111 protein-coding genes, 2 tRNA genes and 1 rRNA gene (1 of these 114 cut by a window edge) are annotated in these 112,627 nt (G+C 60.0%); 58 read left to right on the top strand and 56 right to left on the bottom strand.

Features of this window, described 5'->3' with window-relative positions:
• From clpB to rluD, 3 genes are all read right to left on the bottom strand, one after another.
• A protein-coding gene (gene clpB / locus HBO10_RS27690; RefSeq protein WP_003188426.1) for an ATP-dependent chaperone ClpB crosses the window boundary here: on the bottom strand, positions 1–2,011 show its 5' portion. It extends 554 nt beyond the left edge of the window; the window shows 2,011 of its 2,565 coding nt (coding positions 1–2,011); the start codon lies at positions 2,009–2,011; the stop codon falls past the left edge of the window.
• A gap of 135 nt (positions 2,012–2,146) precedes the next feature.
• Entirely contained in the window at positions 2,147–2,872 is a 726-nt protein-coding gene (gene pgeF, locus HBO10_RS27685) for a peptidoglycan editing factor PgeF (protein ID WP_169922176.1), read from the bottom strand.
• Positions 2,869–3,831: a 23S rRNA pseudouridine(1911/1915/1917) synthase RluD gene (gene rluD, locus HBO10_RS27680; RefSeq protein WP_003188422.1), complete on the bottom strand. Its 963-nt coding sequence runs from the start codon at positions 3,829–3,831 to the stop codon at positions 2,869–2,871. The genes pgeF and rluD overlap by 4 nt, the downstream gene beginning before the upstream one ends.
• Positions 3,832–3,980: 149 nt before the next feature.
• Here rluD and HBO10_RS27675 point away from each other — a divergent pair, with 149 nt between their 5' ends.
• Both HBO10_RS27675 and HBO10_RS27670 read left to right on the top strand, forming a co-directional pair.
• Positions 3,981–5,006 carry an outer membrane protein assembly factor BamD gene (locus tag HBO10_RS27675; RefSeq protein WP_034128050.1) on the top strand — a complete coding sequence of 342 codons (1,026 nt, stop codon included), beginning with the start codon at positions 3,981–3,983 and terminating at the stop codon, positions 5,004–5,006.
• Between the two features lie 127 nt (positions 5,007–5,133).
• On the top strand, positions 5,134–5,367 hold the full coding sequence (locus HBO10_RS27670) for a PP0621 family protein (RefSeq protein ID WP_169922175.1): 234 nt from the start codon (positions 5,134–5,136) through the stop codon (positions 5,365–5,367).
• Here HBO10_RS27670 and thiO read toward each other — a convergent pair.
• From thiO to pilV, 5 genes are read right to left on the bottom strand one after another with little or no spacing between them, the layout of a single operon-like run.
• A complete protein-coding gene (gene thiO / locus HBO10_RS27665; protein WP_034128052.1) occupies positions 5,354–6,463 on the bottom strand; it encodes a glycine oxidase ThiO in 1,110 nt (369 codons plus the stop codon). The genes HBO10_RS27670 and thiO overlap by 14 nt on opposite strands.
• 59 nt (positions 6,464–6,522) lie before the next feature.
• Complete coding sequence (locus tag HBO10_RS27660; protein WP_034128053.1) at positions 6,523–6,927, bottom strand: type IV pilin protein; 405 nt, start codon at positions 6,925–6,927, stop codon at positions 6,523–6,525.
• 11 nt (positions 6,928–6,938) lie between these two features.
• Entirely contained in the window at positions 6,939–7,469 is a 531-nt protein-coding gene (locus HBO10_RS27655; RefSeq protein WP_034128054.1) for a PilX N-terminal domain-containing pilus assembly protein, read from the bottom strand.
• 5 nt (positions 7,470–7,474) lie between these two features.
• Positions 7,475–8,182, bottom strand: coding sequence for a prepilin-type N-terminal cleavage/methylation domain-containing protein (locus tag HBO10_RS27650; protein WP_034128055.1), 708 nt, complete (start codon positions 8,180–8,182; stop codon positions 7,475–7,477).
• Complete coding sequence (gene pilV, locus HBO10_RS27645; protein ID WP_034128056.1) at positions 8,179–8,661, bottom strand: type IV pilus modification protein PilV; 483 nt, start codon at positions 8,659–8,661, stop codon at positions 8,179–8,181. Before pilV ends, HBO10_RS27650 begins: the two co-directional genes overlap by 4 nt.
• Before the next feature lie 197 nt (positions 8,662–8,858).
• On the opposite strand from pilV, the gene HBO10_RS27640 reads away from it, so the two are divergent.
• Complete coding sequence (locus HBO10_RS27640) at positions 8,859–9,440, top strand: GspH/FimT family pseudopilin (RefSeq protein WP_034128057.1); 582 nt, start codon at positions 8,859–8,861, stop codon at positions 9,438–9,440.
• Here the strand turns inward: HBO10_RS27640 and ispH are convergent.
• The 6 genes from ispH to murJ all read right to left on the bottom strand — a co-directional run bounded on the left by ispH (position 9,394) and on the right by murJ (position 16,915).
• On the bottom strand, positions 9,394–10,341 hold the full coding sequence (gene ispH / locus HBO10_RS27635) for a 4-hydroxy-3-methylbut-2-enyl diphosphate reductase (RefSeq protein ID WP_032893637.1): 948 nt from the start codon (positions 10,339–10,341) through the stop codon (positions 9,394–9,396). The genes HBO10_RS27640 and ispH overlap by 47 nt on opposite strands.
• A 181-nt stretch (positions 10,342–10,522) precedes the next feature.
• Positions 10,523–10,960: a peptidylprolyl isomerase gene (locus HBO10_RS27630; protein ID WP_169855857.1), complete on the bottom strand. Its 438-nt coding sequence runs from the start codon at positions 10,958–10,960 to the stop codon at positions 10,523–10,525.
• Between the two features lie 7 nt (positions 10,961–10,967).
• The gene (gene lspA, locus HBO10_RS27625; RefSeq protein WP_034128058.1) at positions 10,968–11,480 is read right to left on the bottom strand and encodes a signal peptidase II; all 513 of its coding nucleotides are present in this window, start codon (positions 11,478–11,480) and stop codon (positions 10,968–10,970) included.
• Positions 11,473–14,304: an isoleucine--tRNA ligase gene (gene ileS / locus HBO10_RS27620; protein ID WP_034128059.1), complete on the bottom strand. Its 2,832-nt coding sequence runs from the start codon at positions 14,302–14,304 to the stop codon at positions 11,473–11,475. Before ileS ends, lspA begins: the two co-directional genes overlap by 8 nt.
• A gap of 14 nt (positions 14,305–14,318) precedes the next feature.
• Positions 14,319–15,257, bottom strand: coding sequence for a bifunctional riboflavin kinase/FAD synthetase (gene ribF, locus HBO10_RS27615; protein ID WP_003188404.1), 939 nt, complete (start codon positions 15,255–15,257; stop codon positions 14,319–14,321).
• A 119-nt stretch (positions 15,258–15,376) separates the two neighbouring features.
• Complete coding sequence (gene murJ, locus HBO10_RS27610) at positions 15,377–16,915, bottom strand: murein biosynthesis integral membrane protein MurJ (RefSeq protein WP_034128060.1); 1,539 nt, start codon at positions 16,913–16,915, stop codon at positions 15,377–15,379.
• A gap of 253 nt (positions 16,916–17,168) precedes the next feature.
• Here murJ and rpsT point away from each other — a divergent pair, with 253 nt between their 5' ends.
• Positions 17,169–17,447, top strand: coding sequence for a 30S ribosomal protein S20 (gene rpsT / locus HBO10_RS27605; RefSeq protein ID WP_003188401.1), 279 nt, complete (start codon positions 17,169–17,171; stop codon positions 17,445–17,447).
• A gap of 278 nt (positions 17,448–17,725) precedes the next feature.
• Here the strand turns inward: rpsT and HBO10_RS27600 are convergent, their stop codons facing one another.
• A complete protein-coding gene (locus HBO10_RS27600) occupies positions 17,726–18,211 on the bottom strand; it encodes a peptidylprolyl isomerase (protein ID WP_003188398.1) in 486 nt (161 codons plus the stop codon).
• On the opposite strand from HBO10_RS27600, the gene HBO10_RS27595 reads away from it, so the two are divergent.
• The 3 genes from HBO10_RS27595 (at position 18,180) to HBO10_RS27585 (ending at position 21,576) form a co-directional block, all read left to right on the top strand.
• Complete coding sequence (locus HBO10_RS27595) at positions 18,180–18,497, top strand: DUF3565 domain-containing protein (RefSeq protein ID WP_081095674.1); 318 nt, start codon at positions 18,180–18,182, stop codon at positions 18,495–18,497. The two genes, HBO10_RS27600 and HBO10_RS27595, sit on opposite strands and share 32 nt — an antisense overlap.
• Positions 18,498–18,576: 79 nt before the next feature.
• Positions 18,577–20,676: a phosphate acetyltransferase gene (gene pta / locus HBO10_RS27590; RefSeq protein ID WP_003188396.1), complete on the top strand. Its 2,100-nt coding sequence runs from the start codon at positions 18,577–18,579 to the stop codon at positions 20,674–20,676.
• Positions 20,677–21,576 (top strand): acyltransferase, encoded by a 900-nt coding sequence (locus HBO10_RS27585; protein ID WP_034128062.1) that lies wholly within the window; start codon positions 20,677–20,679, stop codon positions 21,574–21,576. It begins immediately after the preceding gene.
• A 190-nt stretch (positions 21,577–21,766) separates the two neighbouring features.
• Here the strand turns inward: HBO10_RS27585 and cysN are convergent, their stop codons facing one another.
• The 4 genes from cysN to HBO10_RS27565 all read right to left on the bottom strand — a co-directional run bounded on the left by cysN (position 21,767) and on the right by HBO10_RS27565 (position 26,093).
• On the bottom strand, positions 21,767–23,665 hold the full coding sequence (cysN, locus tag HBO10_RS27580) for a sulfate adenylyltransferase subunit CysN (protein ID WP_003188392.1): 1,899 nt from the start codon (positions 23,663–23,665) through the stop codon (positions 21,767–21,769).
• 53 nt (positions 23,666–23,718) lie between these two features.
• Positions 23,719–24,060, bottom strand: a complete 342-nt coding sequence (locus HBO10_RS27575) for a four helix bundle protein (RefSeq protein ID WP_034128063.1) — start codon at positions 24,058–24,060, stop codon at positions 23,719–23,721.
• Positions 24,061–24,163: 103 nt separating this feature from the next.
• Entirely contained in the window at positions 24,164–25,081 is a 918-nt protein-coding gene (cysD, locus tag HBO10_RS27570; RefSeq protein WP_003171640.1) for a sulfate adenylyltransferase subunit CysD, read from the bottom strand.
• Positions 25,082–25,334: 253 nt separating this feature from the next.
• Positions 25,335–26,093 (bottom strand): Nif3-like dinuclear metal center hexameric protein, encoded by a 759-nt coding sequence (locus tag HBO10_RS27565; protein WP_020302961.1) that lies wholly within the window; start codon positions 26,091–26,093, stop codon positions 25,335–25,337.
• A 101-nt stretch (positions 26,094–26,194) separates the two neighbouring features.
• Here HBO10_RS27565 and algW point away from each other — a divergent pair, with 101 nt between their 5' ends.
• Positions 26,195–27,355 carry a Do family serine endopeptidase AlgW gene (gene algW, locus HBO10_RS27560; protein WP_034128064.1) on the top strand — a complete coding sequence of 387 codons (1,161 nt, stop codon included), beginning with the start codon at positions 26,195–26,197 and terminating at the stop codon, positions 27,353–27,355.
• A gap of 112 nt (positions 27,356–27,467) precedes the next feature.
• Positions 27,468–29,561, top strand: coding sequence for a TonB-dependent siderophore receptor (locus tag HBO10_RS27555; protein ID WP_034128065.1), 2,094 nt, complete (start codon positions 27,468–27,470; stop codon positions 29,559–29,561).
• 504 nt (positions 29,562–30,065) lie between these two features.
• Here the strand turns inward: HBO10_RS27555 and hemH are convergent.
• Both hemH and HBO10_RS27545 read right to left on the bottom strand, forming a co-directional pair.
• On the bottom strand, positions 30,066–31,091 hold the full coding sequence (gene hemH, locus HBO10_RS27550; protein ID WP_034128066.1) for a ferrochelatase: 1,026 nt from the start codon (positions 31,089–31,091) through the stop codon (positions 30,066–30,068).
• Positions 31,092–31,105: 14 nt separating this feature from the next.
• Positions 31,106–32,005 carry a TIGR01777 family oxidoreductase gene (locus HBO10_RS27545; protein WP_034128067.1) on the bottom strand — a complete coding sequence of 300 codons (900 nt, stop codon included), beginning with the start codon at positions 32,003–32,005 and terminating at the stop codon, positions 31,106–31,108.
• Positions 32,006–32,217: 212 nt separating this feature from the next.
• Here HBO10_RS27545 and HBO10_RS27540 point away from each other — a divergent pair, with 212 nt between their 5' ends.
• The 12 genes from HBO10_RS27540 (at position 32,218) to HBO10_RS27485 (ending at position 42,207) form a co-directional block, all read left to right on the top strand.
• Positions 32,218–33,204 (top strand): FAD-dependent oxidoreductase, encoded by a 987-nt coding sequence (locus HBO10_RS27540; protein ID WP_034128068.1) that lies wholly within the window; start codon positions 32,218–32,220, stop codon positions 33,202–33,204.
• Positions 33,201–33,416 (top strand): TIGR02450 family Trp-rich protein, encoded by a 216-nt coding sequence (locus HBO10_RS27535; RefSeq protein WP_014716848.1) that lies wholly within the window; start codon positions 33,201–33,203, stop codon positions 33,414–33,416. The genes HBO10_RS27540 and HBO10_RS27535 overlap by 4 nt, the downstream gene beginning before the upstream one ends.
• A gap of 112 nt (positions 33,417–33,528) precedes the next feature.
• A complete protein-coding gene (locus HBO10_RS27530; RefSeq protein WP_034128069.1) occupies positions 33,529–34,488 on the top strand; it encodes a DUF523 and DUF1722 domain-containing protein in 960 nt (319 codons plus the stop codon).
• 3 nt (positions 34,489–34,491) lie between these two features.
• Positions 34,492–35,421 carry a MerR family transcriptional regulator gene (locus HBO10_RS27525; protein ID WP_034128070.1) on the top strand — a complete coding sequence of 310 codons (930 nt, stop codon included), beginning with the start codon at positions 34,492–34,494 and terminating at the stop codon, positions 35,419–35,421.
• On the top strand, positions 35,422–36,864 hold the full coding sequence (gene phrB / locus HBO10_RS27520) for a deoxyribodipyrimidine photo-lyase (protein ID WP_034128071.1): 1,443 nt from the start codon (positions 35,422–35,424) through the stop codon (positions 36,862–36,864).
• Positions 36,857–37,279, top strand: coding sequence for a nuclear transport factor 2 family protein (locus HBO10_RS27515; RefSeq protein WP_034128072.1), 423 nt, complete (start codon positions 36,857–36,859; stop codon positions 37,277–37,279). Before phrB ends, HBO10_RS27515 begins: the two co-directional genes overlap by 8 nt.
• Positions 37,276–38,058, top strand: a complete 783-nt coding sequence (locus tag HBO10_RS27510) for an SDR family NAD(P)-dependent oxidoreductase (RefSeq protein ID WP_034128073.1) — start codon at positions 37,276–37,278, stop codon at positions 38,056–38,058. The genes HBO10_RS27515 and HBO10_RS27510 overlap by 4 nt, the downstream gene beginning before the upstream one ends.
• Positions 38,055–39,302: an FAD-dependent oxidoreductase gene (locus tag HBO10_RS27505; RefSeq protein ID WP_034128074.1), complete on the top strand. Its 1,248-nt coding sequence runs from the start codon at positions 38,055–38,057 to the stop codon at positions 39,300–39,302. Before HBO10_RS27510 ends, HBO10_RS27505 begins: the two co-directional genes overlap by 4 nt.
• Positions 39,299–40,108, top strand: coding sequence for a DUF1365 domain-containing protein (locus HBO10_RS27500; protein ID WP_034128075.1), 810 nt, complete (start codon positions 39,299–39,301; stop codon positions 40,106–40,108). The genes HBO10_RS27505 and HBO10_RS27500 overlap by 4 nt, the downstream gene beginning before the upstream one ends.
• A complete protein-coding gene (locus HBO10_RS27495; RefSeq protein WP_054896866.1) occupies positions 40,095–41,366 on the top strand; it encodes a cyclopropane-fatty-acyl-phospholipid synthase family protein in 1,272 nt (423 codons plus the stop codon). Before HBO10_RS27500 ends, HBO10_RS27495 begins: the two co-directional genes overlap by 14 nt.
• Positions 41,359–41,850, top strand: coding sequence for a DUF2878 domain-containing protein (locus HBO10_RS27490; RefSeq protein ID WP_034128077.1), 492 nt, complete (start codon positions 41,359–41,361; stop codon positions 41,848–41,850). The genes HBO10_RS27495 and HBO10_RS27490 overlap by 8 nt, the downstream gene beginning before the upstream one ends.
• A gap of 54 nt (positions 41,851–41,904) precedes the next feature.
• A complete protein-coding gene (locus HBO10_RS27485; protein ID WP_003188364.1) occupies positions 41,905–42,207 on the top strand; it encodes a YkgJ family cysteine cluster protein in 303 nt (100 codons plus the stop codon).
• A 108-nt stretch (positions 42,208–42,315) separates the two neighbouring features.
• Here the strand turns inward: HBO10_RS27485 and HBO10_RS27480 are convergent, their stop codons facing one another.
• From HBO10_RS27480 to hemA, 6 genes are all read right to left on the bottom strand, one after another.
• Complete coding sequence (locus tag HBO10_RS27480; RefSeq protein WP_014716838.1) at positions 42,316–42,834, bottom strand: acyloxyacyl hydrolase; 519 nt, start codon at positions 42,832–42,834, stop codon at positions 42,316–42,318.
• Between the two features lie 111 nt (positions 42,835–42,945).
• Positions 42,946–43,740 (bottom strand): glutamate racemase, encoded by a 795-nt coding sequence (murI, locus tag HBO10_RS27475; RefSeq protein WP_034128078.1) that lies wholly within the window; start codon positions 43,738–43,740, stop codon positions 42,946–42,948.
• The gene (locus HBO10_RS27470) at positions 43,733–44,488 is read right to left on the bottom strand and encodes a molybdopterin-synthase adenylyltransferase MoeB (RefSeq protein WP_034128079.1); all 756 of its coding nucleotides are present in this window, start codon (positions 44,486–44,488) and stop codon (positions 43,733–43,735) included. The genes murI and HBO10_RS27470 overlap by 8 nt, the downstream gene beginning before the upstream one ends.
• Complete coding sequence (gene prmC, locus HBO10_RS27465; RefSeq protein ID WP_034128080.1) at positions 44,482–45,312, bottom strand: peptide chain release factor N(5)-glutamine methyltransferase; 831 nt, start codon at positions 45,310–45,312, stop codon at positions 44,482–44,484. Before prmC ends, HBO10_RS27470 begins: the two co-directional genes overlap by 7 nt.
• Positions 45,313–46,395: a peptide chain release factor 1 gene (prfA, locus tag HBO10_RS27460; RefSeq protein ID WP_003188358.1), complete on the bottom strand. Its 1,083-nt coding sequence runs from the start codon at positions 46,393–46,395 to the stop codon at positions 45,313–45,315.
• Positions 46,395–47,681 (bottom strand): glutamyl-tRNA reductase, encoded by a 1,287-nt coding sequence (hemA, locus tag HBO10_RS27455; RefSeq protein WP_034128081.1) that lies wholly within the window; start codon positions 47,679–47,681, stop codon positions 46,395–46,397. The genes prfA and hemA overlap by 1 nt, the downstream gene beginning before the upstream one ends.
• A 316-nt stretch (positions 47,682–47,997) precedes the next feature.
• Between hemA and HBO10_RS27450 the strand changes: the two genes are divergently transcribed.
• The 19 genes from HBO10_RS27450 to HBO10_RS27360 all read left to right on the top strand — a co-directional run bounded on the left by HBO10_RS27450 (position 47,998) and on the right by HBO10_RS27360 (position 62,318).
• A complete protein-coding gene (locus HBO10_RS27450; protein ID WP_034128082.1) occupies positions 47,998–49,722 on the top strand; it encodes a tetratricopeptide repeat protein in 1,725 nt (574 codons plus the stop codon).
• Positions 49,723–49,726: 4 nt separating this feature from the next.
• Entirely contained in the window at positions 49,727–50,344 is a 618-nt protein-coding gene (gene lolB, locus HBO10_RS27445) for a lipoprotein insertase outer membrane protein LolB (protein ID WP_032893661.1), read from the top strand.
• 1 nt (position 50,345) lies between these two features.
• A complete protein-coding gene (gene ispE, locus HBO10_RS27440) occupies positions 50,346–51,197 on the top strand; it encodes a 4-(cytidine 5'-diphospho)-2-C-methyl-D-erythritol kinase (RefSeq protein WP_034128083.1) in 852 nt (283 codons plus the stop codon).
• Positions 51,198–51,234: 37 nt separating this feature from the next.
• Positions 51,235–51,309 (top strand) — tRNA-Gln (locus tag HBO10_RS27435).
• Positions 51,310–51,355: 46 nt separating this feature from the next.
• Entirely contained in the window at positions 51,356–52,297 is a 942-nt protein-coding gene (locus HBO10_RS27430) for a ribose-phosphate pyrophosphokinase (protein WP_003171603.1), read from the top strand.
• A 137-nt stretch (positions 52,298–52,434) separates the two neighbouring features.
• Positions 52,435–53,034, top strand: coding sequence for a 50S ribosomal protein L25/general stress protein Ctc (locus HBO10_RS27425; RefSeq protein WP_003188351.1), 600 nt, complete (start codon positions 52,435–52,437; stop codon positions 53,032–53,034).
• A gap of 167 nt (positions 53,035–53,201) precedes the next feature.
• Positions 53,202–53,786, top strand: a complete 585-nt coding sequence (gene pth / locus HBO10_RS27420) for an aminoacyl-tRNA hydrolase (RefSeq protein ID WP_003188350.1) — start codon at positions 53,202–53,204, stop codon at positions 53,784–53,786.
• A 22-nt stretch (positions 53,787–53,808) separates the two neighbouring features.
• Complete coding sequence (gene ychF / locus HBO10_RS27415) at positions 53,809–54,909, top strand: redox-regulated ATPase YchF (RefSeq protein WP_014716830.1); 1,101 nt, start codon at positions 53,809–53,811, stop codon at positions 54,907–54,909.
• A gap of 370 nt (positions 54,910–55,279) precedes the next feature.
• Complete coding sequence (locus HBO10_RS27410) at positions 55,280–56,197, top strand: sigma-54-dependent Fis family transcriptional regulator (RefSeq protein ID WP_034128084.1); 918 nt, start codon at positions 55,280–55,282, stop codon at positions 56,195–56,197.
• A 181-nt stretch (positions 56,198–56,378) separates the two neighbouring features.
• The gene (locus HBO10_RS27405) at positions 56,379–56,546 is read left to right on the top strand and encodes a hypothetical protein (protein WP_034128085.1); all 168 of its coding nucleotides are present in this window, start codon (positions 56,379–56,381) and stop codon (positions 56,544–56,546) included.
• Between the two features lie 53 nt (positions 56,547–56,599).
• Positions 56,600–56,962, top strand: coding sequence for a hypothetical protein (locus tag HBO10_RS31055; RefSeq protein ID WP_034128086.1), 363 nt, complete (start codon positions 56,600–56,602; stop codon positions 56,960–56,962).
• A gap of 6 nt (positions 56,963–56,968) precedes the next feature.
• Positions 56,969–57,757 (top strand): type III secretion inner membrane ring lipoprotein SctJ, encoded by a 789-nt coding sequence (gene sctJ, locus HBO10_RS27395; RefSeq protein ID WP_034128087.1) that lies wholly within the window; start codon positions 56,969–56,971, stop codon positions 57,755–57,757.
• A complete protein-coding gene (locus tag HBO10_RS27390; protein WP_034128088.1) occupies positions 57,750–58,292 on the top strand; it encodes a hypothetical protein in 543 nt (180 codons plus the stop codon). Before sctJ ends, HBO10_RS27390 begins: the two co-directional genes overlap by 8 nt.
• Before the next feature lie 24 nt (positions 58,293–58,316).
• The gene (sctL, locus tag HBO10_RS27385) at positions 58,317–58,889 is read left to right on the top strand and encodes a type III secretion system stator protein SctL (protein ID WP_034128089.1); all 573 of its coding nucleotides are present in this window, start codon (positions 58,317–58,319) and stop codon (positions 58,887–58,889) included.
• Between the two features lie 104 nt (positions 58,890–58,993).
• Positions 58,994–59,212, top strand: coding sequence for a hypothetical protein (locus HBO10_RS27380; RefSeq protein WP_034128090.1), 219 nt, complete (start codon positions 58,994–58,996; stop codon positions 59,210–59,212).
• Between the two features lies 1 nt (position 59,213).
• Positions 59,214–59,603, top strand: coding sequence for a type III secretion system chaperone (locus tag HBO10_RS27375; protein WP_034128091.1), 390 nt, complete (start codon positions 59,214–59,216; stop codon positions 59,601–59,603).
• Positions 59,604–59,617: 14 nt separating this feature from the next.
• Positions 59,618–61,756, top strand: a complete 2,139-nt coding sequence (sctC, locus tag HBO10_RS27370) for a type III secretion system outer membrane ring subunit SctC (RefSeq protein ID WP_034128092.1) — start codon at positions 59,618–59,620, stop codon at positions 61,754–61,756.
• Positions 61,753–61,956, top strand: coding sequence for an HrpT family type III secretion system protein (gene hrpT, locus HBO10_RS27365; protein ID WP_034128093.1), 204 nt, complete (start codon positions 61,753–61,755; stop codon positions 61,954–61,956). The genes sctC and hrpT overlap by 4 nt, the downstream gene beginning before the upstream one ends.
• A complete protein-coding gene (locus HBO10_RS27360) occupies positions 61,953–62,318 on the top strand; it encodes a hypothetical protein (RefSeq protein ID WP_034128094.1) in 366 nt (121 codons plus the stop codon). Before hrpT ends, HBO10_RS27360 begins: the two co-directional genes overlap by 4 nt.
• Here HBO10_RS27360 and sctU read toward each other — a convergent pair whose 3' ends face one another.
• From sctU to HBO10_RS27305, 11 genes are read right to left on the bottom strand one after another with little or no spacing between them, the layout of a single operon-like run.
• Complete coding sequence (sctU, locus tag HBO10_RS27355; protein ID WP_034128095.1) at positions 62,319–63,416, bottom strand: type III secretion system export apparatus subunit SctU; 1,098 nt, start codon at positions 63,414–63,416, stop codon at positions 62,319–62,321.
• Positions 63,413–64,201 carry a type III secretion system export apparatus subunit SctT gene (gene sctT / locus HBO10_RS27350; RefSeq protein WP_034128096.1) on the bottom strand — a complete coding sequence of 263 codons (789 nt, stop codon included), beginning with the start codon at positions 64,199–64,201 and terminating at the stop codon, positions 63,413–63,415. Before sctT ends, sctU begins: the two co-directional genes overlap by 4 nt.
• Positions 64,202–64,210: 9 nt before the next feature.
• On the bottom strand, positions 64,211–64,474 hold the full coding sequence (gene sctS / locus HBO10_RS27345; RefSeq protein ID WP_034128097.1) for a type III secretion system export apparatus subunit SctS: 264 nt from the start codon (positions 64,472–64,474) through the stop codon (positions 64,211–64,213).
• Positions 64,475–64,481: 7 nt separating this feature from the next.
• Positions 64,482–65,138, bottom strand: a complete 657-nt coding sequence (gene sctR / locus HBO10_RS27340; RefSeq protein ID WP_034128098.1) for a type III secretion system export apparatus subunit SctR — start codon at positions 65,136–65,138, stop codon at positions 64,482–64,484.
• Positions 65,135–66,148, bottom strand: a complete 1,014-nt coding sequence (locus HBO10_RS27335) for a FliM/FliN family flagellar motor switch protein (protein ID WP_034128099.1) — start codon at positions 66,146–66,148, stop codon at positions 65,135–65,137. Before HBO10_RS27335 ends, sctR begins: the two co-directional genes overlap by 4 nt.
• A 2-nt stretch (positions 66,149–66,150) precedes the next feature.
• Positions 66,151–66,606 (bottom strand): type III secretion system HrpP C-terminal domain-containing protein, encoded by a 456-nt coding sequence (locus HBO10_RS27330; protein ID WP_034128100.1) that lies wholly within the window; start codon positions 66,604–66,606, stop codon positions 66,151–66,153.
• On the bottom strand, positions 66,603–67,031 hold the full coding sequence (locus HBO10_RS27325) for a YscO family type III secretion system apparatus protein (protein WP_034128101.1): 429 nt from the start codon (positions 67,029–67,031) through the stop codon (positions 66,603–66,605). Before HBO10_RS27325 ends, HBO10_RS27330 begins: the two co-directional genes overlap by 4 nt.
• A complete protein-coding gene (locus HBO10_RS27320) occupies positions 67,018–68,376 on the bottom strand; it encodes a FliI/YscN family ATPase (RefSeq protein WP_034128102.1) in 1,359 nt (452 codons plus the stop codon). The genes HBO10_RS27325 and HBO10_RS27320 overlap by 14 nt, the downstream gene beginning before the upstream one ends.
• Positions 68,373–69,278 carry an FHA domain-containing protein gene (locus tag HBO10_RS27315; protein WP_034128103.1) on the bottom strand — a complete coding sequence of 302 codons (906 nt, stop codon included), beginning with the start codon at positions 69,276–69,278 and terminating at the stop codon, positions 68,373–68,375. The genes HBO10_RS27320 and HBO10_RS27315 overlap by 4 nt, the downstream gene beginning before the upstream one ends.
• A 37-nt stretch (positions 69,279–69,315) precedes the next feature.
• Positions 69,316–71,409, bottom strand: a complete 2,094-nt coding sequence (sctV, locus tag HBO10_RS27310) for a type III secretion system export apparatus subunit SctV (RefSeq protein ID WP_034128104.1) — start codon at positions 71,407–71,409, stop codon at positions 69,316–69,318.
• Positions 71,406–72,461, bottom strand: a complete 1,056-nt coding sequence (locus HBO10_RS27305) for a TyeA family type III secretion system gatekeeper subunit (protein WP_034128105.1) — start codon at positions 72,459–72,461, stop codon at positions 71,406–71,408. Before HBO10_RS27305 ends, sctV begins: the two co-directional genes overlap by 4 nt.
• A 263-nt stretch (positions 72,462–72,724) precedes the next feature.
• Here HBO10_RS27305 and HBO10_RS27300 point away from each other — a divergent pair, with 263 nt between their 5' ends.
• The 5 genes from HBO10_RS27300 to HBO10_RS27280 all read left to right on the top strand — a co-directional run bounded on the left by HBO10_RS27300 (position 72,725) and on the right by HBO10_RS27280 (position 77,108).
• Positions 72,725–73,276, top strand: a complete 552-nt coding sequence (locus HBO10_RS27300) for an RNA polymerase sigma factor (protein WP_034128106.1) — start codon at positions 72,725–72,727, stop codon at positions 73,274–73,276.
• Between the two features lie 235 nt (positions 73,277–73,511).
• Positions 73,512–73,588: transfer RNA gene (locus tag HBO10_RS27295), tRNA-Met, on the top strand.
• A gap of 128 nt (positions 73,589–73,716) precedes the next feature.
• Entirely contained in the window at positions 73,717–74,496 is a 780-nt protein-coding gene (locus HBO10_RS27290; RefSeq protein WP_034128107.1) for a PhzF family phenazine biosynthesis protein, read from the top strand.
• Between the two features lie 38 nt (positions 74,497–74,534).
• Positions 74,535–76,364, top strand: coding sequence for a gamma-glutamyltransferase (gene ggt, locus HBO10_RS27285; RefSeq protein ID WP_052199988.1), 1,830 nt, complete (start codon positions 74,535–74,537; stop codon positions 76,362–76,364).
• Positions 76,365–76,391: 27 nt separating this feature from the next.
• Positions 76,392–77,108, top strand: a complete 717-nt coding sequence (locus HBO10_RS27280; protein WP_034128109.1) for a polyphenol oxidase family protein — start codon at positions 76,392–76,394, stop codon at positions 77,106–77,108.
• 85 nt (positions 77,109–77,193) lie between these two features.
• Here the strand turns inward: HBO10_RS27280 and ddlA are convergent, their stop codons facing one another.
• On the bottom strand, positions 77,194–78,288 hold the full coding sequence (gene ddlA, locus HBO10_RS27275) for a D-alanine--D-alanine ligase (protein ID WP_034128110.1): 1,095 nt from the start codon (positions 78,286–78,288) through the stop codon (positions 77,194–77,196).
• 162 nt (positions 78,289–78,450) lie between these two features.
• Here ddlA and HBO10_RS27270 point away from each other — a divergent pair, with 162 nt between their 5' ends.
• Positions 78,451–79,260 carry an AraC family transcriptional regulator gene (locus tag HBO10_RS27270; protein WP_034128111.1) on the top strand — a complete coding sequence of 270 codons (810 nt, stop codon included), beginning with the start codon at positions 78,451–78,453 and terminating at the stop codon, positions 79,258–79,260.
• 128 nt (positions 79,261–79,388) lie between these two features.
• On the opposite strand, the gene HBO10_RS27265 is transcribed toward HBO10_RS27270, so the two are convergent.
• From HBO10_RS27265 to HBO10_RS27255, 3 genes are all read right to left on the bottom strand, one after another.
• Positions 79,389–79,964, bottom strand: a complete 576-nt coding sequence (locus tag HBO10_RS27265) for a flavin reductase family protein (protein ID WP_034128112.1) — start codon at positions 79,962–79,964, stop codon at positions 79,389–79,391.
• 60 nt (positions 79,965–80,024) lie between these two features.
• Entirely contained in the window at positions 80,025–81,341 is a 1,317-nt protein-coding gene (locus HBO10_RS27260; protein ID WP_169922174.1) for a PAS domain-containing methyl-accepting chemotaxis protein, read from the bottom strand.
• 96 nt (positions 81,342–81,437) lie between these two features.
• The gene (locus tag HBO10_RS27255) at positions 81,438–81,770 is read right to left on the bottom strand and encodes a DUF2790 domain-containing protein (RefSeq protein WP_014716799.1); all 333 of its coding nucleotides are present in this window, start codon (positions 81,768–81,770) and stop codon (positions 81,438–81,440) included.
• 226 nt (positions 81,771–81,996) lie between these two features.
• Between HBO10_RS27255 and HBO10_RS27250 the strand changes: the two genes are divergently transcribed.
• The 3 genes from HBO10_RS27250 (at position 81,997) to HBO10_RS27240 (ending at position 85,715) form a co-directional block, all read left to right on the top strand.
• Positions 81,997–83,316 (top strand): OprD family porin, encoded by a 1,320-nt coding sequence (locus HBO10_RS27250; RefSeq protein WP_034128114.1) that lies wholly within the window; start codon positions 81,997–81,999, stop codon positions 83,314–83,316.
• A 336-nt stretch (positions 83,317–83,652) separates the two neighbouring features.
• Complete coding sequence (locus tag HBO10_RS27245; protein ID WP_032893695.1) at positions 83,653–84,327, top strand: heavy metal response regulator transcription factor; 675 nt, start codon at positions 83,653–83,655, stop codon at positions 84,325–84,327.
• Entirely contained in the window at positions 84,324–85,715 is a 1,392-nt protein-coding gene (locus HBO10_RS27240; RefSeq protein WP_034128115.1) for a heavy metal sensor histidine kinase, read from the top strand. The genes HBO10_RS27245 and HBO10_RS27240 overlap by 4 nt, the downstream gene beginning before the upstream one ends.
• A 142-nt stretch (positions 85,716–85,857) precedes the next feature.
• On the opposite strand, the gene HBO10_RS27235 is transcribed toward HBO10_RS27240, so the two are convergent.
• The 4 genes from HBO10_RS27235 to HBO10_RS27220 form a co-directional block, all read right to left on the bottom strand.
• The gene (locus tag HBO10_RS27235) at positions 85,858–89,001 is read right to left on the bottom strand and encodes a CusA/CzcA family heavy metal efflux RND transporter (RefSeq protein ID WP_034128116.1); all 3,144 of its coding nucleotides are present in this window, start codon (positions 88,999–89,001) and stop codon (positions 85,858–85,860) included.
• A gap of 18 nt (positions 89,002–89,019) precedes the next feature.
• Positions 89,020–90,126: an efflux RND transporter periplasmic adaptor subunit gene (locus HBO10_RS27230; protein WP_034128117.1), complete on the bottom strand. Its 1,107-nt coding sequence runs from the start codon at positions 90,124–90,126 to the stop codon at positions 89,020–89,022.
• 19 nt (positions 90,127–90,145) lie between these two features.
• Positions 90,146–91,372: a TolC family protein gene (locus HBO10_RS27225; RefSeq protein WP_034128118.1), complete on the bottom strand. Its 1,227-nt coding sequence runs from the start codon at positions 91,370–91,372 to the stop codon at positions 90,146–90,148.
• Between the two features lie 109 nt (positions 91,373–91,481).
• Positions 91,482–92,387 carry a cation diffusion facilitator family transporter gene (locus HBO10_RS27220; protein ID WP_014716792.1) on the bottom strand — a complete coding sequence of 302 codons (906 nt, stop codon included), beginning with the start codon at positions 92,385–92,387 and terminating at the stop codon, positions 91,482–91,484.
• Between the two features lie 318 nt (positions 92,388–92,705).
• Between HBO10_RS27220 and HBO10_RS27215 the strand changes: the two genes are divergently transcribed.
• A complete protein-coding gene (locus tag HBO10_RS27215; RefSeq protein ID WP_034128119.1) occupies positions 92,706–93,698 on the top strand; it encodes a DUF4917 family protein in 993 nt (330 codons plus the stop codon).
• A gap of 87 nt (positions 93,699–93,785) precedes the next feature.
• Here HBO10_RS27215 and HBO10_RS27210 read toward each other — a convergent pair whose 3' ends face one another.
• Positions 93,786–95,075, bottom strand: a complete 1,290-nt coding sequence (locus HBO10_RS27210) for an MFS transporter (protein ID WP_034128120.1) — start codon at positions 95,073–95,075, stop codon at positions 93,786–93,788.
• Between the two features lie 186 nt (positions 95,076–95,261).
• Here HBO10_RS27210 and HBO10_RS27205 point away from each other — a divergent pair, with 186 nt between their 5' ends.
• Positions 95,262–96,680 carry a TIGR00366 family protein gene (locus HBO10_RS27205; protein ID WP_034128121.1) on the top strand — a complete coding sequence of 473 codons (1,419 nt, stop codon included), beginning with the start codon at positions 95,262–95,264 and terminating at the stop codon, positions 96,678–96,680.
• A 68-nt stretch (positions 96,681–96,748) separates the two neighbouring features.
• Here HBO10_RS27205 and HBO10_RS31500 read toward each other — a convergent pair whose 3' ends face one another.
• The gene (locus HBO10_RS31500; protein WP_230633863.1) at positions 96,749–96,886 is read right to left on the bottom strand and encodes a hypothetical protein; all 138 of its coding nucleotides are present in this window, start codon (positions 96,884–96,886) and stop codon (positions 96,749–96,751) included.
• An 81-nt stretch (positions 96,887–96,967) separates the two neighbouring features.
• The gene (locus HBO10_RS27195) at positions 96,968–97,258 is read right to left on the bottom strand and encodes a nucleotidyltransferase family protein (RefSeq protein ID WP_032893707.1); all 291 of its coding nucleotides are present in this window, start codon (positions 97,256–97,258) and stop codon (positions 96,968–96,970) included.
• Positions 97,259–97,413: 155 nt separating this feature from the next.
• Between HBO10_RS27195 and acpA the strand changes: the two genes are divergently transcribed.
• The 3 genes from acpA (at position 97,414) to HBO10_RS27180 (ending at position 101,063) form a co-directional block, all read left to right on the top strand.
• On the top strand, positions 97,414–99,114 hold the full coding sequence (gene acpA / locus HBO10_RS27190) for an acid phosphatase (protein ID WP_169922173.1): 1,701 nt from the start codon (positions 97,414–97,416) through the stop codon (positions 99,112–99,114).
• Positions 99,115–99,233: 119 nt separating this feature from the next.
• Positions 99,234–100,403 carry a hypothetical protein gene (locus HBO10_RS27185; RefSeq protein WP_034128123.1) on the top strand — a complete coding sequence of 390 codons (1,170 nt, stop codon included), beginning with the start codon at positions 99,234–99,236 and terminating at the stop codon, positions 100,401–100,403.
• A 135-nt stretch (positions 100,404–100,538) separates the two neighbouring features.
• Complete coding sequence (locus HBO10_RS27180) at positions 100,539–101,063, top strand: hypothetical protein (protein WP_034128124.1); 525 nt, start codon at positions 100,539–100,541, stop codon at positions 101,061–101,063.
• On the opposite strand, the gene can is transcribed toward HBO10_RS27180, so the two are convergent.
• A complete protein-coding gene (gene can / locus HBO10_RS27175) occupies positions 101,060–101,704 on the bottom strand; it encodes a carbonate dehydratase (protein WP_003188288.1) in 645 nt (214 codons plus the stop codon). The genes HBO10_RS27180 and can overlap by 4 nt on opposite strands.
• 138 nt (positions 101,705–101,842) lie before the next feature.
• Between can and HBO10_RS27170 the strand changes: the two genes are divergently transcribed.
• Positions 101,843–102,247 (top strand): hypothetical protein, encoded by a 405-nt coding sequence (locus HBO10_RS27170; RefSeq protein ID WP_034128125.1) that lies wholly within the window; start codon positions 101,843–101,845, stop codon positions 102,245–102,247.
• A gap of 133 nt (positions 102,248–102,380) precedes the next feature.
• Here HBO10_RS27170 and rimI read toward each other — a convergent pair whose 3' ends face one another.
• Both rimI and HBO10_RS27160 read right to left on the bottom strand, forming a co-directional pair.
• Positions 102,381–102,833 carry a ribosomal protein S18-alanine N-acetyltransferase gene (gene rimI / locus HBO10_RS27165; RefSeq protein ID WP_003188286.1) on the bottom strand — a complete coding sequence of 151 codons (453 nt, stop codon included), beginning with the start codon at positions 102,831–102,833 and terminating at the stop codon, positions 102,381–102,383.
• Positions 102,826–103,572 (bottom strand): hypothetical protein, encoded by a 747-nt coding sequence (locus HBO10_RS27160; protein WP_052199989.1) that lies wholly within the window; start codon positions 103,570–103,572, stop codon positions 102,826–102,828. The genes rimI and HBO10_RS27160 overlap by 8 nt, the downstream gene beginning before the upstream one ends.
• Before the next feature lie 187 nt (positions 103,573–103,759).
• Between HBO10_RS27160 and mksB the strand changes: the two genes are divergently transcribed.
• The 3 genes from mksB to mksF are packed head-to-tail and all read left to right on the top strand — an operon-like array spanning position 103,760 to position 108,571.
• Positions 103,760–105,037, top strand: a complete 1,278-nt coding sequence (mksB, locus tag HBO10_RS27155; RefSeq protein ID WP_003188283.1) for an Mks condensin complex protein MksB — start codon at positions 103,760–103,762, stop codon at positions 105,035–105,037.
• Positions 105,027–105,734 carry an Mks condensin complex protein MksE gene (mksE, locus tag HBO10_RS27150; RefSeq protein ID WP_003188281.1) on the top strand — a complete coding sequence of 236 codons (708 nt, stop codon included), beginning with the start codon at positions 105,027–105,029 and terminating at the stop codon, positions 105,732–105,734. The genes mksB and mksE overlap by 11 nt, the downstream gene beginning before the upstream one ends.
• Entirely contained in the window at positions 105,731–108,571 is a 2,841-nt protein-coding gene (gene mksF / locus HBO10_RS27145; protein WP_034128127.1) for an Mks condensin complex protein MksF, read from the top strand. The genes mksE and mksF overlap by 4 nt, the downstream gene beginning before the upstream one ends.
• A gap of 189 nt (positions 108,572–108,760) precedes the next feature.
• Here the strand turns inward: mksF and HBO10_RS27140 are convergent, their stop codons facing one another.
• From HBO10_RS27140 to rrf, 4 genes are all read right to left on the bottom strand, one after another.
• Positions 108,761–111,064: an MlaD family protein gene (locus tag HBO10_RS27140; RefSeq protein WP_034128128.1), complete on the bottom strand. Its 2,304-nt coding sequence runs from the start codon at positions 111,062–111,064 to the stop codon at positions 108,761–108,763.
• On the bottom strand, positions 111,057–111,680 hold the full coding sequence (locus HBO10_RS27135; protein WP_034128129.1) for a paraquat-inducible protein A: 624 nt from the start codon (positions 111,678–111,680) through the stop codon (positions 111,057–111,059). The genes HBO10_RS27140 and HBO10_RS27135 overlap by 8 nt, the downstream gene beginning before the upstream one ends.
• Positions 111,667–112,326, bottom strand: a complete 660-nt coding sequence (locus HBO10_RS27130; protein ID WP_034128130.1) for a paraquat-inducible protein A — start codon at positions 112,324–112,326, stop codon at positions 111,667–111,669. The genes HBO10_RS27135 and HBO10_RS27130 overlap by 14 nt, the downstream gene beginning before the upstream one ends.
• Positions 112,327–112,517: 191 nt before the next feature.
• Positions 112,518–112,627, bottom strand: a 5S ribosomal RNA gene (gene rrf, locus HBO10_RS27125); the annotation flags it as partial.

The following is a 112,627-nucleotide window of genomic DNA, read 5'->3' as shown; positions in this document are numbered from 1 at the left end:
AAGGCTTGCGCCGCACGGCTTCGGTCAGATAACCGCCCTCTTCATAGCCTACATAGCCTGGCGGTGCGCCGATAAGGCGAGCCACCGAGTGTTTCTCCATGAATTCGGACATATCGATCCGCACCATGGCCTCTTCAGTATCAAAGAGGAACTCGGCCAGGGCCTTGCACAACTCGGTCTTACCCACACCGGTCGGGCCGAGGAACATGAACGAGCCGCTTGGACGGTTCGGGTCGGACAAACCTGCCCGGGAACGCCGTACCGCGTTGGACACCGCCACCACGGCCTCTTCCTGGCCGATGACGCGCTGATGCAACAGGCTTTCCATCTTCAGCAACTTGTCGCGCTCGCCTTCGAGCATCTTAGACACAGGAATACCGGTCCACTTGGAGACTACTTCGGCAATTTCTTCCTCCGTCACCTTGCTGCGCAGCAACTGGTTTTCAGGCTTGCCGTGCTGGTCGACCATCTGCAGGCTGCGTTCCAGGTCCGGGATCACCCCATACTGCAACTCGGCCATGCGGTTCAGGTCGCCTTTGCGGCGCGCCGCTTCAAGTTCCTGACGGGACTGCTCGATCTTTTGCTGGATCTGCGCCGAACCCTGTACTTCGGCTTTTTCCGAGGTCCAGATTTCTTCGAGGTCCGAATACTCACGTTCCAGGCGGACAATTTCTTCCTGGAGTTTTTCCAGGCGCTTCTTGGCCGCTTCGTCTTCTTCTTTCTTCAACGCCTGGGATTCGACTTTCAGTTGAATCAGGCGCCGATCCAGGCGATCCAGCACTTCCGGCTTGGAATCGATCTCCATACGGATGCGGCTGGCCGCTTCGTCGATCAGGTCGATAGCCTTGTCCGGCAACTGGCGATCGGTGATATAGCGATGGCTCAATTTGGCCGCCGCAATGATCGCACCGTCGGTGATCGCCACCTTATGGTGGACCTCATAGCGCTCTTTCAGGCCACGCAGGATCGCGATGGTGTCTTCTTCGCTCGGTTCTTCCACCAGCACTTTCTGGAAGCGACGCTCAAGGGCTGCGTCCTTTTCGATGTACTGACGGTATTCGTTGAGCGTAGTAGCGCCGACGCAGTGCAACTCACCCCGCGCCAAGGCGGGCTTGAGCATGTTGCCGGCGTCCATGGAGCCTTCGCCCTTACCGGCGCCGACCATGGTGTGCAATTCGTCGATAAACAGAATGATCTGCCCTTCCTGCTTCGACAATTCGTTAAGCAAGGATTTGAGGCGCTCTTCGAACTCACCCCGGAACTTGGCACCGGCAATCAGCGAGCCCATATCCAGAGACAGCAGGCGCTTGCCTTTGAGGCCGTCTGGCACTTCACCATTAATGATGCGCTGGGCCAAGCCCTCGGCAATCGCGGTTTTACCCACGCCAGGTTCACCGATCAACACCGGGTTGTTCTTGGTGCGACGTTGCAACACCTGGATGGTGCGACGAATCTCGTCGTCACGGCCGATCACCGGGTCCAGCTTGCCTTCTTCGGCACGCTTGGTCAGGTCTACGGTGTATTTGTCCAAGGCCTGGCGCGACTCCTCATGGTTAGGGTCGTTCACCGCCTCGCCGCCACGCAGGTTGTTGATGGCGTTTTCCAGGGCTTTCTTGCTCACGCCCTGGCCCAGCAACAATTTGCCGAGCTTGCTGTTGTCGTCCATGGCGGCGAGCAGCACCAGTTCGCTGGAGATGAACTGGTCACCTTTCTGCTGGGCCAGGCGGTCGGCCTGGTTGAGCAGGCGCGCCAGATCCTGGGACATATTCACGTCACCGGTGGGATTCTGGATTTTCGGCAGTTGGTCGAGCTCTTTGCTCAACTCCTTGCGCAGGCTGTTAACGTCAAAGCCCACCTGCATCAGCAAGGGTTTGATAGAACCACCTTGCTGTTCCAGGAGTGCCTGCATCAAGTGCGCAGGTTCAATGGCCGGGTGGTCGAGGCCCACCGCCAAGGATTGAGAGTCGGACAAGGCCAACTGTAATTTGCTGGTTAAACGATCAATACGCATTAGTCACCTTCCTTTTGAGCAGGCCGGAGCTATGAACAAACACATCCTGAATGAAGAAACCTGCCAGATACCCTTATAGATGGGGTGGATTCTGGGCGTTTCAAGCGGCGGACGGTTGATACAGGTCAGGACAGTCTAGCGTTCAAGCCAGATAAGGGAGGCGAATCGGCCCGTACGCGGGCTGCGGCGATAAGAAAAGAAACGCGGGTCGGTCACAGTGCACAAACCGCCACCATACACAGCGGAAACACCGCGCACTCCCAGACGCAGACGCGCCAGCTGGTAGATGTCGGCCATGAACTTGCCAGCGTTGTGGCTGGGAACAAAGGCTTCAGCGGTGGCCGGCAGTTGCTGCATGAACACTTCACGCACCTCCGGGCCAACTTCGAAGGCTTGCGGGCCAATGGCAGGGCCGAGCCAGACCAGAACGTCTGCGGGAGCGCTATCCAGGCTTTCGAACGCGGCCTCCAGCACCCCAGCGGCCAAGCCACGCCAACCGGCATGGGCTGCAGCAACGCGGGTGCCCGCTCGATTACAGAACAGCGCAGGCAGGCAATCGGCGGTCATGGATGTGCAGGCGATGCCAGCGGTGCTGGTCCAACTGCCGTCTGCCTCGACAGTACGGCCCGGATCGGTCTCAACCACCTGAGTGCCATGGACTTGACGCAACCAGGCAGGCTGGATATCGAAGGCGTCACTCAGGCGACGACGATTTTCAAGGACGGCCTCAAGGCTGTCCTCGACATGATCGCCCAGGTTGAGGCTGTCGAACGGCGCCAGGCTGACGCCGCCCGCACGGGTGGTGACGCAGGCTTTTACCCGGGCCGGCGCGGGCCAGTCAGGTATCAGCCAGTCATTCATCCGACAAACGCCTCGCGATCCTGCTTGAGAAGCGAAAGCAGCCAGACCAGATCGTCTGGAAGTGGCGATTCCCAGCTCATGCGCTTACCGCTCGTCGGATGATCCAGTTCCAGGAAGCGTGCATGCAGTGCCTGGCGCGGGAACGTCTTGAGCGACTCAACCATGGTCTGGCTGGCCGCCGGCGGAATACGGAAGCGGCCACCGTAGGCTGGGTCGCCGACCAACGGAAAGTTGATGTGCGCCATGTGCACGCGAATCTGGTGGGTACGCCCGGTTTCCAGCTTGACCCGCACATGGGTGTGGGAGCGGAAACGCTCCAGCACACGGTAGTGGCTGACGGCCTGCTTGCCGCCCTCCATCACCGCCATACGCTGGCGCTGCTGGCCGTGACGACCAATGGGCGCGTTGATTTTGCCACCGGCCACAACGACGCCGATCACAATGCACTCATAGATGCGGCTGACGCTACGGCTCTGCAATTGCGTAACCAGTTGCGTCTGCGCCTGAATGGTCTTGGCTACCACCATAAGGCCGGTGGTGTCCTTGTCCAGACGGTGCACGATGCCGCAGCGCGGCACATTGATGATGTCCGGCACGTGGTGCAACAGGGCATTGAGCAAGGTGCCATCAGCGTGCCCGGCGGCCGGGTGAACCACCAGGCCCGCGGGTTTGTTGATGACCAGGATGTCGTCGTCTTCATAGACGATATCCAGCTCGATGTCCTGGGCAACCCATTCTCCCTGGGCTTCCTGCTCGGCAGTCAGCTCAAGAATCGCACCGCCATGGACTATGTCTCGCGGGCGGATAACCGCTCCATCCACAGTCAGGCGGCCGTCTTTGATCCAGGCGGAAAGGCGCGAGCGCGAGTGCTCAGCGAATAATTGTGCGGCGACTTGATCGAGGCGTTGGCCGCCCAATTCGGACGGCACCTCTGCGCGAAGTTCAATTTTATCGGACATGCTCAGACTAGGCGTGGCGTAGCCTTTGGTTTCGGCTGCGCGCTTGTGGTTAAATACGGCGTCTTTTGCCCCGAGGCTTCCAACGGGGCGCTCATCATAACAGGACGGCCCCGCCCAAGACAGCGGCCGTCATAGGGACGCAAGCCGCCATGCAAGTGAAACACCTGCTGCTGATCGCCATCCTCGCCATGACTGCTGCTTGCTCGTCAACAAAGGACGTCGTCGACGAAAACCTGAGCGAAGTCGAGCTGTACCAGCAAGCTCAGACAGACTTGGACAATAATAGCTTCACCAGCGCCACAGCGAAGCTGAAGGCATTGGAGTCGCGTTACCCGTTCGGCCGCTATGCCGACCAGGCCCAGCTTGAGCTGATCTACGCCAACTACAAGAACGCCGAGCCGGAAGCTGCCAAGTCCGCTGCCGAGCGTTTCATCCGCCTGCACCCGCAGCACCCGAACGTGGACTACGCCTACTACATGAAGGGCCTGACCTCGTTCGACCAGGATGTTGGCCTGCTGGCGCGCTTCCTGCCGCTGGACATGACCAAGCGCGACCCGGGTGCTGCCCGCGACTCCTATAACGAGTTCGCCCAGCTGACCAGCCGCTACCCCAACAGCCGCTATGCGCCGGACGCCAAGCAGCGCATGATCTACCTGCGCAACCTGCTGGCTTCGTACGAGATCCACGTGGCCCACTACTACCTGACCCGTCAGGCTTATGTGGCCGCAGCCAACCGTGGCCGCTACGTGGTGGAAAACTTCCAGGAAACCCCGTCCGTGGGTGACGGCCTGGCCGTGATGACCGAGGCTTACCAGCGTCTGCACCTGGACACCCTCGCGACTACCAGCCTGGAAACCCTGAAGCTCAACTACCCTGACCACCCTAGCCTGAAAGACGGCCAGTTCGTGCCTCAGGTTGACGAAGCGGACAACCGTTCGTGGCTGAGCAAGTACACCCTGGGCCTGATCGAGTCCCGTCCACCGCTGCCGCCGGGTGAAACCCGCGCCAACCAGGACGTGATCAAGCAGTACCAGGACGCCAAGGACGCCATTCCTTCGGAGCTCAAGCCGCACGACGAGAACGGCGATGTGATCGAAGAAGAAGAGCCGCAAGCCCTGGGCGACAACCAGGACCGTTCGTGGTTCAGCTACATGACCTTCGGTGTGTTCGACTGATTGTTCGACGCAACGCAAAAGGGAGCTCTGAAGGAGCTCCCTTTTTTATGAGCGAGTATTTATTGCCCTGTGCGCCCGTGACCACCTTGGCTAAACTGGCGCATTCCTTGTCGAGAAACTGCCCATCATGCTTCGTCTACTGTTCTGGATTGCCGTCATTGCTGCCGCGGTATGGTTCTGGCGCAAATTCAAAAACCCTGCCTCCCGTCAGCAACGGCCTGTCGAGCCGGATGCAGCCCTGATGGTGCGTTGCGCTCACTGTGGCGTGCACCTGCCGCAGGACCGCGCACTGAGCTCACGTCAGGAATGGTACTGCACCCAGGCGCACCTGGAACAAGGGCCAAAGTCTATCCAGCGTTGAGGCGACCTGCGGGGGCGTAAGGCGCTGGATCGATGATCGGAGCCCGCGCCAGCAGCAAATCGGTGAACAACTGGCAAGATGCCGGTGCGAGTACCAGACCATTGCGGTAATGCCCACAATTGAGCCACAGCCCCCTGAAGCCAGGGACCTCACCGATAAACGGTATACCTTCGGGTGAGCCAGGCCGCAAACCGGCCCAATGCCCGACCACTTCGGCGTCCGTCAAGGCGGGAATCAGTTCCTGCGCAGATGCCTTGAGGCTTTCAAGCGCGGTGTCGGTCGGCGTCTTGTCGAATCCCTCATACTCCAACGTGCTGCCGATCAGGATGTGCCCATCCCGCCGCGGGATCGCATAACGCCCCTTGGCCAGGACCATGCTGGATAAAAAATCGGACGCGCATTTGTACAGGATCATCTGGCCTTTAACCGGCTCCACGGGTAGCCCCAAGCCCAGCGTATCCAGCAGTTGCCCGCTCCAGGCGCCGGCCGCGAGCAACACGTGATCCCCCAAAACGTGGCCCGTAGCGGTATTCACACCCACCACCCTGCCGCCGCCGAGTACAAAGCCCGACACATCGCATTGCTCGCGAATCGTCACGTTCGGCAACGCCAGCAGCGCCGCCTTCAATGATTTGACCAGGCGCGGGTTGCGAATATTGGCCACGTTGGCCATGTAGATCGCCTGGGAGTAGCCCCCCCCCAGCACCGGCACCGCGTCATGGGCCGCCGATACATCCACCTTGCTCAACGGTCGCCCTTCACGGGCAGCCCAGGCCAGTGCTTGCGCTTCGTCATCCAGGTCGAGCCAATACAAACCCGTGGTATGTACCTCCGGATCGACGCCGGTAGCAGCAAATAGCCGTTGCGCCAGTTGAGGGTAAAAATCCTGGGACCAATGGGCCAAGGCAGTGACCGCCTGGCTATAGCGCCACGGGTACAACGGCGAGACAATCCCACCGCCCGCCCAGGAAGCCTCTTGCCCAAGCCCACCGCGCTCCAGCAGCGTGACCGCCTGGCCCTCACTGGCGAGGTTGTACGCCGTCAACAGACCGATTACTCCGCCGCCGACAATCACTACTTGCTGTTGCTTAGCCATCATTTGATCCAGCCGATAAACAGGGAAAGGCGCGCCCGGCGCCCACGCTTCAAGTACGCTCATCCTTGCCCCCAGCAGACCTTGGGCGACATTTCAGGCCCTGCTCCCGGGTTGCCGCGCATACCGGTGCTGGTCAAGCTGAATGCTGCGCACTCGTCGTTCGCCATGACCGAGTCCGCAGCGGGTGTGGCGAGCAGGTCAAAATCCTGAGGGTTGAGGACGGCACTGATTCTATAATGATCATTGCCCGCGCTGACGTCGCCTGCATCAATAAAAGTGCCATTCCTCGTATAAGAACGCTCCAGTTGCTGGGCCTGTTCGCTCAACAACGCGACGATCTGCGCCCGATACGCCTTCTTCACCTGGCTGAGGTACCCGGGATACGCAATCCCGGCCAGCAACGCGATGATCGCCACGACGATCAGTAACTCAATCAGGGTAAAACCCTGGCTCTCCTTGCCCATCCGATTGCTCCTTATTGAAGTTGCCGCCATAAGACCCGTCGAAACCTGACGCGGCCGCCCTCCTCTACACGGGCATAGACCGTCTCCAGCACCGTGCGCGATTGCCCCGCGAGACCGACCGAAGTGACTCGAAAAAGCGTGGCCAGGGAATGGGACGGCAAATGAGCCAGCCCTTCACCCTCGCCGAGGGATTGAATGCCATAAAACCCATTCTTCAAGGCAAGCCAGGTGATCGCCGAGACAGGGTTCGTCCCGGCCGCCGTCAAGGAAAACGCTTCAGCAGGCGGCGCACAACGGGTGATCGAGTGGCAGACAGGCATCGCCTGGCCAACCTTTTGCACGGCCGATTCCCCCAACCTCAGGCCGCTTTCGGCAGATTGAAACGATTGATTGCGATGCCAGAGGCTGCTCGCGACTTTTTGCTGGGAGACCGCAGCCTGTATCGAGGACAGCCCCACCTGCGACAGCACCAACAGGAACACCAGACTGATCAGCAGCACCGTCCCGGCCTGCCGCATTTGGATACCGCCCTGCATGGTCATTGCCCCTACCCCAGCCGATTTCGCAGTGCCGCCACGACACTGTAGGTCTGGTCCTTCACCCGCCCAGAGGGATCTTGAAGGGTCATGAGAATGCGCACGCTGCGTATCAGCGACTCATCGGCCGGATGGCTGTCATAGCGCACCACAACTGTCGATACCGAGGTGGCCGCCATGCCGAAGCTGACGTCGAATGCCCGCACGTTATCCATCAATACTGCCTTGGCCGGTGCTGCCGGGGTACTGATCTTCAACTGACCCGATTCGTAGGTGTAGGTAAGTTGGCGTATGCCAAAGCGAAGTTGGCCGGGTTCGGCTCCGGGTGGTGTGCCTGCATAAGCCCTGGCCGTCTCCTTGCAGTCGGACAACACTGTCCAGTCAGTCTTGCCGACGCCATCGCCGACATTCGCGGTCACCAGCGTCAGTGACTTCGCACTCCCCGCCGCCTCCCAGCTTATCGGCCGATCAAAGGCTGCCGGAGCATTGTCGATAGCGGCCACGGCCAAACACCCCAGCATGCCTGCCTGGCGAATATCCTGGGTGATCTTGCTCAGCACAAACCGCGCATCATCCTGCAGCAGCATGGCGGCCTGCTGGCTGGCATGGGTCAACCGCGAACTGATCAGTATCTGGCTCGCCCCCAGTATCAAGACCAACCCGATGGCAAGCGCCAGCAACACTTCCACCAGACTGAAACCTCGCCCAAGACGCTTCATTGCGACACTCCCTGTTCATTACTGATGCGACTGGTCAGGGTGAAGGTTTCCCGCGCCCCTGGGCGGTTTGCTGCTCGGGCATCCGCCCAACTGATGCTGATGGTGACCTCTTGCCCGTTCACCACCACTGAACCTTTGGCATCCTCGCCGGCAAAACCCGTGATATTGGCCTCGAAATCGTGCAGGTCGAGGTCACGCACGCTGGCGGTGGCAGTGTTGGGCGGCGCCAGCTCCGCCCTGCCCCATGTGTAATCGGCGCCAGCATTGGTGCGAATGCGGTCGAGCATGTCATAGGCAATAAAACTGGCTTGGCTGGTCATCCTGGCGCTGTTGGTGTACTTGAGCGCGTTGAGTTGCAGCACCGCAGCGCCCATCAGGCCGATCGCCAAAATCAACAGCGCTACCAGCACCTCGACCAGCGTCATGCCGGATTGGCGCGAGTGCGCAACGCGCAGGAATCGGTTCTGGCAGGCTGGCATTTCCGTCGTCATCCATGTCGAAGGCCGGTGAAAAAAAGCAGGCAAGACCTGCTGTGCGACCCAAGACTAGCGTCGGTTTTCGAGCGGCGCTGCTCCCGGAACAAAGGGAAATACTTTGGACATAAAGGCCATCATCCAGCGCCAACGACCAAGCGCTATACCTAGAAAACCTACTCGTGCCCAAGGAGGGAACGCACATGAAACAAGAAGGTTTCACCCTGATTGAGATGTTGCTGGGGCTGATCGTCACCAGTTTCCTCGCGCAACTGGCCGTACCCGGTTTCAAGGGTTTACATGAATCGCAGCAACGACAAAACGTGGCCCAAGCACTTGCCTCCGGGCTGCGCTACGCACGCACCGAGGCCATCGCGCGTAACCGGGCGGTGGTCATTCATGCAAAGGACGAGGACTGGAGCCTGGGATGGCGCGTGATACTGGATGTGAGTGGGCGCGGCCACCTGGATGACGACAATCCGGTATTGCTGGAGCGCGAGAGCAATGGGCGCGTGCCGGTCGCCGGTAATGGCCCGGTTACGAGCCAGGTGCGCTTCAGCGGCCTGGGGGAGCCAGTGTTCGCCGGCGGGGGATTTCGTGCCGGCACCGTGCATGTGTGTGGCAAGGACCAGGCACAGAGCCTGTATCAGATCGTGCTGGCCCCCAGCGGGCGCGTCAGCCTGCGCAGTGACAAGACCGAACAGGCCTTATGCCGAGGCTATTCCAGCACCCTGGCCGTCAGAGCAGCGAGCGGACCCGCAGTTCCTTGGGCATCGAGAACGTGATGTTTTCTTCACGACCCGCCAGCTCATCGGCGCCGGTAGCACCCCAGGCTTGCAACTGTTGGATCACACCGCGCACCAGCACTTCCGGAGCGGAGGCACCCGCCGTGATGCCGATACGCTCAACGCCATCGAACCAGCTGCGCTGCATGTCTTCGGCACCGTCGATCAAGTACGCCGGCGTGGCCATGCGTTCGGCCAGCTCACGCAAGCGGTTGGAGTTGGAACTGTTAGGGCTGCCGACCACCAGCACAACATCACACTCATTCGCCAGTTGCTTGACCGCATCCTGGCGGTTTTGCGTGGCGTAGCAGATGTCATCCTTGCGTGGGCCGCCAATGGCCGGGAAACGCGTGCGCAGGGCATCGATGACGCGGCTGGTATCGTCCATGGACAAGGTGGTCTGGGTAACGAAAGCCAGGCGGTCGGGATTGTGCACCTGCAAGTTGGCGACGTCTTTTTCGTCTTCAACCAGGTAGATGGCGCCGCCGTTGCTGGCGTCGTACTGGCCCATGGTGCCTTCGACTTCCGGGTGACCGGCATGGCCGATCAGGATGCATTCGCGACCGTCGCGGCTATAACGCGCCACTTCGATGTGCACCTTGGTTACCAGCGGGCAGGTGGCATCGAACACTTTTAGGCCACGGCCGGCCGCTTCGGTACGTACGGCCTGGGACACGCCATGGGCACTGAAGATGACGATAACGTCGTCGGGTACCTGGTCGAGTTCTTCGACAAAGATCGCACCGCGTGCGCGCAGGTCTTCGACCACGAACTTGTTATGCACGACTTCGTGGCGCACATAAATCGGCGGCCCGAAGACTTCCAAGGCGCGGTTGACGATTTCGATCGCCCGGTCCACGCCAGCGCAGAAGCCACGGGGGTTGGCGAGTTTGATTTGCATGCTGTGCCTCGTGCCTTGCAGGCCAAGAAATTGGATCAACTCAGCTCTATAGAATAAGCGTCTGTGTGAGCGGGCTTGCCCGCGATGCAAACGTCTCGATGTATCAGGTACACCGAGGTGATGCTATCGCAGGCAAGCCAGCTCCCACACAAGCCAGCCCCACAGGAACCGGTTTCGTCAGTTAGAGCGCTTTAACGTCGATGATTTCAACATCAAACGTCAAGGTTTTACCGGCCAACGGATGGTTGAAGTCGATGGTCACTTGCGCATCATCGAAGGCTTTAACCACACCGGGCAATTCGGTATTTGCCGCATCATTGAAGATCACCAGCAAGCCTTCCGACAGGTCCATACCCTCGAACTGCGAACGCGGGATGATCTGCACGTTTTGCGGGTTGGGTTGGCCGAAGGCGTTTTCCGGCAGGATCTGCAGGTTGCGCTTGTCGCCCGCCTTGAACCCGAACAATGCCGCTTCAAAACCAGGCAGCAGGTTACCGTCACCAACCTTGAAGGTCGCCGGGGCTTTGTCGAAGGTGCTGTCTACCGTGTCGCCATTCTCCAGGCGCAATGCGAAATGCAAAGTGACTTCCGTGTTCTGGCCGATGCGTTGCTCAGCCAATACCTGATCAGTCATTGACGGTTTCTCCGGTTTTCTTGCTCTTGAACATATCCAGCGCCAGCATGATTGCACCAACGGTGATGGCGCTGTCGGCAAAGTTGAACGCAGGGAAGTAGTGGCGGTTCTGCCAGTGCACCAGGATGAAGTCGATCACATGGCCCAGGGCGATGCGGTCATACAGGTTACCCAGCGCGCCGCCCAACACCAGGGCCAGCGCGATAGCCAGCCAGGTGTCGTCGCGACCCAGGCGCTTTAGCCACACCACCAGCACGGCACTGACCACAAGGGCGATCACCGCGAACAGCCAGCGCTGCCAGCCGCCGCCGTCAGCGAGGAAGCTGAAGGCGGCGCCAGTGTTGTAGGCCAGGGTCCAGCTGAAGTAATCCGGAATCACCACGATTTGCTGGAACATTTCCAGGGAGCCCTCGAAGTGAGCCTTGCTGACCTGGTCAATAACCAGCACCAGCAGGCTCAGTACGAGCCAGCCCAGACGTCCGAAACGACTGGCTGCATTAGGCATAGTGGCGAACCTCGCCTTCACCGCTGATGTTATCGACACAACGACCGCAGATTTCCGGGTGCTCAGGGTTCACACCGACATCTTCACGGCAGTGCCAGCAACGGGCGCATTTAGGGAAGGCCGATTTCACCACCTTGAGCTTCAGGCCCGGTACCTCGGTGACCACGGCATCTGCCGGGGCCTGGGCGAAAGGTGCCAGGCTCGCGGTGGAGGTGATCAGTACGAAGCGCAGTTCGTTGCTCAGCTTGGCCAGGTCAGCAGTCAGGCCATCCTCGGCAAACAGGGTGACTTCGGCTTGCAGGTTGCCACCCACGGCCTTGGCCGCACGCTGGACTTCCAGTTCCTTGTTCACCGCAACCTTGACGGCCATGACGCCCGCCCAGTACTCGCGGCCCAGTTCGAAGTCGGCCGGCAGTTCGGTCAAGCCTTCGTACCAGGTGTTGAGCATGACGGACTCGTTACGCTCGCCCGGCAGGTATTCCCACAGTTCGTCGGCGGTGAACGCCAGGATCGGTGCGATCCAGCGCACCAGCGCTTCGCTGATGTGGTACAGCGCGGTCTGCGCCGAACGGCGAGCTTTGCTGTTGGCGCCGGTGGTGTACTGGCGGTCCTTGATGATGTCGAGGTAGAAACCGCCCAGCTCCTGCACGCAGAAGTTGTGGATCTTGGAGTAGACATTCCAGAAGCGGTATTCGCCGTAGTGCTCTTGCAACTCACGCTGCAGCAACAGGGTACGGTCCACGGCCCAACGGTCCAGCGCGAGCATGTCTTCGGCCGGCAGCAGGTCGGTGGCCGGGTTGAAACCGGTCAGGTTCGACAGCATGAAGCGCGCGGTATTGCGGATACGACGATAGGCGTCGGCGCTGCGTTGCAGGATCTGCTCCGAAACAGCCATCTCACCCGAATAGTCAGTCGAGGCCACCCACAGACGCATGATGTCGGCGCCCAGGGTGTCATTGACCTTTTGCGGCGCAATCACGTTGCCCAGGGATTTGGACATCTTGCGGCCGTTCTCGTCGACGGTGAAACCGTGGGTCAGCAGTTCGCGGTACGGTGCGTGGTCGTCGATGGCGCAACCGGTCAGCAGCGACGAGTGGAACCAGCCACGGTGTTGGTCCGAACCTTCCAGGTACAGGTCGGCGCGCGGGCCGGCCTCGTGACCCATCGGATGCGAGCCACGCAGCACGTGCCAGTGAGTGGTGCCCGAATCGAACCACACGTCGAGGGTGTCGCTGATCTTGTCGTACAGCGGCGCTTCATCGCCCAACAGCTCGGCGGCGTCCAGCTTGAACCAGGCTTCGATACCTTCCTGCTCAACGCGCTGGGCCACAAGCTCCATCAGTTCGACGGTGCGAGGATGCAGCTCGCCGCTTTCCTTGTTCAGGAAAAACGGAATCGGCACGCCCCAGTTACGTTGGCGGGAGATGCACCAGTCCGGACGATTGGCGATCATCGAATGCAGGCGCGCCTGGCCCCAGGCCGGAACGAACGTGGTGTCTTCGATGGCCTTGATCGCGCGGTTACGCAGGGTATCGCCGCTGGTCGGCTCTTTGTCCATACCGATAAACCACTGCGCAGTGGCGCGGTAGATCAGCGGGGTCTTGTGGCGCCAGCAGTGCATGTAGCTGTGCTTGATGGTTTCGGTGTGCAACAGCGCGCCGACTTCCGAGAGCTTGTCGATGATCGGCTGGTTGGCCTTGAAGATGAACTGGCCGCCGAAGAACTCCAGGGACGGCGCGTACACGCCATTGCTTTGCACTGGATTCAGAATGTCGTCGTTGACCATGCCATAGGCTTTGCAGGTCACGAAGTCGTCTACGCCATAGGCGGGCGCAGAGTGAACGATGCCAGTGCCGGCGCCCAGCTCCACGTAGTCCGCCAGGTACACCGGCGACAGACGGTCATAGAACGGGTGACGGAAGTTGATCAGCTCCAGCGCGGAACCCGTGGTGGTAGCGATCACCGAACCTTGCAGCTCGTAACGCGCCAGGCACGACTCGACCATTTCCTCGGCCAGCACCAGCAGGCGATCACCAACGTCCACCAGGGCGTAGGTGAATTCCGGGTGCACGTTCAGCGCCTGGTTGGCCGGGATGGTCCATGGGGTGGTGGTCCAGATCACGATGGCCGCTGGCTTGCTCAGGCTTGCCAGGCCAAAGGCCTCGGCCAGCTTGGCGTCGTCGGCGATCGGGAAGGCCACGTCGATGGTCGAGGACTTCTTGTCTTCGTACTCCACTTCCGCTTCGGCCAGGGCCGAACCGCAGTCGAAGCACCAGTTCACGGGCTTGAGGCCCTTGAACACGAAACCGCCTTTGACGATTTCGGCCAAGGCGCGGATTTCACCGGCCTCGTTCTTGAAGTTCATGGTCTTGTAGGGGTTGTCCCACTCGCCGAGCACACCCAGGCGGATGAATTCAGACTTCTGCCCTTCGATCTGCTCGGCGGCGTAGGCACGGCACAGTTCGCGGGTCTTGTCCGCGCCCAGGTTCTTGCCGTAAGTCACTTCGACTTTGTGCTCGATCGGCAGGCCGTGGCAGTCCCAACCCGGGACATACGGCGCGTCGAAGCCCGACAGGGTCTTGGAGCGCAGGATCATGTCCTTGAGAATCTTGTTCAGCGCGTGACCGATGTGAATCGTGCCGTTGGCATAAGGAGGGCCGTCGTGCAGGACGAACTTCGGACGATCCTTGCCAATTTCGCGCAACTTTCCGTACAGGCCAATACTGTCCCAGCGCTGCAGGATCTGCGGTTCGCGCTGTGGCAGGCCGGCCTTCATTGGGAAGGCGGTGTCCGGAAGGTTTAGCGTGGCTTTATAGTCGGTCATTTAAGGCTCTTCGGTTAGCGATGGGCGCTAGGTGCGGCTAGTGCACGGGCGGCGGCGACATCCGCATTGATCGCCGTTTTCAACGCCTCCAGGGAGGCGAAACGCTGCTCTTCACGCAGCTTCTGGTGGAAAACCACCGTCAAACGCCGGTCGTATAAATCACCGGCAAAATCCAAAAGGTGAACTTCCAGGTGGGCCTTGCCATCACCTGCAACCGTGGGTCTGACGCCTATATTGGCGACTCCCGGCCACGATTGGCCATCGATGTCGACGCTTACCAAGTAAACCCCGGTCAGCGGCACACGACGGCGCTTGAGTTGCACGTTGGCGGTTGGCGTGCCCAATTGGCGCGCCAGCTTCTGGCCGTGCAATACCCGTCCGGCAATGCGGAACGGGCGGCCGAGCAAACGCTCGGCCAGGTCGAAGTCGGCGGCGGCCAGGGCGTTACGCACCTGGGTGCTGCTCACGCGCAGGCCGTCCAGTTCGACGGTTTGCGCGGCTTCGACAGTGAAACCCTGATTCACACCGGCATGTTGCAGGAAATCGAAATCCCCGACCCGGTCACAACCGAAATGGAAGTCGTCGCCGACCTCCAGGTGCTGCACACCCAAGCCGTCCACCAGGATGCGGTCGACGAACTCGGCGGCGCTGAGGCTGCGCAAACGCTGGTTGAATGCCAGGCAGAGGACACGGTCCACGCCCTCCTCCGCCAACAGCTGCAACTTGTCCCGCAAGCGCGCCAAGCGTGCCGGCGCCGTTTCCGGAGTAAAGAACTCCCGCGGTTGTGGCTCAAAAATCACCACGCAGCTGGGCACGCCCAACTCGACCGCACGCTCGCGCAGCCGAGCCAGGATAGCCTGGTGGCCACGGTGAACACCGTCAAAGTTGCCAATAGTGGCGACGCAGCCCCGATGCTCGGGGCGCAGGTTGTGGAGACCTCGAACCAGCTGCATAACGCGCTTCTTGCTCATAAAGTGGTCGATTATAACCACACCCAGCCCCGGACGACAGGCAACAGCGCAGGCCAAATGGATCGAATCGATAAAACAACCGTTTTATCGCGGCAAACTCTCTATCCCAACGACTTGCGATTGAAATCACGCAGGCGGAAACCCTGCAACAGCAACATCCCGAAGTACACCACCACGCCCGCCACTACCAATGCGCCCAGGCGCATGAAGCGCTCCAGCATATCGCCATCACCCCAGGCCGGCATCACCTGCATCAGCCCCACCAGCACCGCGGACATTGCGGCCACCGCCACAAGCAACTTGAGCGTGAACATTCCCCAACCCGGCTGCGGCTGGTACATCTGCTGCTTGCGCAGCTGATAAAACAACAGGCCGGCATTGATACAGGCACCGGCACTGATCGCCAGCGCCAGCCCGGCATGGGCCAACGGACCGATAAACAGCAGGTTGAGCAACTGTGTGACGATCAGCGTGAAAATCGCGATCTTCACCGGCGTGCGGATGTTTTGCTGTGCGTAGAAGCCCGGCGCCAGCACCTTGATCACGATAATACCGAGCAGGCCGACAGAGTAGGCAACCAGCGCGTGCTGAGTCATCAAGGCGTCATGTGCATCGAATTGCCCGTATTGAAACAGCGAGACCGTCAGCGGTTCGGCGAGGATTCCCAAGGCCAGCGCGCATGGCAACACCAATAGAAAGCACAGACGCAGGCCCCAATCGAGAATGCGCGAATACTCCTGACGATCCTTGCTGGCATAGGTGCGCGCCAGGGTCGGCAGCAGGATCGTGCCCAATGCCACGCCAAGCACACCGGATGGCAACTCCATCAGACGGTCGGCGTAATACATCCACGATACCGACCCGGACACCAGCAACGAGGCAAACGCGGTGTTGATGATCAGCGAAATCTGACTGACCGACACCCCGAGGATCGCCGGCAGCATATTGCGCATCACGCGCCAGACGCCGGTGTCCTTGAGGTTCAGGCGCGGCAGTACGAGCATGCCGATTTTTTTCAGGTGCGGCAGTTGGTACAACAACTGCGCCAGGCCGCCGGCCAGCACCGCCCAACCCAGGGCCATGACCGGAGGGTCGAAATACGGCGTGAGGAACAGCGCAAAAATAATCATGCTGACGTTCAGCAAGGTCGGCACAAAGGCCGGTACCGAGAAACGATTCCAGGTATTGAGGATCGCCCCGGCGAGCGAAGACAGGGAAATCAGCAATATATAAGGAAAGGTCACCCGCAGCAGATCAGTGGTCAGCGCGAACTTTTCCGGCGTGTTGGCAAAACCCGGCGCCGTGGCCCAGATCACCCAGGGCGCGGCGAGCATCCCGACGATGGTTACCAGCATCAGCACCAGCGTCAGCAAACCCGAGACGTAGGCGATGAACGTACGAGTCGCCTCCTCGCCATGCTGGGTCTTGTATTCGGCCAGAATCGGCACGAACGCCTGGGAAAACGCGCCTTCGGCAAAGATCCGCCGCAACAGGTTGGGCAGTTTAAAGGCAATAAAGAACGCATCCGTGGCCATGCTGGCGCCAAAGATGCGGGCCAGCAGGGTGTCGCGCACGAACCCCAATACCCGGGAAATCATCGTGATAGAGCTGACGGCAGCCAACGATTTGAGCAGATTCATTGAAAGAGTTTGCGCCTATAGATAAAGAGCAGGCGAACTACGCGCCCACTTATGCGATACTGCGCGCCTGCAACAGCACAGAGCCAAAGCTCGCGAGTTTACAGGTCAAGCGCCGGAAATAAATCACCCGCCTCTTCAGATCGACCACTCAGCAGTTCGCATCAGCCGCCCTTGACAACCCGTCAAGTCATCGGCATGATTCGCGGCCTATTTTGTTTGCTATTTCCTAAAAAGTCTTTCGAGGAGCTCGACGGTGGCCAACACACCTTCCGCCAAAAAACGTGCAAAACAGGCTGAGAAGCGTCGCAGCCACAACGCCAGCCTGCGTTCCATGGTTCGCACCTACATCAAGAATGTAGTCAAAGCCATCGACACCAAAGACGCTGAAAAAGCTCAAGCAGCTTACGTTCTGGCTGTGCCTGTTATCGACCGTATGGCCGATAAAGGCATCATCCACAAGAACAAGGCCGCTCGCCATAAGAGCCGCCTGAATGGCCACATCAAGGCTCTGAGCGTTCCTGCTGCAGCCTAAGTGGTAACAACTGCAACGCCGCCCAGGCTGTGTAACAGTTAAGAAATGCCCCGTACCGAAAGGTCCGGGGCATTTTTGTTTGCCCCTGAAAACTGTAGGAGCGAGCTTGCTCGCGAGATCGTTAACGATGACGCGGGAAGCCTGGCGCCCGGCGGGGCTCTCAGGTTTTTCGCGAGCAAGCTCGCTCCTACAGAAAGTTGACCGGGAATATTCTCAAGGCAAAAAAAACGCCCCGAACCAGTCGGGGCGTTTTTGCTACCACCTGATCAAAACATCAATCAATGGTGATGACCGCCTTCACCGTGGACGTGGCCGTGAGCCACTTCTTCCTGGGAAGCGTCGCGGATGGCCACGATCTTCACTTGGAAGTTCAGGCGCTGGCCAGCCAGAGGGTGGTTGCCGTCAACGGTAACGTCGTCGCCGTCCAGGTCGCGGATGGTGACGATCTGCATTTGGCCGTCCGGCGCGGAAGCGTGGAACTGCATGCCCACTTCCAGCTCATCGACACCTTCGAACATGCTGCGGCTCAAGGTGCTGACCAGTTCGGCGGAGTATTCGCCGTAGGCATCTTCAGGTTCTACGGCGACAGTCAGTTCGTCACCGACGTTCTTGCCTTCCAGAGCCTTTTCCAGGCCTGGGATGATGTTACCTGCGCCTTGCAGGTAAACCAGCGGCGCGCCGCCGGCGGAGCTGTCGATGACCTCACCAGCGTCGTTGGTCAGGGTATAGTCGATGGAGACAGCCTTGTTAGCGGCGATCGTCATGGGGCGAGACCTTTTGCATAAGAATGAAGAACGGACAAGTCTAAACAAGGATTTGCCCGAAAGCGAACGGAACCCGGACGGACGGGGCCGATCAACGGTCACGATCACAGGTTTTCATCAGGACGACGATGGGCACTGGGTGGCCGAGCTGTCCTGCGGCCACACCCAGCATCTGCGCCACCAGCCGCCATGGCAGTCGCGCGCCTGGGTCCTCGAACCCGCTCAACGCCTTGAAAAAATAGGCCAGGCCTTTACGTGCGGCTGGTGTGCGCAAGGGCACGAATAACGATAACCTTGGCGCCTGATTCGCGGTAGGCACTCACCCATAGAGCGCCACCCAAGCCATGCACCTCCAGAGAATTCGCATGCAGACTTTTTTTATCGCGCCCACCGATTTTGGTGTGGGTCTGACCTCCATCAGCCTTGGGCTGGTGCGCACCCTGGAACGGGCTGGCCTGAAAGTCGGCTTTTTCAAACCCATTGCCCAGCCACACCCTGGCGATACCGGGCCGGAACGCTCTACCGAGCTGGTGGCGCGCACCCACGGCCTGAAACCGCCGCAGCCCCTGGGCCTGGCTCACGTAGAGCGCATGCTCGGCGACGGCCAGCTCGATGAGTTGCTCGAAGAGATCATCACCCTTTACCAACAGGCAGCCGTAGGCAAAGACGTGCTGATCGTCGAAGGGATGGTGCCGACCCGCAGCGCCAGCTACGCGGCACGGGTCAACCTGCACCTGGCCAAGAGCCTGGACGCGGAAGTGATCCTGGTCTCGGCGCCGGAAAATGAAGTGCTCACCGAGCTTTCCGGCCGTGTGGAATTGCAGGCCCAACTGTTTGGCGGCCCCAAAGACCCGAAAGTGCTGGGCGTAATTCTCAACAAGGTACGCACCGACGAAAGCATGGAAGCCTTCTCGGCGCGCCTCAAAGAGCATTCGCCGCTGTTGCGCAGCGGTGATTTCCGGCTGCTCGGCTGCATCCCCTACCAACCCGAGCTGAATGCCCCGCGCACCCGCGACGTGGCCGACCTGATGGGCGCGCAGATCCTCAACGCCGGCGACTACGAAAGCCGGCGCATGACCAAGATCATCATTTGCGCGCGCACCATGCGTAACACCGTCGAGCTGCTCAAGCCCGGTGTGTTGGTAGTGACCCCCGGAGATCGCGACGACATCATCCTCGCCGTCAGCCTGGCCGCCATCAATGGCGTGCCGCTGGCCGGGCTGCTGCTGACCAGCGACACCCTGCCCGACCCACGCATCATGGATCTGTGCCGAGGCGCCTTCCAGGCCGGGTTGCCGGTGTTGTCGGTGAGCACCGGCTCCTATGACACCGCCAACCAGCTCAATAGCCTCAACAAGGAAATCCCTATCGATGACCGCGAGCGTGCGGAAATCATCACCGACTTCGTCGCCAGCCACCTCGATGCGCGCTGGCTGCACCAGCGCTGCGGCACGCCAAGGGAGATGCGCCTGTCGCCGGCAGTGTTCCGTTACCAGTTGATCCAACGCGCCCAGGCCGCCAACAAACGCATCGTGTTGCCCGAAGGTAGCGAGCCGCTGACCGTACAGGCCGCCGCGATCTGCCAGGCCCGCGGCATTGCCCGTTGCGTGCTGTTGGCCAAGCCTGCGGATGTGGAGGCAGTCGCCCGCGCCCAAGGTATCGACCTGCCCGAAGGCCTGGAGATTCTCGACCCCGACCTGATTCGCCAACGCTACGTGGAGCCAATGGTCGCCTTGCGCAAGAGCAAAAGCCTCAACGCGCCCATGGCCGAGCAGCAACTGGAAGACACCGTGGTGATCGCCACCATGATGCTCGCCCTCGACGAAGTGGATGGCCTGGTCTCCGGCGTGATTCACTCCACCGCCAACACCATTCGCCCGGCGCTGCAGCTGATCAAGACCGCGCCGGGCTGCACCCTGGTGTCGTCGGTGTTCTTCATGCTGTTCCCCGAGCAGGTGCTGGTGTACGGCGACTGCGTGATGAACCCGCACCCAAGCGCTGCGGAACTGGCGGAAATCGCCCTGCAAAGCGCCGACTCGGCAGCCGCGTTCGGCATCACGCCACGGGTGGCGATGATCAGCTACTCCAGCGGTGACTCGGCCAGCGGCGAGGAGGTGGAAAAAGTCCGCGAAGCCACCCTGCTCGCCCACGAACAACAAAGTTCGTTGCTGATCGACGGCCCGTTGCAATACGACGCCGCCGCCAACGAAAACGTCGCCCGACAACTGGCGCCCAACAGCCAGGTGGCGGGCAAGGCCACCGTCTTTGTATTCCCGGACCTGAACACCGGCAACACCACCCACAAAGCCGTACAACGCAGCGCCGATTGCGTGAGCCTGGGGCCGATGCTTCAGGGCCTGCGCAAACCGGTCAATGACCTGCCACGTGGCGCCCAGGTGGACGACATCGTGTACACCATCGCCCTGACGGCGATCCAAGCCGCCAACCGACCCATGGATATCTAAATGCTGGATTTTCTACCTGCCGCCGTGCGCGGGGTGATCGCTTCGCTGTTGCTGGCGCTGAACACGATCCTGCTGTGTTCGTTCCTGTTTATCGTGGCGCTGTTCAAGGCGCTGCCGTTCGCCAAGCGCCTGAGCGAATGGCTGATGAACCACACCCACGAAGCCTGGGTTACCAACAACAAGGGCTGGATGAACCTGGTGCGCCGTACGCGCTGGCACCTGACTGGCCTTGAGGGCCTGGACTACCAACACTCGTACCTGGTGACCAGCAACCATCAGAGCTGGGTCGACATCATGGTGTTGCAGTACGTGCTCAATCGGCGCATTCGCCCCCTGAAGTTCTTCCTCAAGCAAGAGCTGATCTGGGTCCCGGTGATTGGCCTGGCGTGGTGGGCACTGGGCTTTCCCTTCATGAAGCGCTACAGCAAGGCATATTTGGAGAAGCACCCGGAGAAGAAAGGCAAAGACCTGGAAACCACGCGCAAGACCTGTGCGAAGTTTCGCGACAACCCCGTGGGGATTTTCAACTTTGCTGAAGGCACACGCTTTACGCCGAGCAAGCATGCGCAGCAGCAGTCACCGTTTCGCTACCTGCTTAAACCCAAGGCGGGCGGCATTGCGTTTGTGCTGGATGCCATGGGCGAGCAGCTCAAATCACTGATCAATGTGACCATCCACTACCCCGGCGGGCGCCCAGGTTATTGGGACTTGCTGTGCGGCAACGTGAAGGACGTGGTGGTGCACTTTGAAGAGGTGCAGATCCCGGCCGAGTTCATCGGCAAGAATTATGAGCAGGATGGGGAATATCGGTTAGCGTTCCAGGGCTGGATCAACCAGTTGTGGCAAGACAAGGATGCATTGCTGGAGCAGCTTCACAAAGACTTTCCGGCCAGCCGCTGATCACATGTGGAAGCAAGTTAATGTGGGAGCTGGCTTGCCTGCGATAGCGGTGGATCAGCTAAGGATAAATAAACTGACAGTCCGCCATCGCAGGCAAGCCAGCTCCCACAGTGATCGAGTTCACATTTGAGAATATGTAAAAAGCCCGCCACCGAGTGATCGATGGCGGGCTTTTTAATGGCCGCGAGGTTTAGATCGCGCCGCGCTGACGCAACAGCTCCAGCACTTGCTTGACGCTGTCTTCCAGCGACAACGCCTGGGTGTCGATCACAAGGTCGGCATTCAACGGCACGTCATACGGGAAGGATTCGCCAGGGATGTTATCCCCACCGGCCGCGTACAAACCTTGCGGGTCACGCTCGGCGCACACCAACGGCGATGCCTGCACGTAGACGGTCAGCAGTCGGTCCGCACCAATCAGCGCCTTGGCCTGTTCACGGCCTTCGGCATCCGGCGCAACGAAAGCCGCCAGGGTCAGCAGGCCGGCTTCGTTGAACTGACGCGCCACATGAGCCGCACGACGCCAGTTCTCGGTACGCCCGGCACGGTCCTGCGGCAACCCTTTGTTCAGGTCGTGACGCAGGTTCTGGCCGTCCAGCACGAACACCGCCCGGCCCATGTCGAACAGCTTGCGCTCGACCGCATAGGCCAGAGTGCTCTTGCCAGCGCCCGACAAGCCGCTGAACAACACCGTGGCCGGCTGCTGGCCGAAACGCAGGGCGCGCTCTTCGGTGGCCACATGCGCCAGGCTGCCGTGCTGCGCAGCGCCGCCATGACCCACCGGTGGCGCGATGATCATGCCCGCGGCCACCGTGCCGTTGGTCAAGCGGTCGATCACTATGAACGCGCCAGTGGTGCGGTTGCTGTCGTAACCGTCCAGGGCGATGGCGGCGTCCAGGCTGACCTTGACCCGGCCAATCTCGTTGAGCTGCAGCGAACTCGCCGGGCCTTCGGCCAGGGTGTTTACGTCCACGCGGTGCACGATGCTGGTGATGGAACCCGGCACGTAGCTGGTGGCGCGCTTGATGTCGTATTTCTTGCCCGGCAGCATCGGTTCTTCGGCCATCCACACCAGCATGGCGTCGAAGGCGTCGGTCACTTGCGGCACGTTGTCGGCATGCACCAACAGGTCGCCACGGGAGATGTCGATCTCGTCTTCCATGGTCAAGGTCACGGCCTGGCCTGGGCCTGCGTGTTCCAGCTCACCTTCAAAGGTGACGATGGATTTGACGCGGCTGCTCTTGCCCGACGGCAATACCACCACTTCGTCGCCCTTGTGCACGATGCCACTCGCCAGGGTGCCGGCAAACCCACGGAAGTTCAGGTTCGGGCGGTTGACGTACTGCACCGGGAAACGCAGGTCGGTGTAGTTGCGATCATTGGCGATCTCGACAGTCTCCAAGATCTCCATCAGCGACTGCCCGGTGTACCAGGGCGAACGCTCGCTCTTGTTCACCACGTTGTCGCCCTTGAGCGCCGACATCGGCACGAAGGCCAGGGTGCTCGGCTTGAATGCGATACCTTCGGCGAACTTCAGGTAATCGGCCTTGATCGACTCGAATACGCTTTGGTCAAAGCCGTTGATGTCCATCTTGTTGATGGCTACCACGATGTGTTTGATACCCAGCAACGAGGCGATATAGCTGTGGCGACGGGTCTGGGTCTGCACGCCATAGCGGGCGTCGATCAGGATGATCGCCAGGTCACAGGTGGACGCACCAGTGGCCATGTTGCGGGTGTACTGCTCATGGCCGGGTGTGTCGGCGATGATGAATTTGCGCTTGGCGGTGGAGAAATAGCGGTAGGCAACATCAATAGTGATGCCCTGCTCACGCTCGGCCTGCAAGCCATCGACCAGCAACGCCAGGTCGATATCGTCACCGGTGGTGCCGGACTTTTTCGAGTCGCGGGTAATGGCTTCCAGGTGATCCTCGTAGATCATCTTGGAGTCGTGCAGCAGGCGCCCGATCAGGGTGCTCTTGCCGTCGTCGACGTTGCCGCAGGTCAGGAAGCGCAACATCTCTTTGCGCTCGTGCTGGCCCAGGTAGGCGAGGATGTCCTCGCTGATCAAATCAGATTGATGGCTCATTGTGTTTAAGCTCCGAGCTGTAAGCTTCAAGCGGCAAGCTTGTCGGCGTACAGCTAGTCAGAAATTTTGTTGATCAGGCCGCAGAGCATTTTTGAGAGCTCGCGAGTTTCTGTAATCCAGTTATCAGCCAGCGGCTGGGCGATGTAGGCAATGTCACTACCGATGAGAATCTGCGTACGCAACTCTCCACAAGAAGCCTTCGCAATCCAAAGAAAACGGATCTTTTCTTTGGCACTGCAACGCTCCATGCCTTCAGCAATGTTGGAGGGCACTGAAAGCGCTGAGCGGGTAATCTGGTCCTTGAAACCCAGATCCCGGCACTGCGCAAACTCTCGATAGATTCCCACCGCTAAACACTTGCTTCTTTGCCAAACAACCAACTTCTCGAAATCCATTACGAGTCACTCAACGCGGCTCGCAACAACCGGCTGCAAGCACCAAGCTACAAAATTACGCATACCGCTCTTAACTTGCAGCTTGCCGCTTGTAACTCGAAGCTTAGAAGTACCCCTGCCGTTTTTTATCTTCCATCGAGCCTGCACCATCGTGGTCGATGACACGGCCCTGGCGTTCGGAAGTTCGCGTCAGGAGCATTTCCTGAATGATGTCCGTCAGCGTCTCGGCTTCGGACTCCACCGCGCCCGTCAACGGGTAGCAGCCAAGGGTGCGGAAACGTACTTTCTTTTTGACGATGCGGGCTTTGTCTTCGTCGGACAGGTGCTCAAGGATGCGGTCGTCGTCGATCATGATCAACGTGCCGTTCTTCTCGATCACGTCGCGCTCGGCGGCGAAGTACAGCGGCACGATCGGGATGCCTTCCAGGTAGATGTACTGCCAGATGTCCAGCTCGGTCCAGTTGGACAGCGGGAACACGCGGATCGACTCGCCCTTGTTGACGTTGCCGTTGTAGACGTTCCACAGCTCCGGGCGTTGGTTCTTCGGGTCCCAACGGTGCTTGCTGTCGCGGAACGAGTACACGCGCTCTTTGGCACGGGATTTCTCTTCATCGCGACGGGCGCCGCCGAATGCTGCGTCGAAACCATGCTTGTCCAGCGCCTGCTTGAGGCCCTCGGTCTTCATGATATCGGTGTGCTTGGCACTGCCGTGGGTGAACGGGTTGATGTTCTGCGCCACGCCATCGGGGTTGATGTGGGTAATCAGGTCCAGGCCCAGCTCCTCGACCATCTTGTCGCGGAACTTGTACATCTCCTGGAATTTCCAGCGAGTGTCGACGTGCATCACCGGAAATGGCAGTTTGCCCGGGAAGAAGGCCTTGCGTGCCAGGTGCAGCATCACGGCGGAGTCTTTACCGATCGAGTAGAGCATCACCGGGTTATCGAACTCGGCGGCGACCTCGCGGATGATGTGGATGCTTTCCGCCTCCAGCTGTTTCAGATGCGTCAGTTTGTCGACCATGGTTACTCACGGAAAAACGATCTTATGGACGGCCAGCGGGCCGTGTTCGAGCGAGGCATGCTAGCACAGCAACTTCTTCTATTTAGGGCGCCAGCTAGACCGAAACGATATATGAATATGCCGCCCAGTTTGGGCTTCAACACTGTAAGTGTGGGAGCTGGCTTGCCTGCGATGGCCTCACCTCGGTGAGCCTGAATGGCTGCGGTGCCTGTATCGCAGGCAAGCCAGCTCCCACAGTGTTCAATGCTGTGCTTTAGATCGGATTGGGGCAGTCGATGAACAGATGCTCCAGGGCAAAGCGCCGCGCCAGGTAGTCGCCCAAGGCCTGCACGCCGTAGCGTTCGGTGGCGTGATGGCCGGCGGCGATGAAGCTGATGTCGTTTTCCCGGGCGCTGTGGAAGGTCTGTTCGGACGCTTCACCGCTCAGGTACAAATCGACACCCGCGGCAATCGCCTGGTCGATGTAGCCCTGGCCGCCACCGGTACACCAGCCGACGCGGCGAATCATTTCGCTGCCTTCGATCAGCAGCGGTTCGCGGCCCATCACGTCCTGCACGCGACGGGCGAAGTCACGAGGTGACAAGGGCTCGGCCAGGGAGCCGACCAGGCCGACGATTTTTGGGTTGCCCGGGTCCAGCGGGCCTTCGACGGTGATGTCCAGGTGGCGAGCCAGTTGCACGTTGTTGCCGACATCGGCGTGCAGGTCCAAGGGCAAGTGGTAGGCCAGCAGGCTGATGTCATGCTTGAGCAGGGTTTTGAGACGGCGCTGCTTCATGCCGGTGATGCACGGGTTTTCGCCCTTCCAGAAGTAACCGTGGTGCACCAGCACCAGGTCGGCCTTGGCTTCGACGGCGGCGTCCAGCAGGGCTTGGCTGGCGGTCACGCCGCTGACGATGCGCATCACTTGGGGCCGGCCCTCGACCTGCAGGCCATTGGGGCAGTAATCGGCAATTTTGGCGCTGCCGAGGTAGCGGTCGGCTTCCTCGACGAGGGTAGTAAGGGGCACGGCCATAAAAGACTCCTAAATATCCCGTTCGCAGGCGTCACAGCCTCGTATAATGCGCGACATTATGGGCGCTCTCCCGCCCCCTGCAACCTGTCAGGACTTACTTGATGCTCAAGGCACTGCGTTTTTTTGGATGGCCATTGTTGGCTGGCGTGCTGATCGCGATGCTGATTATCCAGCGTTATCCCCAGTGGGTGGGCCTGCCCACACTGGATGTGAACCTGCAACAGGCGCCGCAGACCAACACAGTGGTCCAGGGCCCGGTCACCTATGCCGACGCGGTCACCATCGCGGCCCCTGCGGTGGTCAACCTGTACACCACCAAGGTCATCAACAAGCCCGCGCATCCGTTGTTTGAAGACCCGCAATTTCGCCGCTACTTCGGTGACAACGGCCCCAAGCAGCGCCGCATGGAATCCAGCCTCGGCTCCGGCGTGATCATGAGCCCCGAGGGCTACATCCTCACCAACAACCATGTGACCACGGGCGCCGACCAGATCGTGGTGGCCCTGCGTGACGGCCGCGAAACCCTGGCCCGCGTGGTGGGCAGCGACCCGGAAACTGATCTTGCGGTACTCAAAATTGATCTGAAGAACCTGCCGGCCATCACCCTCGGCCGCTCCGACGGTTTGCGCGTGGGCGATGTAGCGCTGGCCATCGGCAACCCGTTCGGGGTGGGGCAAACGGTGACCATGGGCATCATCAGCGCCACCGGGCGTAACCAGTTGGGCCTTAACAGCTACGAAGATTTCATCCAGACCGACGCCGCGATCAACCCCGGCAACTCGGGCGGTGCGCTGGTGGACGCCAATGGCAACCTGACGGGCATCAACACCGCGATTTTTTCCAAGTCCGGCGGCTCACAGGGCATTGGGTTTGCGATCCCGGTGAAGCTGGCGATGGAAGTGATGAAGTCGATCATCGAGCACGGCCAGGTGATTCGCGGCTGGCTGGGCATTGAGGTACAGCCCTTGACCAAGGAACTGGCCGAGTCATTTGGCCTGACCGGGCGTCCAGGCATCGTGGTAGCGGGGATCTTCCGCGACGGCCCGGCGCAGAAAGCCGGCCTGCAACTGGGCGATGTGATCCTCAGCATCGACGGCGCCCCGGCGGGTGATGGCCGCAAGTCGATGAACCAGGTGGCGCGGATCAAGCCGACCGACAAGGTGGCGATCCTGGTGATGCGCAACGGCAAGGAGATCAAACTGTCGGCGGAAATAGGCCTGCGCCCACCACCGGCGACCGCACCATTGAAAGAAGAGCAATAACCGTCGCGATCCTAGCGCCCGTTCGCGGGCGCTGGTAAGGCTACATTTCTTAGCGATTCATTCTCATTAGGCATGTTATATTGTTTCAATATCGCTATTGGAACGCTCTATCATGCCGTCTCGAAAGTTTGTGCCCTTGGCCGGCCTGGCCCTGGGTTTGCTGCTCGACCCTGCCTACGCCGAAGAAAACACCTTGGAACTGGACACCATCAGCGTCACTTCCGACGCCTATGAATCCGCCACCGGCCCGGTCGACGGCTACCGCGCCACCCGCTCTGCCAGTGCGACCAAGACCGACACGGCCTTGCGCGACATCCCGCAATCGATCAGCGTGATTCCTGCCACGGTACTCAAAGACCTGGGCAGTACCAGCGTTGAACGCGCCCTGGAATTCGCCGGCGGTGTGTCCAAGCAAAACAACTTCGGCGGCCTGACCCTCTACGAATACAGCGTGCGCGGCTTCACCACGTCCGAGTTCTACCAGGATGGTTTCAGCGCCAACCGTGGTTACCCCAGCACCCCGGACGCAGCGAATATCGAGCGCATCGAAGTGCTCAAGGGCCCCGCCGCCAGCCTGTATGGGCGTGGCGATCCCGGCGGCACGGTGAATATCGTCACCAAGAAACCCCAGCCCGAGGCCTTCACCACGCTGCAGACCAGCGCCGGCAGTTGGGACCGTTACCGCACCGCGCTGGATGTGAATACGCCGCTGGACAGCGAGGGGCGCATGCTGACGCGAGTGAACCTGGCCGTTGAAGACAACCACAGCTTTCGCGATCACGTGGACGCCAAGCGTGTGTTTGTCGCGCCCTCCTTCAGTTGGCAACTGGACCCGGACACCACCCTGCTGGTGGAAAGTGAGTTCGTGCGCCACAGCTCCACCTTCGACCGAGGCATCGTCGCCAATACCGGCATGTCCCATTCCACCTTCCTCGGCGAGCCCAACGACGGCAATATCCGCAACCACAACAACCGCATTCAGGCGGCGTTGGAACACCACCTCAACGACGCCTGGAAACTGCGCCTGGCCAGCCATTACAAGCAAGGCAGCCTGTGGGGCGATGCTTCGGAAAGCCGAGCGTTGAACGCAGACGGCCACAGCGTCAATCGCCGCTACCGTGAACGCTCCACCGGTTGGCATGACAGCATCACCCAGCTAGAACTGCGCGGGGTGTTCGATATCGGCAGTTGGCAACATGAACTGTTGATCGGTACCGAGTACGAGGATTACCGCAAGAAAGAGCGCGTGACGGCGATCGCAGGCGACTATCCCATCGACATCTACAAGCCGGTGTACGGCCAGCCCAAACCCAACGGCAAACGCTCCGGTACCGACTTCTTCGAACAGACCAAAAGCCACGCACTCAACCTGCAAGACCAGATCATCTTCACCGACCGCCTGCGCGGTATGATCGGTGCGCGCTTCGAACACTTCGAACAAAGCACCGACGACTTCACCCGCAACCACGCCAAGGGCCGCCAAACCCACGACGCCTTCACTCAGCGCGCCGGCCTGCTCTACCAGCTCACGCCAGAAATCGGCGTGTTTGCCAACGCCTCCACGTCGTTCAAGCCCAATAGCGGCCTGGATGCCGCTGGCAAGTCCTTCAAGCCCGAAGAAGGCGTGGGTTATGAGGTGGGGGTCAAGAGCGAGCTGTTTGACGACCGCCTCAGCGCTACCCTGGCGGCCTTTCATATCGAAAAGGAAAACGTGCTGACCCTGGACCCGGCGACCAACCTCAACCGCGCCATGGGCAAGGCCCGCAGCCAGGGGTTCGACCTGCAAGTAACCGGGCAAGTGACCGACGCAGTCCGCGTGATCGGCGCCTTGGCCTACATCGACGCTGAAGTGACCAAGGGCGACAAAACCATTCCTACGGGCAGCCGCATTCTGGGCGTGGCCAAGCGCAGTGGCAGTGTGTTGGGCGTGTATGAGTTCCAGGAAGGCGCGTTGCGTGGCTCAGACCTGGGCGCAGCGTTCACCTATGTAGGTGACCGCTCAGGCGAAGCCGGCACAGGCTTCGAACTGCCCGCCTACCACACCGTAGATTTGCTGGCCCATTACAAGGCCACGCAGAATGTGACGGTGGGGCTGAACCTTAACAACCTATTCAATGAAAAGTACTACGAGCGGTCCTACAGCAACTATTGGGTCAACCCCGGCGAGCCGCGCAACTTCACGGTTAGCCTGACCCTTAATCTGTAAATACAGTCAAATTGTGAGAGCTGGCTTGCCTGCGATAGCCATAGGTAACCACGATGCGAAGCGAGCCGCTCTTGATCTTGATCTGCTTTTGATCTCAGGCGCCCCGTCAAACCACGCTGGCCGAACGCAGGCTTGAATTCGTGGGTAACCCGGCAGGACGCCGGGTTAGCCGCCCCGCGCCATGGATGGCGCGTGGCGGCGGCCCACGGATTCAAGCCTGCGTTCGGGCACACCGAGCCTAGGCGAGGTGCCGAGTGGTGGGGCGAGGACCTTTTGGTTACTTTTGGGTCCTTCCAAAAGTGACCCGCTGTCAGAGCGGAACCCTAGGTGGCCGTTACCGCAGCAATGGATATGTACACAATCCAACTGTGTTGACTGCCAGGCCGCCTTCGCGAGCAAGCCCGCACACAGGTTGATCGCGGGGGGTCAGGTAGAGAAGCGTCGGTTGGCAGGCCGCCATCGCAGGCAAGCCAGCTCCCACAATTGGATCACCGCAGGGCTCGATTACAAGGCAACCGGCGCTCGTTCGCACAGGGTATTAAGCGCTGCCGCCCACTGCGGCTCGTCATTCAAGCAAGGCACCAACACCAACTCCTCGCCCCCCGCTTCACGAAATTGCTCGCGACCGCGATCGCCAATTTCCTCCAACGTCTCAATACAGTCGGCGACGAACGCCGGGCACATCACCAGCAGCTTCTTCACGCCTTGCTGGGCCAATGCCTCAAGGCGCGCCTCGGTGTAGGGTTCGATCCATTTGGCCCGGCCCAGGCGGGACTGGAACGCCACCGACCATTTGCCCTCCGGCAAACCCAGCCGCTCGGCCACATCCCGCGCCACGCTGAAGCACTGCGCGCGGTAACAGGTGGCCAGCACTTCAGGGGATGCGTTCTTGCAGCAGTCGGCATCCTTGAAGCAGTGCTGGCCCGTGGGGTCGAGCTTGGTCAGATGACGCTCAGGCAAGCCATGGAAACTGAGCAGCAAGTGATCGTAATCCTGCTCCACATAAGAGCGCACACTCGCCGCCAGCGCATCGAGGTACTCAGGCTGATCGTAGAACGGTTGCAGGATCGAAAACTGCACATTCAGTTGCTTGTCGCGCACCACTCGCTTGGCTTCCTCTATCACCGTGGTGACGGTGCTGTCGGCAAACTGCGGGTACAACGGCGCCAGTGTGATTTTTTGAATACCCTGGGCGGCCAGGCGTGTCAGGACCGTTTCCAGGGACGGCTCGCCATAACGCATCGCCAGTTCCACCGGGCCCTGGGTCCACTGCGCGGTCATCTGCTGCTGCAGGCGGCGGCTCAGCACCACCAACGGCGAACCCTCATCCCACCAGATCGACGCATAGGCATGGGCCGATTGCTCGGGGCGCTTGATCAGGATCAGCGATACCAGCAAGCGCCGCACCGGCCACGGCAAGTCGATCACATAAGGGTCCATCAGGAACTGATTGAGGTAGCTGCGCACATCGGCCACTGAAGTGGACTTTGGCGAACCCAGGTTGACCAGTAACAACGCGTGATCGGTCATGCAACATCCTATCTTTAGAGGCGGCTGGACAAGTCGTCCAGAGCCGCACGCAACTCAGTGAACTGGAAAGTGAAACCTGCGGCCTGCAGCCGTTCAGGCAAAGCCTTTTGCCCGCCCAGCAACAAGCCGGACAACTCACCCAGACCAACCTTCAACGCAAATGCCGGCATCGGCATGAACGCCGGGCGGTGCAGCACCTGGCCCAGGGCCTTGGCAAATTCGCGGTTGCGCACCGGGTGCGGCGCGCAGGCATTATAAGGACCGTTGGCGTCTTGCTTGTGCAGAAGAAAATCAATCAGGGCGATTTGATCCTTGATATGCACCCAGGGCATCCACTGCCGTCCATTGCCAATCGGCCCGCCCAGCGCCAGTTTGAACGGCAGCAGCAGGCGCGACAAAAAGCCGCCCTCGGCAGACAGCACCAACCCCGTACGCACCAGCACCACGCGAATGCCCAAGGCTTCGGCACGCTGGGCGGTTTCCTCCCAGGCGATACACAACTGGCTGGGGAAGTCATCCAGCACCGGGCCGCTGGCTTCGGTCAGTTCGCGCTCGCCGCCGTCGCCGTACCAACCCACCGCAGAGCCGGAGATCAGCACCGCCGGTTTTTGTTCCAGGCTTTCCATCCAGGCCAGCAAGGTTTCGGTGAGGTGAATGCGACTGTTCCACAGCAATGCCTTGCGCTTATGGGTCCAAGGCCGGTCCGCGATAGGCGCGCCTGCCAGGTTGACCACCGCGTCCACCGTGCCAATCACCTCTTGTAGGCGAGCCACTCCGAGCACCTGCGCACCGCACACCCGGGCGACCGTTTCCGGTTGCCGGCTCCACACCGTCAGGCGGTGGCCTTGCGCGAGCCAGTGCTTGCAGAGTTGACGGCCGATCAAGCCGGTACCGCCGGTCAGCAAAATATGCATGGGACTCTCCTCATGTAACGTTCGCCGCCGCTCACTGGTCTATTTTATAAGCAGGGATCAATTTGATAATTGAGCGTGACGGGGGTTCAAGCCTTAGCTTAACCATAGGTCACGCCACACAATCAGGCACGCCAAAACTTATACCAAAAAACAATATTGTACAGCTATTGGTGTCGGCGTAGTCTGTACCCAACGGTAAAACGAGGCCTCCCATGACTGTTCCCATCGCGATCATTGGTACCGGCATCGCCGGTCTCTCCGCCGCCCGAGCGTTACAAGACGCTGGGCATGCAGTGCATCTCTTCGATAAAAGCCGCGGCAGCGGTGGCCGCATGTCCAGCAAGCGCAGCGACGCCGGCGCGCTGGATATGGGCGCGCAATACTTCACCGCTCGCGACCGGCGCTTCGTCAACGAAGTGCAGCGCTGGCAAAGCAACGGCTGGGCTGAGCAGTGGAAGCCCCAGTTGTATAACTTCAAGTCCGGGCAATTGACGCCCTCCCCCGATGAGCAGATCCGCTGGGTGGGCACGCCGCGCATGAGCGCCATCACTCGCGCCCTGCTCGACGACTTGCCGGTGGAGTTCGGTTGCCGCATCACCGAAGTCTTCCAGGGCACGCAGCACTGGAACCTGCTCGACGCGGACGGCGGCAATCACGGCCCTTTCAGTCACGTGATCATTGCCACGCCGGCGCCCCAAGCCACCGCCCTGCTGGCCGCCGCGCCCAAGCTGGCGAGCGCCGCCGCCGGGGTGAAAATGGACCCGACCTGGGCCATCGCCCTGGCGTTCGACAAGCCCCTGGATACGCCGATGGAGGGCTGCTTCGTGCAAGACAGCCCCCTCGACTGGCTGGCGCGCAACCGCAGCAAGCCCGGGCGCGACACCACCCTCGACACCTGGGTGCTGCACGCCACCAGCGCCTGGAGCAAGGCCCACCTGGACCTGCCCAAGGAAGCGGTGATCGAACACCTGCACGGCGCCTTTGCCGAATTGCTGCACAGCGCCATGCCCGCGCCGTCGTTCAGCCTGGCGCACCGTTGGCTCTACGCGCGCCCATCGAGCAGCCATGAATTCGGCGTGCTGGCCGACGCCGACCTGGGCCTGTTCGTCTGTGGTGACTGGTGCCTCTCCGGCCGGGTGGAAGGTGCCTGGTTGAGTGGCCAGGAAGCGGCGCGACGCTTGATCGAGCACTTGCAATGAACCGCATCAACCCCGCCAAACTGCTGCTGTCAAAATGGACGGCAGCTCATCCCCGCCACAAGGAAAAACACTTCCTGGTCACCGAATTGTTCCGTGACGACGAGGGCACGGTGCTGGACATCGAACTGCAGGCCATCCTTACTCGGCGCGCCGAACGCCTGCCCTGGCAGACCCTGAAAAACGCTGAGGACTGGAAAATCGGCTGGAAATAAAGCGGCGGCACAAACCTGTACAAAATATTTGACTTGTACAACATCGAGCCTATGATGAGATTTAGTTGTACAAGATTTGTAGCTTGTACAGAATTCTTGCAGAGGTTTGCTTATGTCCAGCCGTGTGAAACCGAAGATCGCCATCAGCGCCTGCCTTCTGGGTGAGAACGTGCGCTTCAATGGCGGTCATAAACAGTCCCTGCTATGCAGCCAGACCCTCAGTGACTATTTCGATTTCGTCCCGTTGTGCCCTGAAGTTGCCATCGGCCTGGGCATTCCTCGGCAAGCGATCCGCCTGGTCGGGGACCCCAACCAACCGCAGGCCGTGGGCAGCGTAAACCCTGCGCTCAATGTCACTCAGCCATTGGACGATTACGGCCAGCAAATGGCCCGGGAACATACCGACCTGTGCGGCTACATCTTCATGCAAAAGTCACCGTCCTGCGGCCTGGAGCGGGTCAAGGTGTACCGCGACAACGGCACGCCCGTCGACGGTGGCGGGCGCGGCATTTACGCCCAGGCGTTTTGTGCTCGACACCCCAACCTGCCGGTGGAGGAAGACGGTCGCCTGAACGACCCGGTGCTGCGGGAAAACTTCCTCACCCGCGTATTCGTGTACGCCAGTTGGCAGCAACTGTTGGCCGACGGCCTTACCCGTCACCGCTTGCTGACGTTTCACTCGCGCTACAAGTACCTGCTGATGGCCCACAGCCCGGCGCATTACAAAAGCCTGGGCCACTTGCTCGGCAGCATGGGCAAGGGCATTGACCTGCAAGCTTTGGCCGACGGTTATTTCAGCGAACTGATGGCGGGCCTGAAAAAATGCGCGACTCGCGGTACCCATACCAATGTGCTGCAACACATCAGTGGCTATCTCAAGCAAGCCATCAGTGCCGATGACAAACAGGAAATGCAGACCGTCATCGGCCAATACCGCCACGGCATCGTGCCACTGGTGGTGCCGCTGACCCTGCTCAAGCACCACTTTCGCCAACACCCGGACCGCTACATCGCGCAGCAGGCCTACCTGCAACCGCACCCGGAAAACCTCAGCCTGCGTAATGCGATCTAACCCATGAAACCTGCCCTGCTCGACGAACCCGGCGAAGACCTCGCCCTGGCCCTGGAAAACGGCTGGCTGCCGATCCGCGAGGTGGCGCGCCAGACCGGCGTGAATGCGGTGACGCTGCGCGCGTGGGAGCGCCGCTACGGCCTCATCGTGCCCCAGCGCACGCCCAAAGGGCATCGGTTGTTCAGCGCCGAACATGTGCAACGCATCCAGGCCATCCTCACCTGGCTCAATCGCGGCGTGCCGGTCAGCCAGGTCAAAGGGCTGATCGACTCCGCCCAAGGTAGCCCGGAGCCGATGGAAAACGAGTGGCAGAGCCTGCGCCAGCATTTGGTGAGTGCCATCAGTGAACTGGCCGAGCGCCGGGTCGATGACGCCTTCAACCAGGCCATGGCGCTCTACCCGCCACGCACCTTGTGCGAGCAACTGATGCTGCCGCTGCTCAACGAGCTGGAACAACGCTGGCAGGGCCAGTTCGGCGCGCAGATGGAGCGGGTGTTCTTCCTCTCCTGGCTGCGCAGCAAGTTTGGCGCACGGATCTATCACAACAATCGTCAACTCCACGGCGCGCCCCTGTTGCTGGTCAATCATTCCGACCTGCCCCTGGAACCGCACCTGTGGCTCAGCGCCTGGCTGGCCAGCAGTGCCGATTGCCCGGTGGAAGTATTCGATTGGCCACTGCCTGTCGGCGAACTGGCCCTGGCGGTGGAACACCTGCAACCCCGTGCGGTGCTGCTGTACTCAAGCAAGGCGTTGCAAGTGTCGGCACTCAGCAAACTGCTGGGCGGCATCCATTGCCCAACGGTGATTGCCGGACCAACGGTGTGCATCCACCACGCCGAGTTGGGCGTATTAACCCAGGACATCCCAGAGTTGTTCGTGGCCGAGGACCTGTTGGCGGCCCATCAATTATTGATCCAGCGTGGAATTGTCTAAATGCATCTGATCTGGCTGCGCACCGACTTGCGCCTGCACGACAACACTGCCCTGGCGGCCGCGTGCCAGCGCGGCCCCGTCGCGGCTGTTTACCTGATCACGCCCGAGCAATGGCAGGCGCATGATGACGCGCCGTGCAAAGTCGATTTCTGGCTGCGCAACTTGCAGCACCTGAGCCAGGCACTGGGCAACCTCAACATTCCGCTGTTAATCCGCCACGCCGCGACCTGGGACCAGGCGCCGACGGTACTGAGCCAACTGTGCCGCGAGCTGTCGGTGGAGTCGGTACACGTCAACGAGGAATATGGCGTTCACGAGAGCCGCCGCGACCGCGCCGTGGCCCAGGCCCTGGAAGCTGACGGCGTGACCTTCCACAGCTACCTGGACCAACTGTTTTTCCAGCCGGGTAGTGTGCTGACCAAGACCGGCACCTACTTCCAGGTGTTCAGCCAGTTCCGCAAGGTCTGCTACAGCCGCCTGCACAGCGCCCTGCCCCGCGTGGTGCCGACGCCAAAGGCCCAGGCCGAGCATGGCGTGAAAAGCGACCCTGTGCCAACGGCAGTCGAAGGGTTCCCGACACCCAGCGAAACCTTGCGTGCCCTCTGGCCCGCTGGCGAAGACGAAGCGCGCCGTCGCCTTGATGCCTTCGCCGATCAGCAGATCAGCTATTACAAGGACGAACGCGACTTCCCGGCCAAGCCCGGCACCAGTCAGCTTTCTGCCTACCTGGCCGCCGGAGTGGTTTCGCCGCGCCAGTGCTTGCACGCCGCGCTGCAAACCAATCAGGGCGAGTTCGAAAGCGGCGACATCGGCGCCATCACCTGGATCAACGAGCTGCTGTGGCGCGAGTTCTACAAGCACATCCTGGTCGGCTACCCACGGGTTTCCCGCCACCGCGCGTTTCGCCCGGAAACCGAAGCGCTGGCCTGGCGCAAGGCGCCCGAAGACCTGGCCGCCTGGCAACAGGCGCGCACCGGCTTGCCGATCATCGACGCGGCCATGCGCCAACTGCTGGAAACCGGCTGGATGCACAACCGCCTGCGCATGGTGGTGGCGATGTTCCTGACGAAGAACCTGCTGATCGACTGGCGCGAGGGCGAGCGCTTCTTTATGCGCCACCTGATCGACGGTGATCTGGCGGCCAACAACGGCGGCTGGCAATGGAGTTCGTCCACCGGCACCGACTCGGCGCCGTATTTCCGGATATTCAGCCCGCTGAGCCAATCGGAAAAATTCGACGGTGACGGCGTGTTCATCAAACGCTGGCTCCCGGAACTGGCCGCGCTGAATAAAAAACAAGTGCACAACCCCGAAGCGGCTGGGGGCCTGTTCGGCGTGGCGGATTACCCGCGTGCCATCGTCGATTTGAAACAGTCTCGCGAGCGCGCCTTGGCCGCATTTCGCCGGCTGCCTTCGCGTCAGGAGATGGCCGAACATGAGTGACTTCCTGCACCAGTTTGCCCACACCTTCGCCACGCTGGACAAGCACAACCTGCACCTGCTCGGCCGCCTGTACAGCGAGGACATCGCCTTCACCGATCCCCTGCATGAAGTCCAGGGCCTGCCAGCGTTGCGGCGTTACTTTGCCGACTTGTACAGCAACGTCAGCGAGCTGCATTTTGACTTCCACGGTTTCGATACCGTGGCCGAAGGCGAGGGCTACCTGCGCTGGACTATGCGTTTTCGTCACCCACGCCTGGCCGGTGGGCAGGTGATCGAGGTGCCAGGCTGTTCTCATTTGATGTGGCACGACAAGGTTTACCGCCATCGCGACTATTTCGATGCCGGCGCCCTGCTCTATGAACATGTCCCCCTACTGGGTCGCGTTATTCGTTGGCTGAAAAGGAGAATGGGATGAGCCTTACACCGCCCCGTCGTTATTGGCTGACCGGCGCCAGCAGTGGTATCGGTGCGGCGCTGGCCGTGGAGTTGCTCGAGAGCGGCGCCCACGTGGCCCTGAGTTCCCGCACCCAAGGCCCGCTGGATGCCCTCGCCCTTCGATATCCAGGCCAGGTTCTGGTGGTGGCCGGCGACCTGACCAACAGCCAGACCGTGCGCGAGATCGGTGAGCGTATCAGCGAGGTCTGGGGTTCGCTGGACACGGTGATCCTCAACGCTGGCACCTGTGAATACGTCGACGCCCGGCAATTTGATGCCTCAATCATCGAGCACGTTGTGCGCACCAACCTGCTGGCCAGCAGTTATTGCATCGAGGCCGCGCTACCACTGTTGCGCGCAGGGCGTACCCCGCACATGGTGGGCGTGGCCAGTGCCGTGACCTACCTGCCCATGCCCCGCGCCGAAGCCTACGGCGCGTCCAAGGCCGGCCTGCGTTACTTGTTCGAATCCCTGCGTATCGGCCTGTCGCCGGAAAACATCGATGTCACGGTGATCAGCCCAGGCTTCGTCGACACGCCGCTGACCGAGCGCAATGATTTCCCGATGCCCCTGAGCTGGCCGGCCGACAAAGCCGCGAAACACATTTTCGCCAAGCTGGAAAAACGCCCGCTGGAAATCGCCTTTCCGGCCCTGTTCATTGCCACCTTGTGGCCGCTGTCGAAGCTCCCCAACCGCGCGCAACTGATCATCGGCAAACGCATGCTGCGCAGCCCGCCACCGAAGAAGGACGACCTGTGAAGATCGCCATTATCGGCAGCGGCATCGCCGGGCTGACCAGCGCCTACCTGCTCAGCCGTCGCCACGACATTACGCTGTTCGAGGCCAATGACTGCATTGGCGGGCATACACACACGGCCAACGTGACGGTCGACGGCAAAAGCTATGCGGTGGACACGGGCTTCATCGTGTTCAACGACTGGACCTACCCGAACTTCATCCGTCTGCTGGAGCAGATCGGGGTCAGGTTCAAACCCACCGAGATGAGTTTTTCGGTGTGCGACCAAAGCACAGGCTTTGAGTACAACGGCAACAACCTCAACAGCCTGTTTGCCCAGCGCCGCAATATTTTGTCGCCGGGGTTCTGGGGCATGTTGCGCGATATCCTGCGCTTCAATCGCCAGGCGCCCCTGGACTTGCAAGAGCAGCGCATCAGCGCCGACATGACCCTGGGCGATTACCTCACCGCTGGCGGCTATGGCCCCAGGTTTATCCGGCATTACATCGTGCCGATGGGCGCGGCCATCTGGTCGATGTCCCTGGCCGATATGCTCAAGTTTCCGCTGCAGTTTTTTGTGCGCTTCTTCAAGAATCACGGCTTGCTCTCGGTGAGCAACCGCCCGCAATGGTGTGTGATCGAGGGCGGCTCCAGCTGTTATATCGAGCCGCTGACCCGCAGCTTTCGCGAACAGATACGGCTCAACTGCCCTGTGCATAAGGTGCAACGCAGCGACGAAGGTGTAGTTATCCACAGCCCGGCCGGCAGCGAAACCTTCGACCGCGTGGTATTCGCCTGCCACAGCGATCAGGCCCTGGCCTTGCTCGATGACCCCAGCCAGGCCGAACAGCAGATTCTCGGTGCCTTGCCCTACGCCGACAACGACGTGGTGCTGCACACCGACACACGCCTGCTGCCCGACCGCAAGCTGGCATGGGCCAGCTGGAACTATCGGCTGACGGGCAACGTGCAACAACAGGCCGCCGTCACCTATGACATGAACATCCTGCAAGGCATCGACAGCGCCACTACTTTTTGCGTCAGCCTCAACCAGACGCCGATGATCAACCCACTGAAGATCCTGGCGCGCTACACCTACGCCCATCCGCAATACAGCCTGGCCGCAGTCGCCGCACAGGCACGCTGGGAAGAATTGAACGGCGTGCGCAATACCTTTTACTGCGGAGCCTACTGGGCCAACGGCTTTCACGAAGACGGCGTGGTCAGTGCCCTGCGCGTGGCCCAAGCCTTTGGGGAAACCCTGTGAACAGCGCCTTGTACAGCGGCTGGATCGCCCATCGCCGGTTTACGCCCAAGGCCCACGCCTTTCGCTACCGCATCGGCCTGTTGTACCTGGACCTCAGCGAAGAGGATGAAGTACTGGGGCTCTCGCCGCTGGCCGGCACGGGTCGCCTGGCCCCCTTCGGCTTTCGCCAACAGGATTACCTGCGTGAATTCACACGCCACGGCATGAGCCTGAGCGATGCCGTGCGCCAGGAAGTCGGCAAGGCCCTGGGGCATACGCCCCAGGGCGCTATCTGCCTGCTGACCCAGGCCCGCAGTTGGGGCCTGGCTTTTAACCCGGTGAGCTTCTTCTACTGCTTCGAGGCTGACGGGCAACTGGCCGCGATCCTGTGTGAAGTGACCAACACCCCATGGCGCGAGCGCTATCACTACGTGCTGCCCGCCCAGGCACTGGGCGCCGATGAGCACCAGCATTTCGCCGTGGCCAAGGCCTTCCATGTGTCGCCGTTTTTGCCTCGCGAGCTGGAATACCGCATGAGTTTCAGCCAGCCCGCCGCCAGGCTCGGCGTGCATATGGCCGATTGGCAGGGCACGCAAAAAGTCTTCGACGCCACCTTGAGCCTGGAAAAACAGGCACTGAACCGCGCCAGCCTGCATCGCTATTTGTGGCGCTTTCCCTGGATGACCGCCAAGACCGGCCTTGCAATCTACTGGCAAGCCTTGCGCCTGCTGCTCAAACGAACTCCGATTTTTTCCCACCAGGCCGCCGATGGCGCCTCTCGCACCGCAGTCGGGTATACCAAGGATCGCCACCATGAAATCCCCTAGCTTATCGGTCAAGGCTAACCGCCTGAACGTCAACGGCATGACCGCTGCGCTATTGCGCAAAGGCGTGTTGCGCCAGCTCAGCCAATTGCGCCATGGCCAGTTGGTCATCATCGAGGATGGCGAGCGGCAAGTCTTCGGCGCACGGGAAGCGCACCTGCTGGGCGAGATCCAGATTCTCGACGCGGCGGTATGGGGGCTGGTGGCGGCCAATGGCTCGATCGGCGCCGGCGAAGCGTTTATCCATGGTTACTGGACCAGCCCCGACCTCACCGCCGTCGTGCGGGTGATGGTCAGCAACCTGGAGGTGCTCGACGCCATGGAAGGTGGCCTGGCACGCCTGGCGCGGCCGTTCACTCAGGGCCTGCACTGGCTCAACCGCAACACACGCAAAGGCTCGCAAAAAAACATCGCCGCCCATTACGACTTGGGCAACGACCTGTTCGAAGAATTTCTCGACCCCACCATGATGTACTCGGCCGCGCAATTCCTGACCCCCGATGACACCCTGGAACAGGCACAACTGAACAAATTAGCGCGCATCTGCCAGAAACTGGCGCTCAAGCCCAGCGACCATCTGCTGGAAATCGGTACCGGCTGGGGCAGCATGGCGTTGTATGCGGCGCAGCATTACGGTTGTCGGGTCACCACCACGACCCTGTCCAAGGAACAGTTCGCCTACACCGCGCAGCGTATCCAGGCCGCGGGCCTGCAAGATCGTGTGACCGTGCTGCTGAGCGATTACCGCGACCTCACCGGTGAGTACGACAAGCTGGTGTCGATCGAAATGATTGAAGCGGTGGGCCATCGTTTCCTGCCCACCTATTTCAAACAATGTGCCCAGTTGCTCAAGCCCGACGGCCTGATGCTGCTGCAAGCCATCACTATTCGTGAACAACGCTTTGAGCAGGCCAAACGCAGCGTCGACTTTATCCAGCGCTACATCTTCCCTGGTGGCGCGCTGCCCTGTGTACAAAACATGCTGCAGATCGTCAGCCGTGACACCGACATGAACCTGCTGCACATGGAAGACTTCGGCCTGCACTACGCCCGCACCCTGCGCCTGTGGCATGAAAACTTTCGCCGCGCCCATGGCCGTCTTGCGGAACTCGGTTATGACGAATACTTCCTGCGCCTGTGGGAGTTTTACCTGTGCTACTGCGAAGGTGGCTTTATGGAGCGCACCATCGGCACCGCGCAGTTGCTGCTGGCCAAACCGGCGGCCATCAATCCGCCGCTGCTCGGGCGTTTCAGTGCTTAAATCCCTGGCCAACGCCGTGCTGTTTCAGTGCGGCTGGTTTGCCTGCGTACTCGGCGGCGATAGTCGTTGGTTGCTGATCGGCGTCGCGGTACTGGGCGCACACTTGCTGTGGATAAGTTCTTGGGCAAGAGAGGGGCAAGTGATTCTGGCCGTGACGGTGCTGGGAACACTGGTCGATACGGCACTGCGTGGGCTCGGCGTGTTTGAGTTCAATACGCCGGGGGCACTGATTCCGCTGTGGCTGATACTGTTATGGGCCTTGCTGGCCACCACCTTGCGCCATTGCCTGGCCTGGAGCGCACGGCCCTGGTGGCTCGCCAGCCTGCTAGGCGCGGTGGGCGGGCCGTTGTCTTATTACGCCGGCAGTCAATTGGCAGGCGTGAGTTTTGCGTACGGCACCGCCCCAACACTGATCGGCCTGGCGCTGTTATGGGCCATGCTCTTTCCGCTGTTACACAGGGTTGCGCAGAGGCTGGAACACTGACGCCCGTCCGAGCATTCATACGCATCTGACGCACTTGCCTTACACTGCGCGCCTATGACCAACATCCCTCACATTCAAATCACCGAACCCGTCACGTGCTCGACGTGCGCGGCTTGTTGCTGCCAGCTGGAAGTCATGCTGATCACCGACACCGGCGTGCCACAACGCTTTATCGATACCGACGATTGGGGGGGTGAGGTGATGCTGCGCCTGGACGACGGCTGGTGCGCAGCGCTGGACCGCGACACGATGATGTGCACGATCTATGAGCTTCGGCCGTTGATTTGCCGGGAGTTCGAGATGGGTGCGCCGGAATGCCTTGAAGAGCGTGAAGGCATTACCACGGCCTACCGCTGATTCTGTAGGAGCGAGCTTGCTCGCGAAAAACCTGAGAACGCCGCGTTAAACCTGATTCGCTGCGTTATCGTTGAGGTTCTTCGCGAGCAAGCTCGCTCCTACAGTGCATTACAGCGGCATGGTGTAGTGCAGCGAGTAGCTCTCTACCCCATCGTTATTGCTGCTGATGCCGGCATTGGAATAGTGCGTGGCACGAATGCCCACTTCATGCCCGCCGTTGAACCGCAGGCCGAAACCCAGGCGGTCTTCGAACTGGAAGGACTGGCCGATGTTGTTGTCTTCCAGCCGAGTGCGAGAGAACAACGCCACGCCGATACCGGCTTCGATGTAGGGTTTGACCGACTCGCCGGCAAACTCATACACAAACACCGGCGAGAACGACAGGCTGCTGGCGCCCGCACGATCATCCCCTTCCCAATAGGTATAGGCGCCGCTCCAGTAGCCGGTCAGTCGGCCGACATTGCTCTGCATCCAGCTCTTGTCCCAATCGGAGGTCAGGCCCAGGCGGTAGGTCAGCGTCGAATCGCTGGTGCTCCCCAAGCCGAACTCCAGGCCGGCGGCCTGGGCTGAAACAGAGTGTCCCAACATAGCGGCCGCAATCGCAGCCAAACAGAACAAGCGCTTCATGTGAAACATCCTTTGCAAACGGAATAAGTGGGTGGTGTACAGGCTAACGGGCTATAGAAGCCGACGCATAGCCAGAAGTTCAGCTTTTTTCAGGCTGATTTCACGAAATTTTCACGAGCCAAAGCTTCGCACAACTCCAGGATGTTTCCAAAGTGTCGGTAGGATGTTTCTTAGGTGACACAGATCGCCGCTGGTCCAGAACTGTGCAGGTTCAGGTTCGCCAATGGCCAGCAGGTCGCGCTCACCCAGCAAGCGCTTGAGCTGGCGCGCCACGGCGGCGCCGGTATCAATGAGGATGATGCTGGGGGGCAGCATCTGCGCCAGGAGTGGCTTGAGGAAGGGATAATGAGTGCAACCCAGGATGATGGTGTCGCAACCGGCGCTAAGCAGCGGCTCAATATAGCCTTGCAGCAGGGAGTGCAAGGCGGGGCTGTTGAGGTCGCCGGCTTCAATCAGCTCCACCAGGCCCGGGCACGGCTGGGTAATCACCCGCACATCGGTGGCAAAACGGTCGAGCAAGGCGGCGAACTTGGCGCTTTGCAGTGTGCCCGTAGTGGCGAGCACACCCACCACACCACTGCGCGTGGCCGCAGCAGCAGGTTTGACCGCAGGCTCCATGCCTACCAGCGGCCAGTCGGGGTAGTCCTGGCGCAAATCGGCCACCGCGGCGACCGTCGCCGTGTTGCAGGCAATCACAAAGGCCTTGGCGCCCCGCTCACGGAAAAACTCAGCGACCGAGCGAGAACGTTCAAGAATGAACGCCGGCGTTTTCTCGCCATAGGGAATGTGCCCGCAGTCCGCCACGTACAGCAGTGACTCGTGGGGCAACAACTGCTGGATTTCTTCCAGCACCGTCAAGCCGCCGATACCGGAATCGAACACACCAACAGGCGCGCCCTTAACCATGCTTTGCCCCGCAGACGCTGCAGCCTGGGTCACGCTTGACGCGCAACTCGCGAAAACGCGTGGTCAGCGCATCGATCAACAACAGGCGCCCTACCAACGACTCACCAAAACCGGCCAGCAGCTTCAAGGCTTCCAGCGCTTGCAGGCTGCCAACCACACCGACCAACGGCCCGACAACGCCGGCTTCGCTGCAGGTCAGTTCAGTGTCGCTGCCGTGCCCATACAAACAGTGGTAGCAGGGACTGTCAGCGCGACGAGGGTCGAATACCGACAATTGCCCCTCAAGGCGAATGGCCGCGCCACTGACCAACGGTTTGCCGGCGGCAACGCAGGCTACATTGACCGCCTCGCGGGTAGAGAAGTTATCGCTGCAATCGAGCACCAGATCCACTGCGTTGACCGCAGCAGCCAGCGAGTCGGCATCCAGCGCAGCACGATGGGCGACCAGGGCGACTTCAGGGTTGATCGCTCTCAGGCGCCCCATGGCCGAATCGACCTTGGTCTGCCCCACGCTGTTAGTGTCATGGATGATCTGGCGTTGCAGGTTGGTCAAATCGACCGTATCGAAATCCGCCAGGTGCAATTCGCCCACCCCAGCAGCGGCCAGGTAAAGCGCCACCGGAGCGCCCAGCCCCCCCAGGCCGACGATCAACGCGCGGCTCTGTTTCAGGCGTAATTGGCCATCAATGTCGACATGCTGCAACAGAATCTGCCGGCTATAGCGCAACAGCTCCTGGTCGGTCAGCACGGGCGGCGCCCCAAGGTGATGCGTTCGTGACCGCCGAGGTCGATGCGACTGTGTACGCCGTCAAAGCCTTGGTTGAGTAACAAATCGCGCACGACCTGGGCCTGGTCGTAACCGTGTTCGAGCAACAGCCAGCCGCCGTCGTTCAGGTGAGCAGGAGACTTTGCAATGATGAGGCGCAAATCGTCCAGGCCATCGTGCCCCGCCACCAGCGCACTGGCCGGTTCGAAGCGCACATCGCCGGCCACCAGGTGCGGGTCATTGTCGGCAATGTAGGGCGGGTTGCTGATGATCAGGTCGAAGCGCTGGCCTTGCAGGGCGCTGAACCAGTGGCTGTTGAGCACCGTGGCGTTAGTGAGGTGCAGGCGTTGACGATTGCGCTCGGCCAGGGCCACGGCCTCCAGCACACGGTCGACCGCCGTGACCTGCCAGGCCGGACGTTCGCTGGCCAAGGCCAAGGCGATGGCGCCGCTACCGGTGCCCAGGTCCAGGACCTGGGCGGGCGTGGCGGGCAGCAATTCCAGGGCAGCTTCCACCAGCAACTCAGTTTCCGGGCGGGGGATCAAAGTGTGCGGTGCTACTTCCAGGTCGAGTTTCCAGAAGCCTTGCTGGCCGAGGATATAGGCCACCGGCTCGCCGCTGCGGCGGCGCTGCAGGTAGCCGGAAAAGGTCAGCGCGTCTTCGCTGCTGACGATCTTTTCCGGCCAGGTATGCAGGTAGCTGCGCGATTTGCCCAGGGCAGCGGCCAGCAGCAACTCCACGTCCAGGCGCGCCGTCGGCGAGTCGGGCAGGTCAGCGGCGCGCAGCAGGCTGGCGATGATGGTCATTTAGTCACCTATCGCTGCCAGTTGGTCGGCCTGGTATTCGGCGAGCAAAGGCTCGATCACCGCATCCACGCCCCCGGCGAGAATTTCGTCGAGAGAATACAGGGTGAGGTTGACCCGATGGTCCGTGACGCGGCCCTGGGCAAAGTTGTAGGTACGGATACGCTCGGAGCGGTCGCCGGAGCCCACCAGCAGCTTGCGTTCGCTGGCAATTGCGTTGGCCGCGGCGCTGGTCTGCTGGTCGTTCAACTTGGCCGACAACCAGGACATGGCCCGCGCACGGTTCTTGTGCTGGGAACGTTCTTCCTGGCACTCCACCACAATGCCCGACGGCAAGTGTGTGATACGGATCGCCGAGTCGGTCTTGTTAACGTGCTGGCCACCCGCGCCGGATGAGCGGTAAGTGTCGACACGCAAATCCGCCGGGTTGATCTCGATGGCTTCCTGTTCGTCCGGCTCAGGCAACACGGCGACGGTGCACGCCGAGGTGTGGATGCGGCCCTGGGATTCCGTCGCAGGCACCCGTTGCACGCGGTGCGCACCGGATTCGAACTTCAGCTTGCCGTAGACGTTGTCGCCTTCAACCCGGGCGATGACTTCTTTATAGCCACCGTGCTCGCCCTCGTTCTCGGAGAGGATCTCTACGCGCCAGCCGCGACGCTCGGCATAGCGCGAATACATGCGGAACAGGTCACCGGAAAAAATCGCCGCCTCGTCGCCACCGGTACCAGCGCGGATTTCGAGGAAAACGTTGCGTCCGTCGTTAGGGTCCTTGGGCAGCAGCATGCGTTGCAGGTCACCCTCAAGCTCAGCGAGTTTTTCCTTGGCTTCGCGGACTTCTTCCACGGCCATTTCGCGCATGTCCGGGTCGCTGTCCTTGAGCAGGGCCTGGGCGCCTTCGAGGTCGGCCTGGACTTTCAGCAGGTTTTTATAGGTGGCCACAATGGGCTCAACTTCGGCGTATTCCTTGGAATAAGCACGGAATTTGGTTTGATCGGAAATGACCTCGCCATCGCCGAGCAAGGCGGTCAGTTCTTCGAAACGGTCCTGGAGCACATCCAGTTTATTGAGCAGTGACGCTTTCATTACGGTTTTTTATCCGAAGAGCTGTCTGACGCGCCCTCACCGAGGGCAAAGAGTTCCTGGGCCATGGCCAGCGCATCGAGGCGGCCTTCGGCGGTAAGCTTTTTCAACTGGACGCTAGGAGCGTGGAGCAGTTTGTTGGTCAGGCCACGGGCCAATTGCATCAGCACTTCCTCGGCGCCGCTGCCGTTGGCCAGCATGCGCTGGGCCTTGAGCAACTCTTCATCACGCAGGCGTTCACCCTGCTGACGATACGCCTTGAGCACATCCACTGCCGCCAGTTCACGCAGGCGCACCATGAAATCTTCAGCGCCGGTGCTGACCATTTCCTCGGCGGCCTGGGCGGCACCCTGACGACTCTTGAGGTTTTCAGCGACCACTTCATGCAGATCATCGACGCTATAAAGGTAAACGTCGTCCAACTCGCCGACTTCGGGCTCGATATCCCGTGGAACGGCGATATCTACCATGAAGATCGGCTTGTGCTTGCGCAGCTTCAACGCGCTCTCGACCGCGCCCTTGCCCAGAATCGGCAATTGGCTGGCGGTAGAACTGATGACGATATCACTGCGCACCAGTTCAGCGGGAATGTCCGACAGCAGCACCGCATGGGCACCGAACTGCTCGGCCAGAATGCTGGCGCGCTCCAAGGTGCGGTTGGCGACCACGATGCGCTTCACGCCAAGATCGTGCAGGTGACGGGCCACCAGGGTGATGGTTTCACCAGCGCCGATCAGCAGGGCCTGGCTGCGCTGCAAGTCGCTGAAAATCTGCTTGGCCAGGCTCACAGCGGCAAAGGCCACAGACACCGGGTTTTCGCCGATGGCCGTATCGGTACGCACTTGCTTGGCGGAATTAAAGGTGGCCTGGAACAGGCGGCCCAGCAATGGGCCGACGGTGCCGGCCTCACGCGCCACGGCGTAGGCAGACTTCATCTGGCCGAGAATCTGCGGTTCACCCAACACCAGCGAGTCGAGACCGGCCGCCACGCGCATCATGTGACGAACTGCCGCATCCTCTTCATGCACATAAGCGCTGGCACGCAGGTCATCGAGGCTCAAATGGTGATAATCGGCCAGCCAGCGCAGCACCACATCCGCCGAGAGATGTTCCTGCTCTATATAGAGCTCGCTGCGATTGCAGGTCGAAAGGATCGCAGCTTCGCGGCTGTCGGTAAGTCGGCAGAGCTGCTGCAAGGCCTCAACCAACTGCTCTGGCGTAAACGCCACGCGCTCGCGCACGTCTACGGAGGCAGTCTTGTGGTTAATACCGAGTGCGAGGAAGGCCATTCAATATCGCTGATGATGTCGGGAAGCCGACAATTGTCCTACTTCGAAAGATTCAGAACAACCACCGTCGTCTATTGTCCCTATACCTTATGCCTATCAATGCGCTTTTGCAGGAGCGAGCTTGCTCGCGAAAATCGTCAACGATAACGCGGCAAGCCGGGCGCACAGCGGCGCTCTCAGGTTTTTCGCCAGCAAGCTCGCTCCTACAAAGGAAAGGCAAAAGGCAGCAATAGTCGTATTCCGAGTGCCCCGGTTATGTTTGGCCGAAGGCTTGTGTCATGATGATCCGACCGCAGGTTAGTCGTCCTCTTCCTATATGAATAGATCTTCCGCGTTGCTCCTCGCTTTTGTCTTCCTCAGCGGCTGCCAGGCCATGGCACCCGTGTCGCCGGACGCTACGTCGCCGGTGGAAGACAGCACTCCCGCCCCTGAAAAACCCAAGGTTTATTCCTCGTTCAGTGAAGAAACGATCTACAGCCTGCTGACCGCTGAACTGGCCGGCCAGCGCAATCGCTTTGATATTGCACTGGATAATTACGTGACCCAGGCCATCAACACCCAAGACCCGGGGATTTCCGAGCGAGCGTTTCGCATCGCCGAATACCTGGGCGCCGACCAGGCAGCACTGGACACCTCGCTGATCTGGGCCAAAAATGCCCCGGATGATCTGGAAGCCCAGCGCGCCGCAGCCGTGCAACTGGCGCGTGCCGGGCGCTATGACGACTCCATGGTTTATATGGAGAAGGTCCTGCAGGGCAAAGGCGACACACATTTTGACTTTCTTGCGCTGTCGGCCGCCGACACCGACCAGGACACGCGCAACGGCCTGATGAAGAGTTTCGATCGCCTGCTGCAAAAGCACCCGAAGAACAGCCAGTTGATTTTCGGCAAGGCCCTGCTGCTGCAACAGGACGATGAAGCCGACGCCGCGCTCAAGCTGCTGGAGCAGAACCCGCCGGAAGAAGGTGAAATCGCGCCCATCCTGTTGCGTGCACGCCTGCTGCAAAGCCTTAACCGCGGCAAGGAAGCGATTCCGCTGCTGGAAAAAAGCATCAAGAAATACCCCGGCGACAAGCGCCTGCTCCTGACCTATGCACGTATGCTGGTTGAGCAGGACCGTATGGAAGACGCCAAAGTGCAGTTCGCCAACCTGGTCCAGCAATACCCGGACGACGACGAACTGCGTTATTCCCTGGCATTGGTGTGCCTGGAAGCCAAAGCCTGGGACGAGGCCAAGGGCTACCTGCAAGAGCTGATCGAACGTGACAGCCACGTGGACTCGGCGCACCTGAACCTGGGCCGCATCGCTGAAGAGCGCAACGACCCGCAGGCGGCCCTGCTTGAATACGCCCAGGTCGGCCCCGGCAATGATTATCTGCCAGCGCAATTGCGCCAGGCCGATATCCTGATGAGCAACGGCCGCACCGACGAAGCGGAAAAACGCCTGGCCGCGGCCCGCGATGCCGAGCCGGATTACGCCATCCAGCTGTACCTGATCCAGGCCGAGACCTTATCGGCCAACAAACAGGGCGAACGCGCCTGGAAACTGTTGCAACAGGCGTTGCTGCAATACCCCGACGATTTGAACCTGCTGTACACCCGCGCCATGCAGGCAGAAAAACGCAATGACCTGGCGCAGTTGGAAAAAGACCTGCGGCTGATCATCAAGCGCGACCCGGACAACGCCATGGCACTTAACGCCCTGGGCTACACCTTGTCCGACCGCACCACGCGCTACGCCGAAGCCAAGGCGCTGATTGAACAAGCCCATGCGCTCAACCCGGAAGACCCTGCCGTGCTCGACAGTCTGGGCTGGGTGAATTACCGCCTGGGCAACCTCGACGAGGCCGAGCGCTTGCTGCGCCAGGCCCTGGAGCGTTTCCCGGACCAGGAAGTTGCCGCACACTTGGGCGAAGTGCTCTGGGCCAATGGCAAGCAGCGCGAAGCCCGACAAATCTGGGAAAAATTCCTCAAGGAACAACCCGACAGCCCCATCCTGCGCAGCACCATCAAGCGCCTGACCGGATCCGAGACCCTTTAAGCTTATGTTCTTGCGCCACGTTATCGTTTTCAGCTTCATCGCCCTGCTCGCCGGTTGCGCGGGCATCGGCAGCCGTGAATCCGTTGAAGGCCAGGGCAACCCGGCACAATGGAAACAACACAAGGACCAGCTCAGCAGCATTGATGGCTGGCAGATCGAGGGCAAGGTCGGGGTGCGTGCGCCGAAAGACTCTGGCAGCGGCACGCTGTTCTGGCTGCAGCGCCAGGACTATTACGACATTCGCCTCTCGGGCCCCCTGGGCCGTGGCGCGGCCCGCCTGACTGGCAGGCCAGGGCAAGTGAGCCTGGAAGTGGCCAATCAGGGCCGCTACGAGGCAACCTCCCCGGAAGAACTGCTGGAGCAGCAGATTGGCTGGAAGTTGCCCGTCTCGCATCTGGTCTGGTGGGTGCGCGGCTTGCCGGCACCTGACAGCAAGAGCCGTCTGAGCCTCAATGGCGACAGCCGCCTCGCCACCCTGGAGCAGGATGGCTGGCAGGTCGAATATTTGAGCTACGTGGAGCAAAGCGGGTATTGGCTGCCCGAACGTATCAAGCTGCATGGCACCGACCTTGATGTCACGCTGGTGATCAAGGACTGGCAACCGCGCAAGCTGGGGCAATAACGTGTCCGTACAAAAATTGACCCTGCCCTCCCCGGCCAAGCTCAACCTGATGCTGCACATCCTTGGCCGCCGTGAAGATGGCTACCACGAGTTGCAGACGCTGTTTCAGTTTCTCGACTACGGCGATGAGCTCACCTTTGCCGTGCGTGACGATGGCGTGGTTCAGTTGCACACCGAATTCGACGGTGTGCCCCACGACAGCAATCTGATTGTGCGGGCGGCCAAAAAACTTCAGGAACAATCCGGCTGCCCACTTGGCATTGATATCTGGATCGACAAAATCCTGCCCATGGGCGGTGGTATCGGTGGCGGCAGCTCAAATGCCGCGACCACTTTGTTGGGCCTCAATCACTTATGGCAACTGGGCTGGGACCACGATCGCCTTGCTGCGCTGGGCCTCACGCTGGGCGCCGACGTCCCGGTTTTCGTGCGGGGGCACGCCGCATTTGCTGAAGGCGTCGGGGAAAAACTCACCCCTGTAGAGCCCGAAGAACCTTGGTATGTCGTGCTGGTGCCGCAAGTATCTGTAAGTACAGCAGAAATTTTTTCAGATCCGTTGTTGACACGTAACTCTTCTCCCATTAAAGTGCGCCCCGTTCCCAAGGGAAACAGTCGAAATGACTGCTTACCGGTTGTAGCAAGGCGTTATCCAGAGGTACGTAACGCTTTGAATTTGTTAGGTAAATTTACCGAAGCAAAATTAACCGGAACTGGAAGTTGTGTGTTTGGGGGCTTCCCAAGCAAAGCTGAAGCTGATAAAGTCTCGGCCCTTCTTACAGAGACCCTTACAGGGTTTGTAGCAAAAGGAAGCAACGTTTCGATGTTGCATCGCAAGCTGCAAAGTCTGCTCTAAAAGGAACCGAGTGTTAGGCACTCGTTGCAACAGATACAGGGGCGTCGCCAAGCGGTAAGGCAGCAGGTTTTGATCCTGCCATGCGTTGGTTCGAATCCAGCCGCCCCTGCCATTTTCTAATACTCATCCAGGTTACCCTCAGCCTCTAGGTACTGCGCGTGTCCAAGATGATGGTCTTTACGGGGAATGCCAACCCCGATCTGGCTCGACGTGTCGTACGTCAGCTGCATATCCCTCTCGGTGACATCTCTGTCGGTAAATTCTCCGACGGCGAAATTACAGCCGAGATCAATGAAAATGTCCGCGGTAAAGACGTCTTCATTATTCAGCCGACCTGCGCTCCGACCAACGATAACCTGATGGAACTCGTCGTGATGGCTGATGCCTTCCGCCGCTCCTCAGCGACTCGAATCACAGCTGTAATCCCTTACTTTGGTTATGCCCGTCAGGATCGCCGTCCGCGCTCCGCACGTGTAGCTATCAGCGCGAAAGTCGTTGCTGACATGCTGACCGTGGTAGGTATCGACCGTGTGCTCACGGTTGACCTGCACGCTGACCAAATCCAGGGGTTCTTCGATATTCCAGTAGATAACATCTACGGCTCCCCCGTCTTGGTGGATGACATCGAAGACCAGCGCTTTGAAAACCTGATGATCGTGTCCCCGGACATTGGTGGCGTCGTGCGTGCACGGGCTGTTGCCAAATCCTTGGGCGTGGACCTCGGGATCATCGACAAACGCCGTGAGAAAGCCAATCACTCTGAAGTGATGCATATCATCGGTGATGTCGAAGGGCGCACCTGTATTCTGGTTGATGACATGGTCGACACCGCCGGCACCCTGTGCCACGCGGCGAAAGCCTTGAAAGAGCACGGTGCAGCAAAAGTCTTCGCCTACTGCACACACCCTGTGCTGTCGGGCCGAGCGATCGAGAACATCGAGAACTCCGTGCTGGACGAACTGGTGGTGACCAACACCATCCCGTTGTCCGCCGCAGCTCAAGCCTGTGCACGTATCCGCCAACTGGATATTGCACCGGTCGTTGCCGAAGCGGTTCGCCGCATCAGCAATGAAGAATCGATCAGCGCGATGTTCCGTTAAGGGTCAAACCAACGGATCACCTCACTGACGAAAAGCGCCCCGCCCCAGCATTCCGCTGGGGCGGGGCTTTTTTGCCCATATCGAGTTCGGCGCTGGTCGCAAACGCCCCTCGATGATGGCTATTTTGGAGATACAACATGAACGAATTTACTCTGAACGCCCAAGCGCGTACTGACCTGGGGAAAGGTGCGAGCCGCCGCCTGCGTCACGCCGCCAACATCCCAGCCGTTGTCTACGGTGGTAACAAGCCTGCTGAATCCGTGACCATCCTGGCCAAGGAAATCGCCAAGCTGTTCGAAAACGAAGCTGCCTACAGCCACGTTATCGAGCTGAACGTCGACGGCGCCAAGCAGAACGTCATCGTTAAAGCAATGCAGCGTCACCCTTCCAAGCAGTTCATCATGCACGCTGACTTCGTTCGCGTTGTAGCTGGCCAGAAACTGACCGCCATCGTGCCTGTGCACTTTGTAGGTGAAGAAGCTCCGGTCAAGAAAGGCGGCGAGATCTCTCACGTCCTGAACGAAATCGAAGTGACCTGCCTGCCGAAAGACCTGCCTGAGTTCATCGAAGTCGACCTGTCGGCTCTGGAAATCGGCGCCATCGTTCACCTGTCCGACCTCAAGGCCCCTAAAGGCGTTGAGTTTGTTGCACTGGCTCACGGTGATGACAAAGCTGTTGCCAACGTTCACGCTCCACGCGTTGCTCCAGAAGAAGCTGAAGAAGGCGCTGCAGAGTAATTCACTCTGTATTGCCGGAGCTTGAGGAAACATCGCGGACCGAAACGTAGCGAGAAAGCGGGCGATAACGCGGCGTTTACTCTTGAGTAAATGATGTAGTGTCGTCCACTTTCGCCGCACCTTGGTACGGCGATGTTATCCACAACTCCAAAGGAAGGGCCCCCGTCGTGACTGCCATTAAACTGATCGTTGGCCTGGGAAATCCAGGCGCCGAATACGAACAGACCCGGCATAACGCGGGGGCCCTTTTTGTTGAGCGTATCGCCCACGCCCAAGGCATCAATCTGGTGGCCGATCGCAAATATTTTGGCCTGACCGGGCGCTTCTCGCATCAGGGTCAGGATGTTCGTCTGTTGATTCCCACCACCTACATGAACCGCAGCGGCCAGGCTGTCGCGGCGCTTGCGGGCTTCTTCCGGATCAAACCCGAAGAAATCCTGGTGGCCCATGACGAACTGGACCTGCCACCCGGCGTAGCCAAGCTCAAGCTCGGCGGCGGGCATGGTGGGCACAATGGCCTGCGTGACATCATCGCGCAGTTGGGCAATCAGAATAATTTTTACCGTCTGCGGCTCGGCATTGGCCACCCAGGCGTTGCCAGTATGGTTTCAAATTTCGTCCTGGGTCGTGCGCCACGCGCCGAACAGGAAAAACTCGATGCCAGCATCGATTTTGCCCTCGGCGTGCTGCCGGATATCTTCGCCGGTGAATGGAACCGTGCGATGAAAAACCTGCACAGCCAGAAGGCTTGACTCTTATCCGAGGGGAAACACCATGGGATTCAATTGCGGCATCGTCGGCCTGCCCAACGTCGGCAAGTCCACCCTGTTCAACGCCCTGACCAAGTCCGGTATTGCGGCGGAGAACTTCCCCTTCTGCACCATCGAACCCAACAGCGGCATCGTACCAATGCCGGACCCGCGTCTTGACGCACTGGCGGCCATAGTCAATCCCAAGCGCATCCTGCCGACCACCATGGAGTTCGTCGACATCGCGGGCCTCGTCGCCGGCGCCTCGAAAGGTGAAGGCCTGGGCAACAAGTTCCTGGCCAACATCCGCGAAACCGATGCTATCGCCCACGTGGTCCGCTGCTTTGAAGACGAGAATGTGATTCACGTCTCCAACAGCGTAGACCCCAAGCGCGACATCGAGATCATCGACCTGGAACTGATCTTCGCCGACCTCGACAGCTGCGAAAAGCAACTGCAGAAAGTCGCGCGTAACGCCAAGGGCGGCGACAAGGATGCAGTGGTCCAGAAGGGCCTGCTGGAGCAGTTGATCGCGCACTTTACCGAAGGCAAACCGGCGCGCAGCCTGATGAAGAATATGGGGGCCGATGAGAAGGCCGTGATCAAGGGCTTCCACCTGCTGACCACCAAGCCTGTGATGTACATCGCCAACGTTGCCGAAGACGGCTTCGAGAACAACCCGCTGCTCGACGTGGTCAAGGCCATTGCCGACGAAGAAGGCGCCATCGTTGTTCCGGTATGCAACAAGATCGAAGCGGAAATCGCCGAGCTCGATGACGGCGAAGAAAAGGACATGTTCCTCGAGGCCCTGGGCCTGGAAGAGCCTGGCCTGAACCGCGTAATCCGGGCCGGCTACGAAATGCTCAACCTGCAGACCTACTTCACCGCCGGTGTCGAAGAAGTCCGCGCCTGGACCGTCAAGGTCGGTGCTACCGCGCCACAGGCGGCTGGCGTGATCCACACCGACTTTGAGAAAGGCTTTATCCGCGCTGAGGTGATCGCTTACAACGACTTCATTCAGTTCAAGGGTGAAGCCGGTGCCAAGGAAGCCGGTAAGTGGCGCCTGGAAGGTAAGGATTACATTGTCAAAGATGGCGATGTGATGCACTTCCGTTTCAACGTGTAAGCGTTAGCTGAACCTCTGCCCGATACAAAAAAACCGACGCATTGCGTCGGTTTTTTATTGCCTCCTGTTTCTACCTGCCACCCAACTAAAAGCCCCACACGTAGAAAACTTAATCACTCATAACCCTTGATCGATTTAAACGATGAATCCTTCAAGCCTTAAGTCTTCTCCTACACTAAACATTCAACAACCATCAAGAATGCACTTGAACAATACAGCGCCCTGACATAGTTAATATTTGACACGCTCTCGCGCAGTATTTTCATACTAATAAGCACGATGACATTTTTGATTATTTGCGCTCTACTGACCGCACGCCAACAGCGCTCTATCAACAGTGAAGTGATAGCGATAGTGGAGCACCCTGACTATGTCAGCCTCTTACAAGACAACAAATGAGACATACTTCCCTTCTGTTGAATCCTTGGATATCGAACGTACGCTCAAGAGTACAGCAGCGCTCGATATCGATATTTTGTTATTGGGGGAGACGGGTACTGGCAAGGATACCCTGGCCCAACGAATCCATCGTTTGTCGGGGCGACGAGGTCATTTTGTCGCAGTGAACTGCGCCGCCATTCCGGAAAGCCTCGCAGAGAGCCAACTGTTCGGCGTCAACAGCGGCGCCTATACAGGAGCAGTGCAATCACGTGCGGGTTTTATCGAAACCGCACACCTGGGCACCTTGTATCTGGATGAAATCGACAGCATGCCGCTTTCCATGCAGGCCAAACTGCTACGTGTGCTGGAGTCACGTGGCGTCGAACGCCTGGGCTCAACCCGGTTTATCCCGGTGGACATGCGAGTCATCGCCTCTGCACAACAATCCCTGCATGAGATGGTCGAGCAGGGAAAGTTCAGGCGCGACCTGTATTTCCGCCTGAACGTCGTAAATATCAATCTGCCTGCGCTGCGCAATCGCCGTGACCGAATCGTCCCGTTGTTCCTGAATATGATTCAAGAGGAAGCCGAGCACTATAAGTGTCTCGCCCCAAACCCTTGCAGCGAGCTCGTCCAACAGTTGCTGTGCCATCCATGGCTGGGAAATGTGCGTGAACTGCGCTCGACTGCCAAACGTTTCGTGCTGGGTCTGGCGCCATTATCAAGCTCGCCCTCGAACGCTACAAACCAACCCACCAACCTGAAAGAACGCCTGCAACAAATCGAGAAAGCTCTGATTGAAGAGTCGCTGCGGCGTCATACCTACTGTGTGGACGAGGTGGCTGTAGAGTTGGGCATGGCAAAGAGAACGCTTTACTACCGAATGAAACAACTAGATATACAGTAGCCCGCTGCTCAGCCCACATCGAAGACACCTTCAGACACACCCTTTAAGTAAAAGCGGGAACCATATTCGAGCCTGAACCACACAAGGATGAGCCTGATATATTTAGTGCCTATCGGCAGCAACACTATTGCAACTACGCATCAAGGCTCAAATGTCATTTCTTAGATAGCGGAGCATCACTATGAGTATTTCTGGCATCAACCCGCAAAGCTACCACCCCCCGGTCACCGGTGGCGAAAACGCAGACCTTAAGGCAGAAAGGAAGCAACTGCTTCGCGAATCCATGAAAGAAAGCAATGAGGCGTTCAGGATCAGTGAGCAGAAAAAGAACAACGACGCGCTGCGTTAAATAGCTTCACCGCCCTTGGTCATCAAAGGGCGGGTTTCCCCTTAGAGGTCCATATGCAAATAGAAGAAGTCGACGTATTACGCGAATATCAAAACGGCCTTACAGCCCACAGGCCCCCTACCCAACCTACGCACCACAGCGAAGATGCGAGCTTTTTCAGCGCGTTATTGGCCCCCTCGATGCAACGGGTTACCGCCACGCCATCCGCGAACGCACTGACCGACGCTTTGCAGTATTTGGACAAGGCTAAAAGTGGTATGAGTCGAGGTCTCAAGGACTTCAACAATGAGTTCAAAGAAAAAAATCGGCTCAACTACACCCCCAATCTTTCAGACTCCATTCTACTGACCCAAACCCTGGTGAAGTGCGTCGGCAAGGGCGCGCAATGCCTAGAAAAAATCAGCAACCTGCAGTAGGAAAAAATGACTCGTTTTCTATCCGTCGGATTAGTTTTCTCGCTGGCGCTGATGCTGGGCGGCTGCGGCGAAAGTGTCGAACTGCATCGCCAACTCTCCGAGCAGGATGCCAATGAGGTCATCGCGGAACTGGCTGACAAACACATACGCGCACAAAAAGTGCCTGCCAAGGACGGCGTCGTGGTGCGTGTCAATGCAGCCGATATCAGCCGCGCCGTTCGCACGCTGGAAGCGGTCGGATTGCCCAAGGTCGCCCGTGCCACGATGGGGGACACCTTCCGCAAGGAGGGCGTCATCTCTACGCCACTGGAAGAGCGTGCCCGGTATATCTATGCCCTGTCCCAGGAGTTGGAGGCGACCCTGTCAAAAATCGATGGGGTCATCGTCGCTCGTGTGCACGTGGTGCTGCCCGAACGCGTGGCTCCCGGTGAGCCCGTCCAACCCGCCTCCGCCTCAGTGTTCATCAAACATGACCCACGACTGGAGCCCGACAGCATCCGCGCGCGCGTACGCAGGATGGTATCCAGTAGTATTCCTGGCATGACCACTGCACTGGATAACGCGCAGAAGCTCACGGTGGTTTTTGTACCGGCAACGGCTTACCAGGAACAACAACGCCTGAGCTACTTCGGTCCGTTCCTGATCCCCGAGGAAGACATCGGTTTTTGGCGTACCGCTATGAGCGCTCTGGTTATCGGCGCGATACTGACACTGGCCTTGGCGCTGTTCTGGCGCATACGAAGCCAACGATCCAGGCAGGAACCTGTCGCCCCAGCGCCTCTAGCGAATGAGTGATCATCTGGCCTGGGCCCAATGGTGGGCCAGTCCGTGGCAGTTTTCGCACCCGGACGCGACCAGCGCTCACGCCTACCACGCAGTACCCGCCTTGTGCCGCAGCCAACCCGCGCTGGCGTGCGCAGCGTTGGGCATCGAGCCATGCCTGCCTCCCCCTCCCTGTGCAACGGTGCTTGGTTTGGCCCTGGCTTCACGGGAGCAGTTCGATCTAGCGATAGCACTGCTGGAGCTTACGTGCCACCCCAACCTCGACAGCCCCTTGTGCGATGAACACCGCAAGTGGTGTGAGCGCCTTGCCAAGGCGCTACACCCTGACGCCCTGTTGCAGCCGGAGGATGATCCAATGCAATTGCTGAGGGCCTGGGTCGAGCCTGCTGTCTGGCAACGCCTTCGTCTGCGCTTGCCGCCTGACCGGGTGCAGGCACTTGAAACCACACACCTGCCATTTGACGATGCGCATGGCCGGCTCAATACGCTGTGGCAGGCGATTGTCTGGCGTATCGACGCAACGGGTAGTGAAACAACTCGTCGTTAACGGCAACACACCAGAGCATTGTCTATGTTGACCCAACGCAAAATCGAATTGCACGACGGCGCTTCCGGGCAGCCAAAAGTACTGATTACCCGGGAGATGCTCGCCGATTGCTTTCAGTCCGCGCAGTTGCTAGATAGCGCACGGGCACAAGCTGAAGAGCTGCTGCGCCAGGCGGTTGAGCATCGTGAAGAAATGCTTGAGCAGGCCCGCCTCGACTTCTGGTCACGCGCCCACGCGCAACTCAGTGCGTGGGAGCGCCAACGCAAGGCGATGTGTGACAACCTCGAACACTACGCAACATCCATCGCCAACCGAGCCTTCCACTGCCTGTTGGAGGAAGTGCCTCCCCCAAAGCGCCTTTCGGCATTGGTCAAACAGTTGGTAACGACGCAAATTCCACCTATGAAGGCCACCTTGGTTTGCAACCCGCTCGAACATGAGCAGATAGCCCAAGCCTTGGTCCAGCTGGGCTCTACACCTTGGAAGCTTCGCCCCGATGACCAGGTCAAACCTCAATCGCTGCTACTGGAAACAGATGAAGGCGATTTTCGGATCGACTGGGCCTCGATGCGAGAAATATTGTTTACAAACGTGTAGGGACATAGCGGTAGAGGCAGGCGATATCTTTAAAAAAATTTCTTCCGATGGAACTGGTGGCAAACAACCCGCCACACAGTTCAGACACATCTGGAGTAAAAATCATGGACTTTCACGGAAACCTGAAAAACCATCTATTGAGGCAAGTTCAGGCTGATATCAAGCGGGTGAATACGGCCTATAAAGATCCGGAAGCGCTCGATGCAGATATCGATTACTTCAGCAACCTCATGAAACAACAGAAGCTCTCTGTCATCGCCTTCAACGAACACACGCGCTCCAGACATACACTGCTCAAAACAGCGCTGGATGGCGTGCAATAAGTTGCAAGCACTCCTTGCCGGTTGGCTGAATGGCCACGAAGAGCAGCTCACCTTGTTTGAGAGCGACGACGAAATCATCTTTCAACGCGTTTCGAACAGACTGCTGGTAAAGGTCCAGTTGACCCAGGCGGGTGACCACAAAGCCCAGTTGCGCACCTGGATGCGCTTGGGAGGCCCTAGCCTGAGCTATTTTCACGGTGCAGTTGCATTGGCGCCGACCACCGGTGCGCTTTGGCTTATTCAATGCGTGGAGAGGGGGCACGGCGAAGCGCTGGCGAAGTGTCTCGAGTCCCTCCTCAACCAACGCGACACCTGGCGCGCCGTCGTCGCGCGCCAGGCGCGGCCTGTACGCACATTCATATCCACGTCGCTGCGCTCGACACCGTACTAACCAGAGACTTTCCCATGCCTGATAAAAACGACAAGCACAAACGCTTGCGCCCTCACGTACCTGCTTTTACTCCCCGCGCCGCCTGGTGTTGGCTCATTATGCTGCCTGGGTGGCTGCTACCACTGGATAGCGCGCTGGCCGCTATACCTCCTGAGTGGAAGAACACGGCCTACGCATATGAAGCCCAGCACAAGCCAGTGCGCGAAGTGCTGGAGGATTTTGCCCAGACATTTGGTACTCAGCTCCAGGTCGAGGGCCTGCTCGAAGGTAACGTCAACGGCAAGATACGCGCAAATACGCCGCAATCATTGCTCGACCGGTTGGGGGTCGAACACCGTTTCCAATGGTATATGTATAACAACACCCTCTATATCAGCACCCTGGACCAGCAAGAATCCGCGCGCCTGGAAGTCTCCTCCGAGACCATCGCGGACCTCAAACAAGCGCTGACCGATATAGGCTTGCTCGACAGTCGTTTCGGCTGGGGCGAGTTGCCGGAAGACGGTGTTGTGCTGGTCTCCGGCCCGAAGGTTTATATCGAACAGATCAAGCGCTTCAGCAGCCAGCGCCGTTCTACGGATGAAAAACAGAGCGTGCTGAGCTATCCACTGAAATTCGCCAGCGCGGCGGATCGCCAAATGGAATACCGCAACGAAAAAATCATCATCCCCGGTGTAGCCACCATGCTAAGAGGGCTTCTGGAACCGCGCTCACCCTCATCGTCTTCGGCGCAGTCTCAACGCTCCATCACCCCGCCCCCGTTCATCACTCCGGTGGTGCCACGCTTGAGCAACCCGTTGCTGGGGCAAATGCTCGGCTCCACGCCGACAACCGGGTTGAACGACTCGACCGATACGGGCATGTCAATCACCCGGCGGTCCCCCCTCAGCCCTGCCCGTATCCGCGTCGAAGCCGACTTGCGCAATAACGCCATCCTGATTTATGACGTGCCGGAACGGCAGGCAATGTATCGCGAACTGATCACCCAGCTCGACGTGGCACGCAAACTGGTGGAAATCGATGCCATCATCCTCGACATCGAGCGCACGCAACTGCGCGAATTCGGGGTGAGATGGGGCTTTCAGAACAGTCGCTTCAGTGGCGCAGCCAACATGATTTCCGGCAACGCTCAACTGACAATTGAAAACCGCGGTCGTTTCGACGCGGAGATACGCGCGCTGGAAGCCAAGGGCCTGGCAACCATGGTGTCCAATCCGTCAGTCCTGACACTGGAAAACCAGCCAGCGGTAATTGATTTCAACCGGACCCAATACCTGACTCGCGGTCGGCAGAACGCTACGATTTTACCGATCACCGTGGGTACCAGCTTCCAGGTCGTGCCCCGCGTCATCACGAGCCGTGGTGGCCATCAGATTCAGCTGTTGGTAGATATCGAGGACGGTAACTTCGAAGAGGCCAACCCTACTCCCGGCAGCTTCGATGTACGCCGAGGCAAAGTCAGCACCCAAGCCATCATGGCCGAAAAACGTTCGCTCGTGGTCGGTGGTTTCCATGTCACCGAAAGCACCGACAAGCACAGCAAAGTACCCCTGCTGGGGGATATTCCGCTGTTGGGCAAGGCGTTGTTTTCCTCCACTGAACGACAGAACAATCGGCGCGAACGTCTATTTATCCTCACGCCACGCGTTATCGGCGACCAGACCGACCCGTCACGCTACCTGCCCCAGGCAGACCAGGTCGAATTGCAAGCCGCTCTCACCCCCCTGGCCAGGCGCTACGACCCTCACCAGCCAGTGATCAAGCGCAGCGACATTATCAGTACCCTGGCGCACCTGGTCACCGGGCAAGTGCCCAAAGCCTTCAAGGTAGCGCCGATGCCCCTGGGGCTGAACACCTTGTGCAGTACCCGCAACTTGCTGGCGCTGAACACCGAGCGCAGCCAGTGGTACGCCGGCCCGCAGTACAACGTAGCCGTGGTGGTGCTGCGCAACCAGTTCAATCGCAATGTGCGCATCGACGAAAAGGAATGCAGTACTTCGCAAACCCTGGCCGTGAGTGTCTGGCCCCGCGCCTGGCTCAAGCCGGGCGAGGAAGCAGAAGTGTTTATCGCCATGCGCCCGGTGGTCAAGGATGAACACATCAGCGTGCCCCGTCCCTCCCTGATCACTCCAACTCAAAAGGCCAAGCCATGAAACATCGCTCGCTGTACATCACCCTGATCGGCGCGGCGCTGCTCGTCGCCGGTTGTACGCCCACCTGCAAGGGCGACTCCTGCTCACGTCCGCAATCGTCCAAGGACAAGCTGGTGATTTGGTGGCCCTCACAAACGCGCGTCGAACCCGGCCCTGCCGGAGAGCGTCCGGACTATCAGACGGTGTCGCTGGAACGATGAGCGCCCAGGGAACCCCGGCCGATGAACGCCAGGTCTTCCTCGACAGCCTGGTGGGCGGCTCTGCCGCCCACCTGACGCTTGGCCCGGGGGTAACAGCCAGCAACATGCAAGCCGGAACCCGTCAGGGTCTGGCCCTGCACGTGGCTCGCGAGGCGCTGCAAGCTTCACAATTGCAGAACGCGCTGGAGCGGCGTTTCGAGCAGGCTGTGGCATTCGATGGCTGCTTTATCTACATTGACGCACAGGACGCGCTGGTGATCTGGCATGCACTGCCCCCACAGCCCAACCTGCTCGACAGGCTCCTCAGCCGAATGTTGTCGTTGGCCAACCTTGAAACCCTGGATGCGCGTACCCGGCGCTGATCAACGCAGATCAAGCTCCGGCAATTCCAGGGTTTCACGCTTGGCCTCATCATCAAGCTCGCGCAGGGTGCGGTAGATCAATGCCACGGCCTGTAGGGTTTCACGAGGAATTGTCGCCCCCAGCTTGTTCGTATACAGCGTACGGGCCAGCCACACGCACTGGATCACCGGTACATCAGCCGCTTTGGCGCGAGCGATCAACGCACGGGCGTCATCATCAGTCCCTTTGCTCACCAGCAGGGGCAGCGGCGTTTTGCCGGGGCGGTAATACAAGGCCACGGCAAAGTGCGTCGGGTTGACCACCAGCATATCGGACTCCTCCAGCTTGGGCAGCTTGACCTTCGGCTCCTCCTGGGCCAATTGCTGCGCCAGGGCGCGGCGCTGCCCCTTCACGTGGGGATCGCCCTCCATGTCCTTGTACTCTTTCATGACCTCGACCTGGGTCATGCGCATGCGCTTGGCAAAGAAGTATTTCTGCATCGCCAGGTCGATAAGCGCCAGCACCAGCAATAACCCGAGACAGGCATGCAGCAGATAGCGGAACAGGGCGATCAATCCCAGGAGGTAGCTTTGCAGATCGCTGGTGGCCATATTGATCAACGCCCCCAGGGAAGGCCAGATCACCACGTACAGGATCAGGCCCAGCAGTGTTGCCTTGACGATGCTCATCAACAGGTTCATTACCGACTGGGCAGAAAACATTTGCTTGAGTTGGCTGAGCGGGTTGAGACGATTGAAGTCGAGCTTCAAGGCGTCCGGCGCGAACAGAATCCCGAACTGCATCCAACTGCTGACCAGCTTCGTGATAATCGCCACCGCGGCCATCAACAGGGCGAAGGAGAAAAACAACATCAAACCTTCGACCATCACTTCTTCCAGCGCCTGCGGGAAAGGCAAGGACAGACGCGTGATCGGCAGCAGCATCAACTGCTGGAAACGTTGCAGGCTGCTCTCGGCGGTGAACAAGGCGATTTCGCTGATGGCTGTCAGCACCAGTAGCTTACCCACATCCTGGCTTTGGGCGACTTGGCCTTTCTTACGCTGATCACGCAGCTTCTTGGCTGATGCGGGGTGCTTCTTTTCCCCCGAATCACTCATGACAGCGAGACCTTGAAAAACACGCCCAGGGAGTGCTTGAGGTCTTTAAGCAAGCCCATGCGCCCGACGATCAGGTCCTGCAGCAACGCAAAATACAACAACAGCACACCGATACCCGCCAGGCTCTTGAGGGGCGGCGCCAGCGTACTCACTTGCAATTGCTGACTGTAGACCCCCAGCAGCGCGATGCCGAACTCCAGCAACAGCAGCACTGCAATAAAGGGGGCAGCGTAGAGCATCATGTGCGTGAAGGTATCGCCAAGCAGGCCGACAAATACATCGAACCCATCGGCAGCGGGCAGTGGAAACCACACCGTCGGTGGCCAGAGCAGATAGCTGTCCCAGATCACCTGCGTCAACGCCCCGAGGCCCATACTGGCCATCAGCAAAAAAATCGCCAATTGTTTGAACAGATGCCCGGCCGGCGTCGCGTCTGGCCCAAGCGAGGGGTTGAGCTGACCACCGGCCAAAGCGCCCCGCTGGTTATCCAACAACGCCCCGACCGACTCGAACAGCCAGAACGGCATCGACAGCAACACACCCAGCAATAACCCCAGGGCCAACTCTTTGAGGACCAGCCCTCCGAGCATCAGCGCCGAGTGTTCCTGGCCCTCCAGCATGACATGAATGGCAGGTGCAGGCAGCAGTGCCATGACCACCACAATGGTATGCCGCAGCATGCCGCGTATATGTTGAAAACAGAATGCCGCCACGAGGAAAGCGCAGGGGTAGATACGCGCCATGGCGACCAGCAGGGTGGGCAAATACTCAAGATATAACAGCACAGGCAGACCTCAGTGCAGGGCCGATCGACCGATCATGTCAAAGGTCAAGTTCATCAACTGGATCAACTCCACACCGATCCAGCGACCGGTCATGATCAGGGTGATCCCCACTGCCACCAGCTTGATACCGAAGGGCAACGTCTGGTCCTGGACCTGCATCAGCGCCTGCACCAGGGAGGTCATGACCCCCACCACCACCGCCACGATCAGCGGCGGCGCCGTCAGCATGACTACCAGCAACATGCCCTGCTTGAACAGTACGATGGGTTCCATAGGTCACTCAGAGATAGGAAAAGAACAGGCTGTCGAGCAACCGCGACCACCCGGAGACCATCACGAACAAGAGCAATTTGAGCGGCAGGGAAATGGTCATGGGCGAGACCATTTGCATACCCAAAGCCAAGAGGAGATTGGAAACGATCAGGTCAATCACGATGAAAGGGATATAGATCAGGAAGCCGATTTCGAACCCCGCCTGCAACTGTGACAGCACAAAGGCCGGCGCCAGCAGGATCAGGTCCTCACGTTGGACCTCCTGCGCCATCTGCGCCGGCCACATGCGCATGGCATTTTCCAACAGGTGGGTAAGAATATCCGGGTCACTGTTGCGCAGCATGAAGGTGCGCAATGGTTTGATCGCCTCCATTCCCGTCTGTTGGAGTGCGCCTACGCTGGTCAGGTCCAGGGGCGACACCTTGACGATCTCGGCCATCTCATAGCCTACAGGCGCCATGATGAACAGGGTTGCCGCCAGGGCAATACCATTGATGGCCATGCCCGGAGGCACCTGCTGCACACCGATGGCATTGCGGGTGATCATCAGCACAATCACGATCTTCAGGAACGCCGTGCAGACGACCAACAGCATGGGCATCAACGACAGTGCCCCAAGAAATATTGCCAGGACGACCGGATCTATTCCCTGGAAACTATTCATCGAGAAAAGATCACGCGAGACATCTGCAGCCCCAGTCGCCCGTCCACTTCAACCAACTGGCCCAGGCCGAGGGGGCGGTCGCCGTAATAGAGACCGGCAGTGCCGGGGGCATAGCCGGCAACCCCCAACACCGCGCCGGGCGCAAGGTTGCGTAATTCGCCGAGGGTCAGGTTCAGCGTACCGCACCGTACATTGAGCGCCATGCTCAGCTCGTCGAATGGTTCATGCCCGAACACATCCATCACCGCTGTTTCATCCTCATGCTCTGAGTAGGGCTGTGTTGCAAAATCCTCATCCACAAACATATCCTCGATAGAAGTAAGGGTCAGGCGCATCGGCCCGGATTCAGCGTCGATCCAGCCCACCAGGCGCTGTTTGCCAACCTGCACGTGGCCGGTTCCCGACGCACTGAAAAAGGCTCGCTCAAGCACCAGCACGTCACCAGTCCGCAAGCCGCGCAGCTGGTGCATGGACAACCGCAGGTGCCCAAGCGTTACGTCAACCGCCAGCCGAAACTGCGCCGGCATCGGCTCAGCCCTGGATCGCCACGGCCCCGCCTTGCATAGCGCCAGAAAGCTCTCGACAGACAGCCACAGATAGCCCGCCACGCGAGAGGCCCCAAGCGTCACGCAGAGTCGACAACCAAAGTTCATGGGGCGAGCGCCTGGCAGCAAACGCAGGTACCCAAACAACGCCTGCACCTGAGGGCTTAGATGATGCTGGAACAACTCCCAGAACCAGGCGTCCGGATCATTCCCGGCCTGCTCGAGCGTCACGGGGCATTCACCCATCAAGCTGAACTGTGGTCCTGGCTCACTGAAGGCCAAGACGCCACAGGCGGTTTCGAAGCAGAGCGGCTGGATGCCCACAGGAGCAGTACCAGGCTCCATTCTCAACTCGCCACTCGACCCAGCGACCTCGAACGGCATACACAACCCTTGCCCCAAGCGCTGCCGGGCAACCGCAATATCGGTTTTGAATCTGGGAAGTATCAAAGGTGGCAGCATCATGCCTACGTCGATTTTGCCAGATACAAACTGACAGGCTGGCGCAGGCTCTGCGCCAACCGTTGCTCACATTGTTGGCGTACACCACTGAGCCAGTGCACCGTATTGTCTTGCTCTGCATGCAGCTCGACATTCCAGCCCCCCTGCTCCCGACGGATACTGGCGTTGATCCGCCCCAGGCGGCCCAGGTGAAAAACAGCCATCAACGGCCATTGCGAACCAACGAGCATTCGCGGCGCCAACTGCTCGGTCAGTGCCCCGATCATGGCGACATCGCCCGAGGCTTTGATTCCGTTCAGAGACGCTCCATACCCCCCGCTTTCCTGGCCACCATCGTCAAACAACCGGGCGAACAATCGCCCTTGCTCCCAAGGCACCAGGGTACCGAATTCAGGTGCACGATCATCGCGAGACTCTCGTGGACGCTGACGTTCGGGCGGACTAACTGAAACCTGTTTCATATCGGCTCCTGCCTCAGTAACTCAGATAACTCTTGTATTTTTTCTACCTGGCGCAAGCACAAGGTGACGTGTTTCTGCGCCTGGCCGACCCGTGCAGCCCGCTCTTGCTGCTGCTCTTGGAGTTGCAACAATTGGCCTTCTTCACGCCGGGTACCCGCCGATAATTGCCGCTCCTTGGCACTCCAGTTTTTCAGCGCCTTGAACGTCACCACCTGCCCCTGGTGCTGACTCAACAGCTGCGCGCATTGCCGGGCCTCTTCCAGGCGGGTTTGCTCGAGGACTTCCTGCGCCTCCCGGATATGCGCGACCAGCGCTTGCTGCGCCCTTTTTGCCTCACGCAGCGCACGCTCGGCGCGGTCTGCACGGTGTCGGCGCAAACGTCGCAGGGTATCGATTTCAGCCGGTAACACTTCAGAATGGGACATGGGCGGTCAGCTCAGCCAATTGGTCCATGGTGGCGGCAAGCGGCGAAGGTTCGCGCAAGTCCTGGCGCAGAAAGCCATCTACCGCCTGCCGACTGTCAACAGCCAGGTCGGTGAGTGCATCGTTGCCGGGCTGATACTCCCCCAACTTGAGCATCAGCTCGATCTGCTGGTAAGCCGACAGCAAGCGTCGTAGCGCCGTGCCGGCACGGATATGCACGGGCTCGGCAACATTGCTTAGAATCCGCGAAAGGCTGGCCAGGACATCGACCGCCGGGTAATGGCCGCGCTCGGCCAGCTTGCGCGACAGGACGATATGACCGTCGAGCAGAGAGCGCACCTCATCCGCTACCGGATCGTTCATGGAGTCCTGTTCGATCAACACTGTATAGATGGCCGTGATCACGCCTTCACGGGTCAAGCCGGCACGCTCCACCAGACGTGGCAGCAAACTGTAGACCGACGGCGGCAGACCACCGCGCCCCAAGGGTTCACCGGCAGCCAGGCCGATTTCACGTTGGGCCCTGGCAAAACGGGTCAGAGAGTCGATCAGCAACAGCACCCGCTGGCCCTTGCGCCGGAAACCTTCGGCCAGCGCAGTTGCCGTGAAAGCGGCACGCGCGCGCTCCATGCTTGAGCGGTCGGAGGTTGCACACACCAACACGGCCTTGGCACGCAACTGCTCATCCAGTTCATGATCGAGAAACTCGCGCAGTTCCCGGCCCCGCTCCCCGATGAGACCGAATACGATCACATCGCACTCCACGTTACGGGCGATTTCGGCCAACAAGGTGGTCTTGCCACAACCGGCTCCGGCAAACAGCCCGACACGCTGGCCCTCCCCCAGGGTCATCAGGCCATCAATCGAGCGCACCCCCGTAGCCAGTGCGCGGTTGATCCGCGGCCGTTCGGTAGGAAGAGGCGCCTCGCATAACACTGTGGTCGCCCCAGGGGTGTCCGCTTCCACGAACGCGCTCACACCATCGCCCGCAATCGGGCGGCCAAAACCATCCAGCACCTGCCCCAACAACTCATCACCGACCCGGACCTGATGCGGAACCCCCAACCGCTCGACGCTGGCGCCTACACGTACGCCTTCAAGGTTGCCCAGGGCACTGAGCACCGCATCGCGCTGATCGAACCCGATGATCTCGGCGAGCATGTAGTCGCCCGGCCCTTTTTCGACTTTGCATAGGTCACCAATACGTGCCTGCGGCAACCGGCACTGCAGCAGCATGCCGTTCACGCGCTGGATACGACCGAGCATTGTCACCGGCGCGAAACTGCTCAACGCCTGTGACTGGTTCAGTTGCCAGGCCTCCAGACGCTCCTGCAGCGACCCCTTCACCAGCCCACCTCATAGCGTTGCTCGCCGTCAAAAACCACTTTGCTGTTATCGATCAAAACCAGGCGCAGGCCATCCACTTCATCACCCACGAATAAGCGGCTTCCTTCCTCCAGCACCACGTGGCCATTCGGGCCACCCACTATCTGCGAGATCTTGAACGGTAACCTGCCTTCGCGTACCCGTACGCGACTGAGCACCGGCACCACAGTGTCGAATTGCTCGGCAAAACGGTCGAGCATGCGCGCAATCAGTTCCACTTCATCCTGGGAAACAACACCATTGAGGGCAATCTGACCATTGACGATCTGCAAGCTGACGCGCTGGAGCAATTCACGTTCGTTGAGCATCTTCATGAGTTGCTGACGCACCTCAGCGGGTGAGTCCAACCCGGGTTTCTGAATGACCGCCGGCATCAGCGATGCCTGGGCCTCACGCTCACCGCTGAAGATAATGCCGACCGCAGCGATGATCACGGCGCATAGCAGAACCAGGCTGACCAAGCGTTTTTGCTGCAACAAGGGAATGGAAGACAGCGTCAGCGGCAATGGCGCCTGGGGCAAGGGCTCCGTTGCCGGCCGGGGCGGTTTGAGCACCGATGCCTGCCGCCAAGGATGATCGGCAGGGCAGACACACAAGCTGACGGGGCCAATCATAAACGGCGTGTTGAGTGCCAGATCGCCGATCTGCGCCAACATTTGCCCATCGCCGTTTTTCAGCAGCCCCGCTTCAGCCTGCACCGACCAGCGCCCTTCGAGCAATAGCAGGCGCGCGTGGTGCTCGGCGATACCGGGATCATCCAGCAAGAGATCAGCGTCCGCGTTGGCGCCAAGGCTCCACTGCTCACCAAACAGAGGCAGCGCGGCCCCTTGATGCAAACCATCCAACACTCGGAGTTCGAACATCAGTACGCCCCCCCGTACTCTGCAAGTAGCGCTGTGTTCATGCCAATGTCCCGTGCATCAACTCATCCTGGCCAAGGTCAAAACGCCCCAGCACCTTGACCTTGGAAGTGCTCCCCAGCTCGGCGAAAGACAACACCGGCACATGGTTGAACTCCTCAAGCAACAAGGTGCGCAAGGGGCTGCGCAAATCCTGCGCCACCAACAACACACTTTTTATTTTTGCCCGTGCGCTGAAGGCCTGGTTGAGCAGGTTGACCAGCGCAGCGCTATTGTCGCCGTCGAGTGCAAAGAACACCCCGGTCTGGGTCTGGCGCAGCGCCTCGCGCAGGATGTTTTCGGTATGCGGTGACAACAGCCAGGCATGCAGCCCATCGGCCTCGCTGTACTGGTGGTAGATCTGCGACTTGAGGGCAATGCGCGCATAGTCAGCCAGTGCTTCCGGCTCGCGTTCGTGCTGGCCATATTCGATCAGCGATTCGACAATCAACCTCACGGCCCGCAGCGGAACCCCTTCGCTGGCCAGGCGTTGCAGCACCGCCGAAAAGCGCGAGATCGGCATGATGCGTTGCAGTTCCTGCACCAGCTCGGGTTGGTTGTTCTCAAGCCAACTGAGGATCGACTTGCTCTCTTGAATCCCCAGGAACTGCGGCCCGCTGAGCATCATCGCCTTCTTCATGCGGTCGACGATCAGGCTCGTCGCCGTGAAGCGCTCCAACTGCGCGTCATTGAGCAGTGGGTCGTCGGGTGGCAGCCAGAGCCAATCCTGTTCATTGCGCTCGGCCAATCCCGGTACGCCATGCTCAGGCTCAACCGTCAGGGCGCTGCGCTCCACGGCAACGCGCTGGACCACCGACGCCTTGACCATGGGTACCTCATGGACGCAGAAGCGCATTTCATCATCGTCCAGCGAGTCATCGATCTCGACCTCAAACGGCGGCAACGTCAGGCCAATGTTGGCAACCAGGGAATTTCGAACCTGACGGATTCCGTGAATAAGATCGGTCACCTCAGGCGTACCGCGCAAAGCCGAGGGAAACTGCAGCAGATAAGGCCGGGACGGATCAAACCCGCGCAGATCCTCTTTGCCATTTTCTTCAGGCCGCACGGCTTCGACGGCTTCGGCTTCTGGCTGCGCTTCACGTCGGCGCCGACGGTCGAGGTAATAACCCAAGGCGCCGGTCATCATCGCCAGCAGAATAAACACCAGGGTCGGCATGCCAGGCACGATCGCAAACACCAGCATGGCCACCGAGGCGATCATCCAGCTCTTGGGCTCACTGGTCATCTGGCGTGCGATCTCGGCGCCCATGTTCGTGATGCCCTTGCGCCCTTCCGGCGCCACGCGGGTAATGATCATGCCGGCGGTGAGAGAGATCAACAGCGCCGGTATCTGCGCAATCAGACCATCGCCAATCGTCAGCACCGAATACAGCGCCATTGAATCGGCGGCGCTCAAGCCGTGCTGGAACATACCTGTGGAGAAGCCGCCCAACAGGTTGACCACAACGATGATCAACCCCGCGATGGCATCCCCCTTGACGAATTTCATGGCACCATCCATGGCCCCGAACAGCTGACTCTCGCGGGACAACTGCTCACGCTTGTCCCGCGCTTGCACGCCGTCAATCAAGCCGGCACGCAAGTCACTGTCGATGGACATCTGCTTGCCCGGCATTGCGTCCAGGCTGAAGCGCGCCGCCACTTCGGCAACCCGCTCAGAGCCCTTGGTGATCACCAGAAAGTTGACCAGGGTCAGGATCAGAAAGATCACCATCCCAACAGCCAGGTTGCCGCCCACTACGAAATTACCGAAGGCCTCAACGATATCGCCGGCGTCCTGTTCGAGCAGGATCAAGCGCGTCGTTGCGATCGACAACGCCAGGCGGAACATGGTGGTCAGCAACAAAATCGACGGGAAGGAAGAGAACGCCAAAGGCCCGGGCAAGTAAAGCGCCAGCATGATCAGCAGGCAGGCAATACAGATATTCAGCGCAATCAGAATGTCCACCAGCCAGGTAGGCAGCGGCACGATGAAAATGAACACAATGGCCATGATCACCACGGCGCCCAAGACCTCGGCACGCTGCGCCACCTTGAGCAGTACACCGTTGAGGGTGGACAGCACGCTCACGCCAGGATAGTCGAATTAGGAAAACCAGGGCGTATGCCTTCGAGGCGGGCAAGCTCGTCCATCACCAGCAGGAAATTGTGCAGCGCCTCTTGGCGTGATTTGCTATCCGGCCACAAGGCCTCGGGCAACTTTTGAAACAGCTTATAAAGCGCATTGAGAGACACGAGTTTTGATGTGCTGCCCCCCATATCTTCAGCCAGGCGCATGACTTCATTTGTCACGATGCCGGTGTCTGCATAACCCAGCATGCGTCGCAGCAGGCTTACCGCATGCATTTCGATCGCAAGGTTCTGAATCAGCTCACGACAGCTGCATAACACCCCGCTCAATGCGCCGCATTTGCCCAGTCCCGTCAGCAAGGTGCGCAACATTGCCGTAGGGACCGAGGACACATGGGCGGCAATGTCGGCCGTCAGGGCGCTGGACATCATTTTCAACCCATGTGCAAAACGGTCGTCACTGTAGATGCCGAGCAGCGCGTGCATCATGGTCGCCAGGGATTGCCGTGTCACCACACTGGCGTAATAGAGCGCGCGCAGCGCCTGGAGCTCTTCTGGATCGCCACTCTTCTTATGCAAGGCCATGGCAATATTCAGGCCCGCCTGGATCTCCCCTTTGAAGCGGATCTCCAACTTGGCAATTGCATCCCGCGCCAGGTCGGCTTCGGAGTTGCGCACGTCGGCCTCGGCCTGCCCGCACACCGCCTTGAGTACCACGAAGGTGCGTGCCGGATCACCGCCAGTGAGCCCCAGCAATGTATCGATGCTGGGTTGCGTGAGTAATTTCTGCCTGATTCGACGTACTACCGCGGCAAAGCTTTCCTGGGCCGGATGCCCCAACTGCTCATAGAGCTGCGCGAGCACCTGGACAGGAGGCACACGCACGTCAATTACGCGCTTATCCAACGTACGACTGCTGGATTCCACCTCCTGACTGAAGTGCAGAGAAAGATCATCGACACCTTGGCCTGGCTCAGGCTTGGCGGCCGGGCTAGCGGTGGGGAGTTCCACTCGCGGGGTCATTGGCACTTCGTTGGTAGATTCGACTTTCATGGGCAGGCCAGTACAGGAAGAGAGTGTCCATATGTGGTCAGGCCCGCCCAGATGGTTCCACTGAAACTCACTCATCCAACAAGATGAAAAAACCTGCACAGGTCCCTGGTGCCTTTTGCAAATTACTGCACAAAAACACCGCGACCATAACGTATTTATTTATATAAATCATATAGTTACACAGTGATTCTCCTTTGGCACAGGCAGTGCAAAAGAGGTAACCGCCGAAACTATTTCGACTGCGTCTACCTTAAGGAAAAATCATGAATATCCCTATTGAAGCCCTCGTTCACCTTGGTGGCAGTTCGCCTCAATTCATGCTCCATCTGACAGACGATCAACAGAAAAAACTTCGCCGTTTCATTCACAAACGGGTCCTGAACCCGGAAGACGCGGATGATCTTTTGCAATTGACTTACCTGGAGGCCTGGCGCAATCGCGAACGTTTCAGTGGTACCGCGACACTCAGCACCTGGATGTGCGGCATCGCACAGAACCTGATCCGCAATCACTTCCGGCGCCTGTATGCCAAGCCTGCACATTGCGAATTCGACGAGTCGCTGTGGCATGGCCATGAAGAAAACCACAGCCTGGACTGGGAGTTCGAAGTCAACCGGCGCTTGGAAAATACCCTGAGTGCGATTGACCACTTGCCGACCGAGATGCGCAGAACGCTGTACGCCTCGCTGGAAACCGACGGCAGTTACCAGGACACCGCCGACGTACTGGACATTCCTATCGGCACCGTGCGCTCGCGCCTGTCACGGGCCCGCGAACAGCTCAAGCGCGTCACCCACACCCCACTGCATCGGTAAGTTGAGTTAGCCAGTCATGTGTTGGGCGACAGGGATATCTGCCCAACACTGTCGGACATGGCCTGCGAGTAAACCTTCGAAAACGCCAAGCGCTTCCACTCCCCTCATCCACAACGCATTCGTCACCGCCCGTCGCCAAAACTAGGGCTTTGGCTTAAACAGTTGAAAGCGTAGAAAAAAATTCAACAAAAACGCTTGACGCATTGCCGTTCCAAGCGAATAATGCGCGCCACTTGGCTACATAGCTCAGTTGGTTAGAGCATAGCATTCATAATGCTGGGGTCCGGGGTTCAAGTCCCTGTGTAGCCACCAAGTACTAAAAACGGCTTACCGAAAGGTAGGCCGTTTTTTTATGCGCGCAAAAAACTCCCTAACTGTATTTTGACGCCCCCCTACCCCACTGTTAGTGTCCAGCCTCCCCTGAACACGGAGCGCCCCCGATGCAACTGGACATCTACCAAGTCGACGCTTTCAGCCACCATCCCTTCGGCGGCAACCCGGCAGCAGTGTGCCCGCTCACCGAGTGGCTGCCCGACGAGCAACTGCAGCAGATCGCGGCCGAGAATAATCTTTCGGAAACCGCGTTCTTTGTACCCCGTGGCGAGTTCTATGAGTTGCGCTGGCTCACGCCGGAAGTTGAGGTGGACCTGTGCGGCCATGCCACGTTGGCAGCCGCGTGGGTATTGATCCACAAATTGGCGGACGCCCCGCAGGTTCTGCGCTTTGCCACCCGTAGCGGCGAGTTGCGGGTAACGCGCAACGGCGATGAGCTGGCGATGGATTTTCCGGCAAAGAAACCCGAACGCTGCGAGCCGCCCCACGGCATGTTGAGTGCCCTGGGGCTTGAAACCGCCGAGGTGTTTGGCACCGACGACTATATTGTGCTGGTGGAAGATGAAGCGCAGGTAGCGACCCTCGCACCGGACTTTGCGCGACTCAAAGGCCTGCCTAAACGCGGTATTGCGGTGACCGCCAAGAGCACGCGGTTTGATTTTGTCTCGCGCTGGTTCGGCCCGAATGTGGGCGTCAATGAAGACCCGGTTACCGGCTCGGCGCACACCTCGCTGGCACCGTTCTGGGCCGAGCGCCTGGGCAAGCCGCAATTGAGCGCCGAACAAGGCGGCCAGCGTAAGGGCCAGTTGCGCTGTGAACTCCAGGGTGACCGGGTGATTATTTCCGGCAAGGCCGTGCTGTACATGCAAGGCACGATTTACCTGTAAAAAACGCAGTAGCCCAAGGACCACAGCACCTTCTCAACATGAACGGAGTTCAGCGCGTGTTTTTGATTTCCCGCCGCAGCCTGACAGTCATCGCCGCAACCCTGGCCCTCGCAGCCTGCCACACGCCCGTCAACGAACAGCCTGCGGCGCCAGAGCTGGGTTCGGGCTATCGCACCGACCTGAGCACCCGCCACGCCGAGCGCCATATGGCCGCCGCCGCCAACCCACTGGCCGCTGAAGCCGGGCGTGAAATGCTGCGTCAAGGCGGCTCAGCCATTGATGCGGCGATTGCCATGCAAGCGGTATTGACTCTGGTGGAACCGCAATCGTCCGGCATCGGCGGCGGTGCATTCATCATGCTGTGGGATGGACAACAGGTGCAGGCTTATGACGGCCGTGAAACAGCACCGGCCGGGGCGACAGAGCGTCTGTTCCTGAAGGCCGACGGTACGCCGATGGCGTTCACGGATGCGCAGATTGGCGGGCGCTCGGTGGGTACGCCGGGCGTACTGCGCGCCCTGGAGATGGCGCACAAAAAGAGCGGCCACCTGCAATGGGCCAAGCTGTTCGAGCCGGCAATTCGTCTGTCGGAGCAAGGCTTTGCCATTTCCCCACGCTTGCATAGCTTGATCGCCGCTGACCGCTTTATCGCGCAATCACCCGACATGGCGGCGTACTTCCTGAATGCCGACGGCTCGCCAAAAGCCACCGGTACACGATTGAAAAACCCGGCACTGGCCGCGGTGTTCAAGCGCATCGCCAAGGAAGGGCCGGATGCTCTATACCAAGGCCCGATTGCCGATGAAATCGCACGCAAGGTACAGGGCCATCGCAATGCCGGCAGCCTGTCCCAGGCCGACCTCAAGGGCTACGCCGCCAAGCAGCGCGCACCGCTGTGCACCGACTACAAACAATGGAAGGTCTGCGGCATGCCACCGCCGTCCTCGGGCGGGATTGCCGTGGCGCAGATCCTGGGGACATTGCAGGCGCTGGAAACCCGCGACCCACGCCTGGCCATCGCCCCCATGACACCGGTCAAGAGTGTTTCGCCGGCCGGGCTTGAGCCGACACCCGAGGCCGTGCACCTGCTCGCCGAAGCCGGGCGCCTGGCCTTTGCCGACCGCGCGCTGTACGTGGCCGATGCAGACTTCACCCCCGTCCCGGTCGCCGGCCTCGTCGCGCCAGGTTACCTGGCACAACGCGCCACGCTGATCGGCGAGCGCAGCATGGGCATCGCCAAGCCCGGCCAACCCGCCGGTATTCAGGTGGCGTACGCACCAGACCGCTCGCCGCTGCGCATCTCCACCTCACAGGTGGTGGCGGTGGACGACCAGGGCGGCGCCGTGTCGATGACCACCACGGTTGAAGCGGCATTCGGCTCTCATGTGATGGTCCAGGGCTTTTTGCTCAACAACCAGATGACCGACTTCTCGTTCATCCCCGCAGAAAACGGCCAGCCTGTGGCCAACCGCGTACAACCGGGTAAACGCCCACGCTCGGCCATGGCGCCAACCCTGGTGTTCGACCGCAAGACAGGCGAACTGCTGGCTACCGTCGGCTCCCCCGGCGGCTCGCAGATCATCGAGTACGTGAGTAAATCCCTGGTGGCCATGCTCGACTGGAAGCTCGACCCGCAGGCGGCCATCAGCCTGCCTAACTTCGGCAGTCGCAATGGTGCTACCGAGTTGGAAGCTGGGCTGTTCAGCCCGGCGCTGAAACAGGTGCTCAAGGACAAGGGCCACGCCCTGAGCGAGATCGAGATGACCAGCGGCGTGCAGGCCATCGGGCGCACACGGGATGCCCAGGGCAAGGTGTCGCTGGACGGCGGCGCCGACCCTCGGCGTGAAGGCGAGGCGTTGGGCGACTAGGGTGTTTTGATCAAAGGAGAATGCACGGTGCACCAAGCCCATAACCTCAATGCCCTCCCCGGCGTGGATCACGGTTTTTGCTCGATTGACGATCCGCTTCGCCCCGATGGGGTGTTTATTTGCAAACAGGTGCACAGCGCGTCAGTGATCGAGTGGCAGCCGGGTCAGCCGGCCAACACGAATGAGGCTGACGGGGTGTTCACCCGCAGCCGACAGCCGATTGCGGTCATCACTGCCGATTGTTTGCCCATTCTGATCGCGGGCGGTGAGTCGGTAGCAGCCATTCATGGCGGCTGGAAGGGCTTGCAGCGTGGGATCATCGGCAATGCCGTGCAGCGCTTCATAGATGACGGCATTACTGTGGACCAATTGCGGGTGGCGATAGGGCCGTCGATCAAACCGTGCTGCTATGAGGTGAGCGCAGCGTTTATTGCCGAGCGCCAGGTCGATCAAGGCCACCTGTGGCAGCACGGCCAGGCACCCTGGAGCGTTGAGCAACCGGCGCCTCTACAGCCCCCGCGCATTCCACCGCCCCACGCCAGGCAAACGGGAAGTGCCTGGTTTGATTTGAGCGGGTATGGGCTGCTGTTGCTGCACGCGGCGGGGGTCAAGCGCGAGCAGATCGAGGTGAGTGACGTGTGCACTTATTGCACGTCGCCGACGTTTGCCAGCTATCGCAGGAGGACGCATCACTTGGAGGAGCCGAAGACGTTGATCTATTCGTGGATTGCTCGTACAAACTAACGGTCAAACCTTACTCTTGTGGCGAGGGAGCTCGCTCCCTTGCCACAGTTGCTCACCAGCCGTTGAGTCGAGCGCCCCCAAACAATCAGCGATTGCTCTTCAACCCCTTGCGACTCGCATGTCGCTCCAACGCCAACTCAATCAACCGGCTCACCAACTCGCTGTAGCTCATGCCCGCCGCCTGCCACAGCTTGGGGTACATGCTGATGCGGGTAAAACCGGGCAGTGAGTTGATCTCGTTGATCAGCACTTCGCCGTCCTGCGTCAGGAACACATCCACCCGCGCCAACCCGGCGCAGCCCAACACTTCAAACGCCTCAATGGCCAGGCTGCGAATCCGTTCGCTGGCTTCGTGACTGATCGCCGCCGGCACCACCACCTGAGCAGCCTGGCCATCGATGTATTTGCTGTCGTAGGAATAGAAACCACTGCTCACCACGATCTCGCCACAACCGCTGGCGATGGGCTCGTCATTGCCCAGCACGGCGCATTCGATCTCACGGCCCTGGACGGCGGACTCCACCAGCACCTTCTCATCAAACCCCAACGCCAGTTCAACGGCAGCGCGGTACTCAGCTTCGCTGCCGACTTTGCTTACCCCCACCGACGAACCCTGGTTGGCGGGCTTGACGAACATCGGCACACCGAGCTTGCCAGCGGCCGTTTCAAACGAGGTGCGCGCCGCATTAGCTCGCGTAAGGGTGATGAACGGCGTGACCGCAATACCCGCGTCGCGCAGCAAGCGCTTGCTGATGTCTTTGTCCATGCACACCGCCGAGCCGAGCACGTCGGAGCCGACGAAGGGCAAGTCGGCCATACGCAGCAAACCTTGCAGGCAGCCGTCTTCGCCGAGGGTGCCGTGGACAATCGGGAAGATCACGTCGATGTGTTCCAGCATGCCCTGCCCGGAGGTTTCCACCACTTGCTGGCTGGCCTTGCCGGGCACCACGGCCAATTCACGGTTGGACTGGTTGAGGGCGATGAGCGCCGGGTTTTCCTGGTTGAGCAGGAAGTTCGAGGTGTCATTAAGGTGCCAGTGACCGGCCTTGTCGATACCGATCAAAACCGGCTCGAAGCGTGAGCGATCAAGGGCATCGACAATGTTGCGCGCCGATTGCAGCGAGACCTCGTGCTCAGCCGAACGGCCACCAAAAATAATCCCTACCCGCACCTTGCTCATGACCCGGCCTCACTGTTGAAAGTAAGGCTTCTTACCATGGGTGGTTAGCGATTCGCTACCCGATGTGCATTGCCCCACACCTGCACAATCGTACAAGACCCCGGCAGACAACCGGTGCAGACTCAGTTAACGTGTTTCCACTTCCTTTTGTGACAAGTCACCATGGGCAACCCCATCCACTCCCTCGACTGGCTGCACCGCGCGCCCCACGCCAGTGGCCTGGACCGTATCGAGGCGTACTTTGCCGGCTTCGCCTTCGACCCTCATCGCCATGACACGTACGCCATCGGGCGCACGTTGTTCGGCGTACAGAGTTTTCATTATCGCGGCGGCACAACCCACAGCCTGCCCGGCACCACCATGGTGATCCACCCCGATGAAACCCATGACGGCCGTGCCGGCAGCGATGAAGGCTTCAAGTACCGGATGATCTATGTGGAGCCGGCGCTGATCCAGCAGATCCTCGGTGGGCAGCCGTTGCCGTTTATCCCCGGCGGCTTGTCCACCGACCCACGGCTGCACCGCGCCAGCGAAGTGTTGCTGCAAAGCCTGGATTGCCCGATTGACCCGATGCAAGAGCAAGACGCCCTGTTCGACCTGGCCCACGCGCTGAGCGCTGCGTCCGGGGCCATCATCCGCCGTAAATCCTTCGACTACATCGCGGCCGAACGCGCCCGTGAATTCATCCACAGCGCCCTGGGCCGCAGCATCACCCTGGATGAAATTGCCGACCACGCCGGCCGCGACCGGTGGGCGTTATCGCGGGATTTTCGTTTGTTATTCGGCACCAGCCCCTACCGCTACCTGACCATGCGCCGACTGGACCTGGTGCGCCACTTGTTGGCCCAGGGCCAATCGTTGGTGGATGCGGCGATGACCGCAGGCTTCACCGACCAAAGCCACATGACCCGCCAATTTCGCAGCACCTACGGCATGCCGCCATCGCGTTGGGTGAAAATGCTCGGACGCTGAGTACTGGGTTGGACTGTGGGAGCTGGCTTGCCTGCGATGCAGACACCTCGGTAAATCAGGTACACCAAGATGATGCCATCGCAGGCAAGCCAGCTCCCACAGTTGATCTTCGTGGCTTTGCGCCTCTGTCAGAGCTGGCGCCCGACAATCGGTTGGCCAATGGCCAGGAAATTCCCGCCCGCCACATGGTGCAACGTGCGCAGTTCATCATGCCCTTCAAAATGCCAGCGGCCCTCGCTGAATACCCGCTCATCAGCATAGGCCGCGACCACTTCGCCCAGGAACAGGTCATAGGCCTGCTGATTATGCGGCTCGGGCAGCAGGCGGCATTCCAGCCAAGCCACGCAGCCTTCCAGCATCGGCGCCTCGGTGTGCTCACCGCTGAAAGTGTGCAGGCCGTAGGCTGCGAATTTGTCGGTTTCAGCACCGCGGGTGTTGCCCACCGTTTGCACCAGATCAGCCTGTGCGGCACAAGGCACTTGCAGTACGAAGGTGCCGGCGCCTTCAAGTAGCTGACGGGTCCAGGTGGCCTTGTCGAGCACCACCGCGACTTTCGGTGGTTCGAAATCCAACGGCATGGCCCAGGCAGCAGCCATGATATTGCGCTGGCCGTTGTGGGCTGCACTCACCAACACGGTCGGCCCGTGGTTGAGCAAACGGTAAGCCTTGGACAATGGGACGGGGCGACGGAACGTAGGGCTCATGGTCGATCAGCTCTGCAAGCGAGAAAAGACCTACGATACCTCAAGCACAAGCCCGACAGGTCAGCTCGACAGCTGATTGGCAAACTGCCCGACCGCACTCACTACTTTTTGCGCACCGTCCTGAATTTCGACGATCACGGTACCCGCCTCCGCCGCCAGGGCCAGGCCCTGCTCGGCTTGCGCACGACCGTCGGCCATCAAGGCCACCGCGTCGCGGGCCATGTCCTGGTTCTGGCGCACCACACCAACAATTTCCTCGGTGGCTTTGCTGGTACGTGACGCCAATTGCCGTACTTCATCGGCCACCACCGCAAAGCCACGCCCCTGCTCACCGGCACGCGCCGCTTCGATGGCGGCGTTGAGCGCCAGCAGGTTGGTTTGCTCGGCAATGCCGCTGATGGTCTTGACGATGCTGCCGATCACTTGGGACTGGGCATTCAACGCCTCGATGCCTTCACCGGCCTGTTGCATGTGCTGGGCCAGGTCGCGCATAACGTCCACGGCCTGGGTGACCACGGTGGTGCCGCGCTGGGCGCTGTCGTCGGTTTGCAAAGAGGTGCTGTAGGCAATATTGGCGGCCTCGGCCACTGCCTGCTCGCGGTTGACCTGATCGGTAATGACCGTGGCGAACTTGACCACTTTGTACAGCCGCTCATTGGCGTCCAGCACCGGGTTGTAGGTGGCCTCCAACCACACCAGGCGGCCGTGGCTGTCCACACGTTTGAAGCGCGCGGCGACGAACTCACCGGCGTTCAGGCGCTTCCAGAACTGTTGGTATTCGGCACTGTTGTATTCCTGTGGCTCACAGAACATACGGTGATGCTTGCCTTCGATCTGCGCCAGGCTGTATCCCATGGCGCCGAGGAAGCGGTCATTGGCAGTGAGTACATGCCCCTCCAGGTCGAACTCGATCAACGCGGTGGAACGCATCAGTGCAGTGATCAGGTTTTCATGTTCACGCGAGCTCTCGATGGTGCGGGTAAGGTCGCTGGAAAAAATCGAAAACTGCTTGATGCGCCCCTCCGAACTGCGCACCGGCTGCACGATTGAGCGCAACCAGGCTTCCTTGCCATTGCCGCGCATCAGGCGTACGGCGCCGGCAAAGTGTTCGCCGCGGGCCAGCGCGTGCTTGAAGCGCAGTTGGAACTCGTCCTGGCGCACATGTGCCGGCGCCAGGTCTTCGATAGCACGCCCGACAATCTCGCCCAGCGAATAAGCCAGTTCCTGCAGGAAGTTGGCATTGGCCCACTCCACACGGCCTTCAGGGTCCAGTGTCAGGCAGAGCATTTCGCTTTCCAGGCTCTCTTTCACCTGGAGCAAGCTCGACAATTCTTCGCGCAGAGCGGTCAGCTCCTGCTTCAGGCGGGTATTGAACATGGGGCACCGTTAGGCAAGTGAGGTAGGTGTACTCACTTGCATCGGCGCTGCCGGGGTTTTCTGAAGAGCGCTTGAGCCCAGGGCCGAACTATATTTTCAACCGCCATTGTTACGGCATACGCCCATGACCTGATATTCCAGGGTATTGAGCTTGCCGCTGGAGTCTTCGTAGGTCATGCGCGACGGTACGGCGTTGCACGAGCGGATCGGCGGCGTCACGTTGACGACCTTGGCAATGTCCAGGTCCATGCCATAGCGGTACGCCTGGACCTCAGGCACCGGCTTGCCTTTTTTGATGGCGTACGCGGCCATGGCTTTCTCATTGCGCTCCATCATCAGGGCAAAGGTGCGATCCCCACCCCCTTCGGCCAGTGCGCCGAATGACAACACAGCCGTTAATACAGCCAAACCTGCTTTATAAAAGTTCATCGCGGTTTCCTCGACTGAAAAGTTCAGTGTCGAGATTAACCAACCCACCCTGACGCCAGGTTCACCAGAACATTACTTATTTGTTAGATGGCCGTTAGTTTCCAGAATTGTAATCTTCGCGCCATGCAGCTGTTATCCCTCGTTTGCAACTATCAGCCAGGGCCAGATCAATAAAAACGCCCGCCTCTATAAGAAGCCGATAACTGCCATCACCGAGGAGCGCATCATGAGCATTCGTCATTACACCCTTCCCTTTTCACTGATGGCTGCACTGCCCATGGCCGCCTTGGCGGTGGAGGACAAGCCCGAAGGTTTTATCGAGGGCAGCCGCATCAACGTGCTGGCACGCAATTTCTACTTCAACCGCGATGACCGCAAAGGCCAGTCCAGCCCCACTGGTAATGGTTACTCCGAAGCCTGGGCCCAGGGCTTCATCGGCAAATTCGAATCCGGTTTTACCCAGGGCACCGTGGGTTTTGGCCTGGACGCGTTCGCCATGTACGGCCTCACACTTGACTCGGGCAGCGGCCGCAGCGGCGGCAAAGGCTCGTTCGGCGTGCTGCCGGTGAACAGCGACAACCAACCGGAAAACAGCTACAGCAAAATCGGCGGCGCGGCGAAACTGCGCGTGCTGGACACCGTGATCAAGGCCGGCGACGTGTTCCCACTCACCCCGGTGGTGGCCTACGGCGACTCTCGCCTGTTGCCCGAGAGCTTTCGCGGCGTCACCCTGCAAAACACCAGTCTGGAAGGCTTGAGCCTGCAAGGCGGGCGCCTGAGCGGCATGAGCCAGCCCAGTGAAAGCGGCATGAACAAAGGCTTTGCCACCTTCTATGCAGGCAAGGTCGACTCGCCCTGGATCGCCTACTTCGGCGGTGACTACCAGCTCAACAGCCATCTGGGCTTTAGCCTGTACAGCAGCCGCTTGAAGGACGCCTGGGATCAGTACTACTTCGGCAGCAATGCCAATTACGCATTGACCGACGACGTGTCATTGTTCGGCGACTTCAACTACTACAAGGCCGTGGACGAAGGCCAGAAACGGCTCGGCGAGTTCGACAACAACATCTGGAGCGCCAGGCTCGGGGTCAAGGTCGGTGCCCACAGCGTGGCCGTGTCGCACCAGCGTAACAACGGCGACGATGACTTCGACTACCTGCGCCAATCAGACTCGATCTTCCTCAATAACTCGATCCAGTACAGCGACTTCAACGCGCCCAAGGAGCGCTCATGGATGGTGCGCTACGACCTGGACATGCAAGCGTTCGGCATTCCCGGCTTGTCGTTCATGACCCGCTACGGCAAAGGCACCGGCGCCGACTATAGCAACGCCAATGCCGTGTATATGCGCCGCGATGCAGCGGGTAACCCCTTGACCGATCAACGCCGCTGGGAACGGGATATCGAGGCCAAATACGTGGTGCAAAGTGGGCGTTTGAAGGATTTGTCCCTGCGCTTGCGCCAGGCCACCGTGCGCTCCAGTGCGTTTGAATCAGACCTGGAAGAAGTTCGTCTGATTGCCGAATACCCATTGGTCGTGCTGTAGCCCTTACATTCGCTCGCGATTAACTAACATCTGTTCACAAATAGCCAGTTATCAAAATTGTAATATTGGCCTCAGCTTCTCGTTAAGTGGAACTTTCTATACTCGCTTCAACTTATTCACCCGAGCACATTCATCTCTGAAGCTTTTGTGTAGCTCCTTTGGAAAGAGATGAATTTTTAACGCCCCGCTTGGGGCGTTTTTTTTGCCTGCGACACATGCGACCGACGGTCGCAGTTGACCCTAAAGCTACTTTAGCCTTCAGACTTTTCCCACTTCCGAACCCGCCGCCATAGGGACATGGGCGCCTTCTCTCCCCTAATTCAAGAGGTAACCCCCATGCGTATTCTTGTGGTTGAAGACGAGCAGAAAACCGCCGACTACCTGCAACAGGGCCTGAACGAAAGTGGCTACGTGGTCGACTGCGCCGCCAATGGTATCGACGGCCTGCACCTGGCCGGGCAACACGCCTATGAACTGGTGATTCTGGACGTGAACCTGCCGGGCAAGGATGGCTGGCAAGTACTGGAAGAACTGCGCCGCAACGGCACCCAGCGCGTGATGATGCTCACCGCCCGTGGCCGGCTGGCTGACAAGATCAAGGGCCTGGACATGGGCGCCGACGATTATCTGGTCAAGCCGTTCGAGTTTCCCGAACTGCTGGCCCGCGTGCGCACCTTGATGCGTCGCAGCGAGCACATTCCACAGCCGGAAGTGTTCCGCGTCTCGGACCTGGAACTGGACCCGCGCCGCCACCGCGCTTATCGCGGCACCCGGCGCATCGACCTGACCACCAAGGAGTTCGCGCTGTTGCAAGTGCTGATGCGCCAGGCCGGGGAAGTGCTGACCCGTACGCAGATTATTTCCCTGGTGTGGGACATGAATTTCGACTGCGACACCAACGTGGTCGAAGTCTCCATCAGCCGCCTGCGCGCCAAGGTGGATGACCAGAGCGAGGTCAAGCTGATCCACACTATTCGCGGCGTAGGCTACGTGCTGGAAGCGCGCCCATGAAGACCGGCAGCCTGTCGATGCGCCTGGGCCTGACGGTCAGCCTGATGGGCGCGGGCCTGGTGTTGCTGCTGGCGACCCTGGCCTACCTGGCCCTCACCCATGAGCTGGAAAAACTCGCGCGAAAAAACCTGGAAAGCAAGATGGAACAGATCCAGCACAGCCTGGCCCTGGGCCTGGACGCCCATGCCATCCGCGCCCGCCCGCACTCGCTGATGGACCTGGTGATCGGCCACGACAATTTCCACCTGACCATCGTCGGCACCGCGCCCGATAACAGCGTGCTGCTGAACGTCGGCAGCAAGCCCCAGGAACCACTGCTCACCGACTTCAAGCCACGGGAAACCCTGGGCTACCTCAATTGGGTCGACAGCTACGGCAACCAGGTACTCAGTGCCTCCAGCTTGATGCGCCTGGCCAACGGTGAACGTGTGCGGGTGCTGCTGTCCCTGGACCGCATGGACGACCAGGCATTGCTCAGTGCCTACCTGCGCGCCACGCTGATTGCGCTGCCGCTACTGCTGATACTGATTGGCATGGGCGCCTGGTGGCTGGTTCAACGGGGCCTGGCGCCGTTGAAGCAGTTCAGCCAGGTGGCGGCGAAAGTCACCACCCAGGACCTCACCCATCGCTTGTCTGTGGACAACCTGCCCCACGAACTGGGTGAACTGGCCCACGGCATCAACGTGATGCTTGACCGCCTGGATGCCGGGGTGCAGCAACTCTCGCAATTCTCCGATGACCTGGCCCACGAACTGCGCGCACCCTTGACCAACCTCATGGGCAAGGCCCAGTTGACCCTGTCGCGTCAGCGCCCGCCGCAGGAATATAAGGCGGTGCTGGAATCCAACACCGAAGAGCTCGAACGCCTGGCGCGGATTGTCAGCGACATGCTGTTTCTGGCGCAGGTCAGCCACCCGGCGGCGCGGGCCTCATTCACCGAGGTGTCCCTGGCGCAGGAAGCCCAGCGGGTGATGGAGTTGTTTGCCCTGAGTGCCGAAGATAAAGGCGTCACCCTGAGCCTGCGCGGCGATGCCTGGGTGACCGGCGACCGCCTGATGATCCAGCGGGCGATTTCCAACTTGCTCTCCAATGCCATTCGCCACACACCCGAGGCCTCTACCGTGTTGCTGTTGGTGGAGACCTACGAGCAGAGCGTATCGCTGTCGGTGGGCAACCCGGGGCGAGGCATTGAAGCGCACCACCTGCCGCACCTGTTCGAACGTTTCTACCGCGCCGACAGCAGCCGTACCCGTGCAGAGGGCGGCACCGGGCTGGGGCTGGCCATCGTGAAATCGATCATGCATATGCATCAGGGGCATGCTCATGTCACCAGCCAGCCTGGGCGTTTTACGCGGTTCAGCCTGGTGTTTCCTTCAAAGCCAGCCTAGGCCCAATGTAGGAGCGAGCTTGCTCGCGAAAAACGTCAACGATAACGCGTGTTACTGAATAAACGCGGCGCCTGTGGGTTTTTCGCGAGCAAGCTCGCTCCTACAGAGGGTAAGCCCGCACATTGCGGCGTTTTCACGGTTGTCAGGCGAGCTCTTCTTCGCGGCGATGAGCCCACTGATACAACGCCGGCAGCACCAGCAAGGTCAGCAAAGTCGAAGAAATAATCCCGCCAATCACCACCGTCGCCAATGGACGCTGCACTTCAGCGCCGGTGCCGGTGGCGAGTGCCATGGGGATAAACCCGAGGGACGCCACCAGCGCGGTCATCAGTACCGGGCGCAAGCGGGTCAACGCGCCTTCGTGGATCGCCACCGATAACGAGCGGCCTTCCTCGCGCAGGTTTCGGATGAAGGCGATCATCACCAGGCCATTAAGCACCGCGACGCCCGACAAGGCGATAAAGCCCACACCCGCCGAAATCGACAGCGGAATATCACGCAGCCACAAGGCCATGATCCCGCCGGTGAGCGCGAAGGGGATGCCGGTAAACACCAGCAGGCCGTCCTTGAGGTTGTTGAACATCATGAACAGCAACCCGAACACCAACAGCAACGCTACCGGCACCACGATGCGCAAGCGTTCGGAAGCCTCCTTCAACTGTTCGAACTGGCCGCCCCAGGTGGTCCAGTAACCGGCAGGGACTTTCACCTGGGTAGTGATGGCGGCTTCGGCCTCCTCGACAAACGAGCCGATATCGCGCCCGCGCACGTTGGCGCTGACGATCACCAGGCGCTTGCCGTTCTCGCGGCTGATCTGGTTGGGGCCCAGCACCAGGTCGAGGCTGGCAACCTGGGACAAGGCGATAAAGCCCAACTGCCCCGAGGTACTACTCGCCAGCGCCGGTACCGGGATCAACAGCCGTGACAAGCCGTCGATATCGGTGCGCAACGTGTCGGACAAGCGCACCACCATGTCAAAACGCCGATCACCCTCGTACAGCGTACCGGCCTGGCGCCCACCGACAGCGACGGCGATGGTGTCCTGCACATCACCCACATTCAGGCCGAAGCGAGCGGCCTTGTCGCGGTCGATATTGATGGTCAGCACCGGCAGGCCGGAGGTCTGTTCCACCTTCACTTCCGAGGCGCCGTTGAGCTTCTGCAAGGTCTCGGCGATTTCCCCGGCAGTCTGGTTGAGCACCGCCATATCATCGCCGAACACCTTCACCGCCACATCGCTGCGCACTCCGGAAATCAGCTCGTTGAAGCGCAACTGGATCGGCTGCGAGAGCTCATACACGCTGCCCGGCACAATCGCGCTGGCCCGTTGGATATCGGCGATGATTGCCTCGCGGGACTTCTTCGGGTTCGGCCATTGGTCCTTGGGCTTGAGCATCACGTAGCTGTCGGAAATATTCGGCGGCATCGGGTCGGAGGCGATTTCCGCCGTACCGGTGCGCGCAAACACCCGCTCGATTTCCGGCACTTGGGCCAGTAAGGTTTTTTCCAGTTGCTGCTGCATCTGCACTGATTGGGTCAGGCTGGTGCCAGGCACACGCAGCGCCTGTTGGGCAAAGTCACCTTCGCTGAGGCTGGGGATAAATTCACTGCCCATGCGGCTGGCGACCAACCCCGACACGACGATGGTCAGTGCGGCCAGGCCGAACACCAGGGGCCGACGCACCATCACCCAGTTGAGCACCGGGTCATACACCCGACGCGCACTGCGCATGACGAAGTTTTCTTCTTCCTTGACCTTGCCGGTGACGAACAACGCAATCGCCGCCGGTACGAAGGTCACCGACAGAATCATCGCGCCGAGCAAGGCAATCACCACGGTGAAGGCCATGGGGTGGAACATCTTCCCGGCCACGCCCGTGAGAGCGAAGATCGGCAGGTACACCACCATGATGATCAACTGCCCGAAGATCAGCGCGCGTCGTGCCTCCTTGGCCGCGGCGAACACTTCGTGCAGGCGTTCACTGCGGGTCAGCAACCGGCCGTGGCGCTGCTGTGCGTGGGCCAGACGGCGGATGGCGTTCTCGACGATCACCACCGCACCGTCAACGATAATGCCGAAGTCCAGCGCGCCCAGGCTCATCAGGTTGGCGCTGACTTTGTTGGTGAACATGCCGGTGAAGGTGAACAGCATCGCCAGCGGAATCACCATTGCCGTGATCAGCGCCGCACGGATGTTGCCCAGAAACAGAAACAACACCGCCACCACCAGCAACGCACCTTCGAAGAGGTTTTTCTTCACCGTGGCGATGGCTTTTTCCACCAGGTTGGTGCGGTCGTAAACAGTGACCGCCACCACGCCTTCGGGCAGCGAGCGGTTGATCTCCTCAAGCTTTTTCGCCACCGCCTGGGACACGCTGCGGCTGTTCTCGCCGATCAACATGAACACCGTGCCCAGCACCACCTCACGGCCATTTTCGGTGGCGGCGCCGGTACGCAGCTCACGACCAATGTCGACCTGGGCCACATTGCGCACGCGGATCGGCGTGCCGTCCGAGGAGGTGATGACAATGTTGGCGATGTCGTCGATAGACGCCACCTGGCCCGGCGCGCGGATCAACAACTGTTCGCCGCTGCGCTCGATATAGCCGGCGCCGACGTTGGCGTTGTTGCGCTCCAGCGCCGTGACCAAATCGTTGAGGGTCAGGTTGTAAGCGGCCAGGCGCTTGGGGTCTGGCGCAATCTGATATTCCTTGGCGAAGCCGCCGATGGTATTGATCTCGGCCACGCCTGGCACGTTGCGCAGTTGCGGCTTGATGATCCAGTCCTGGATCACCCGCAGGTCGGTGGGGGTGTAAGGCGTACCGTCCTCTTTGCGCACACCGTCCTCGGCTTCGACGGTCCACAGGAAAATTTCCCCAAGGCCAGTGGAAATCGGCCCCATCGCGGTTTCGATGCCGTCAGGCAATTGCTCACGGGCCACTTGCAGGCGTTCGTTGACCAATTGGCGGGCGAAGAACAGGTCGGTGCCGTCCTTGAAAATCACCGTGACCTGGGACAAACCGGAACGCGACAGCGATCGCGTCTGCTGCAGGCCCGGTAGGCCGGCCATGGCGGTTTCGATGGGAAAGGTGACGCGCTGCTCGGTTTCCAGCGGCGAAAAACCGGCCGCCGCCGAGTTGATCTGCACCTGTACGTTGGTGATGTCAGGCACTGCGTCGATGGGCAGTTTCTGATAGCTGGCGATGCCGACACCGGCCATCAACAGCACCGCCAGCAACACGATGATGCGCTGCTCGATGGCAAATTGGATAAGGCGCTCAAACATGGGGAATCACTCGCAGGATCAATGGGCGTGTTCGGCCGAGCCTTTGCCCAGTTCGGACTTGAGGATGAAGCTGCCAGCCGTCGCCACCTGCGCGCCGGCCTCCAGGCCTTTGCGCACTTCGACGTAGCCGTTTTCACTGACGCCCAGTTCAAGATGGCGGGTGATAAAGCCGTCCGCGGTGCGCACAAACACCGAGGGTTTGTCCTCGACGGTCTGGACAGCGGTTTGCGGCACGGTGACCTTGGCCTGGTAGGTGTCGGTGGCCACTTGCACGGCCACAAACAAGCCCGGGCGCCAGGCGTCATCGGGGTTGGGGACCGTCACGCGCACGGTGGCGGTGCGCGTCTGCTCACCGAGCAAGTTGCCCACATAGGCCACGGTGCCCAGCACTTCGGTGCCCATTTCCGTCGAGCTGACTTTCACTGGTTTGCCCACGCGAACCTTGTTCAAGTCCTTGGGAAATACGCCGAAGGTGACCCACACCTGGGACAGATCCGAGAGGGTAAAGACATTGCTGGTTTCACTGACCACCTCGCCCACCCCCAGGTGTTTTTCCACCACCACACCGGCGAAAGGCGCACGCAGTTCATAACGATTGCCGCCGACCAATACGGCGCTGCCGCTGAGCGCAGTCATTTTTTGCCGCGCATTGTTCAGGGCGATTTCGGCTTCTTGCAGGGTCTGCCGCGCCAGCAGGTAATCCTGTTCGGCAGAGATTTTGTCCTGCCACAACTGACGCTCGCGCTGGAAGGTGGTACGCGCCAGTTCGACCCGGCGCTCACTGGCCGCCAATTCGCTGCGCTGGTCGGAAATCTGCTGGCTGGCGATCACCGCCAACAGCTCACCCTTCTTCACCGACTGGCCCAGGTTGACCTTCACCGCCTCCACCACGCCTGCCGCACGGGGCACGATATGGGAGGTACGGTCTTCATCAAAACGCACTTCGCCCGGCAGCGTCAGCACGGTACTGATGGCACGCGGTTGCGCCTGGGCCAACTGGATGCCGGCGGCTTGAATCTGCTGCTCGGTGAGTTCGAGCTTGCCTTCTTCTTCCTCGGCGTGGGCGAAGCCGGAAAGCATCAGGCCCAAGGCGACGGCGAGCGCCATGCCATGTTTTTTGTTCATCAGGAGACTCCAGGAAAAATCAAAAGCGGGCGAGGTCGCCGTAAATGCGTTCGATGCGTACCCAGGCCTCGGTGGCCTGGGCGGTGGCCGCAAGGTATTGGGTGCGGGCCGCGATCAAGGTGCGCTGGGCGTCGAGCACGTCGAGGAAGTTGAACTTGCCCATCTCGAAGCCACGGGTGGCGCTGTCTACCGCACTTTGTGCGGCGGGCAGGATCTGCTGGTTGAACGCGCGCACTTCGGTATTTGCCGTTTGCCACAGGTCCAGGGCCTGGCGGGTTTCGGTGCGCAGGCGCAGCTCGGCGGCGTTGCGCAGGTCGCGGGCCTGGTCGGCGCGTCGAGTGGCCGCGAGGATGTTGCCCTGGTTGCGGTTGAACAACGGGATCGGCATCGACACGCCCACCAAGTTCACCCGTTCGCGCACGCTGGCGTCGTATTGGCTGCCGATGGACACGTCCAGGTCCGGAATGCGCTGGGCTTTTTCCAGGCCCACGCTGGCTTCGTTCTGCACAATGTTGAGTTCGGCCAGGCGCAATTCGGCGGTCTGCTCAAGGCGTGCCAACAATGGCGCGGCGGCGGGTAACGCCGGTACGGAAGTGCTTGGCGTGGCGACGACCTGGAAGTCGGTGGCGGCGCTGCCGGTGCTGGTGGCGAGGCGACGGTAGGCGTCAGTGAGGCCAATCTGTGCGCGGTTCAATTCCAGACGGATTTGCGACACCTGCACCTGGGCGCGAGTGGCTTCCACCGGCGACGACTTGCCAGCGGTGACGCGCCCATTGGCGACCACTAGGCCGCGCTCGGCAAGCGTCATGGAGCGTTGCGCCAGGTCAAGGCGTTCCTGGGCGCGCAGGGCGCCGTAGTAGCTGTCGATGATCTCGGCACGCAACTGGTTGCGACGCTGCTCCAGGGTCAGCGCGGCGGCATCCTGGGCGCGGGTGGCCACCTCGATGCGTGCACCGCGCTTGCCGCCCAGTTCAAGGGTCTGGCTGAGTTTGATGCTGGTGGTGCGGCTGTTGCGGCGGGTGTCTTCGGCGTCCCAGGAGGCCACCGGGTTGGGGATCAGGCCGGCCTGTTGCCGGCCGCCTTGGGCGATGTCGATTTCCCATTGTGCGGCCGCCAGGTCCGGGTTGTTGGCGAAGGCGGTTTGCAAGGCTGCATCGAGGGTGAGGGGTTGTGCCTGGGCGGCGTTTGCGGATATCCACACTACCAGTGCCGCCGCCCCCAACAGTGTTCTAACGAAAATTGCCATAACGAGAGTTCCACGCCCATGAAGTCGCTGAGGTTTCCCAGCGGGGGCAATGTAGCTTTCGGTACTTATCAGGGCCGTGGGCGAAAGATTACAAATCCGTTAGCCAGGCTCAGGCATGCACTTCGTCGTGATCGTCATGTTGAAAACCCTCGCCCTCGACCTGGATCGTGGCGTGGGAAATATCGAACTGTTCGTGCAGTAACTCCGTCACTCGGCTGAGGATCTGTTGCTCAGTGCCCTGGGACGCATCCGCGACCAGATGCGTACTCAGCACGTTCTTGCCACTGGTGAGGGCCCAGATATGCAGGTCGTGCACGTCCCTGACCCCCGGCACGCTGCGGATGGCCTGCTCCACCTGCTCGATGTCCACACCCTCCGGCACACCTTGCAGCAGGATGTTCATGCTCGCCTTAAGCAACGTCCAGGTGCGCGGCAATACCCAAAAGCCGATGGCGGCCGCGACCACGGAGTCAACCCAACCCCAGCCAGTGAACATGATCACCAGCGCGGCAATGATCACGCCGACGGAGCCCAGCATGTCGCTCCAGACTTCCAGGTAGGCGCCCTTGACGTTAAGGCTCTCGCCACTGGCAGCGCTGAGCAGGCGCATGGAGATCAGGTTGACCACCAGCCCCAGCAGCGCAATCACCAGCATGCCGGTGGACTGGATTTCGGCGGGCGCCTGCAGCCGCTGGTAAGCCTCGTACAAGATGTAGAACGCCACGGCGAACAGCAGTAATGCATTGAAGGCGGCCGCCAGGATCTCGAACCGCGCATAACCAAAGGTGCGCTTGCGGTCTGCCGGGCGCTTGGCGACCTGGATCGCCACCAGGGAAATCGCCAGGGCCAGGGCGTCGGTCATCATGTGCGCCGCATCGGACAACAGCGCCAGGCTGCCGGTGACAAAGGCACCGATGACTTCGGCCAGCATGAAACTGCCGGTCAGCCCCAGGGCGATCCATAACTTGCGTTCGTGGCCGGCGCGTACTTGGGCGTGGCTGTGTCCTGCGCTCATGAAATGTCCTCGTGGGTTGGGATGGGGCGGATCATAGAGCTATAGGCCAGTTCCACTGGCATGGTTTGCAAAATTGTCATCTGAGCGCCAGAGCGTCGTTAGCTTCGGGCGCACCAAAATCGTTCATGTACGCGTTGGGGAAGCTATATCAGGCGTGGCGTTGTTGATCTGGGCACCTTGCCGTCCTCGTGCCTACCGTCAGAAGAAGGGTCTTTAACCTCACTCGTAATACACCGTCTTGCCTCAGCGAGCGAATAATGGCATATAGTCATCATGCAAATTATTGTGTCTTAAATATTACTCACAGGGAGCGTGAAGGTGATCACCTACAACGACGCGATGCAATCAGTCCCCTTGGGCCAAAAACCCTCGGTATTACTCGCAAACGGTTTTTCTCAAGCGTGGAACCACCAGATCTTCAACTATAAGTACCTGCTTCAAGCTGCTAATTTCGGAGATCGAGAGCTTCAACTTAAAGAACTTTTTAAACAACTCAACACTTATGACTTTGAAAAAGTCATGAAGCGACTGGTTTCCACGCAGCTTGTACTAGAAATTTACGAAGCGAACCCACAACTCATAGAAACTGTAAAGCGAGATCAAGAAGTACTGAAGTCAGCACTTATAAATGCCATCTCCCACACTCACCCTCCACTACCCAGCAATATTTCTGACGAACAATACACCACTGCACGAAAGTTTCTATGTTCATTCAACCAAATATTCACACTGAATTATGACCTATTGCTTTACTGGGCAAAAAATAAAAACAACCTACCTCCAGAGCGCTACTCCACTGATGACGGCTTCAGATACCCAACATCCTGGGTAGGGCATGGCACTAACCAGGAGGTCCACTTTCTTCATGGGGGACTGCACATTTATGACACTGTATCCGGTATAAAAAAACATAAATGTACGGAAGATGGAGTCCCCATAATTGATCAAGTCAGAGAAAACTTAGAGCACGGGAAATTCCCCCTGTTTGTTGCGGAGCCGACCCATGCAAAAAAACGCGCACGGATAGAGCACAACCCCTACTTAAATTATTGCCTACGGAAGCTTAGAAACTTAAACGGCACACTCTTTATCTATGGCCATTCTATAGCGGACAACGACAGCCATATATTTGAAGAAATAAAGGGAGCTCAAGTGGAGAAAATTTTCATTAGTATCTACGGAAAAGCTGACAGCAAAGAAAATCAGCAGACAATGATGAGAGCAAAAAATCAATTTTTCGGATTTGATATCGAATTTTTCCAGGCCGAAACAACACCAATCTGGAGCCCGCAACAAGCTAAAATTCCGTAAGCAAAAGATTAAAAACTATCTCCCCCTCCTATTAGCAGAAATCTGGCTATGGGAGGGAGAGGTTGAGTATTGACACTCAGAAAAAAATTAGTAGTTCGCGTAGCCTAAATTACGATAGACGATCGTGGTTCCCACCCCCACCGCCCCCATCACCACGCAATACCCCACGCAGATCCACGGGCTGGTCGGCATCAGCGCGATCAATAACAACGGTGTAGTACTTGCCCAGAGTGCATAGGCAATGTTGTAGGTGAAGGAGATCCCCGACACCCGCACCTGCGCCGGAAACAGCCCGACCATCACCGACGGCACCGCGCCCACCACGCCGCAACTCAGGCCCGCCACGGCATACGCCGCGCCGAGCCACACACCGCCGGCGATCAGGCTGGCGTACAGCAGCGCAATGCCCACCGGCAGCAACAGGCTGTAGACCAATACCGCGCGCCATGCGCCGATGCGGTCCACCAGCAGGCCGGCGAGCACGCAGCCAATATTCAGGAAGACGATGCCCAGGGCGCTGAGGGCGAAGGTGTGGCTGGGGCTCATGCCGAAGGTTTTCTGCATCATGGTCGGGGTAATGACCACCAGCACTACCACGGCAGACGTCAGCACGCAGGTAAGGATCATCGCCGGCAGCAGCACGGCGCGATGGTCGCGCAGCACGGTGCGCAAGGGCATTTCGGCGGCGGCCTGGCGACGCGCCTGCATCTCCAGGAACACCGGGGTTTCACTGAGCCAGCGGCGCAGCCATACGCCGATCACACCGAATACGCCGCCGAGCAGGAAGGGGAAGCGCCAGGCGTAGTCGAGGATTTCGGCAGGGGTGAAGACTTGCGCGAGCAAGGTGGCGGTCAGCGCCCCCAGCAGGTAACCGAAGGTCAGGCCGGCCTGCAAAAACCCCAAGGCATAGCCACGATGGTGACGCGGTGCGTGCTCGGCGACGAAAGTCCAGGCGCTGGGCACCTCGCCGCCCACCGCTGCGCCTTGCAGTACGCGCAACGCCAGCAGGATCAGCGGGGCGAAATAGCCGATTTGCGCGTAGGTCGGCATGACGCCGATCAACAGGCAGGGCAAGGCCATCATCAGGATGCTCAGGCTGAAGACGCGCTTGCGCCCCAGGTGGTCGGCAAAGTGCGCCATCAGGATGCCGCCCAGTGGACGGGCGAGGTAGCCGGTCACGAAAATGCCGAAGCTTTGCAACAGGCGCAGCCACTCGGGCATTTCCGGCGGGAAGAACAGTTGGCTGAGGGTCAGCGCAAAGAACACGAAGATAATGAAGTCGTAGATTTCCAGGGCGCCGCCGAGGGCGGCCAGGCCCAGGGTTTTGTAGTCGGAGCGGGAAAAACGCTGCGCCCGTGGGGAAAAGGTGGCAGTCATGTGCAGGCTCGGCAGACAAACAAAATGGCGTGCAGGTTATGAGCTGAGCCCATTGATGGCAATCGTGACGGATATATTTGTTTTACTCATTGATCGTTGAAGATAACTACATTCCCAAATCAATGGCCGTAGAGGAACATGCCGTAAAACTGCCAAACCCCATAATAACTACAAGAGGAAAGACTCGTGGCCGATGCTATCGAAGACAGCCGCTATGCCCGATTTGCCCTGCGTTGCTCCAACTTCGCCGAGCGCTGGTTTCCTGACTCCTGGGTGTTTGCCGCCCTCGCCGTGATCATCGTCGCCGTCGCGACCCTGGGCATGGGCGCCGCACCGGCTGAAGCGGCCAAGGCATTTGGCGATGGGTTCTGGAGCCTGATCCCGTTCACCATGCAGATGGCCTTTGTGGTGATCGGCGGTTACGTGGTCGCCAGCTCACCACCCGCAGTGAAGTTGATAGACCGCCTGGCGCGCATTCCCAAGAATGGCCGTTCGGCCGTGGCCTGGGTAGCGTTGATTTCCATGGTGGCGTCGTTGCTTAACTGGGGCCTGTCCCTGGTGTTCGGCGGTTTGCTGGTGCGGGCATTGGCCCGGCGCACGGATTTGCGCATGGACTACCGTGCCGCTGGCGCTGCAGCGTACCTGGGCCTGGGGGCCGTATGGGCGCTGGGGCTGTCGTCGTCGGCCGCGCAGTTGCAGGCCAACCCGGCCAGCTTGCCGCCGTCGATTCTGTCGATCACCGGCATGATCCCGTTCACCGAGACTATTTTTTTGTGGCAATCCGGCGTGCTGTTGCTGGCGCTGATCGTAGTGTCGCTGATCATCGCCTACGCCACCGCGCCTGGCCCCAACAGCGCCCGGGATGCCAAGGCCTGCGGCATTGACCCGGCCTTCAACCTGCCCAAGCCGCAGGCGCCGACGCGCCCCGGTGAATGGCTGGAACACAGCCCGTTGCTGACGATTCTGCTGGCGTCGCTGGCGGCCGGCTGGCTGTTCCATGAGTTCTCGACCAAGCCGGCGATCAGCGCCATCTCGGGGCTCAATACCTATAACTTCCTGTTCATCATGGTGGGCGCGCTGCTGCACTGGCGCCCGCGCAGCTTCCTCGATGCGGTGGCCCGAGCGGTGCCGACCACCACCGGCGTGCTGATCCAGTTCCCGCTGTACGGCTCGATTGCCGCACTGATGACGGTGGTCAAGGGCGGTGACGGCCAGACCCTGGCGCACCATATCTCGACGTTCTTCACCTCCATCGCCTCCCACGACACCTACGCCCTGCTGATGGGTGTGTACTCGGCGGTGCTGGGCTTCTTCATCCCCTCGGGTGGCGGCAAGTGGATCATCGAAGCGCCGTATGTGATGCAAGTGGCCAATGACCTGCAATACCACCTGGGCTGGGCGGTGCAGATCTACAACGCCGCCGAGGCGCTGCCGAACTTGATCAACCCGTTTTATATGTTGCCGTTGCTGGGTGTGCTGGGGCTGAAGGCACGGGATTTGATCGGGTTTTCGTTCGTGCAGTTGCTGGTGCATACGCCGCTGGTGTTGTTTCTGCTGTGGGCGTTGGGAACGACGCTGAAGTATTTGCCGCCTGTGATGCCCTGAATAACGGGTGACCGCAACTGTTGGTAAACAGTTGCGGTCAAGGATTTACAGGAAGGCGTGCCAATAGATCAGGTAATGCACTCTGTACAAGGAATATGTGAATGGCGTGCCGCGAAGTCCGGATGCTGATCCATGATTTTCGTCGACACTTCACCAATGATGATCAGGCTCATGACCACAGCTTGTTGTGTTCGCCGGTCCTCCAAAAACTCTTCTTTGCTCAAGCCCTCTACAAAAGTGATCGCGTCAGTGGCAGCTTGCCAGATAATCCCCTAGCCGACGTTCCGTCATACTGGCCGGGCCTCCGCTAGCACTTTATCGCGAAACTTCAAAGGCAAGTCGCCAGGCGTAAGCAGGTCGACATTAACGCCGAGCAAGTCCTCAAGCTCGACCTGCAACCCACCGAGATCAAAGAGCGTTGTGCCCGGCGGCGCGTCTACCAGCAAATCAAGATCACTGCCTTCTTGGTCAGTCCCCATCAGTACCGACCCAAATACTCTGGGATTGGAAATACGGAAACGTCCGACCACTTCTCGTACAGCCGTTCGTTGCAGATCAAGTGCAGTTGAAGGTCTCACGACTCACCTCAGTGATGTGCATTAGAAGGGCAGTCTAGCAGCGCTTGAGCCGAGTAGACACGCCCCGCCCATCACACGCCTGTCTTTGTTCCGTCACATTCCATTGCTACCGTCCTGCGAAATATCTTGCAACATCTCGCCAAGGATTCCTCGCAATGAGTGACGAGCACAACGACCACCCTGCCCACGACTGCGCCCCCAAAACGCGGGTAGACACCAGCCGTCGGCGCTTCCTCGGCGGTGCGGCGGTGTTGGGGGTGGGGGCGACCTTGAGTGCCTGCGGCAATACCAGCGAAGCACCGAACCCACCCGTGGCGCGGCCGCTCACGCCCCAGGAACTGGACAAGGCGCTGCGCGAGCAGGTGAAAACCGTGGTGGTGATTTATGCCGAGAACCGCAGCTTCAACAACCTGTTCGCAGATTTCCCCGGGGTGGAGAATCCGCTGTCGGCGTTAACCGCCAAGGACTTCCAGCAGCGCGACCGCGATGGCAGCGTATTGCCTGCCCTGCCACCGAGCTGGGGCGGTGTGTTGCAGGTCGGCCCACAAACGGTGGACGGGGTGACTTACCCCAGCGAAGTGCAATTCCAGCAAAACCTGCCCAACGCGCCGTTCGCCCTCAAAGGCCCGCAGGGCGAAGACCTGCCATTGAGCCTGGTGACCCGCGACCTATGGCACGTGTTCTACCAGATCCAGATGCAGATCAACGGCGGCAAGAATGATGGTTTTGTCGCCTGGGGCGATTCCGGTGGGCTGGTGATGGGCCATTACGCCCAAAGCCGTTATGCCCTGCGCCTGTGGGACGTGGCCAAGGAGTTTGTGCTGTGCGATAACTTCTTCCAGGGCGCGTTTGGTGGCTCGTTCCTTAACCACCAGTACCTGATCAGCGCCACCGCGCCGTTTTATCCCAATGCCGCGCAGTCGGTGGCCAAGGCGCAGATCGCCACGCTGCAAAGCGATGACCCCAGCGGCACGCGCCTAAAGCCCTTGGACACGTCACCGGCCAGCGCCATGACCGGCCCACCACAATTCGGCCCCAGCGCATTGACACCCGATGGTTACGGCGTAAACACCCTGGCCCCACCCTACTGGCCCACCTGGATCCGCGACCCGCAAAACCCGGATTATTCCAAGCCAGACCTGCCCAATGTGCTGGTGCCGCAAACCCACGAGCATATTGGCGACAAGCTGTCGAAGAAGAACATCGACTGGGCCTGGTACGCCGGTGCGTGGCAAGCCACCCTGGAGCAGTTCAAGGACTCCGGCGGCATCCCCAAGATTCCGAATTTCCAGTACCACCACCAGCCGTTCAATTACTTCAAGCAGCAAGGGCCGCAGAACCCGGCAGAACGTGCCAGGCGCCTGCGCGACGGCGGTTTGGGCGATGAGTCAAGCACCAACCGGTTCTTCGCCGACGCCCAGGCCGGCAAGCTGCCCGCCGTGAGTTTCTACAAGCCCCAGGGCAACCTGAACATGCACGCCGGTTATGCCGATGTGGCCTCGGGCGATCGCCATATCGCCCGCGCCTTGAAGGTGCTGCAAGAAAGCCCGCAGTGGAAAAACATGGTGGTGGTGGTGACCGTGGATGAAAACGGCGGCTGGTGGGACCACGTGGCGCCGCCCCAGGGTGACCGCTGGGGCCCGGGCTCGCGGGTTCCGGCGCTGGTGGTGTCGCCGTTTGCCCGCAAAGGCACGGTGGACCATACGGTGTACGACACGGCATCGATCCTGCGTTTGATCACCCGGGTGTTCCAGTTGGAAACCCTGGACGGCCTCAAGCAGCGCGATGACGCGATGATCGCGCGCGGCCAGAAACCCATGGGCGATCTGAGCAATGCCTTGCAGTTCAGCCTGTAGGGGCTTATCCAATAACGACATGCCGGGCGATTTAACACGCGATTTTCCCGGTCAGCCGCTACTGTGTGCAGGTGGGCTTCCATCCCGCGCAGACGGGCTTCGCTGACAAGGAATCGACTATGTTTAAACCGACCAGGCTGTCCTTCACCCTCGCCGCACTACTGGCGAGTGCGGTCGTACAGGCCGACATCGAGGTGCCACTGGGCAGCACGCAGCGCGTCACCCAGTTGTTCGCGTACCCCAACAACTGCAATGTGATCTGCTTCCGGCCATGGTCACTGGAGCAGACCGCCGAACACTATTTGAACCAGAGCCTGCAACGTGACGGTTACAGCCGGGCCAAGGTCAGTGTGAAGACCCACGACGGTCAGGTCACGGCGACCTTCAGCGGCGTGCCCGACAGTTACGGCCAGCCACTGACCACGCTGCTCAATACCGCCGACCTGGCTTACCAAGGCGCCAGCCAGCTCAACAGCGATGGCAAATGGGCCTACAACTGGTACCTGTTCCTGCCGTTGGGCATGGCCCTGGAAAACCGCAAAAGCATCGAGCTGTTGCACTTCCCTCCGGATTACTCGCTGACCCAGGCCCAGGATTACCTGGAATCGGCCACCACCGACCGCTGGGCCACCTTGTTAAGCGAAAATGGCGTACCGGCCACGGAAACGCCGGCGTACCAGACCATCATCGATATCGCGCCCATCGCTGCGCCGTCCAATGCCGGCAAAGACCTGGAAACCGTCTACGGGTATTTCACCGACTACCAGACCCGCATGGTCAAGGAACTGAGCCTGCGCCCTGGCGGCGCATTACCCATGGTGGCCTTCGGCGCGCCAGTGCGTAGCTGGATCAAGCAACAATACGGGCAAACCGTGGGCGTGCTGAGCCTGGCGCAGATCAGCCCGGAGCCTGGCAAAACCGTCGCGGTATTGGGCGCCAACCACCCAAGTTACATTTGGTATGCGGCCAGCCCCGACAGCTATGACGGTGATGAACAAAAGGCTGATGACGCCGGTTTGAAAGTGATGGGCCAGGACTTGAGCGCCGCCTGCTGGCAAGCAGGCATGGGCCAGAAACCCGCCAGCGATGCGAACGTATTGCTCAAGGCCTGCCTGAACACTTGGCAAGTCACGCGCAAGGAGCAGACGTGTGAATTGTTCTACACCTCGGTGCGCCACCTGACGCCCGAGCAGGCCAACGCCAAGTGCGCCACAGCGCCTATCAAAGCGCAGTTGAAACTGTTGAGAAATGCCGCTCCCACGCCCACCGTCATAGCCCCCGCGCTTTAAGGCGAAGAAACCGTTTCTACTGTCAACTTTGACAGTAGAAACCGGATCCCACTTCGGCGAATCTAGGGCCGCGCCCATTTGCTGCAAGACTGGCCGTCACACCCGCAGGTCCATGCAGCCCCGCTCAGGAGAGTGATGAAAACTCGAGCCATGGATAAGGCTGAAACGGCTGTGAATGACTGCCTCTATCCCTTCAAGACGCTGCTCGTGGAACAGGGTTACCCCTCGACCGAGCACTTTGAGGTCAAGCAAGAGGCTGAAGGGGTTGCGGCCAGGGTCACGGCGCGCGTGGCCTTTGAGAGTCGCACGCGCATTGCTAAGGTTTCCGGTTATGCCGTGAGCGAACGGCGCCCGTACACGCTGCAACTGTCACCCCGCATCCACTTGTACGATTGTTGGCTCTGCGGCCTGTTACAGCACTCCTGCAACCCGAACGTGTTTCTAGACACGACGTACCTGGAGCTATGGACGGTGCAACCCATCGGCGCCGGCAGCTTGCTGACGCTGGATTACGCCACCACCGAAGACACACTGGCCCGGCAGTTCGCTTGCCATTGCGGCGAGCTGAACTGCCGGGGCTGGATCACCGGCAGCAAGGAGCCGCTGAACGCCGAAGGCCAGGCCTTCATGGCCTGGTGGCGTGAGCACAAACGACCTTAGGCTTCGCCCAACGGACGCAGGCGGTATTGCGGCGGCAGTTGCTCGAAGCCACTGATGGTGGTGTTCAAACTCTTCCAGCGACCGTCCTTGATGCCATAGATACAGCCATGGATCGACAGGCTCTGCCCGCGATGCCAGGCATTTTGCACAATGCTGGTGTGGCCGACGTTGGCCACCTGCTGGATCACGTTGAGCTCGCACATGCGGTCCACACGCTCTTCTTCGGTCGGCAACTGGGCCAGCACATCGCGGTTTTCGTAGTAAAGGTCGCGAATGGTGCGTAGCCAGCCGTCGATCAGGCCGAACTGGCGGTCCTGCATCGACGCACGCACGCCGCCACAGCCGTAGTGACCGGTGACGAGGATGTGTTTGACCTTGAGCACGTCCACCGCGTACTGGATCACCGACAGGCAGTTGAGGTCAGTGTGCAGCACCACGTTGGCCACGTTGCGATGCACAAACAGATCACCGGGCAACATGCCGACGATCTCGTTGGCCGGTACACGGGCATCGGAGCAGCCGATCCACAGGTATTCCGGGGTCTGCTGGCGGGCGAGCTTGGCGAAGAATTCGGGATCTTCCTGTTTGATCGCGTCCGCCCAGCGTTCGTTGTTATCAAGCAGGTCTTGTAGTTCGTTCATCAGGGAAGCCTCAGGAATGATGCGCAGGTTTGTGACTGACAAGCCCTCGTCCGGGTCACGCCAGGCGCTAATTAGCTTGAATTTTTTGGCTGCCATGCCTGTCCACACACTATAAGCCCCACAGTATGAGGATTGGCCATGACTGAATCACGACGTCCCTACGGCGCAACGCAGCCGGAACCGATCGATGACAACGAAGACCGCATGGGTGAGATGCGCGAGCTGGATTTTGACGAGCAGGACCAGACTGCGGAAATCGGCGACGAGCTGCCCCGCCGTGAGCGCGACCATCTGATGCCCGACGAACGGGTGCGCGAAGCCGGGCTGACCGGCGCATCGACGGATGATCATGATTCCACCGACGACGATATGAGCCCGGAGACGCTGATCCGTGAGGACGGCGCGCGGGATGCGCAGGAGGAAGGCGAAGACAATGCCGCCGACTATGACTTGAGCGTCGTGGGAGAGAATGACATTGGTGGCGGGAATGGGTTGGATGAGGCGGAACTGGCTGATCTGGACCCACTGAACCGCAAGCGCTGATCGATCATCACCCTATGTAGGTGTAGGAGCGAGCTTGCTCGCGAAAAACCCACCGGCGCCGCGGTCATCCAGGAAGCACGCGTTATCGTTGACGTTTTTCGCGAGCAAGCTCGCTCCTACAGCTCACGGTTGTTCAGTCGACGAGGGTGCAGGCCATCACGACTGCATCTTCGCGGCCACCCACCGCCGGGTAGTAATCCCGGCGACGGCCGATCTCGTTGAAGCCATAACGCTCATACAGGCGAAACGCGCCGGTATTGCTGTCGCGCACTTCCAGGAAGCACTCCCGGGCATTGGCCGCATAGGCACGGGACATCAGGTGCTCCAGCAAAGCAAGGCCCAAACCACGGCCCTGGTTTTCCGGCTTCACAGTAATGTTCAGCAAGTGCGCTTCATCGAGAATGATCTGCACCACCCCGTGCCCCACTTGCTGCTCGCCTTCGAACATCAGCCAGATCTGGTACTTGCCCAGCCCGTCGAGAAAAATCCCGCGGGTCCAGGGGTGGCTGAACGCCGCGTATTCGATTTTCAGCACGGCGTCGAGGTCGGCCTCGGTCATCGGGCGAAAGGATAAAGCCTCACTCATCAGTTGTTTTCCAGCGCGCCATCAGCCGGCGCATGGCTTGCCAGACATCAGCCTTACGCTGTGGCTCTTCCATTAATAATTCCAGGCCCGGCAGGGCCCACACCGAACCCAGGCCTTCAACCTGCAGCTCGCGGTACCAGGCCTCGGCGTTTGCTTCACCGGCAAACCGCACAGCGGGCAGGCCGATCAGCCACAGGCACACGCAAGGCTCGTCTTCCAGGCGTGCCGAGACAAACCCCTGGACGAAATCTCGTGCGGCCTCGGGGCCCTGGTCCATGGTGCCGCGCACCAGCAGCGGCCAGCGCACCGGCTCACCGACGATTTGCGGGCTGTCGGGCAGGCCGGCGGCGCGCAGCATGTCCTTGAGCAAAAGGTAGGCCGGGTCGCGGGACTGGAAACGTTCGCCGGTCGGCAGTTCCACCAGCAACAGGCAACGCCCGGCCCGCAGCAATTGCAGGGCAAAGCGTGGCGGCGGCACGACCGGCGCCTTGGCCACCGGCACAGCCTCCTCCACCACCTTGGCAGCTTTGGTCACCGGCGCAGGGCGCGGCACTTCGATCTTGGCCCGTTCGACCACCGGGCGCGTCTCAGGGGTGGGCTTGACCACCGCCACGGGCGCGGCCGCTTCTTCCCCCGACGACTCGAACGCCTCATAAGGCTCAAGCGCCTGCAACAACTCGGGCCGCGAAGGCGCGGCAAACGGCAGTTCGGTGCGGGGCAGCCAGTTGACCACCTGCATGGCGGTCAAGTAAGCGCGACGTCGGGACTCGATAAGCACAGCTCGGCCACTTGTGGATAAGTAAAGAGCGGGGATTCTACCGCTGTTCGGCAACAATCGCCCACTGCGCACTGACCGGCTGTGGATAAATCCCGCGCCTGATGCAGTACAATCGCGACTTTTAATCGCCAACCAGCCGGCCATTCCCATGATCGAACCCAAGCGCGTCCTGCGCGCCCTCGCCGAACACTGGGCCTTACTTGAGCCTCTGTGCGAACACTTCGACCAAGGCACCCTGAGCCTGGCCGAGCTGCGCGCACAGTTGGCCGCCCAACAACTGGACAGCACGCCCCAGGACATCACCAGCCTACTGGACGTGTGGATTCGCCTGGATATCCTGGTACCTGTCGCCAAGAGCCCGAACCGTTTCGAGCTCAACGCGCAGATCCACGACTTCCTCGCCTATCTTCGCAAGGAGCACCGGCTTGGCCTGTGCCTGGAAATCGAAGCCTACCTGCGTCACCTGGAGCGTCTGGCCGGTTACATCCAGGACGCCTTCGACATCCGTGACGGCCACGACCTGGCCCGGCAACTGCGCCTTCTGGATATGCGCGTGCGCGATGTGCTCAAAAAACTCGCCAACGACGAACAGGCCCTCGCCGCCGTGGCCGACCGCGCCAAGACCAGCGACCGCCAGATCCCGTTGCGCCAGCGTTACGCCGAGGTATTGGCGACCTGGGACGAGTACGTCGAGCCGATGATCCAACTGGTGAACGCCGACGGCGCCTTCGAGCAAGGCGTACGCAAGGTGGAAAACGTGCTGCTGCGCATGCTCACCGAGCAACAGCGTCTTGGCCACCTGGTAGATGACGACATGCTGCTGCGCACCCATGCGCGCATCCTCGAGATGCAAACCAGCGCCCAGCTGACCTTGCGCCATGCGCGGGAGTTGCTGCTGCCGCTGCGTGAAGAAGCACGCCGGCATAACGCCGTGACTCGCGGTGCGGCGCTGGCCCTGTCGGCGATTCGCCGCAAAGGCCTGGACGCGGTGCCGCAAGCGGCGATGCCGATGTTCACCCGGCCGCAAAGTACCTTTTTGGGCAGTGCGAGCCAGGTCGAGGCCTATGTGTATGCCCTGGCCAATTTCGAGCCCAAGCCGGCGCGTTTCCCCAAGGCGCACAAGTCCCACAAAGGCGAAGCCCCGCGCGCACCGCGTACGGTCAAGGAAATGCTCGAACGCTGCGAAGACGCGCTGCCGATGCCCGACCTGATGACCTGGCTGCTGGAGCAGGAACCGGACGGCGCCACCGATGAATTGCTGTACTGGTTCTCGCGCCTGTCCCGGGAAAAACGCTTCAAGCGCGAGCGCCTGGAACGTCGCGATTACCACACCCACGAGCACCAGGTCAGCCTGCGCTCCTTCGCCCTGCTCCCGGCCGGCGTCGATGCCACTGAGAATTCTGCGAGCACGCCTTATGCATCTTGATCTATCCGAACTGTCCCAGCTGGCGCCGATCTTTCGCGAGCTGTTCAAGGGTTACCACGTCAGCCGTCGCGACCCGGAGCTGTACGCGCAATTGTCGAACTTCCAGGACCAGTACCGCACGCTGTTCAAGGCCCTGGGCTTTGAGCTGGTGTGCGATACCCGCGGCTTCTATTACTTCGTGCCGGACACTGCCGTGGCTGCCGCGCAGGTGAACAAAACCGCCCAGCGCCTGGCCCTGTTCACCTTCATCATCGTCGAACACCTGGCCGACCAGGGTCGCGACCCGATTGCGGTGCTCGACGGCGGCAGCCTGGGCCGCGATGAATTGCCTTCGTTGCTGGAGAAATACCGTGACCTGTTTATCCAGGCCGAGGTACAGACCCAGGAAGAGCTCGAAGAAAAAATCATGCGCCGCATGACCCAACTGGGTTTTGCCAGCGAAGACAACGGTATCTACCGCTTCCTGCCGCCGATGCACCGCTTCCTGGATGTGTGCCTGTCGGTGCAGCAGGACCGCGACCTTGCCGCCAGCGTACACAGCGTACTGCCGCTGCCGGCACCGGTGATTATCGACGAAGACAGCGACGAGAAACTGCTGAAGACCGATGACCCGCTGGATCTGAGCGCCTTCACCGAAGAAAGCGAAGAAGATGCCTTGGCCCGTGCCATTGCCGAAGAACAGGAGACCGACGCATGAGTAAGGAACGCTACGGCATCCGCCGCTTCGCCCTATTGAACACCGCCGGTTACAGCCTGGGCTTGTTCCCGCTGGAAGAACCGCTGTCGGTGTACGGCGCCAACAACCTGGGTAAATCCGCCTCGATCAACGCCTTGCAATTCCCGATCCTGGCACGCATGTCGGACATGAGCTTCGGCAAGTACACCCTGGAACAATCGCGGCGTTTCTACTTTGCCACCGACACCAGCTACATCCTGGTAGAAGTCTCTCTGCCCCACGGCCCGCACGTTATCGGCGTGGTCGGCCGCGGCCCGGGCGGCGGCTTTGGTCACCAGTTCTTTGCCTACGCCGGCAAGCTGGACCTTACCCACTACCAGAAAAACGACACCTGCCTGCGCCAGAAAGAGCTGTTCACCAACCTTGAGCGCGAGGGCCTGAAAGCCTACGAGCTCAAGCCCGATGAACTGCGGCGCTTGCTGGTGGGCGGGCATACGTCAGTCCCGCTGGACCTGACGCTGATTCCGCTGCGCTCCACCAGCGAGCAGAGCCTGAAGACGTTCCGCGCGCTGTTTATCAACCTGCTGCACATGCGCGAAATCACCGCGGCCAAGCTCAAGCAACTGTTCCTTGATGCCTTCGAACACAGCCTGCGTTCGGGCAGTGTCGACTACATCGCGGCCTGTGAAGAAGCCTTCCGTGATGTGCGACGCATGGAGCAGGACTACAACTCGCTGGTGGCTGCCGGCCCCTTGGTTGAAGCCCTGGCCAATGGCGTGAAACAGCGCGACGCCCTGCGCGGCAAACTGCATCGCCTGTCGCCGCTGCTGGATTCGTTGCTGGGGACCTGGTCGGACTACGCCAGTGCGCGCAAGGAAGAGCTGACCATCCAGGCCGAACACTACCGCAACGAGCAGGACGCGCTGCAAAACGACCAGCGCGGCGGCACACAGGAGCTGATGCGCCTGGAGCGGGAAATCAGTGGCATCCAGCGTTGGTTGGGCGAGTTGTCGGTGCTCAAGCACCGCTTTGCCCTGGTGGATGACGTCAAGATGCTGGAGCAGCAATTGCTCGCCGCCAAGGATGCCCACGATGAACTGGCGGGCGCCTTGGCGCAGTCGCGGCAGTTCAGCGCCGAGGACTTGGAAGAACGCCTGCGCGACCTGGAAAAGCGCTTGAAGTCGGTCAAGCAGCAGCTCGATCACGCGGATAACAACAGCTACGCCAAGCTGCGCGAAGAATTTTCGCAGCAGGATGTCGAGCGCCTGATGCGCCTTTTCAACAGCTCGCTGTTCAGCCTGCCGCTGGGCGAACATGGCATCACGCTGGACGAGGACGGCCAATGGGTCAAATCCCTGGAGCAGATTCTCGATGGCTTCAAGGGCGAGCGCTTTGAGGTGCCGGGGCTGTCCATCGACATCTCGCACATCGAGCCGCCGGCACTGCAAGCCCTGGCGGATCGCGCCGCGTTGCGTGACCAGAAAGAGCGCCTGGAAAAAGAGCTCAAGCAACTGAAAACCCAGCAGGCCGTGGCGTCCGACCGCGCCGCAAGCAAGACCCAGACCGAAGCGCTGTACCAGCAGGTACTGGATGCCCAAAAGGCCCTGGAAGACTTCCGCCGCACCCAGACCCTGAGCGCCGAAGAAGGCGAGAAGCTGGAAAACCTGGCGCAGATGGAAGCGGCCCAGGACGAGTTGAAGCGTTCCAGCGATGCCTTTACCGAGCGCGTCCAGCAACTGTCGGCCAAGCTGCAACTGGTCGGCCGTCAGATCGGCGATATGGAAGCCAAGCAACGCACGCTGGATGACGCGTTGCGCCGTCGTCAGCTGTTGCCGGCGGATCTGCCGTTCGGTACGCCGTTCATGGACCCGGTCGACGACTCCATGGACAACCTGCTGCCGCTGCTCAATGACTATCAGGACAGCTGGCAGGGTTTGCTGCGCGCCGATGGCCAGATCGAAGCGCTGTACGCCCAGGTGCGTCTCAAGGGCGTGGCCAAGTTCGACAGTGAGGATGATGTCGAGCGTCGTCTGCAACTGCTGATCAACGCCTATGCGCACCGTACCGACGAGGCGCTGACCCTCGGCAAGGCGCGCCGTGCAGCGGTCACCGACATCGCCCGTACCCTGCGCAACATCCGTAGTGACTACGACAGCCTGGAACACCAGTTGGCGTTGTTCAACCGCGAGATCAACAAGCGCCAGGTCTCCAACCTGCAAAGCTTCCGCATCGTACTGGCGCCGAACAAGGAAGCGCTCAAGCATATCGACCAGATCATCCACAGTGCCGGTCAGTATGAAGAAGGCGAGACCCTCTCGGTGTTCGACCTCAGCCAGAGCGCCGAACAGGACAACAAGAACGAAGAAGCCAAGGAATACCTGGCTCGCCTGGTCGCCGCCAACCATAACCAGTTGGGCCTCAAGGACTTGTTCGAATTGGCGTTCGAAATCACCAAGGTCAACGGCCAGCCGGTGATCCATACCGACATCGACGGCGCTGCGTCCAACGGCACTACCATGACCATCAAGGCGCTGACCAACATGTACTTGTTGCTGCACCTGATGGACCGCGACCAGGCCGGTCGCGTACGGTTGCCGTACTACCTCGATGAAGCGGCAGACATCGATGAAAAGAACCAGGCAGCACTGCTGGAAACCAGCCTGCAATTGGGCTTTGTACCGATCCTGGCGAGTGTGAAGCCGCAGGTGTCCGCCCAGGTGGCGATCGACCTGGAGGGCGGCAGCGGGCCGAACGGGATCTACATTGATGAGGCGGACTGGAAGTACATCCGTCGCCATGATGTGGTGAAGGCGACGATGAATGTGCAGGCGGACGAGCCGGAGCTGGATGAAGTCTGACGGGTTGTACTGAGAGGCAAAAAGGCCGCGATCTTTTGGGATCGCGGCCTTTTTTTTGGGGCTTGGGATTTGCGGTGTGTTTGTGGGCCTCAACGCGGGCAAGCCCGGCTCCCACAGTTGGAATGCATACTTGCTGAAAATGCATATCCCTGTGGGAGCAGGGCTTGCCCGCGATAGCCGCGCCTCGGTTTATTTACCGAGTGGAATCTTAGGCGCCCAGGTCAGCCATTCATCCTCAAACTTGTCGAACAACGGGAACGTCTGCTGCGGCCGTGCCGGGTTACCCATGCGCTCGCCATCCGGGGTGGCAAAGGCGATGCCGCCGGCCACCAGCGTTTCAAGAGACTCGGTACGCACGGTCGCGCCCTTGAACAAGCCGAAGTCGAGGCCAAAGCCGCTGGTGTTCCAGAAGCGGCTGCCACTGCGTACCAGAGGTGCGTACTTGGGCTCGATCAGGATGTGCACCAACACACGGTCGGCGGTCTGGCCCAGCTCATAGCCGGTGACTTTGCCGACCGTCACTTCACGGTAGGTCACCGGTACCCCTTCCTTCAACGAACCACGGCGGGCGGCGCTGAGTGTGAGGCTCAGGCCAGCTTCCTGATGCACGGTTTCAGGCGGCTGGGCCAGGGCGACAAAGCTCTTCTGCGGGCCGGCGTTTTTCGCGGCCGGTTGCACCTCGATGTATTGGCCAGTGACCAGGGTCTCCAGGTTAGCCGTCTTCATCAGCCCCAGTTCCGGCTTGACCACCCAGAACTGGCTGCCCGTACGCGCAATGCGGTCCGCAACCTGAGTGATACGCGCCTTGAGCAGCACCGACTGCATGTCGGCACTGAGGTCGACACTCTCGATCTTGCCCACATCCAGTCCCTTGAAGCGCACCGGTGTGCCGGCGCTCAGGCCGTCGGCTCGGTCGACTTTGATGGTCACCAGAGTGCCGTGCTGGTTGGCGGCATCACGGTCGGCATACAGGCGAAAGCGCGGGATGCGATGTTTTAATGGCACGTTCGGTTCCGGCGTTTCGAAGGCGATACCGCCCGCCATCAGGCTGGCCAGGGATTCGCTTTTGACCTGGATACCGCCGGTGAGCCCGCCCGTAAGGGTGACGCCGCTGGCATTCCAGAAGCGCGTCGAGCCGTTGACCAGGCTTTCGTATTCCTTCTCGATATGAACGCCGATCACCAGTTGTTTTTTCTTGCGTGAAAACTGGTAGCTCTGCACCGAACCGACTTTGACCTGTTTGTACAGAATCGGGCTGCCGACATCCAACGAGCCCAGGCTGTCGGTGAGCAACACCATGTGCAGGCCCGGGGAACGCAGGTCCAAAGGTGGCGCCTTGGCGCGGGCTACGTATTCGCGTTGTGGCGGGGTGCCTTTGTCGCCTGGGCGAATCGCGATGTAGTTGCCCTTGACCAAGGCCTCCAGGCCGGTGATGCCCGCCAGGGAGATGGACGGCTTGACCACCCAGAATTGCGTGTCTTCGACCAGGTAGTCTTCAGCCAATGGATCGAGGGTCAGCTCGGCACTGGCGCTGGACAGGTCCGGGTCGATCTTCAGGGTTTTCAGGCTGCCGACCTGGATGCCTTTGTACATGACCGGCGTACGACCGGCCTGCAGGCCTTCAAAGTCGGTGAGTTTGACCTTGACCTTGATGCCCGCTGCGGCGGCGTCGAAATCTTCGTATAGGCGGAAAGGCAGGCTCGGGTCGGTGGGCGGGCTGTCTTTGCGGTTTTCAGGAGTGGCGAAGGCGATACCTCCGGCGACAATGCTGGAGAGGGATTCGCTGCGCACTTTCAAGCCGGAAAGGTTGGCGTCGATACTGATGCCGCTGGCATTCCAGAAACGCGTGTGTTTGCGCACCAGGTTGGCATAGGTCGGCTCGATATAGACCTTGACCTCGACGGTGCTCTGGTCTTCAGACAGCAGGTAGCTTTTGACCTGACCGACCTGAATCTGCTTGTAGAACACCGGACTGCCACGGTTCAACGAGCCCAGGCGATCGGCCTTGAGGGTCAGGTGCAAGCCGGGCTTGGCGTCGGATAACGGCGGCTCTTCGGAGAGCGCCTTGAACTTGCGCGTGGGCTCGCCATCACCGGGGCTGGCGGCGATGTAGTTACCTGAAACCAGGGTTTCCAGGCCGGTGATACCGGCAAGGCTGACGCTGGGTTTGACCAACCAGAAGCGGGTGTTGGTCTTGAGGTACTGCTCCACGTCCTTGTTCATCTCGATGGTGGCGATCACCCCGCGATTGCTGCCTTCGTCATCCAGGGCCAGGGTTTTGACCTTGCCCACGGTCATGCCTTTGTAGACCACTTCGGTCTTGTTGACCTGAATACCTTCGCCGCTTTCAAAGCGAACTTGAATCTCGATACCTTGCTGGGAATAGGCACGCCACCCCAGCCAGCCACCGATGATCAGGGCAATCAGGGGCAGCACCCAAATGGCCGACCAGTTAGAGGCTGGGCGGGTTTTAGCTTTAGGCAAATCACTCATGGTCGTCGTCCGACTCCGTGTTATCCCAAATCAGTCGGGGATCGAAAGTTACTGCGGCAAACATCGTCAAGATCACCACACTGGCGAACGCCGCAGCGCCGAGGTTGGCCTCGATACTGGCTAGCCGCCCAAAGTTAACGAGCGCCACCAGGATGGCGATCACGAAGATATCCAGCATGGACCAACGCCCAATGAACTCGATAAAGCGATACATCACAATGCGTTGTTGCGCGGACAGCGGTTGGTGACGCTGCACCGAGAACAGCAGCAGGCCAATGCCGACCAACTTGAAGGTCGGTACCAGGATACTGGCGATGAACACCACGGCAGCGATAGGAAACATCCCGTGCTGCACCAGCTGGATGACACCCGACATGATGGTGCTGGGGTCGCCTTGGCCGAGGGAGCTGACCGTCATGATGGGTAACAGGTTAGCGGGGATATACAGGATCGCCGCGGTGATCAACAGCGCCCAGGTACGTGTAAGGCTATTGGGGCGACGGGCATGGACCAACGCGCCACAACGGGTGCAGAGTTGCTCCTCGCTATCCGCTTCCTGCTTGTTCAACTCATGGCATTCGGTACAAATCAGAATACCTGCATCAATCGCCCGCATGGTCATCCTCTCCTGACAGCGCTTGCCAGATCTGATGGGGCGACATCACCACCTCAAGCAGAACTTGAACCATTAATAGACTCACGAAGCAGACCAGGCCCAGGCCAATTGTGATGGAGGCCATGTCGGCGAGCTTTACGATCGCCACCAGCACACCCATCAAGTAGACCTCCAACATCCCCCAGTCCTTCATGTGGTGGTAGATGCGATATAGCAGCAGCCCGTAATTGCGCCCTATGTTCCAGCGAATACTGAGCAGCACTGCCAACTGGCACAGAAGCTTGAGCAAGGGGATGCCCATGCTGCACAGGAACACCACGGCGGCAACGCCTTGCATGCCCGTATCGAACAGGCCAACGACGCCGCTCCACACGGTGTCCTCCGAAGACTGCCCGAGTAGATTGAGCTGCATGATGGGCAAAAAGTTCGCGGGGACGTACAGCAGCAGGGCTGCCAGTACCAAGGCGAGACTGCGCTCGACCACATTGTGACGGTGAGCGTATAGCTCGTAGCCACAGCGTGGACATTGGGCTTTTTCGCCGAGGGCGAGCGTTGGTTTGCGCATCAGCAAGTCGCACTCATGGCATGCCACCAGATCGTCTAGCGGTAAATCCGATACCTCGTGGGCATCAACCGGATCGGGCATAGATAGGGCTCTGACTCTAAAAATGATTAGGTGGCTATTCTAGTGGTGTCGCTCAGAAATAACTGTGCAAATTTTTAGGGGCAGTCAGGTCGGAGGTTGGGGCGCACAGGTGTACGGCGACAAGGCGGACACTTTTCGAGCGCGCAAAACAAAACCCCAACTGCTTTCGCAATTGGGGTTTTGGAATTTAATCTTGACGATGACCTACTCTCACATGGGGAAACCCCACACTACCATCGGCGATGCATCGTTTCACTGCTGAGTTCGGGATGGGATCAGGTGGTTCCAATGCTCTATGGTC

This window comes from Pseudomonas sp. WS 5503 (genome assembly GCF_012985385.1).
Lineage (GTDB): Bacteria > Pseudomonadota > Gammaproteobacteria > Pseudomonadales > Pseudomonadaceae > Aquipseudomonas > Aquipseudomonas paracarnis.
The sequence above is the reverse complement of the archived record's forward strand: the minus strand, read 5'-3'. Positions and strand labels throughout refer to the sequence as shown.

What these genes read in the sequence shown, in the direction of transcription:
- ggt (WP_052199988.1), top strand. Translation starts at nt 74,535, where the DNA reads ATGAACGGAGTTCAGCGCGTGTTTTTGATTTCCCGCCGCAGCCTGACA.
- lolB (WP_032893661.1), top strand. Translation starts at nt 49,727, where the DNA reads ATGTTCTTGCGCCACGTTATCGTTTTCAGCTTCATCGCCCTGCTCGCC.
- ddlA (WP_034128110.1), bottom strand. Translation starts at nt 78,288, where the DNA reads ATGAGCAAGGTGCGGGTAGGGATTATTTTTGGTGGCCGTTCGGCTGAG.
- HBO10_RS27675 (WP_034128050.1), top strand. Translation starts at nt 3,981, where the DNA reads ATGCAAGTGAAACACCTGCTGCTGATCGCCATCCTCGCCATGACTGCT.
- hrpT (WP_034128093.1), top strand. Translation starts at nt 61,753, where the DNA reads ATGAAACATCGCTCGCTGTACATCACCCTGATCGGCGCGGCGCTGCTC.
- HBO10_RS27655 (WP_034128054.1), bottom strand. Translation starts at nt 7,469, where the DNA reads ATGACCATGCAGGGCGGTATCCAAATGCGGCAGGCCGGGACGGTGCTG.
- HBO10_RS27230 (WP_034128117.1), bottom strand. Translation starts at nt 90,126, where the DNA reads ATGAACAAAAAACATGGCATGGCGCTCGCCGTCGCCTTGGGCCTGATG.
- HBO10_RS27380 (WP_034128090.1), top strand. Translation starts at nt 58,994, where the DNA reads ATGGACTTTCACGGAAACCTGAAAAACCATCTATTGAGGCAAGTTCAG.
- HBO10_RS27330 (WP_034128100.1), bottom strand. Translation starts at nt 66,606, where the DNA reads ATGAAACAGGTTTCAGTTAGTCCGCCCGAACGTCAGCGTCCACGAGAG.
- can (WP_003188288.1), bottom strand. Translation starts at nt 101,704, where the DNA reads ATGAACGAACTACAAGACCTGCTTGATAACAACGAACGCTGGGCGGAC.
- phrB (WP_034128071.1), top strand. Translation starts at nt 35,422, where the DNA reads ATGCATCTGATCTGGCTGCGCACCGACTTGCGCCTGCACGACAACACT.
- HBO10_RS31055 (WP_034128086.1), top strand. Translation starts at nt 56,600, where the DNA reads ATGCAAATAGAAGAAGTCGACGTATTACGCGAATATCAAAACGGCCTT.
- sctU (WP_034128095.1), bottom strand. Translation starts at nt 63,416, where the DNA reads ATGAGTGATTCGGGGGAAAAGAAGCACCCCGCATCAGCCAAGAAGCTG.
- HBO10_RS27650 (WP_034128055.1), bottom strand. Translation starts at nt 8,182, where the DNA reads ATGAAGCGTCTTGGGCGAGGTTTCAGTCTGGTGGAAGTGTTGCTGGCG.
- murJ (WP_034128060.1), bottom strand. Translation starts at nt 16,915, where the DNA reads ATGAATCTGCTCAAATCGTTGGCTGCCGTCAGCTCTATCACGATGATT.
- HBO10_RS27225 (WP_034128118.1), bottom strand. Translation starts at nt 91,372, where the DNA reads ATGGCAATTTTCGTTAGAACACTGTTGGGGGCGGCGGCACTGGTAGTG.
- HBO10_RS27270 (WP_034128111.1), top strand. Translation starts at nt 78,451, where the DNA reads ATGGGCAACCCCATCCACTCCCTCGACTGGCTGCACCGCGCGCCCCAC.
- HBO10_RS27325 (WP_034128101.1), bottom strand. Translation starts at nt 67,031, where the DNA reads ATGTCCCATTCTGAAGTGTTACCGGCTGAAATCGATACCCTGCGACGT.
- cysN (WP_003188392.1), bottom strand. Translation starts at nt 23,665, where the DNA reads ATGAGCCATCAATCTGATTTGATCAGCGAGGACATCCTCGCCTACCTG.
- HBO10_RS27170 (WP_034128125.1), top strand. Translation starts at nt 101,843, where the DNA reads ATGACTGAATCACGACGTCCCTACGGCGCAACGCAGCCGGAACCGATC.
- ileS (WP_034128059.1), bottom strand. Translation starts at nt 14,304, where the DNA reads ATGACCGACTATAAAGCCACGCTAAACCTTCCGGACACCGCCTTCCCA.
- HBO10_RS27540 (WP_034128068.1), top strand. Translation starts at nt 32,218, where the DNA reads ATGACTGTTCCCATCGCGATCATTGGTACCGGCATCGCCGGTCTCTCC.
- HBO10_RS27600 (WP_003188398.1), bottom strand. Translation starts at nt 18,211, where the DNA reads ATGACGATCGCCGCTAACAAGGCTGTCTCCATCGACTATACCCTGACC.
- pilV (WP_034128056.1), bottom strand. Translation starts at nt 8,661, where the DNA reads ATGCCAGCCTGCCAGAACCGATTCCTGCGCGTTGCGCACTCGCGCCAA.
- pta (WP_003188396.1), top strand. Translation starts at nt 18,577, where the DNA reads ATGCAGACTTTTTTTATCGCGCCCACCGATTTTGGTGTGGGTCTGACC.
- sctC (WP_034128092.1), top strand. Translation starts at nt 59,618, where the DNA reads ATGCCTGATAAAAACGACAAGCACAAACGCTTGCGCCCTCACGTACCT.
- HBO10_RS27515 (WP_034128072.1), top strand. Translation starts at nt 36,857, where the DNA reads ATGAGTGACTTCCTGCACCAGTTTGCCCACACCTTCGCCACGCTGGAC.
- HBO10_RS27525 (WP_034128070.1), top strand. Translation starts at nt 34,492, where the DNA reads ATGAAACCTGCCCTGCTCGACGAACCCGGCGAAGACCTCGCCCTGGCC.
- sctS (WP_034128097.1), bottom strand. Translation starts at nt 64,474, where the DNA reads ATGGAACCCATCGTACTGTTCAAGCAGGGCATGTTGCTGGTAGTCATG.
- pgeF (WP_169922176.1), bottom strand. Translation starts at nt 2,872, where the DNA reads ATGAATGACTGGCTGATACCTGACTGGCCCGCGCCGGCCCGGGTAAAA.
- HBO10_RS27405 (WP_034128085.1), top strand. Translation starts at nt 56,379, where the DNA reads ATGAGTATTTCTGGCATCAACCCGCAAAGCTACCACCCCCCGGTCACC.
- HBO10_RS27390 (WP_034128088.1), top strand. Translation starts at nt 57,750, where the DNA reads ATGAGTGATCATCTGGCCTGGGCCCAATGGTGGGCCAGTCCGTGGCAG.
- HBO10_RS27220 (WP_014716792.1), bottom strand. Translation starts at nt 92,387, where the DNA reads ATGAGCGCAGGACACAGCCACGCCCAAGTACGCGCCGGCCACGAACGC.
- HBO10_RS27180 (WP_034128124.1), top strand. Translation starts at nt 100,539, where the DNA reads ATGAAAACTCGAGCCATGGATAAGGCTGAAACGGCTGTGAATGACTGC.
- HBO10_RS27210 (WP_034128120.1), bottom strand. Translation starts at nt 95,075, where the DNA reads ATGACTGCCACCTTTTCCCCACGGGCGCAGCGTTTTTCCCGCTCCGAC.
- HBO10_RS27290 (WP_034128107.1), top strand. Translation starts at nt 73,717, where the DNA reads ATGCAACTGGACATCTACCAAGTCGACGCTTTCAGCCACCATCCCTTC.
- HBO10_RS27670 (WP_169922175.1), top strand. Translation starts at nt 5,134, where the DNA reads ATGCTTCGTCTACTGTTCTGGATTGCCGTCATTGCTGCCGCGGTATGG.
- HBO10_RS27530 (WP_034128069.1), top strand. Translation starts at nt 33,529, where the DNA reads ATGTCCAGCCGTGTGAAACCGAAGATCGCCATCAGCGCCTGCCTTCTG.
- HBO10_RS27250 (WP_034128114.1), top strand. Translation starts at nt 81,997, where the DNA reads ATGAGCATTCGTCATTACACCCTTCCCTTTTCACTGATGGCTGCACTG.
- HBO10_RS27360 (WP_034128094.1), top strand. Translation starts at nt 61,953, where the DNA reads ATGAGCGCCCAGGGAACCCCGGCCGATGAACGCCAGGTCTTCCTCGAC.
- sctJ (WP_034128087.1), top strand. Translation starts at nt 56,969, where the DNA reads ATGACTCGTTTTCTATCCGTCGGATTAGTTTTCTCGCTGGCGCTGATG.
- HBO10_RS27240 (WP_034128115.1), top strand. Translation starts at nt 84,324, where the DNA reads ATGAAGACCGGCAGCCTGTCGATGCGCCTGGGCCTGACGGTCAGCCTG.
- HBO10_RS27450 (WP_034128082.1), top strand. Translation starts at nt 47,998, where the DNA reads ATGAATAGATCTTCCGCGTTGCTCCTCGCTTTTGTCTTCCTCAGCGGC.
- HBO10_RS27510 (WP_034128073.1), top strand. Translation starts at nt 37,276, where the DNA reads ATGAGCCTTACACCGCCCCGTCGTTATTGGCTGACCGGCGCCAGCAGT.
- HBO10_RS27545 (WP_034128067.1), bottom strand. Translation starts at nt 32,005, where the DNA reads ATGCATATTTTGCTGACCGGCGGTACCGGCTTGATCGGCCGTCAACTC.
- HBO10_RS27300 (WP_034128106.1), top strand. Translation starts at nt 72,725, where the DNA reads ATGAATATCCCTATTGAAGCCCTCGTTCACCTTGGTGGCAGTTCGCCT.
- ychF (WP_014716830.1), top strand. Translation starts at nt 53,809, where the DNA reads ATGGGATTCAATTGCGGCATCGTCGGCCTGCCCAACGTCGGCAAGTCC.
- rluD (WP_003188422.1), bottom strand. Translation starts at nt 3,831, where the DNA reads ATGTCCGATAAAATTGAACTTCGCGCAGAGGTGCCGTCCGAATTGGGC.
- HBO10_RS27410 (WP_034128084.1), top strand. Translation starts at nt 55,280, where the DNA reads ATGTCAGCCTCTTACAAGACAACAAATGAGACATACTTCCCTTCTGTT.
- murI (WP_034128078.1), bottom strand. Translation starts at nt 43,740, where the DNA reads ATGGTTAAGGGCGCGCCTGTTGGTGTGTTCGATTCCGGTATCGGCGGC.
- HBO10_RS27535 (WP_014716848.1), top strand. Translation starts at nt 33,201, where the DNA reads ATGAACCGCATCAACCCCGCCAAACTGCTGCTGTCAAAATGGACGGCA.
- prmC (WP_034128080.1), bottom strand. Translation starts at nt 45,312, where the DNA reads ATGACCATCATCGCCAGCCTGCTGCGCGCCGCTGACCTGCCCGACTCG.
- algW (WP_034128064.1), top strand. Translation starts at nt 26,195, where the DNA reads ATGCTCAAGGCACTGCGTTTTTTTGGATGGCCATTGTTGGCTGGCGTG.
- mksF (WP_034128127.1), top strand. Translation starts at nt 105,731, where the DNA reads ATGAGTAAGGAACGCTACGGCATCCGCCGCTTCGCCCTATTGAACACC.
- HBO10_RS27135 (WP_034128129.1), bottom strand. Translation starts at nt 111,680, where the DNA reads ATGCGGGCGATTGATGCAGGTATTCTGATTTGTACCGAATGCCATGAG.
- HBO10_RS27335 (WP_034128099.1), bottom strand. Translation starts at nt 66,148, where the DNA reads ATGATGCTGCCACCTTTGATACTTCCCAGATTCAAAACCGATATTGCG.
- HBO10_RS27255 (WP_014716799.1), bottom strand. Translation starts at nt 81,770, where the DNA reads ATGAACTTTTATAAAGCAGGTTTGGCTGTATTAACGGCTGTGTTGTCA.
- HBO10_RS27595 (WP_081095674.1), top strand. Translation starts at nt 18,180, where the DNA reads ATGGAGACAGCCTTGTTAGCGGCGATCGTCATGGGGCGAGACCTTTTG.
- HBO10_RS27480 (WP_014716838.1), bottom strand. Translation starts at nt 42,834, where the DNA reads ATGAAGCGCTTGTTCTGTTTGGCTGCGATTGCGGCCGCTATGTTGGGA.
- HBO10_RS27185 (WP_034128123.1), top strand. Translation starts at nt 99,234, where the DNA reads ATGTTTAAACCGACCAGGCTGTCCTTCACCCTCGCCGCACTACTGGCG.
- mksE (WP_003188281.1), top strand. Translation starts at nt 105,027, where the DNA reads ATGCATCTTGATCTATCCGAACTGTCCCAGCTGGCGCCGATCTTTCGC.
- HBO10_RS27565 (WP_020302961.1), bottom strand. Translation starts at nt 26,093, where the DNA reads ATGGCCGTGCCCCTTACTACCCTCGTCGAGGAAGCCGACCGCTACCTC.
- lspA (WP_034128058.1), bottom strand. Translation starts at nt 11,480, where the DNA reads ATGCCTAATGCAGCCAGTCGTTTCGGACGTCTGGGCTGGCTCGTACTG.
- HBO10_RS27260 (WP_169922174.1), bottom strand. Translation starts at nt 81,341, where the DNA reads ATGTTCAATACCCGCCTGAAGCAGGAGCTGACCGCTCTGCGCGAAGAA.
- prfA (WP_003188358.1), bottom strand. Translation starts at nt 46,395, where the DNA reads ATGAAAGCGTCACTGCTCAATAAACTGGATGTGCTCCAGGACCGTTTC.
- HBO10_RS27130 (WP_034128130.1), bottom strand. Translation starts at nt 112,326, where the DNA reads ATGCCCGATCCGGTTGATGCCCACGAGGTATCGGATTTACCGCTAGAC.
- HBO10_RS27425 (WP_003188351.1), top strand. Translation starts at nt 52,435, where the DNA reads ATGAACGAATTTACTCTGAACGCCCAAGCGCGTACTGACCTGGGGAAA.
- HBO10_RS27315 (WP_034128103.1), bottom strand. Translation starts at nt 69,278, where the DNA reads ATGTTCGAACTCCGAGTGTTGGATGGTTTGCATCAAGGGGCCGCGCTG.
- sctR (WP_034128098.1), bottom strand. Translation starts at nt 65,138, where the DNA reads ATGAATAGTTTCCAGGGAATAGATCCGGTCGTCCTGGCAATATTTCTT.
- sctL (WP_034128089.1), top strand. Translation starts at nt 58,317, where the DNA reads ATGTTGACCCAACGCAAAATCGAATTGCACGACGGCGCTTCCGGGCAG.
- HBO10_RS27575 (WP_034128063.1), bottom strand. Translation starts at nt 24,060, where the DNA reads ATGGATTTCGAGAAGTTGGTTGTTTGGCAAAGAAGCAAGTGTTTAGCG.
- HBO10_RS27140 (WP_034128128.1), bottom strand. Translation starts at nt 111,064, where the DNA reads ATGAGTGATTTGCCTAAAGCTAAAACCCGCCCAGCCTCTAACTGGTCG.
- HBO10_RS27305 (WP_034128105.1), bottom strand. Translation starts at nt 72,461, where the DNA reads ATGAAAGTCGAATCTACCAACGAAGTGCCAATGACCCCGCGAGTGGAA.
- HBO10_RS27495 (WP_054896866.1), top strand. Translation starts at nt 40,095, where the DNA reads ATGAAATCCCCTAGCTTATCGGTCAAGGCTAACCGCCTGAACGTCAAC.
- HBO10_RS27555 (WP_034128065.1), top strand. Translation starts at nt 27,468, where the DNA reads ATGCCGTCTCGAAAGTTTGTGCCCTTGGCCGGCCTGGCCCTGGGTTTG.
- ribF (WP_003188404.1), bottom strand. Translation starts at nt 15,257, where the DNA reads ATGCAGCTGGTTCGAGGTCTCCACAACCTGCGCCCCGAGCATCGGGGC.
- cysD (WP_003171640.1), bottom strand. Translation starts at nt 25,081, where the DNA reads ATGGTCGACAAACTGACGCATCTGAAACAGCTGGAGGCGGAAAGCATC.
- HBO10_RS27640 (WP_034128057.1), top strand. Translation starts at nt 8,859, where the DNA reads ATGAAACAAGAAGGTTTCACCCTGATTGAGATGTTGCTGGGGCTGATC.
- hemA (WP_034128081.1), bottom strand. Translation starts at nt 47,681, where the DNA reads ATGGCCTTCCTCGCACTCGGTATTAACCACAAGACTGCCTCCGTAGAC.
- hemH (WP_034128066.1), bottom strand. Translation starts at nt 31,091, where the DNA reads ATGACCGATCACGCGTTGTTACTGGTCAACCTGGGTTCGCCAAAGTCC.
- mksB (WP_003188283.1), top strand. Translation starts at nt 103,760, where the DNA reads ATGATCGAACCCAAGCGCGTCCTGCGCGCCCTCGCCGAACACTGGGCC.
- thiO (WP_034128052.1), bottom strand. Translation starts at nt 6,463, where the DNA reads ATGGCTAAGCAACAGCAAGTAGTGATTGTCGGCGGCGGAGTAATCGGT.
- HBO10_RS27265 (WP_034128112.1), bottom strand. Translation starts at nt 79,964, where the DNA reads ATGAGCCCTACGTTCCGTCGCCCCGTCCCATTGTCCAAGGCTTACCGT.
- HBO10_RS27585 (WP_034128062.1), top strand. Translation starts at nt 20,677, where the DNA reads ATGCTGGATTTTCTACCTGCCGCCGTGCGCGGGGTGATCGCTTCGCTG.
- HBO10_RS27160 (WP_052199989.1), bottom strand. Translation starts at nt 103,572, where the DNA reads ATGCAGGTGGTCAACTGGCTGCCCCGCACCGAACTGCCGTTTGCCGCG.
- HBO10_RS27245 (WP_032893695.1), top strand. Translation starts at nt 83,653, where the DNA reads ATGCGTATTCTTGTGGTTGAAGACGAGCAGAAAACCGCCGACTACCTG.
- ispH (WP_032893637.1), bottom strand. Translation starts at nt 10,341, where the DNA reads ATGCAAATCAAACTCGCCAACCCCCGTGGCTTCTGCGCTGGCGTGGAC.
- HBO10_RS27485 (WP_003188364.1), top strand. Translation starts at nt 41,905, where the DNA reads ATGACCAACATCCCTCACATTCAAATCACCGAACCCGTCACGTGCTCG.
- acpA (WP_169922173.1), top strand. Translation starts at nt 97,414, where the DNA reads ATGAGTGACGAGCACAACGACCACCCTGCCCACGACTGCGCCCCCAAA.
- HBO10_RS27235 (WP_034128116.1), bottom strand. Translation starts at nt 89,001, where the DNA reads ATGTTTGAGCGCCTTATCCAATTTGCCATCGAGCAGCGCATCATCGTG.
- rimI (WP_003188286.1), bottom strand. Translation starts at nt 102,833, where the DNA reads ATGAGTGAGGCTTTATCCTTTCGCCCGATGACCGAGGCCGACCTCGAC.
- HBO10_RS27660 (WP_034128053.1), bottom strand. Translation starts at nt 6,927, where the DNA reads ATGGGCAAGGAGAGCCAGGGTTTTACCCTGATTGAGTTACTGATCGTC.